This window comes from Vibrio sp. Y2-5 (assembly GCF_014596725.1).
Classification (GTDB): Bacteria; Pseudomonadota; Gammaproteobacteria; order Enterobacterales; family Vibrionaceae; genus Vibrio.
In genome coordinates this window covers 1-115343 of sequence record NZ_JACVEG010000010.1, presented here as the reverse complement: position 1 = coordinate 115343, position 115343 = coordinate 1, and the positions used below count along the sequence as shown (strand labels likewise).

The following is a 115343-nucleotide window of genomic DNA, read 5'->3' as shown; positions in this document are numbered from 1 at the left end:
TAGCCTACTAGCATTAACATTGGAACAAAAATTGGTGCTGTTACTGCCCACTGAGCAGATGCCGAGCCAATCATCAGGTTAATGAAGCCACACATCAGGATAAATGCGAAGAACAACATTGGACCCGTTAAGCCGATGCTTTGTAGGAAGTCTGCACCTGCAACAGCAAATACCTGACCAAAGTTAGTCCACTTGAAGAACGCAACAAACTGGGCAGCAAAGAATACCAGTACGATATACATGCCCATAGATGACATAGATTTCGCCATCGCATCGATAACATCGCGGTCAGTTTTCATCGTCCCCACAACACGGCCATAAACGAAGCCTGGAATTGCGAAGAATACGAAGATGAAAGCAACAATACTTTTCAGGAACGGCGAACCAGCAACAGTACCTTGAGCAGAACGCAGAACACCATCAGCGGGTACGATAGTCCAAGCCAGAAGAGCACTTACTACAAGTACTGCAACACCAGCCATTTTCAAACCACGTTTCTCGATTGCAGTTAGAGTACCCATCTTGTCTTTAGACAGATCTTCTGCTGCTTCTTCAGGATTGTATTTACCTAATTTAGGTTCAACGATCTTCTCAGTCACGTAAGCACCCATACCTGCAATAAAGAAGGTAGAGACAAACATGAAGTACCAGTTTACTTCTGGACCAACGGTGTACGTAGGGTCAATCATTTGTGCTGCTGTTTCAGTGATACCTGAAAGCAATGGATCAACCGTACCAATCAGAAGGTTTGCAGAATAACCGCCAGATACACCAGCAAATGCCGCAGCCAGACCGGCTAACGGATGGCGACCTAATGAGTGGAACAACATAGCCGCAAGTGGAATCAATACCACGTAGCCAAGTTCAGATGCTGTGTTAGAAATGATACCAGCAAAGACAACAGTGACAGTCACCATGCGAGCAGATGCACCCATGACTAGACCACGCATTGCAGCAGATAAAAGACCAGAATATTCAGCAATTGCCACACCAAGCATAGCAACAAGCACTGTACCTAGAGGGGCGAAACCAACGAAGTTTTTCACTAGGTTAGTAACGATCAGTTGCAAGCCCTCTGCATTAAGCAGGCTAACAACATGGATCATACCATCAGCAGCACGGCCTTTAGCGCCTTCTGGACGAGGGTCCATTACTGAGACTTCAAAGTAGCCTGCAATGCCTGATGAAATAAGAATCGCTAAACAGAAGATAGCGAATAAAGTAATCGGATGGGGTAAAAGATTCCCTAAATACTCAACACCATCTAAAAAGCGGGTAAAAAGGGACTTTTTAGGTGCTGGTTTGTTTATTGAAGCAGACGAACTCATCTGTTTCCTCCTTGTAGTTTTCTCTGTGCATTTGTGACAAAAATGTCAAAAGCGCGGCGAAGAGTACTTTAGGGAGTGAACATTACAAAATCAAAGATGTTACAGATTATTTCATATTGAGCATAAAATAATTCAAATCAGCACCATATACAGTGTTATAAACTAGACAAATGTATTTAAGGAATATTATAAGTTAACAGCAATATTTAAGTTGTAGCCGCTACTTATCTCTGTACGGCTTTAAATCTTGGGTTAGCCTTACAGATAACGTAAAGACGTCCGCGACGTTTTACAATCTGGCAACCTGGATGACGATTTTTGGCACTTTTCAGAGAACTTAATACTTTCATGGATGAAACCTCGCAATTCATTATTGTTATAATATAACATATCAAAAGAGAATTACTGTCAACAATAATTACTACGGTTCTCTGTTAGGTATGATATTTTCACTTTTATTTCTTTAGCCAAACTCAATACACACCAATGCACACAATCACACCTATAGCTACCATCGAAACTCCGTACAAAGAGAAGTTTGCCGTTCCCCGTCAGCCGCGTTTAGTGCCCAGCGCAACAGCACGTATCAAACTATTAGGCGAGCTGAATTGTATGGAAGCCGTACGTGAATTAGAGCAATTCAGTCATCTTTGGGTACTGTTCTTGTTTGATCAGAACCTAGAGGCGGGTTGGAAACCAACGGTTCGTCCACCTCGCCTTGGTGGCAATGAAAGAGTGGGTGTATTGGCTTCCCGTTCGACATTTCGACCGAATGGCATTGGTATGTCTGCAGTGGAATTTCGAGGCATAGATAAAGAAGGCGATCAAATCTATATAGAAGTGGGCAGTGTTGATCTGGTTGATGGAACTCCCATCGTCGATATCAAACCCTATATCCCCTATTCTGATTCCGTACCAGAAGCAAAAGGTGGATACGCAGATGCGGAGCCCTCCACAATTGAAGTTGAATTTAGCCCCACAGCTCTGGCGATTTTGCAGTCGCTACCGGATTCAACCGTCAAGCAAGCGGTGATCAGCGAAGTTCTAGCACAAGATCCTCGTCCTGCTTACAAGAAAAATAAGCCAGACGATAAGCAATACGCAGTACATTTGTACAATTTGAACGTAAAATTCACCATATCTGGTAACTTAGTGACAGTTACTACTATTGAACCCTTTTGACATTCGCATTTGGCTGATATTATTAGCGGCTAAATTTATTACCACCTTTGATAAACGGATACCATAAATGCGTACCAGTAAATATCTTCTTTCTACTCTGAAGGAGACTCCAAACGACGCAGAAGTAGTGAGCCACCAGCTCATGCTACGTGCGGGTATGATCCGTAAGCTAGCTTCAGGTCTTTACACTTGGCTACCTACCGGTCTTCGCGTACTGCGTAAAGTCGAAACCATCATTCGCCAAGAAATCGACAATGCAGGGGCAATTGAAACGCTAATGCCCGTTGTGCAGCCGTTTGAACTATGGGAAGAGACAGGTCGTTCTGAAAAGATGGGTCCTGAGTTACTTCGCTTTACTGACCGCCACACTCGTCCGTTTGTACTAAGCCCAACAGCAGAAGAAGTGATTACTGCTCTTGTGCGTAACGAGGTTAGCTCATACAAGCAACTACCTCTAAACCTGTACCAAATCCAGACTAAATTCCGCGATGAACGCCGCCCTCGTTTTGGTGTGATGCGCTCTCGTGAATTCTCAATGATGGATGCATACAGCTTCGACATTGATAAAGATGGTCTGCAAAAATCTTACGACGCTATGCACGATGCTTACTGTAAAGCATTCGACCGCATGGGTCTTGATTACCGTCCAGTATTGGCTGATAGCGGTGCTATCGGTGGTAGTGGCTCACAAGAGTTCCACGTATTGGCAGAAAGCGGCGAAGATTTAATCGCATTCTCTACAGAGTCTGATTACGCAGCGAACATCGAAAAAGCAGAAGCGGTTGCACTTGCAACTGAGCTAGCTGCACCAACTCAAGAGATGACTCTGGTTGATACGCCAAATGCGAAAACCATTGCAGAACTTGTTGAGCAATTTGAACTGCCTATCGAGAAAACCGTTAAAACGCTTTTCGTTAAAGCATCAGACGAAGTTGACGCAGACATCATTGCACTGATCATCCGTGGTGATCACGAGCTAAACGAAGTAAAAGCAGAAAACTTGAAAGAAGTCGCTTCTCCATTGGAGATGGCTTCTGAAGAAGAGATTCGCGCTCTGATTGGCGCAGGCCCAGGTTCTTTAGGCCCTGTAGGTCTAGAACTGCCATTCATTGTTGACCGTACAGTTGCAGTAACCAGTGACTTCAGTGCTGGTGCAAACGTTGATGGTAAACACTACTTCGGTATTAACTGGGGCCGTGACGTTCAACTAGGTCAAGTTGAAGACCTACGTAACGTTGTTGAAGGTGACCCAAGTCCATGTGGTAAAGGGACTATCATGCTTAAGCGTGGTATCGAAGTTGGTCACATCTTCCAGCTTGGTACGAACTACTCTGAGAAAATGAACTGTGGTGTTCTAGGCGCTGACGGTAAGAACGTTATTCTAGAAATGGGTTGTTACGGTATCGGTGTAACTCGTGTAGTGGCTGCTGCGATTGAACAGAACCACGATAAATACGGTATCATCTGGCCAGACGCTATTGCACCGTTCCAAGTGGCTATCGTTCCGATGAACATGCACAAATCTGAGCGCGTTCAAGAAGCGGCAGAGAAGCTATATGCTGAACTGACAGCTGCTGGTATCGAAGTTCTATTCGATGACCGTAAAGAACGTCCAGGTGTTATGTTCTCTGATATGGAACTACTTGGTGTACCTCATACGATCGTTATCGGTGATCGTAGTATGGACGAAGGTAATTTCGAATATAAAAGCCGTCGCACTGGTGATAAGACGCCAGTGGCAATGACTGATATCGTCGAGCACATCAAGTCGCAAATGGCTTAATCTAGAACGTCTATCTTTGAAGGCTGCCAAATGGCAGCCTTTTTTATTAATGCTGGATTCATCATTTCTCTTCTAAACTGCATAAAACAAAAAGGAGAAAGATATGGATCTCAAAGCCCTACTCAATCAAGCACTCAACTCCAATTTGGTTCAATCCGGTAAACAGCAAGCTCAGTCTTTAGCTCAGGATAAAAGCCAGCTTGCCACGCTTGGTGCTGGCGCACTCGGCGGAGGTATCATTGGCCTTTTAATGGGTTCAAAGAAAACCAAGAAGTTGGGCAAAAAAGCGCTCACCATCGGTGGTTCTGCGGCTCTGGGGGCTCTCGCCTATAAGATGTATAACGACTGGCAAGCCAATCAAAATGAATCCCCTCAACCAGCGACCTTTGACCAATCGAATCCTCGCCATGAAATACACATTCTTAAAGCAATGATCGCTTCTGCCAAAGCGGATGGACACGTAGACGAGCAAGAAATGGCTAAGATAAACCAAGTGATTAATGAGATTGGTGCTGATAACGACGTTCAAACACTGTTCCAACAAGAGTTGAAAAAGCCTTTAGATCCGAATGAAATCGCTGCGCTCGCGCAAACTCCGGCTCAGGCATCGGAAATTTATCTTGCTTCAGCAATAGTTGCCGATGAGCAAAACTTTATGGAAAAAGCGTATCTGCAAGAACTGGCGAAGCAACTCGGTTTGAGTGGAGAGTTAGTAAATAACATTCATCAACAGATAAACGGTGAATAATTCACCGTCTGAAACTCAAGATTGAGCCAGCTCAAAGGTAACTTTTGTCTTCATTCTGCTCTCTGTGTATATTGAGAGCAGTTATCATTTATAAGGCAGACGTCTCGTTCTGTACTATTCATTCTGTACTATTCGTTTTGTAAAAGTGGGATAGAGTTATGCAAGTTTACGGTTGTTGTGATTTAGTTCGCGAGTTATACGCTCAAATTGGTAGTGGCGATCAAGCCTATGTTCCTCAAGCCATTAGCTGCGCAGTTCGTGCTCTGAACGATGTCGCAGCGGATACTTCTTTACCTAAGGAAGTGAGAGAAAAAGCCGCCTATGCTGCGGCAAATTTACTGATTTCAGATTTCGAGGATAAATAATGGATCTCGCAAATTTCGCCTCGATGGACACTGTCATGCTGATGAGCATAGTGAACATGAAGTTGCGTGACGACTTTAACGGTGATTTAGACAAACTGGTTGCTTACTTCGATATTGACCGAGCTGCACTTGAAGCAAAGCTGGCCACAGCTGGCTTTGAGTTTCTGCCAGAGGCTGGTCAATTTCGTTAATCTTCGAAATTGATGATATAGAATGTAAAAAAACGCAAACCCGAGGGTTTGCGTTTTTAATTATCTGAAATTTAGTAGCTTTAATTCACAGGTCTGTTATTAACCTAAGTTCTTACGTGCGTTTTGGAACATACGCATCCAAGCGCCGTTCTCGCCCCAGCTATCTGGATGCCATGAGTTCGCCACTGTACGGAATACACGCTCAGGGTGAGGCATCATGATAGTCACACGACCATCTGCTGTTGTTAGACCGGTAATTGCGTTTGGCGAACCATTCGGGTTGTTTGGATATTGTTGAGTTGGGTTACCCAAGTTATCAACAAAACGAACCGCTACCGTGCCTGAGTTTTCGATGGCAGCAAGGTGTGCTTCATCACGAACTTCTACACGACCTTCACCGTGAGAAACAGCGATAGGCATACGAGAACCGGCCATGCCATCGAAGAATACAGAGTCTGATTTCTGAACTTCTACCAAGCTAAAGCGAGCTTCAAAACGTTCAGATTCGTTACGTACGAAACGTGGCCATAAATCTGCACCTGGGATCAGTTCTTTCAGGTTAGAAAGCATCTGACAGCCATTACACACACCTAGAGAGAAGGTATCTTCACGGTTGAAGAAGGTTTCAAACTGGTCACGCGCCTGTGCGTTAAATAGCACTGACTTCGCCCAACCTTCACCAGCACCCAGTACGTCACCGTAAGAGAAACCGCCACAAGCCACAAGACCTTGGTACTCTTCGAGTACAGCTTGACCAGTCAGGATATCGCTCATATGGATATCAGTAGCTTCAAAGCCTGCACGGTCAAACGCCGCAGCCATTTCAACATGCGAGTTTACACCCTGCTCACGCAGAATCGCCATCTTAGGCTTAGCACCTTTCGCAATGTAAGGAGCCGCGACATCTTCGTTAGTGTCGAAGCTTAGTTTCACGTTCAGACCTGGGTCTGAGTTGTCTTTCTTCGCATCAAACTCTTGGTTTGCACATGCAGGGTTGTCACGCAACGCTTGCATTTTGTGAGTCATCTCAGCCCAGATAGTACGAAGTTCCGTTCTTGAACGGTCGACTAATACTGTTTCACCAGAAGCGATAACCAGCTTGTCAGAAGCTTCTACAGCGCCCACTACGTGTGAACATGCTGCTAAGCCGTTGTCCGCAAGAACAGCCAGTACAGCTTCAAGCTCATCGTTCTTAACCTGAACCACAGCACCTAGCTCTTCGTTGAATAGTGCAGCCAGTGCATCTTCGCCTAGTGCTTCAATATTTGCTTTAACACCACAGTGACCAGCAAACGCCATCTCAGCAAGAGTTACGAACAGACCGCCGTCACCTTTATCGTGATAAGCAATTAACTTGTCGTTGCTTACTAAGCTTTGAATTGCGTTGAAGAAGCCTTTTAGCTGCTCTGCATTATCTACATCAGCAGGCTTATCACCCAATTGCTTGTAAACCTGAGCCAGAGCTGTCGCACCTAGGCGGTTCTTACCGTTACCTAGGTCAATAAGCACTAGGCTTGATTCACCTAAATCGGTACGTAGTTGAGGCGTTACCGTCTTACGTACATCTTCAACGCGAGAGAATGCTGTAATGACCAGTGAAAGTGGCGAAGTGACTTCTTTGTCTTCACCATTTTCGTTCCACTTAGTCTTCATAGACATTGAGTCTTTACCTACAGGGATAGTTAGACCCAGTGCAGGACACAGCTCTTCACCCACCGCTTTCACTGCTTCGTAAAGACCAGCATCTTCACCTGGGTGACCCGCTGGAGACATCCAGTTAGCCGACAGCTTGATACGTTTGATATCGCCGATTTCAGTTGCAGCGATGTTAGTGATTGCTTCACCAACCGCTAGACGCGCAGACGCACCGAAGTCCAGTAGTGCTACAGGCGTACGTTCACCCATTGCCATAACTTCACCGTGGTAAGTGTCGTAACTTGCTGCGGTTACTGCGCAGTTCGCAACAGGAACCTGCCATGGGCCAACCATTTGATCACGAGCCACAAGACCCGTTACCGTACGGTCACCAATGGTGATAAGGAATGTTTTCTCTGCTACCGCTGGAAGACGAAGAACACGCTCAATGGCATCACCCAATTCAATACCTGAACGATCAATAGCTGGGCTGCTCACCTTCGCAGTTTTCGCATCACGGTGCATTTTAGGTGTTTTACCTAACAGGATATCCATTGGCATATCGATAGGCGTGTTGTCGAAGTGTGTATCTTCCAACTTCAGTTCGCGCTCTTCAGTTGCAATACCTACAACTGCGTAAGGAGCACGTTCACGCTTACAAATCGCATCGAAATCCGCCATGTTTTCTGGCGCAACTGCCAATACATAACGTTCTTGAGATTCGTTACACCAAATTTCTAACGGACTCATTCCCGGTTCATCATTTGGCACGTCACGTAATTGGAAAATACCGCCACGTTCGCCATCGTCAACTAGCTCTGGCAATGCGTTAGAGATACCGCCCGCGCCCACATCGTGAATAAATGCGATTGGGTTTGCTTCACCAAGCTGCCAACAACGGTCGATAACTTCCTGACAACGACGTTCCATCTCTGGGTTTTCACGTTGTACCGAAGCAAAATCAAGATCTTCCGCAGACTGACCAGAAGCCATAGAAGAAGCTGCACCGCCACCAAGGCCGATGTTCATTGCAGGGCCGCCAAGAACGATCAGGCTTGCACCGACGGGAATTTCTTTCTTCTGTACGTGTTCGTCACGGATGTTACCTAAACCACCAGCAATCATAATTGGCTTGTGGTAACCACGGATCTCTTCACCTGCATGAGACGTCACTTTCTCTTCGTAGGTACGGAAGTAGCCTAATAGGTTAGGACGACCAAATTCGTTGTTAAAGGCTGCGCCACCTAGAGGACCTTCAAGCATGATATCCAGAGCATTAACGATACGACCCGGCTTACCGAAGTCCGTTTCCCAAGGCTGTACAAAGTTTGGAATACGCAAGTTAGAGGTTGTAAAACCAACTAAACCAGCTTTCGGTTTACCACCGATACCCGTTGCGCCCTCATCACGGATTTCGCCGCCAGAACCTGTTGAAGCACCCGGCCATGGAGAAATAGCGGTTGGGTGGTTGTGTGTTTCCACCTTCATCAGAATGTGTGCTTTTTCGTGGCTGTAGCCGTATTGACGAGTCTCTGGGTTCGGGAAAAAACGACCAACTTCAGAGCCTTCCATTACCGCAGCGTTATCTTTGTAAGCAGACAGAACGTAATCAGGAGTCAACTCCATGGTGTTCTTGATCATCTTGAACAGTGATTTGTCTTGCTTCACGCCGTCGATTGTCCAATCGGCGTTGAAGATCTTATGGCGACAGTGCTCTGAGTTTGCTTGTGCAAACATCATTAATTCGATGTCAGTCGGGTTACGCTCAAGCTTAGTCACAAAGCTCTCAAGTAAGTAGTCGATCTCGTCTTCAGCAAGCGCTAGACCAAGGGTAACGTTGGCTTCTTCAAGCGCTTTACGGCCACCTGAGAGTAGATCAACGTAAGCAACAGGCGCTGGTTCTGCAGATTTGAATAGTGCGGTTGCTTGCTCAAGTTCCGTGAACACCACTTCCATCATACGGTCATGAATCAAAGCGTTGATGCTTGCGATTTGGTCAGCTGAAAGTTCACCTTCAGACTCAATGTAATAAGCTGTACCGCGCTCTAGACGCTTAACATTTGCTAGACCACAGTTATGAGCGATGTCCGTTGCTTTAGAAGACCAAGGAGAAATAGTACCCGGGCGAGGAGTAGCAAGAAGTAGTAAGCCTTGTGGCTCGTGTTCTTGAATTGTTGGACCGTAAGTCAGTAACTTCTCAAGTTTTTCGATTTCACTGTCGTCCAAATCTGCCTTGAGATCAGCAAAGTGCATGAACTCTGCATAGATACCCGTCACAGGTAAGTTTTGTTCACGACACGTCTCGAGTAGTTTATTGACACGAAACTCAGAAAGAGCTGGGGAACCACGCAAAATTCTCATGTGCAAAGGTCTCTATATCCATTGATTGAGGTGTAATTGGTATAAATTCATCGATTTATCAGTACGTTAATCTAATAAATTAAAACTTATGCCGATTTCATCTCTGTGATGCGAGCGCATTATAGAGGATTTTTTTTTGTGACGTAACACCAAAAGCAACCGTTTGCGTCATTTTTTTCATTAATTTTGAATTTCACCCTGTTTGAACAATTTTCAGACACAACAAGCTTAGTAACAAGCTATCACTTTGCCATACGAGCAGCCTTTGATATAAAGGCACTAATTGATGTTAGAGATCTCGAATTAATGACAAAGCTTTTTTATCATTCACTCAGCCGTGGCTTCACTCTATTTTTATTGACACTTTTAGTGAGTGGCTGCCAAATTGATTCCGAACCGAAAAGTGAACTTGACCAGATCCGTGAACGCGGCGTCTTGCGTGTTGGTACATTAAATAACCAACTTTCTTACTATATCGGTCCGGATGGTCCTTCTGGTTTGGATTATGAACTAGCCCGAGAATTTGCAGCGCAACTGAATGTAAGACTTGAGATGAAACCTGCGTATCGCCTCTCCAGTCTGTTTCCAGCCTTGAAAAACGGCGAGATCGATATTATTGCTGCAGGTCTTAGCCAATCGGAAGAACGACTCAAGGACTACCGTGCTGGCCCTGCTTACTATTACGTATCTCAACAAGTGGTGTATAAAAAAGGACAGTGGCGTCCACGTAATATTCAACAACTCGTCAATAAGCAAAAAGAGCTTGAAGATCAAAATGAAGGGCAGCCAATTTTCAGCGTAGTTGATGATTCTCATTTTGCGACAACGCTCAACGGACTTAAAAAAGATTACCCAGATTTTGATTTCCACATTGATATCAACTCTGATGTTAATGATCTGCTCAAAAGAGTATCTGATGGTTCATTGTTGTTTACTATGGCAGATTCGGTAGAAGTGTCACTTTCTCAACGAATTTACCCAGATCTCGCATCCGCCTTCGAAGTGACTGAAGATCAGCCTATCTCTTGGTTTATGCGTCGCTCACAAGACGAAAGTCTGTACGCCATGATGATCGAGTTTTTTGGTGAACTTAAACAATCTGGAGCTTTGGCATCGTTAGAAGAAAAATACATCGGTCACATTGGCACTTTCGACTATGTAGACACGCGTGCGTTTATCCGAGCGCTTGATAACCGACTGCCTAAATGGGCTCCGTTGTTCCAAAAGTATTCGGACGAGTTTGACTGGCGTTTAATTGCAGCACTGGCTTATCAGGAGTCTCATTGGAACCCGAGAGCAAAATCGCCAACAGGTGTGCGTGGTATGATGATGCTGACATTACCGACAGCAAAAAGTGTTGATGTCTCCAATCGTCTGGATCCAGAACAATCGATTCGCGGTGGCGTTGAGTACTTACGCAGAATGGTCGCTCGAGTCCCCGATTCCATTTCTGACCACGAAAAGATATGGTTTGCTCTTGCTTCGTACAATGTTGGTTACGGACACATGATGGATGCCCGTCGCCTAACCAAACTCCAAGGCAGCGATCCGGATACTTGGGCTGAAGTAAAAGACAGACTACCTTTGTTACGTCAGAAAAAATATTTCTCTAAAACCATCTATGGCTATGCACGTGGCGACGAAGCTCGCAACTATGTAGAGAACATCCGTCGCTATTATCAAAGTATCATCGGTCACTTAGAGCAACAGAAAGTCGTTAGCGTCGAATCAGGCACCGATGACATTACCGTCATTAATTTGCCGGTAGAAGATAATGGTGATGAAAATGCACTTGATGAGTCTATTGATGATTCACAAAATGACGATGGCAGCTTAGATTCTGAGCAAGAAGAATTGGCAGATGATAACCCTGCATCAATTCAAAAATAAACACTTGATTTTTTTGTTCGGAACCCATAAATAGTATGTGCATCCGCTCTTACTCTACAAATAAAAACAAGTAAAATCGGATACATAAAAACGTCAAATAAGTTTGATAGTTTAGCGCCCTGATTGGATGAATAATTGGGGTTTGTTGTGATAGTTAGTACTGAAAGGGGGACGTTTTATGCTTAAACGCAGGCCTAAACTCCTTAACAAAGCAGTATCAGCTAACCGCCGTCGCCGTATGCTAGCCAATACAAAGAAGAAAGTGCTAGCACGTCACCGAGCGTATGTACATTTGGAAGAACTGTACTTGTAATCAGCTGATATTTTAGGGATGCAAACATCTACGATCGTAGATGTTTGCCAAAATCCATTCTCACTCTTCTTGTTTTCTTATTCCCAATTCTTTTTCACGTTTTACTTCTATTTCTCAACCGTTTGATCTCGTTTCAGCTCATCTTTTAATGTCTTGATTTCTTTGCGACGACGCTTGAAGAAGGCTTGTAACTGTTGGCGGCACTCATCTTCTAATAAGCCTTTTTCAATCGTGGCGTAGTGATAAGCGGCGGGACTGTCAAAAATATTCAACACCGTACCTGCTGCACCAGCTTTAAGATCTGGAGCACCATACACAATTCGCTTTACTCGACTATGCAGCAAAGCACCAGCACACATAGGGCAAGGTTCCAGCGTGACATACAAAGTTGTATCTAACAGGCGATAGTTTTCTAACTTCTCACCGGCCTGACGTAAAACCTGAATTTCAGCGTGAGCGGTTGCATCATGGTTACCAATTGAACGGTTCCAGCCTTGAGCAATGATTTCGCCATCTTTGACCAATACCGCACCTACCGGAACTTCTCCCTGCTCTTCAGCCTTAGCGGCTAAAGCCATCGCTTGGCGCATAAAGAATTCATCTTGTGGGCTAAATTCAGCTTGGGATTCCGTCATTATTCTCTCTCTTGTTGGACTTGGGTTTGTTTGCCCTTTATTGGACGAAATTATACAACAGCTTCGGCGGATAAGCTTTGTGCAAGGTAATCCACCAGCAGACGTACTTTGGCCGATAAATGCCTATTGTGCGGATAAAGCGCCCAAACCCCTTCTCTGTCATCACGATACGAAGGAAGCACTTCGACCAATGCTCCTGAAGATAAATGTTCACTTACATAGTAATCCGGTAACTGAACCATGCCCATTCCGCGAAGTGCAGCATCCAACAATACAATGCCACTGTTGCAGTGAATATTGCCTTTTACCCGTATAGAACGTGACTGGCCGTGCTCCTTGAAGCGCCAGTGATCATAAGTTCCAGTCAAACATTGATGCTTATTAAGCTCAGACAAAGTATGAGGGACACCAAAGCGCGCTAAGTATTCCGGTGTCGCACAAACATATAACTGTCGATTACTCAGTTTCTTTGCTCGAAAACTGGAATCGTCTAACTGCCCCAAGCGGATAGCAAGGTCGACACCTTGTTCAATTAAATCGAGTTTTTGATTAGTGAGCACTAACTCTAGATTTAACTGTTCATGTTGCTGAAGAAACTGATGCAGTATAGGCGCTATTTTTTGCTCACCGTAAGTCACTGGAGCGGTCACTTTCAGTTTGCCTTGCGGCGTTTGCTGCATTTGAGTAACGGTTTGCTCTGCTTGTTCTAAACCTTCAACCAACACTCGGCATTGTTGAAAGTAAACCTGCCCTGCTTCAGTCAGAGACACTTTGCGTGTCGTTCTCACCAACAGTTTCACTTTCAGTCGCTCTTCCAGCGTCGCAACACGACGGCTGATATTTGCCACTGAAGTGTTTAAGCGCAGTGAGGCCTGAGTGAAGCTTCCACTCTCTGCAACCGCAATAAACTCGTTAATTCCTTCCCAACCTGCCATGGACAACTCTTTTTGATTATTACAATAGTGTAAAAGTTATTCTCATTTTCCCCCAATTATTAACCAAAGAGAAGCTTCTATACTAAAAGACTACTGATGGTGTTGGCAGTACACCAAACACTCCTCGTTATTGATTAAAAGGATGAGCAAATGTCACAAGACAAATTCATAAAATCACGCGCTGCGGTTGCGTGGGGGCCAAACCAACCTCTTAAAATCGAAGAAGTCGATGTCATGCTTCCTCGTAAAGGTGAAGTGCTAGTACGAATTGTGGCATCAGGTGTTTGTCATACTGATGCATTTACGTTATCCGGCGAAGACCCAGAAGGCGTGTTCCCATCGATTCTTGGTCACGAAGGTGGCGGTATTGTTGAGATGGTGGGTGAAGGTGTTACTTCTGTTGAAGTTGGTGATCACGTTATCCCGCTATATACAGCGGAATGTGGCGAATGTAAGTTCTGTAAATCAGGTAAAACCAACTTATGTCAGGCAGTGCGTGAAACTCAAGGTAAAGGTTTGATGCCAGACGGCACGACGCGTTTCTACAAAGATGGTCAGCCAATTTATCACTACATGGGTTGCTCAACCTTCTCTGAGTACACAGTACTGCCAGAAATTTCTCTGGCGAAAGTGAATAAAGAAGCACCATTGGAAGAAATCTGTCTGTTAGGTTGCGGTGTAACAACAGGTATGGGCGCGGTAATCAACACAGCAAAAGTGAAGAAAGGCGACACTGTTGCTATCTTCGGTTTAGGCGGTATCGGTCTTTCAGCGATTATCGGTGCTCGCATGGTCGGCGCAAGTCGCATCATAGGTATCGATATTAATGAGAAAAAATTTGAATTAGCGAAACAGCTGGGAGCTACGGAGTGTATCAACCCACAACACTTCGATAAGCCGATTCAGGAAGTGATTGTTGAGATGACTGACGGTGGCGTGGACTTCTCGTTTGAATGTATCGGTAATGTGAACGTGATGCGCCAAGCGCTTGAATGCTGTCATAAAGGCTGGGGCGAATCGGTTATTATTGGTGTTGCTGGCGCGGGTCAAGAGATCTCTACTCGCCCATTCCAATTGGTCACCGGTCGTGTATGGCGTGGTAGTGCATTTGGCGGCGTTAAAGGTCGCTCACAACTTCCGGGTATCGTTGAGCAATACCTTGCAGGTGAGTTTGGCTTGCAAGAGTTTATCACTCACACCATGGCCTTAGATGAGATCAACGATGCATTTGATTTGATGCATGCTGGCGAAAGTATTCGCTCTGTCGTTCACTTCGATAAATAGTGCAGAGCGATATATAAAAACAGCGTATACCTTTTAATTTCGAGTGGCTGCCCGTTTAAGCAGTCACTTCAGAAAACTGGGTATAGGAGGAAGAATGAGTTTAATTAATCATAGCCAAGCGAAAGTTTTCGATGGCTGGCACAAGCAATACATTCATCAATCCAGCACACTCAATTGTGAAATGCGCTTTGCCATTTATCTGCCGTTAGAAGCGACCGAAGATAAACCAGTGCCTGTGCTGTATTGGTTATCAGGTCTCACCTGTACTGACGAAAATTTTATGCAGAAAGCGGGCGCTTTCAAAAAAGCGGCAGAATTAGGAATTGCAATTGTCGCTCCAGATACCAGCCCTAGAGGCGAAGGTGTTCCGGATGATCCGGAAGGTGCTTACGATTTCGGCCTCGGTGCAGGTTTTTATCTTAATGCAACTCAAGAGCCTTGGCAGGAGCATTATCAGATGTACAGCTACATCGTTGATGAACTGCCACAACTGATAGAAGCAAATTTTCCTGTTAGTAAGCGCAAAGCCATATCAGGTCATAGTATGGGTGGTCACGGCGCGTTAACGATTGGTATTAAAAATCCAACGGCTTACTCGTCGATATCTGCATTTAGCCCTATATGTCACCCGATGGCCGTGCCTTGGGGACAAAAAGCGTTCCGCAACTACTTAGGCGAAGACAAAAGTAAATGGCTACAGTATGACGCGGTCGAGTTAATGAAAACTCACCTAGTAACCGCGCCAATATTGGTTGACCAAGGCAACGCAGATAGCTTCTTAACTGAGCAGCTCAAACCAGAGACATTGCAATCCGCAGCCATTGAAGCAAAAGCAAATTTAACTCTGCGCATTCAGCCAGGGTATGATCACAGCTACTACTTCATTCAGACATTTATTGATGAACATCTTGAGTTTCACGCTAATCACCTGAAAACAGAGTAATGTTTTATCTCAATGCCAAAAGCCCGCGACATGCGGGCTTTTGTATACAGTTTATGACTCTCTCGAATTACTAGGTAATAAACTCACTGTATTTGGACAGCATGGTTTGCAGAGAGACAGTTTGCTTACTTCCGTTTCGGTCAAACCAAGACACTTCCATAGTGATAGTTTTTACGGCCAATGCTGGATTGGGTTCATGCACATCCCAACTCACGCTGTAAACAGGATCTTCGTTACATACATAGGAAGCAATACTACTATCATAATCAGGCGTCTTAACGCGCAGATGAGTAGCTTTCGAGCCTCGAGTTCGAAACCACTCTAACCTCTGTTCCGCAACATTCAACGCTTTAATACTGTTTAAAGCATAATCGGCACGCTGCTCAATATAGGCTTGAAGTTTGATAAGACCTAAAGCACTCACGCCAATCAAAGCAAAAGTGATCATCACTTCAACCAAACTAAAACCCGACTGTTTGTTTTTATTCTGCATACCAAGATCCTTCTCTCCACCTTGGTGGATTAACATTTGCCTGTACGTTGTTGATGACATCACCGTTAAAATTGACTTCCAATGAATCATTAAACACCGCTGCCTGACCTGGTGTATCAAAGTACTGTCCACCAGATAAACTGAACGCACCATATTGATAATATGAAGCTATGTTGCGAAATGACCGCTCAATCACAGAAGTGGGGTGATTCAAAATCCTATTCGCCACAAAGCCTCCCCATTGATAAGGAGATGCAACAAACTCTCGATTGAAATGAAATAGAACCCCTTTGAACGGCTGTGATGAACCACCGGGAGGCTTGCCCATCACCGAGAAAATACCTTCGTGGACGAGTATCAAAACGCCGTCAGTAACAGAAGCAGCATTAACCAAGTTATTGTATTCAGACATTTTGATCTCACACCCTCCTTCAACCCAAAGGAAGTGTTTGCCAGAGCGAATTTGCGATGCCAATGCACTGCCGCAGTTATGCACTTGCTTAGGATACCCAACGCCTTCCATCACCGTTACTTTGTCACTCATTTTCACTTTGTCATGTTCGTGTGCAGGAACATTAAAGAACTGTTCGAATAAAGATAAATTGGTATCTTGAACAACGTCTTTTCCTAAATGTCTCCACGATTGCCCGAAAGATCGATGAGAAGATGCACAATCTTTGTAACCGGGGTTATGAAAATCTTCATAGGGTTTTCTGCCGTGAACAACCCCCTGATTGGTCAATGATGGTGAATAAAAACGTCTCCCATAACGAAGAGCAACACATTCCCAACCTCTCTCCGTTAACTTGCCGGGATCGGGTGTCGCAAATGACAAGCTAGAGTGAAAATACAAATCCGCGTTCGACTGAAGCGCCCCAGAGCTCAATCTATTCTTAATCAGGATTTCTTTTTCTACAGTACTGTATCCACTTTGAGCAACCACGCGCTGACCATGAACGGAAGGTATAAAAGACGCAATAACTCCATGCCCAGAGCCACAATCAGTAATATTTTGTGGAACCTTATTTTCAACTCGGAATTGCGCATAACCACATTCGATAGCACCTTCCGCTAACCAATGATTTTGCCGAGATTTAATTTCATTTTGGGATCGTTTAATTTGGTAAAAAAGCGATTTCTGAGAGCCCAACGTCACCGTTAACGCCACCATTAATAAAATAGAGGTGACCGCTAAAGTGGTAACACCTTTTTGTAAGCTCCTACTCATTGCCAGTTCCTCTGCGTCACTTTGAGCTCTAGATATTGATTAATTTCAGGGTATTTCGTCAGATGAGCAGCCATGCGAACAATAACAAAAGCACTTTCTACATCATCACTATCAATCTGGTGGCGAGTAACCGAGAATTGGTTCACAGATATTTGGTTAGGGTCAAACACGGAATAACAGTTACCAAATTGAGTTGCAGCAGAATAAACAGAGATCAGCGTTGGCCGGCTTTTTTCGCAGAACATCAGACTAGAAGTTTTACTATTTAACCAATACAACACGTGTCTATATTCGGGAGGAGTGCTTGAGCGAACTTTATACACATACCCCAATGCGTTAGGTTGGCTATGTACATAGGTGACTTTTGACTCACCCAAGAATCGCGCTGAAGTATCAAATCCATCATCGAATCCAGCTCTTAATATGTCCTCTTTTAGTTGATGCAATGTGCTTGATATGTTTTGCAGCAACATGATTTGTTTACTTTTTTCACTAGCAGATTTTTGAGTTGAAAGGAGCACACTCCCCATGGTCGTTAATGCTATTCCTCCTAGTAGAGCTGCAACCATGAATTCAACAATGGAGAAACCACTAATTTTGCGAATTGCACTGCGAGTAACCATAGAACTCCCCTCCTTCTCCGCAAACAATGAGTCGACTAGCACCAAACGAACTTCTTAAATTCAACGGTTTCTCAATCACATTGGCCAATGCAAAGCGCAAGGTGCCATTGGTTACCTTACCTCTGATGCCATTGAACTTAATTTGATTCGATGGGTGATTAGATTGGAAAAATATGTTTCGATACCTATCTCCTGTCATAACCTGTATCGTTTCCCCTGCAGCTGAAACTTCAGAATCAGTCACACGGATAGACCACTTCCCCGTTACCGTAGGATTACTATCCATTTCAATATGAGCCCAGAGATCGGCATTACGAAAAACAGCTTCTGATTTAGCTTGGACAAGAAACCCATGCAACTCAGACGCTAAGTTCATGATTTTGTGTTTCTGTTGGTAGAGATAAAGGTTCGGTGCAGCAAAAGCTAACAACACCGACATAACAGAAATCGTGATGAGCATCTCTAGTAAAGTGAACCCGCGAAGCATTTCCCAAATTCCTCTGTAAGTCTTGCAATTAATATGAATCAACTTGCAACGATACTAACAGGTACTAAAAATGGCGTAGGTTGATATGGAGAAGTAATAGAAATGATTCGTACATTTTACTGCAAGATAGCGTCACGTAAGCATCAAGGTTTGACACTCATCGAATTAATCTTAGTTGTCGCCATCATTGGAATTCTAGGAGCTATCGCCTACCCCAACTACAGTGACCACATTAGGAAAGCACATAGAAAGCAGGCAATGGCCGATATGTCTAAATTGCAACTCTACTTGGAAGAGCACTACGACAACGGTTATTCGGCCGATAGCATAATGACGAACGGTATTTGCAATAGCTTTTGCGAAGTGGATAGTGACAGATATGAGATTTCAGCCACTGTCAGTCAGACAGGCTATTTGATTACAGCAACGCCGAAGGCCACAAAAGGACAGAACAACGACACCTGCCTAGGGAATACCTATAACAAGTTGACGCTATCACACACAGGAGAAAGTTTACCTAGTGTTTGCTGGTTGTAAGTTTCAAAAACAAATAAGGCCAGCAATGCTGGCCTTATTTTTAGTTTTCATCACCAGATATTAGCTGGTTAGATCATCGAAGAATTTCTTAACACCGTTGAAGAAACCTTCTGATTTAGGCTTGTGCTTTTGACCCGCTTCGCCACCGAAAGAGTCTTCCAGTTCACGTAGCAGTTCTTTTTGACGTGAGCTTAGTTTCACCGGCGTTTCTACCACCAGCTTCACTAGCAAGTCACCAATTGCACCACCACGTACACTCTTCACACCTTTACCACGCATACGGAACATACGACCTGTTTGCGTTTCTTCTGGCACTTTCAAGTTTACACGACCATCAAGTGTTGGAACTTCAACATCACCGCCAAGAGCTGCCATAGCAAAGCTCACTGGCACTTCACAGTAAAGGTTATTGCCATCACGTTCAAAAATATGGTGCTCTTTCACGTGTACTTGTACGTACAAATCACCTGCTGGTGCACCCATTTCTCCCGCTTCGCCTTCACCAGATAAGCGAATACGATCGCCAGTATCCACACCTGCTGGGATTTTAACGTTAAGGGTTTTGGTTTTTTGCTTGCGACCTTGACCATGACAGTCATTACATGGGTCTTTAATGATTTTGCCTTTACCATTACAGGTAGGACAGGTCTGTTGCACAGCGAAGAAACCTTGGCGCATTTGCACTTGACCGTGACCATGACAGGTTCCACAAGTTTGTGCAGATGTACCTTTCTTAGCACCAGAGCCATTACAAGTATCACAGTGAACTAGCGTTGGTACTTCAATTTCTTTGCTGCAACCGCGAACCGCTTCTTCTAGAGTCAGTTCCATGTTGTAACGTAGATCTGCACCGCGCTGCGCACGAGGACCGCCACCGCCGCGACGAGCACCACCGAAGATGTCACCAAAGACATCACCGAAGATGTCACCGAAGTCAGCACCGCCGCCGCCAAAGCCGCCACCGCCCATGCCACCTTGTTCAAAGGCTGCATGACCATATTGGTCATAAGCGGCTTTTTTCTGATCATCAGTCAGAATTTCATACGCTTCTTTTACTTCTTTAAACTTATCCGCAGCAGTCGCATCACCCGGATTACGGTCTGGGTGAAATTTCATTGCTAGGCGCTTATACGCCTTTTTAATATCGCGCTCTGAGGCATCACGGCTAACGCCTAATACTTCGTAAAAATCACGTTTTGACATGTTTTAAACTACCAATTACTTTGAGCGAGAAGCGCTGTGCTTCTCCGTCATTTATCAATCAATCTAGATAATATTACTGACAACAAATTTAGGTTTTACTTAGCAATCACTATGTTGACGCTATCAGTTGACGAGCAAATAGTATTATCTAGATAGACTCTACAACTAGAAACATGCGGGCGAGAGAGATACTCTGACGCCCGCAAGTAAATAGAATGAATCGTGAACACAGATGACCAGCCATTTAACAAGCCATCCGTTTACAACAAATTATTTCTTGTCGTCTTTCACTTCTTCAAATTCAGCGTCAACAACATCGTCTTCTTTAGAAGCTGATTGCTGCTCATCGCCTGCACCTTGTTGTGCTTGTGCTTGCTGTTGAGCAATTTCCATTAGCTTCTGAGAAGCTTCCATCAACGCTTGAACTTTTGCATCGATTTCTGCTTTGTCGTCGCCTTTCTTCGCAGTTTCTAGTGCTGCTACAGCGGCTTCGATTTTCTCTTTATCTTCTGCTGGAAGAGCTTCACCTGCTTCAGCAACTTGTTTTTGAGTTGCGTGAATCATTTGGTCAGCTTGGTTACGTGCAGTTGCTAGCTCTTCGAACTTCTTGTCCGCTTCTTTGTTAGCTTCTGCTTCTTGTACCATTTTCTCGATTTCATCGTCGCTCAAACCGCCTGAAGCTTGGATCGTGATCTTCTGCTCTTTACCAGTTTGTTTATCTTTCGCAGATACGTGAAGGATACCATCCGCATCTAGGTCGAAGATAACTTCGATTTGAGGCATACCACGTGGTGCAGGTTGAATACCTTCTAGGTTGAATTGACCTAGAGACTTGTTATAAGTCGCTTGCTTACGCTCACCTTGTAGTACGTGAATCGTTACTGCACTTTGGTTATCTTCAGCAGTTGAGAACACTTGGTTCGCTTTAGTAGGAATCGTCGTGTTTTTCTCAATTAGCTTAGTCATAACGCCACCCATAGTCTCAATACCTAGAGACAGTGGAGTTACGTCTAGAAGAAGTACGTCTTTAACGTCACCAGCAAGTACACCACCTTGAACTGCAGCACCAACCGCTACTGCTTCATCAGGGTTTACGTCTTTACGAGGTTCTTTGCCAAAGAACTCAGTAACTTTAGCTTGAACCATAGGCATACGAGTTTGACCACCAACTAGGATAACGTCAGTGATGTCACCTACAGACAGATCTGCATCCGCTAGAGCAACTTTTAATGGATCTAGTGAACGTTGAACCAAGTCTTCAACTAGAGATTCTAGTTTCGCACGTGAAACTTTGATGTTCATGTGCTTAGGACCAGTCGCGTCAGCTGTCACGTATGGTAGGTTAACGTCAGTAGACTGAGCTGAAGAAAGTTCGATCTTCGCTTTCTCTGCTGCTTCTTTTAGACGCTGCATAGCTAGTGGATCGTTCTTCAGGTTGATACCTTGTTCTTTGTTGAACTCGTCAACCAAGTAGTTGATTAGACGGTTGTCAAAGTCTTCACCACCTAGGTGAGTATCACCGTTGGTCGATAGAACTTCGAAAGTCTTCTCGCCTTCAACTTCATCGATTTCGATGATTGAAATATCGAATGTACCACCACCAAGGTCGTATACAGCGATAACGCGGTCGCCGCCTTTCTTATCCAAACCGTAAGCTAGAGCAGCTGCAGTTGGTTCGTTGATGATACGTTTAACTTCTAGACCTGCAATACGACCAGCATCTTTCGTTGCTTGACGTTGAGCATCGTTGAAGTAAGCAGGAACTGTGATTACAGCACCAGTTACTTCTTCACCTAAGAAGTCTTCTGCAGTTTTCTTCATTTTCTTAAGAACTTCTGCTGAAACTTGAGGTGCAGCCATTTTTTGGCCTTTCGCTTCAACCCATGCATCACCGTTATCAGCACGTACAATTTTGTATGGCATGATTTCGATATCGCGCTGAACTTCTTCGTCTTCGAAACGACGACCGATAAGACGCTTAATAGCAAATAGCGTGTTTTCTGGGTTCGTTACAGCTTGACGTTTTGCAGGTTGACCGACCAATGTTTCGCCGTCTGTATATGCAATAATAGAAGGGGTGGTACGCTCACCTTCTGCGTTTTCAATTACGCGAGGTTTGTCGCCGTCTAGTACAGCAACACATGAGTTAGTCGTACCTAAGTCAATACCAATGATTCTACCCATCAGGCTATCTCCGAAATAAATTCTCTGTTCGTTTGTTATGCCCTTATCGGGCCACAAAGCTAAACATGTATGTTTGCTTCTTGTATGCCCCATAGATAAGGGCGGCAAAAAGCATTTCAAGGGGAAAAATGAAAAAAAATAAAAATTATCGGCTTTTCGAGCTTTTTTTTTGATGCTGGATATAAACTCAGCGCCCTACAACCTAATTTCACTCGATAAAGATTGTCTTACGACAAACTAAACGGGAGGCCCTTGCCTCCCGTTTTCATTCTTTTTCAGTAAGATTACTTAGCAACCATTACCATTGCTGGGCGAACTACACGACCGTTTAACTCATAACCTTTTTGCATCACAAACATAACGGTGTTTGATTCGTGGTCTGGGCTTTCTTGAATTGACATCGCTTGATGGAATTCAGGATTGAAAGCTTCACCTTCTGGATTAATTTCTTTCAAACCGAACTTCTCAATCACACCAATGAAAGTTTTGTGTGTTAGTTCAACACCTTCAACCACAGGTTTAATCGCTTCGTTTTCCATGTCAGCCGCTTGAATCGCACGCTCTAGGTTATCGATAACAGGCAACAGTTCTTCAGCAAAACGGTTCAAAGCAAATTTACGTGCTTTATCAATTTCTTGCTCAGAACGACGACGCATGTTCTCAACTTCAGCTTTAGCGCGTAATACGCTGTCTTGCTGATCTTTCAAACGCTGTTCAGTAGAAAGCAATGCCGCCTCTAGCTGAGCAATTTTTGCTTCTTGCTCATCAAGCACTTCGCCTTCTTGCGCGTCATCTTGATTCCAATCGATATCAGCATCAGTGCCGACAGCTGCAGCTTCAACTTCAACCGCTTCTGGCTTCAGCTCTTCATCTTTAACTTTGTTTTCTTGGTTGCTCATGATATCTCCTGCATTCCTTCAGTTATCTCATTTACGTAATAACCGCTAAGGAACTGAATTCTCTTTTACGTTCTTGACACAAAAATTCGCATAAAAGCGTAACTTGCCTTTATTATGGGGATGAAGAATTTTGATTCAAGCCTAATTCAGTTGGAAACTTATGAAAAAACCATTTGAAGTCATCGCCATCATTGGCAAGCCTAGAGATCAACAAGCAATTCAGACTCACAAAGAATTGTATCAATGGCTTACAACTCTAGGTTATTCCGTATTTATTGACGATAGGCTCAAAGAAATCTTAACGGATATTCCTCAAGACCACTTCTCAAGTTTAATCGAACTTGGTAGAAAGGCAGACCTCGCGATTGTTGTCGGTGGTGACGGGAATATGTTGGGTGCCGCTCGTGTGCTCTCTCGCTTTGATATCTCTGTTATCGGCGTCAATCGCGGCAACTTAGGCTTTCTGACGGATCTAAACCCCGAAGATTTCCAAACACACCTGCAAGCAGTCTTGCAAGGTGAATATATGGAAGAAGAGCGCTTCTTACTGGAAGCGGAAGTTCACCGCCATGGACAAGTCAAAAGTCACAATGCTGCTTTGAATGAGGCTGTGCTTCACCCAGGCAAAATTGCCCATATGATCGAGTTCGAAGTGTATATTGATGACAAGTTCGCGTTCTCTCAGCGTTCAGACGGTCTTATCATTTCTACCCCAACAGGCTCCACAGCCTATTCTCTTTCTGGTGGCGGTCCTATTGTCTCCCCTAGCCTCAATGCGATTACACTAGTGCCAATGTTTCCTCATACGCTTTCTTGTCGTCCTTTAGTGGTTGATGGTAAGCGACGCATTAAGTTGGTGGTGTCACCAGACAACAGAGGTACTCAGGAAGTGAGTTGTGATGGACAAATATCTTTGCCTGTATCACCGGGTGATGAAGTGATCATTTACCAGAGTCCAAATGTACTTAAGCTGATTCATCCAAAGGATTATAGTTACTACAGCGTGTTGAGAAGCAAACTGGGTTGGTCAAGTAAGTTGTTCTAACTAAAACTAAATTATTTTTGATAAACCCAAAAACCATTTAAGCTTAAAGTTGACTCAGTTCACACAACAAGTAGAATATGCTCTGTCCTCAGGACGAAAGACAATTAACTATTTAACGGTGAAAAAATGAACTCAGCACTATTATCAATTTTCAAAGGTCAAAATAATCTTGAGCTAGGTAAAGTGTTAACGCCTTCAATGACTGCGGTTGCTATGTGTGTACCAACATTTGCGGTTATTGGACTGTTAAGTCTTATCTCTATGGCATAAAATGCCAAGCCGAATTCAAAAAATAAAAAAGACGCTAATTAGCGTCTTTTTTATTGCTTAAGGTTTAACACTCTCTCAAAACGAACTGCTCTGTTGGTTCAATAAATTCATTCTGAGCGGTTACCGTTTGAAGTTCCCATTCATCCGCGAACTTAGTTTGTTTCACTACGCCATAAACCGCTTCATTGCAGTGTTTGAATGCCCGTGACGCTGACCATCCTTTTAATAGTCCTGCAGTGAATACAGCTGAAATCAAGTCACCAACACCAACCAGAGCTTTATCAAAATCAAGTTGAGGCCGTTGCGCTAAATAACATTTATCACCGACTGCCAACATCATTGAAAACTCATTGTCCGATAAGCAATATAAATGCTTAACTAAGACGATTTTAGGTCCCATCGTTAACGCTTTACGACAAGCTGAAATCGCATCATCCAGCGTTTTGATCTCCATATCGACAAATTGACTCAGTTCAAATTGATTCGGAACGATAACATCCGCCATTGGCATTAGTTTTGTGAGCAAATGTTCAGCAACACCGTCTGCGACGATGCACCCTTTGTCAGGCGCACCCATCACCGGATCACATACATAGAGAGCACTCGGGTTTGCTAAACGTGTTTGCTCGACAATTTCAGCAATAGCAGCACACTGCTCTGCACTACCTTGATAACCCGTAAGAACTGCACGGCATCCTTCCAATGCTCCGATGTTACTCAGACCATCAACCACTTCCCTAATATGATTTGCAGCAAACACACTTCCCTTCCATCCTTGTTGGTACTGAGTATGGTTAGAAAATTGCACAGTATGAATCGGCCATACTTCGAAGCCCATTCGCTGCATCGGAAATACAGCACTACTGTTACCCGCATGTCCATAAGAAACATGTGATTGAATTGAAAGAATACCTTGCATCGTTATACCTTAAAGACTAATTAAAACGTATATAGGACAGTCATACCGCTTAGGGTATCTTCTTGCTTACCAGCACCTAGATTATCTTCCTCGGTTTTTCTCACTTCACCAGAAATAATCAACTGCCGAGTTGCATGGTAACTCAAACCTAGCGTGTAACTACTACGTTCTCCGTCAATATTAAATGAACGGTCATCAAAGTTGACCTGAGACAAATAAACATAAGGGCGCAGGCCAATATCAAAGTAGTAATGAGCATACAAGTCATAAGCTGTAGCGTCTGCATATTGATTCGAATTACCTTCGGTTACTCGATAGTAAAGCAAATCTGTTTCATGAGCTTTTTTACCAGCGGTGACGGCAGCCGAGACTTGAAGTCCCTTATTTGAATACTTAGCCGCTAGCGTAGTGATTTGCTGCGAGTCGCCATCAAGAGCATCTGCATAACCATCTACTTTATTCTGCATATGGGTCGCCCCCAAGCTCAAACCAAAATCAAAGTCATAACTCACGGCGATAGCCATATTACTATCTCGCTTTAAATCACCGGCGACATTTGAAACATCATTAAAGCCATATTGAGCGGATAGATTTAGCGCATCAAAGCTCTTACGGTAAACCACAAGATTGTCGCCTCGGGCGGTCGCCATGAAGCCACCATCTTTACCATCAGAGAACAAAGGTGTCGCATCTGGATCAAAAACAATTAGGTTATCCATGTAACCCGCAACATCATGGTAAGCAGAATATTGCTTACCAATACGTACACTACCCCAGTCTTCATTGTTCACGGTGAAGTAACCCAAACGGCTACGGAATTGATCGTGACCACTAGTAGAGTAATTTCCTTTTGAGTCAATACCGCCAATTGAATTTGATGGCGGATTTAACAACGTGTCCCACTCAAATTTAACGTCTGTAGACCAACCATTATCTAGTTGATTTTCAATCGCGATACCTAAAGTACTGCGGCTGGTATTAAAAGAGTGGTCAAGGAAATGAGCTGGCTGCCAATAGTCCATTAAAAATGCGCCGGATACATCAACTTTATTTGTTTCATCTTGATAAATAGTTAAAGCAAAAGCTTGGCTCGAAACCATCAGGCCAGAGATTACTAATAATTTTTTATGATTTATTCTCATTTCACATTCCAATATTTAATCAAAATCAGGCACAAAAAAAAGCATGAAAATAATCATTAAATGAAAATATCATGCTATTTAGTTTTTATTTAAAAAGGCGAATATAGGGGGAGTCTTCGACTTTTATTTTGTTGCGATTACTTCAATTTCAACTTTTGCGTCCATTGGCAAACGAGCCACTTCTACGCAAGAACGAGCTGGGAAAGAAGCGTTATGGCTTTCAAAAAACTCACCATACGTTTTATTTACAATAGGAAAGTCATTTAAGTCTTTTACAAATACCGTTGTTTTTACGATATTTTTTGCACTTAGACCTGCTTCTTCAATGATAGACAAAGCATTATTTAGTGATTGTAGCGTTTGCTCTGCTACATCTTCTGGCATCTGTTTTGTTTCTGGGTTAATTGGTAATTGACCTGAAGTAATTACCATACCACCTAGATTAACACCTTGAACATAAGGACCAATTGCCAAAGGGGCTTTTGATGTATTAAGAATATCAGCCATTGTTATTTCTCAAATTAATTAAAAGAAGTAAAAGATTGGCCTGTTTTGAACAGTTAACAGGCCACTATTTTATTAACCTGTAAACACAGGAAGTAGGTTCAGCATTGACATAAAGTGGAATACCGCTGTCAACACACCAAAAGTGATTAGCACCACAATCATTGCATTGCCACCTGGCGCCATAAAGCCTTCGTTACCACCTTGCAAAGTGCGAGATTTACGCGCCAGAAACGCAGGTGTTAGACAAGCCCAAACTGTAGCGGCAGCACCTGCATAACCAATCGCAACAACGAATCCGAATGGGAACAGTAAAGACAATACTAGTGGTGGTAGGAAAGTCGCTAACGCTGTTTTGGTGCGACCTTGCTTTGTATCTTCAAACTTGAAGAAGTCGGCTAAGAAGTCAAATACACCTAAGCCTACACCAATGAAGGAAGAAAGAATTGCCGCCATAGAGAATGCGTTGATTGCATTTGCAACTTTGTCTGAATCAATTGCTCCGCTTAATGCAGCAAGCAATGCATCTACATCACCACCTTTTTCAATGACAGGTCCAAACTCTGCACGAGGTAAGTTTCCGTAGATACTGAGCATCCATAGGAAATATAAAGTTAACGCAATCGCTGTACCACCGAGAATCGCTTTCTTAGCTCGGTTTTCACAACCATAGTAAGAACGCATACTTGAAACAGAGTGGTGGTAGCCAAATGACGTAAGAGCGACAGGTAACATCGCCATTGCGTAAGGCGCATAGCTAGATTCTTCGCTGATACGGTCAAATAAGACTGAAGCGTCAATATTCACGGCTAAGCCTGATACACCAAATATGAAGCTTAAGGCCATGAACGCGATTAGAACAACCGAAATACGGTCTACAGCACGAGTAGAGTGCCAAACAAACAATGAAAAAATAGCAACAAACAATATTGAAGCTATTTTATTATTAATATCTAAAACACCTTGTAGGATAAGACCTGCAGAAGTTGTATATGCGTATAATAAAATCCCGCCAACAAAATATACAGCTAGGTTATTAATGTGATTAACTTTGCTACCCAACATATCTTTGGTAACGGTATCAAAAGATACTTTTAAATCGTAATGTTTAAAAGCTTCTAATAGCATCCAGCCTGATACTGTCATCATAATCATAGTGAAAGCAATGGCAATCAAAGACCAAAGGGTCCAGGCTCCAGCACCAGCACTCGGTAAACCTAACATACCAGCACCAACACAGACACTCGCTATGATACAAGCTCCGCCAATTAAAGATGGACTTTTATTCATAATTTTGTCTCTTCTTAATATTTCGTAATTGGAAAAATAAAATCTATTATTAATAGAAATAAAATAAAAACCTAAATCTATTATTGATAATAAATAAAAATAAAAACAAAAATAAAAATTTATATTTGATACGAATATGGATATTAAAAATGTATTGACTAGAATAATGAGCGCGCCTCGACGAGAGGAAAAGGCGCGCTAGATATTAATTACATTGCGTAATCAGTTTAATTACTCAACTTCTTTCAAACGAGCAGTGAAGTGACGAAGTACTTGTGGCTCGTAAGTGAAATCAAGGCCTTTAACGTTTGCTGCGTTTTCTTTCACTTTTTGGAATGCTTCGATAACGTAATCCATGTGTGTTTGCGTGTAAGTTGCACGTGGAATTGTTAGACGTAGCAATTCAGCTGGACACTCATGTTGCTTACCTGTCGCAGGGTCACGACCTAGTAATAGTGAACCGATTTCAACTGCACGGATACCTGCAACTTTGTATAGCTCACATGCTAGAGCGTGTGCAGGGAATTGACCTGCTGGAATATGAGGTAGCAATTTACCCGCATCAACGAATGCTGCGTGACCGCCTGCTTGTTGACAAACAACACCGATAGCTTCTAGACCATCAACTAGGTACTGAACCTGACTGATACGGTACTCTAGCCACTCTTGACGCATAGCATCGTATAGACCTACAGCCAAACGCTCCATAGCGCCGCCTTCTAGACCACCGTAAGTAGGGAAGCCTTCTTGAACCACACAAAGAGTACGAGATTCAGTGTAAACATCCATCATTGATTCATCTTTGAAACAAAGTAGGCCACCCATCTGTACCATTGCGTCTTTCTTCGCAGACATCGCTAGTGCATCAGCGTACTTGTATGTTTCGCGAGTAATTTCTTCGATCGTCCAGTCTTGGTAACCAGGCTCACGTTGCTGAATGAAGTAAGCATTTTCTGCGTAACGCGCTGAGTCCATAATTACTGGAATGTCGTACTTCTTCGCAATTTCGTAAACAGCTTTTAAGTTAGCGATAGAAACTGGCTGACCACCTGCTGAGTTACAAGTAATAGTACTTACAATGTAAGGAACGTTGGCTGGACCCGCTTCTTCAATCGCTAGCTCAAGTTTTTCTAAATCGAAGTTACCTTTAAAATCAGCATTCACAGAAGTATCGAATGCATCATCTGTATAAACGTTTTTCGCGACACAGCAGTTAACTTGAGTGTGTCCTTGAGTTGTATCGAAGAAGTAGTTAGATAGAGCAACCATCTTAGAACGGTCTAGACCTTTCTCTTTCTCACGTTTCTTGATAAGGATCGGGATGTAAATTTGCTCAGCACCACGACCTTGGTGAGTCGGGATAGTTAGCTCGTAACCAAAGATATCTTTAACGGCATTTGCAAGTGCATGGTAGCTGCGGCTACCACTGTACGCTTCATCACCCATCAGCATTGCTGCTTGCATTTTTTGGGTAATAGCACCAGTACCACTGTCGGTTAGAAGGTCAATGAATACATCTTCACTGTCTAGCAAGAATGGGTTCATACCTGCTTTTAGAATCGCTTCTTCACGGTATTCACGAGTCGTTGTTCTTACTGGCTCAACTACACGGATGCGGAATGGTTCTGGTAAGTGTTTGAAGTTTTGCATAATAATACCTTTATATTTTATATCTGATATTAACTATTTATTATTTTAAGCATGGGGACACACGCTAATTAAATAGCTAAATAATTTTAAGAAAAACATTTAATAAACAACCGTCACAAGAAAACCAAATAAATAAAGTTCGCTTGATAGTTATAAATTTTAATTTTAACGAGATGATCCGAGTCAGAAGCCGTAGCAGCTCTAACTAGATAAGATTAGAATTGTGTAAAAGAAGGCAGGATAGAAATTTGATAATCGTGCGTATACCAAGCTAATGAGCTTGACCATAACTGATCTAGATTTTTTAGATTGTTCGTCATATCTAATTCCATCATGAGTTATAGTTGGTTAACTGATGCACATATTTTTTAATAAACCACGAAACAAGTAAATTAAAACCAAAGGTAAATGTGACTAACATCCCTATAATTAGTGGATAACAAGCTACAGTTCACAAAAATATATCTTCAAATATTCGTAATAGATATTCAAAAATTAATTAATATTTTCACCCATAAAGATAGATGATGTGACGTTCTATTTTTTAACAAAAAATATAATAAAATATAAAGTAGCACGTCATTATGTCACCCCGCGATTCGCCACCTTATGTGACTCGGTTCACACATTTAATGTGGCACTCATTTTTTAATTTCCACCACTTTACTGTATAAAGAAACAGTATATACTGTCTCTTTATACAGTATTGTTTAATTACACAGGTGACAAAATGCTGGCTCATTTAAGCGTGAACAACTTTGCTATTGTGAAATCTTTGCAGCTTGAGCTTTCACAAGGAATGACAACGATTACAGGTGAAACTGGTGCAGGTAAATCCATCGCAATTGATGCTCTGGGTTTATGTCTGGGTGGTCGATCAGAAGCCAGCATGGTAAGGCAAGGTGAAGATAGAACCGAAGTCAGTGCCTCGTTCAATTTAGACAATAACATTCAAGCTACACGCTGGCTTGAAGATAACGACTTGCTCGATGGAAACGACTGTATTCTACGCAGAACCATCACTAAAGAAGGTCGTTCAAGAGCTTTTATTAATGGTAGCCCGGTTCCAGGGTCTCAGCTAAAAGCGTTAGGGCAACTGTTGATAAATATTCATGGGCAGCACGCACATCAACAACTGATGAAATCAGATCAACAACTCGCGATGTTGGACCAATATGCTAATCATACCAATTTGCTAAAAAGTACCCGTGTTTCTTATCAGAATTGGCGTCAAGCCAACAACCAACTCACTCAACTAAAAGAAAACCGTCAGCAAAATCAGGCTCAACTTCAATTACTGGAATATCAGATCAAAGAGCTGAACGAATTGGCAATTGGTGAAGAAGAGTATAGCGAAATAGAACTAGAGCATAAGCGCTTATCTAACAGCGGTGATCTTGCAACGAACTGCCAGAAAGCGATCACTTTGATCGATGAAGGTGAAGAAGTTAATGCACTCAGCTTATTACAATCCACCAGCCATACCTTAATTGAACTGGCTGAAATGGACAGCTCACTTGCTACGCTACCAAATATGATCGCAGAAGCGATTATTCAGTTGGAAGAAGCCAATAATGAACTTCGTTCTTATCTCGATCATATTGATGTAGATCCTGAGCGTATGGCTTATGTAGAAGAACGCTACTCGAAGATTATGTCTCTTTCGCGTAAACATCATGTTCTCCCTGAAGAGCTTTATCAGCATCATCAAGACTTACTAAAGCAAATTGAGCAACTTGATAGCTCTGATGAAAAACTCTCAGAACTGGAAGCTGACGTAGCAAAACAGTATCAAGAGTTTCTTACTCAAGCAGAGAAGTTAAATAAATCTCGTATTCGCTACGCTAAAGAGCTGGATAAACTGATTAGTCAAAGCATGCATGAATTGAGCATGGAAAAAGCCCAATTCAAAATTGATATTAATAGCCAAGTGGATCACCCTACCCCATTAGGAATCGATTCAGTAACCTTCTTGGTGTCAACTAACGCAGGTCAACCGCTTCAACCAATTGCGAAAGTAGCATCTGGTGGTGAACTATCACGTATATCGCTCGCTATCCAAGTGATCACTGCACAAAAAGTGGATACGCCTAGCTTGATCTTCGACGAAGTGGATGTGGGTATTTCTGGTCCGACTGCGGCTGTAGTTGGCAAAATGCTGAGAAAACTGGGGGAATCAACACAGGTTCTTTGCGTGACTCACTTACCTCAAGTTGCGGGTTGCGGTCATCACCAAATGTTTGTTGCAAAGCAAATCAAAGGCAGTAAAACCGAAACGCAAATGATGAAGCTCGATAACGAGCAACGAGTCACTGAACTCGCTCGCTTGCTTGGTGGTAGTCAGATTACTGAATCCACATTGGCCAACGCAAAAGAGCTATTAATTGCTGCATAGAACACAAAAGTAGCAATTTTTTGTCTACGCTTTGCAACCAAATTCAAAATTCGTAGTCTCAACTAGCTCATAGCGATTTGATGTTTTTACATTCGCCGTGAGCTTGTTTATTATCTTGCGAGTTTTATTTTACGGTTTATAGAAGTTTGAATATGCAGTTTACCAAATGGCTGATTGCCATTCCCCTAGCAGTGACTACCTTGTCTGGCTGCTCATTACTAGAAAAATTGGTTTATCGAATCGACATCAACCAAGGCAACTATGTTGAACAAGAATCCGTAAATAAATTGAAATTTGGTATGAGCAAAGAACAGGTTCGTTTCGTTCTTGGATCTCCAATGTTGGTAGAAAATGGTTACCCTGATACTTGGTATTACATCTATCACCATACTCAAGGACACAACGATCCTGAGCAAAAAAACCTTATCGTCAATTTCAACCCTTCGGGTACTTTGACAAACGTTTCTGGTGACTTCCCCGCTGGTGATTCGTTTTTTGAAGGAATCAACTAGAGTGATACTCAAATAAGGTTTCTGTTCAGAGTTTCAGATCTTAAATGCAAAAAAGAGCTTGTTTAATACAAGCTCTTTTTTATTCACATACATTATTTCGAACTGGCTGCTTGAGCTCTTTGTTGCTCTACTCGCTTACGACGAATCTCTTTCGGGTCAGCCAATAACGGGCGATAAATTTCAATTCTGTCTCTGTCACGCACTGTTGAGTTAAGCTTCACATTGCGGCTAAACACACCCACTTTGTTTACTTTCAAATCAATCTCTGGATACAAAGACAAAATGCCTGAAGTCTGAATGATCTCTTCTACGGTCATATCTTTGTTTACCACAAGATTCATCACTCGCTGCTCATGTGGCAAAGCATATACAACATCAACATGGATGATATCCGATTCAATACTCATTATGCGTAAACCTGTTTTGCGCGTTTAGTGAAGGCATTAACCATGTTACCGGTTAGCTCATTAAAAATTTTACCAAAAGCCAGTTCAATCATTTTACTTGAGAACTCAAACTCTAACTTCAGTTCGACCTTACAAGCCTGTTCGTCAAGTGGCGTGAAATGCCATCCCCCGCGTAAAGTTTTAAACGGTCCATCCACCAAACTCATCATGATCGATTCGCCATGACGCAACTCGTTTGATGTTGTAAATGTTTTGCTTATACCGGCTTTAGAGACATCTACAGATGCTATCATTGCCTCTGGCGATGATTCCAATACACGAGTACCTGAGCAACCCGGCAAGAATTCAGGGTAGCGAGCGACATCATTAACTAAATGAAACATCTGCTCTGCACTAAACGATACCAACGCAGAACGACTAATTTGTTTCATCTTTACTCCTCATCATTACCCGGACATATCGGTTAGCGCTGATTGTACTGTCATACTTATGTCACCTCAAGTAACTGCACATTGCCACTTGTTAGGCAGCGCAGTTAACCTTATGCTACGCAAAGAAAAGCATTTCCTATCTAATCACCAAATCCGTATAATGCGCCCACTATGGTAAAGAAAAATTCAAAGACAAAAGCGGGTAGCAACACTATCGCGCTTAATAAAAAAGCTCGCCATGAATACTTTATTGAAGATGAAGTAGAAGCAGGGCTAGAGCTACAAGGCTGGGAAGTTAAATCTCTTCGTCAAGGCAAAGCTAATATCGCTGAAAGCTACGTTTTCATGCGAGACGGAGAAGCTTTTATTTCTGGGATGACTATTACTCCGCTACAACAAGCCTCAACGCATGTTGTTGCTAACCCTACTCGTGTACGTAAACTGCTATTAAGCCGTCGTGAACTCGATAACCTATTCGGTCGAATTAACCGTGAAGGTATGACTTTAACAGCATTGTCTCTTTACTGGTCTCGCTCTTGGGTAAAACTCAAAGTTGGCGTTTCGAAAGGTAAAAAGCTTCACGATAAACGTGATGATTTAAAAGAAAAAGATTGGGCAAGAGAGAAAGCACGCGTAATGAAGAGCTCATTGCGTTAATCTTGACCAAACAGACGCACAGCGCTAGACAGGCAATGCTTTTCTGGTACTATGCATCAACAACCTTGGGGCTGATTCTGGATTCGACGGGAATTTTGAAGTCTGAGGTGCATGCCGAGGTGCGGTAGGCCTCGTTAACAAACCGCAAAAAAATAGTCGCAAACGACGAAAACTACGCACTAGCAGCTTAATACCCTGCTGAGAGCCTCTTTGCCCTAGCTTCCGCTTGTAAGACGGGGAATTACAAAGAGTCAAACCCAAACTAGCTAGCTCGGATTCTCCCGCCTGAGAGATGAACAGCGAATTATAATTCAGGATAGTCATTCATTAGCGTGTCGGTTCGCAGGTGGGTGGTGAAATTAAAGATCGACTAAGCATGTAGTACCAATGATGAATGATTTTCGGACGCGGGTTCAAATCCCGCCAGCTCCACCAAATCATAGTTTAAAGACGTCTAAGGACGTCTTTTTTCTTACCTACCATAACAAAAAATCAATAACTTACGATAATATGAAGTCTCTTTAAGTTTTTCTAAGTATTGTAAAGTCCCCGTGTTTTGGGAACACTGTTAGGAACACAAACAAATATTCTCATTTTTAGTGTTCCTAAAAGGTGTTCCAATGGCACGACAAACTACCCCTCTTAATGCAACACAAGTTAAAGAAGCAAAACCCCAAAATAAAGAATACTCCTTAGTTGATGGACAAGGACTAAAACTTCGCATCAAACCTAATGGATCTAAATGTTGGTTATTCAATTATCATAAACCAGCGAATGGTAAACGAACTAACTTAAGCTTGGGTGTCTATCCGAACCTTTCTTTAGCAAATGCGCGAAAAGAAGCGGCCAAAGCAAGAGAGCTACTTGCTCTTAATATCGATCCAAAAGAACACAGAGATTCAATACACTTAAAAAAAGTAGAAAGTCTAGAGAGCACGTTAAAGAAAGTGGCTCAAAAATGGTTCGAGGTTAAAAAACACGAGGTAAGCCATGATCATGGTGTTGATATATGGCGATCTTTAGAACTTCATGTTTTTCCAACTCTACAAAATATACCTATTGATAACATTACTGCACCAATCGTCATCGAAGCAATTCGTCCAATTGAAGCACAAGGGAAGCTAGATACTGTAAAAAGAGTCAATCAACGACTGAATGAGATTATGGACTTTGCCGTAAACACAGGAGTGATTACAGCAAACCCTATATCCGGTATCAAAGCGGCGTTCAGAACAGCAACAAAGCAAAACAATCCTTCTTTAAAGCCAGAACAACTTCCGGAGCTAATGGCTACGATTCATAGTTCAAATACAAAACGAGTAACAAAATTTCTAATTGAGTGGCAATTACACACAATGGTAAGACCGAATGAAGCAGCAGGAACTCGTTGGGATGAAATAGATTTCACACAAAAAATTTGGACAATTCCTCTAGAAAGAATGAAAAAGAAAACCGAACACAGAGTCCCTTTAACCCCTCAAACTATTGCTATGCTGGAAGCAATCAAACCAATTAGTGGAAATAAAGAATACGTGTTTCCAGCAGATCGAGCCCAAAACAAATGTGCAAATAGCCAAACGGCAAACGCAGCCCTTAAGAGGATGGGGTTTAAAGACCGCACTACTGCTCATGGATTACGAGCATTAGCGAGTACGACTCTTAATGATCAAGGATTCGAAGTAGACCTTATTGAAGCTGCGTTGGCCCACGTAGATTCGAATAAAGTAAGAAGTGTTTATAACCGAACTGATTATTTAGAAAGACGCAGAACCGTGATGTGTTGGTGGAGTGAACATATTGAACAAGCCAGTATAGGGAACCTGTCCATCGTTGGATTTAAAAATTATCTATGAATTAACCATGCGAATCCCTTTATTCCTTCGAATCAACGCCGAAAACGACTCTGTCGGTTTTCGGTGATTGAGAACGAACAAAAAAAAATCACATTAATCCTACCACTTAATTAAAGATTACCGTTTCTAGTCTAAAGCCCCCCAACCATTAGACAAAGGAACGAAAATGCCTAAAAGAACACTTCCTCTTTCAGCCGCAGAAGTAAAAGAAGCAAAACCTAAAGAAAAAGAATACTACTTAGTCGATGGTAACGGCTTAAAACTTAGAATTAAGCCCAATGGAACAAAGTCATGGCTATTCAATTACTACAAGCCTTTTAGTAATAAACGTACGAATTTAGGTTTGGGAGTATATCCTAACCTGTCACTGGCCAATGCTCGCATAGAAGCAGCTAAATCTAGAGAGTTACTAACACAGCAAATTGATCCAAAAGATTACAGAGACGAGCTACATGCAGAGAAAGCTCTTAATATTAAACAAACACTTGAGAAGGTGGCTGAAAGTTGGTTTGAAGTAAAGAAACATAAAGTAAGCTCAGACTATGCTATTGATATATGGCGCTCACTAGAACTACATATTTTCCCATATTTAGGGAAAACTCCGATCGCTAAAATTACAGCCCCAATTGTTATTGAAGTAGTAAAAGTATTAGAAAATCAAGGCAAACTCGACACTGTTAAACGTCTGACTCAGAGACTTAACGAAATTATGGTTTTTGCAGTAAATACAGGCTTAATTTACGCGAACCCAATTTCCGATATTAAGAGCGCTTTCAAAAAAGCGACTAAGACACACAACCCTTCTCTTAAGCCAAATCAACTACCTGAACTCATTGATAATCTTTCCAATTCAAACGCTAGGATTGTTACCCAGCTTCTAGTCCTGTGGCAGTTACATACGATGACTCGTCCAAATGAAGCCGCCGCTGCAAAGTGGAACGAAATTAATTTTAATAACAAAATTTGGACTATTCCTAAAGAACGGATGAAAAATAGAAAGACTCATGAAGTTCCTTTGACCCAACAAACGTTGGGAATTCTCAATCAGATTAAGCCATACACAGGGCATAGAGAGTATATATTCCCTGCCACACACAACTTCAGGCAATCAATCAATAGCCAAGCTGCCAATTCACTTTTAAAGAGAATCGGATTTAAAAATAGAACTACAGCCCACGGATTAAGATCACTTGCTAGCACGACTCTAAATGAAAAAGGCTTTTCCCCAGATCTGATTGAAAAGGCATTGGCGCATACTGACAAAAACTCTGTCCGCAATGCATATAACCATGCAGATTATATAAGCCGGAGACGTAAAATGATGCTCTGGTGGAGTAATTATATTGAAAATTCAACCTCAAAAGATCATCCAAGAGCTAAAAGTTAAAAATTAAAAATTAAAAACAATAAAAAATCACGGTTAAGGGAGAAAAATATTTCTGAAAACGTACCTAAAAGCAGACCTCCCTTATAAGGATTTTTCAAATGAAAGAAAGCGACAAAATATTAAGTTTAGATGAAGTAATCACGTTTACTGGACGTAGCAAGGCATGGATTTATAACCAAATGAAAGAAGGAAATCTCCCAAAGCAAATTCGTCTTTCTCCTACCGGAAGAAGCGTTGGTTGGAGCTTTAAAGAGCTTCAAGAATGGTTCAACTCTAGAATGGAAAGCAGAAGCTGAGGTACTAGATGAAAAAGAATAAAATTAAATTTCCTGACATGGGAACGTCAGACTCGGGAAAACCAAAAGTTCTAAACACGGCAGATAACTTTGAAGAACTACTAAAAAGCGAAAAATTAGCTGCGATGATGAATATGATGACTTGGGAGTATGAACTAATTCAAAATGGACTTATCATCCAAGATCATGATATTTCGAGAAGCATATTAATCTCTCTAGCTTCTATACATAACTTTCCACGGATTGCCATCGATGATCACTTCAAAGCAGTAGCGCGAAAAAATGAGTATCATCCAGTTGAAAAATGGCTATCCACAGAAGAGTGGGATGGTACTAATCGTGTTGATGCCGTGATTAACTGCTTGAACTCTGCTAACCCTGAAATCGCTAATTTTGTATTAAAACGTTGGCTCGTAGGCTGTGTAGCATCGTTGTACGAATCAAATTTCTCTTCAAAATTGGTTCCAGTTTTAAGAGGTGAGCAGTCGTTCAAAAAAACTGCGTTTATAGAGCGGATTGCAACTGTAGTTCCAAAATGTTTTTTGCCAGGAGCTGAACTCAACCCCGACCACAAAGATAGTGTATTGTCTGTAATTCGCTCGTGGATTGTAGAACTGGGTGAGCTGGAGCGTACGACAAAAAATAATCAGGGCTCTTTAAAAGCCTTCATTACTAAGTCTAGTGACACAATTCGTCCTCCATATAGTAGAACTGACATAAACAAGCGTCGCCAAACACACTTAATAGCGACGGTGAATGAGATGAACTTCTTGAAAGATCATACTGGAAATACAAGATACGCTGTCATCGAATTAAAAGAAGTTCCGGATATTGATACAATTAACGAAATACTGGGTTGGAAATATGATCCTACCGGTAAGACGGAATTGGTAGACCCACAGAAACTAAAGCAATTTTGGTTAGAAATAAAATACTTATACGACAATCAGTATGGTTGGATGCTAACGAAAAATGAGAGTATATTGGTTGCACAAGAATCCGAAAGGTACGAAGAGAAAGGCATTTGGTACAGCATGCTTTCAGATCATTTGGATAACTGTGAGACTTATCCCAAAGAATGGCTCACTACAACACAGATATGTAATCAACTCAAAATCGAAAATGCGCCACCTAGCATTGTAGGCAAAAGCCTTGCTGCTTTGAGTAGGATTAATAAAATTGAAAGAAGGCTCATAAACGGAAAATACGAATATTCATTTCCTATTATAATTAGTTGATTATTGTAATTTTCCCCACTCCCCCCACTTAAGTGGGGGGAGTGGGGAAAATTTCTTATCTTTGAAATAAATATTACTTTCGTAATTCCCGTTTTTTTAGAACAACAAATAAATATTAAAATTAACTTGATTAACCTACCATATTAACCAATACTATTAAAAATTAGACTCACTTATCTAAAGGTAATGAATATGTCTTTCCCATTCTTTTTAGCAATGTTAGTTTTACTTACATTTACTCTAGCAGTCGCATGGTTTTCTATTTACCATGACAAAAAAAACAATAAAAAATAAAATAACTTGATATTTACCTCTTGCATTAATAGAAAATAAGTAACAATATATAATCTATTACCAATAAGGTAAAAATGTGTAAGGCTTTATACACAGCCTATAAAATAATAGGTCAGCCATCTACTTGTGAATACTCACATCTACCCAGCGATATATTGCTCAGCACATAGTGCTCACCAACCTTAATTTCTGCGTATCACCTCTCAACTGGCGTGAAGTAGAAAACTACCAGCATATTATTTATGCATAACACCACCTTGTCGTTATAACGACTAAATGGCTAGTCGTCTAATCGTAAACACGATTAGACGACGGAACGCTCTGCTATAAACCTCTACATCATTGCATTAAAAACAATAAGTTATTGTTGAATTATAAAAATGATTTCAAGAAGAATATGGAAGAATTTCACTTTCAGGCGACTGTAGAATAATGGAAATGCCATTATTCAAGCATATACAGTGCACTGTGGAACAGTACCAACTAGCCATCACTAAGCGGCCTAAGTCGCAAACTTCACTCATACGTAATCAGAGGGATGCAATAAGCCCGTTGTAGAAGCGCAACTACCTGATTATTAATTGCAAATGCGCGTCACCACTTACCAATACGTTTTACGAGCACTCAGAGTGAAAATTAACATTTTGAAATGGGATTTATATGAAAGATAGAAAATTAAACCTTCGTAATTTTGGACTTAAATCACGCGATCTAGGAAGGGCTTTAACGACGGCATATCATTTAACTGCTAACGGTTTCAACACAAATGGTCAAGCTAAAAATAAATGTAAAGAATTTGCCCGATTCTTAAAAGATAAATTTGGAATAAAAGATTTAAGATTTGTTACCAAGAGTCATGTTTTTAGCTACTCACAGCACCTTCTTTCTAGATATGAGTCTGGAGAAGTAGGTTTAAGTAGAATACATAATGCTTTATCCACGATAAATGTTGCCATGGCTGAAGCCAGAAGGGACCAGTTATGTCGAGTGGAACCCTTTGTTGATGCATATTTTCCCAAAAAAAGTGGAATCGCAACGCATGACCGAAGTATTAGCGAGGAACAGCATGCATCAATCATTAACGAAGTTCCTGCTAGGCTAGCTGTTCAGCTCGAACTTCAACGTGCTTTTGGACTTAGATTTAAAGAATCGTGTTTAATAAACCCTAAAAAATCATTAGCAGATTACGACGGTTGGAAAGAAGTATTTCCTATAAAATTTGGAACAAAAGGGGGACGTCCGAGATTTTTAGGCAGAATAAGTGAAAGCCAAAGAGAAATTTTAAACAAAGCAATTGCTATACAAGGAGATGAGGAATCTTTAGTACCTAGAGAACTCTCGTGGCGTCAATATCAGAATCAATGCTATGAAACTTCTAAAAAATTAAATATAAATTTCCACGGTAATCGCCATTTTTTTGCAAATAAATATTATGAATTTGCTATGGGCGTCAAATCACCAATACAATCGAATATTAATCATAAACATAGATTTAAATATATATCTGAAAAGCTAGGAATATCAAAAGATGAGGCTAGACTTAGAGATTTAAAAGTAAGAATGGAAATAGCAGAATATCTAGGGCATTGCCGTGTATCAATAACCAATTCATATCTAGGGTAAAATTATGCATCCACAGACACATTTCAGAATTCTTCAAACAATGCGTTCTTATACAAAAAAAGGTAAAAAATCCATATATAAGAAAAAACAAATAAAAAGATTAGTTACTGTTTTAAATGACATATTTAAGAATGAAGGTTCAGAAAAGTTAGAAGCAATAGGCCGCAGGCAGATAATCGGCTACTGGAGAAGAAATACTGATTCGGATAAGGTCAGATATGAAAAGTACCTTATAATTAGGCTATTTTTTGAAGTTTTCAACTCAAAAATTAGTGTACCCAAGCCGAAAAGTACTACTAATTCAAACTAATGTTCTGTATTTTTCATTATTATACTGAGTAATTAAGGTATTAATATATTTTGGAGAATTAACTTACTTGAAACATTAGGGTTTATTAATTAAATATTTAGGCTTTCATGGAAACTCTTGATGTTTAATTTAAAACTTAGTAAATACTTAATTACTCAAACTGGAAATAAGGTTAGCGCTATGAGAAAGTCTTAAAATAAGCAATGAAATTTTTTTGGTAAACCAAACTAAGTCCAAAGTTTTGACTAATAAACAATTAACCCCTAATGGAGGAAGTCGTCAGGCTTTTTGTTTGTGTTTTTCCGATATCTACACCTGAATCTTGTCCAACAAATACTTACCTTTTTAAAAATCTACATTAACACACTTCAATTCTGCTTTAACCTCACGGCAATGAACCTTAGTACAAACACACATATAAATCATACCGTGAAACGGTATGCACAATTTTTCAACCTAGATACCATATTCGCGTTGAAGTGCATATAACGACCTCGACGACGCCGTCGACAAAGTTGCTGAGACTAAATCATGCTAAAAGTTAGGCAACGTAATCTTAAAGTGAGGTTACAGAGTCAGTCTGGTAAGACCGACCCAGCGTTGTTCTAGAATTTTAGATTGGAATATATTGGGAGCATCAATACCTATAGAATAGCGGGTGAATTTGGAATGTCTTATTAAGATCTGTAATATCTAATTCCTGCTTATCAAATGAAGTATAGATAGTCAAAGAATTTGATTTTTTAAAGCCAACAACTCCAATTGTGAACCATACTTTTACAAGCTCATCGAAATTTATTAGTCGGTTATTATGCATTTCATCGTCTAAGCTTTCATTCGGTCTTTCTAGTAAAAAATTTAAAGTTTTGTCGATAATGCTTGTATCTAAATTCGATATTGAGAATTCTTTGACTGATATAAATGAAAGGGCGTCTAAGTAATTTCTAATATGTGGGAAAATACTAATCCATTCCTTTTCCAAAGCTCTTTTTCTTTTGGAATAATATTTTTCCTCTGCCTCTAACACAATATTTTCACTTAAGGTTATCTTTTCATTGCATTCAGATAAGCAAGAATTAACAAAATCAATGGCATCACGAGGTCGCAACATAGTCCTATCCAAGATAAAGTCATCAGCTTTCTGATCAACAACATAAAAATTGAATAACTCTTTAAGAGTGACTTTTTCACTGCCTCGATATTGATTTTTTATTAACTTACTGATACGACGATCTAAGATTTCCCTTATTTGACTCCTATCCCAAGAAATAGCATAAATTAGAGACTGGTCTTTCTCATCTTGTCTCAAGTTATTCTGATAAATTCCCATCAAAATATCTGTCCGTATAGATATTAATATTTTTACCGATTTGATGTCTAGAAGCTCTTTAAACGCTTCCAGTAAGGCATTTATAAAGTCGTGTCTAATACCACTTGCGCTTAACCAAGATTTATCAAGATCATCAATACTAATAATAATTCTATTTTGCTGGCGATCATCAGAGAACTCTTCTTTTATAATTTTAATTAATTCTTTCTGTTTTCTAATGAGTTCACGACTTACATAGCTAGATGTTTCTCGTTGTACTTTCTGCATAGATTCATCACTAACCTTTCCTCCTAACTCACCAAACTCGAATTTCGCTTTGCCGGATAGCTCATGTTGCATTTTTTCTGTAATCTCTGTAACAACATTGTCATTAAAGAAATTGTCTTTGTAAGCATTTAGATACTCTTTGACTATTTCAGGCTTATAACGTTTCTTAGTTGAGTTACCTAGATTTCCAATGTATTCAAAAAAACTAGTATAAGAGGACCTGTATAATTGATTGATGACTTTAACCAGCAATACATGAATCCACAAAGATTTATAGAACGCCCTTAGATCAATACCATTGCGGATTAGATCTGACACAAAACGGTTATTGTTAATATGTTCAAAGACTGTATTTTCTGCCTCAATTGTATCGTGAACCTTAACATTGCCATGAGCTACGATTTGTTTTAACAGAGCAGTTTTACCACTTCCAGTCCGGCCTACTATTACACGTCTTGGGAAGTCAGGATTTGCAGTACTTGGATCGAAGTTTACAATACCCTTGAACACAGCCGACTCATAGAAGCAATCATCTAAGAATGTGTCGGTTTCTGCATCCAAATTTCCGATTATATCGTTATTTCTAAATTTATAGCTTGTCATATAGCCTAATTATTTTTCTGCCAACTGTATTTAACCGCTCATTTTATATCTGTAAGAAAAAAAAATGTACCTAAAGATCAAAGTTATCAAAAAATAGTAAGAAATTTAGCATACTATTTTAATACCTATTCTTGACTCTACCCTCCATCAACTCAGCCACACTTAGCACTGACCTATCTCAACTTACGAGAAGCTAAATGAGCATATCTTGTGCAAGTCTGTGGCGACTGATGCGCTACCCTCATCGCTCAGTATTTTAAATTTGCTTGCTCGTATGTAAGTCTCTGAGTAATTTAAGCTGATCATTCGATTTGTGATATTTAGTCAATAGAAAAGCCGCGACACACTGAATGGAGTTTCTATTTCTTCCACATACAGCGAACGTTACTTATCTTGAGAGTAGGGTCAAGCTTACTTACGCTCTAAAAGCCAAGAGCGATCTAAGTCACACTATTAGAATTTATTTAATAGAGTATTGTTTTAGCGATTAATTTTAGGAACACTGGAAGGAACACTGCGATAAAATTATAGTTTTTTATTATTTATAATCATGTAGTTAGTATGAGTAGCCAACTGTCGCCAGCTCCACCAAACGTTTGGAAAGGGCGATAACTCTTAGAGTTATCGCCCTTTTTGTTACCACTCGTTGATAAGTAAACGGCTTTTCACACCTTTTACTTGCAACCCCATAGCTTCAAATACTTCTTCAAACTCAGAACATTGATGTGGAAGTGTTGGAAGAGACAATGACGCTTCTGAAAAGAATCGAGACTTCAAAATCGTATTTTCGCCCCAAGCCAATTGCCACCAATCAAGAACACGCTGTTTCGAGTCATGCAAGCGATGTGCAGTAGGCACCTTATCGCTTTTACTCAAATTCTCTTCAGTAGTTGTTGGTAACAAGTTCCATTTATCGTTATTTGGCCAATAGGTAAACGGCAAACAGTGATCGACATGGAACTCATTTCTGAGTTTGCTCCCACTCCATACACTATGAATATCTATATCTTGCTTACGCAACTGTTCAACGCGTTTTCGGACATCTCTTGTGTCGTGATCTTTATCAATCCAAACTAAGCAATCATAGTAAGTTTGCAGTGAAATTTCTCGATCTCTGTTTCTCTTAAAACGCTGCATTTCTTTTATCCACTGATTGATAACCAAAGGCTCGATCCATGAGTGGTATAAGCGAAAGCAATCCCACAAGCTTTCATCCAGAACAAACTTCCCGTAGCTTTGTAGAAATAAACTATCTATGACGATCGAATCTCCATGGTTAGACCTTTCTCTTTCTACAGTAAAGTAAGTTTTTCTGTTTTCTGCTCTACCTTGATAAGTAAACTTTACTGGATTGTCTTTAATCGTTGCGATTGAATCTCTAATCGTTTTATCAAACGCTTTAGCTTGTTCACCAAGGAACATAGCACCTATAGATAAATCATCAGCCCCCAGATTAAACTCTTTGAGTTTTCCCCACCCATCCGACTTAATAAAACCCAATCCCATTGATGAATTCGAATTTTGCTGAATGTCTTCTTTATCAATCAGCCGTTTAAATTGTCGAATCCAATACAAAGCGACAAGTCCAAGTGGAATAGCTACTTTCCCGTCGCTGCGATCAATTACTGCCCCAGAGTGAGCATCAGCGATTCTTAATAGTGTTCGAAGCAGTGCCAACTTATACGTAGCTGATTTACTGTCGTTCACTATGATGTGACGAATTTTCTTAAGATCGCCAGAACCATCATCAGGCAGAGTCATGACAACGGTTTCCCACCATACGGAGCGTCGCTTCATAGAATCGTCACTCTCAGTAACCTGTGTGACGTGAAGCGCGCTGCTTTTCGACAACGCTTCCAGTTCCTCAACGGATACTTCATAGCTTTTGCGACCATCATCAAATTGACCATGACGCAAAGAAATCACCAACTTCCCATAAGGTGCCAATAGGTTTGAAAGCTTACGAAATGCTCTTTCCCGATAACTAGGGGGGATATGCATCCAAACAGCACTAACCAAAATTAAGTCAAACTGGATGCCCAAATTTTCAGTTTTAGATAGAGCAGGCAAAGCATCATCTAACCATGAAACGTTTAACCCTGTTTTCTTTTGACCTAGTGTTCGCATAGCTTCGCTAGGTTCTACAGCAAACACCTCACATCCTTGCTCTTCAAACCATTTAGCATCTCGCCCCGAGCCAGCGCCTAAATCCAACACTTTTGAACCAAAAGCAGGCCAGTAACGTGACCACGACTGATGTACATCTTCAAATCTCAAAGCATCGTACTGAGAGCACAGAGCTTGAGCATTTTTGTTATAGAAATCAGAATGTAGTGACATCGCAAGCTCTTAAAATTCAGTTTTCTAAATCATAAGTCGTGGCTGCTTTTAACGCGAGAAAGTTTGATAAAAGTATGAGCAAACATGAGACAGCTCACCCAACCTCATTGTCTCTAACTTGTCTTTTCAACCAATCAGTAAAAATAGCAGTGGTTTCATTTGGGTTATGGGTGATCAAAAAGTACCCTGCGTTGGCTGGTATGGGTTTGAATGGTGAAATGAGCTTGCCTGTTTCTAGTTCATTTTGCAGCAGCATTGAGCGAGCCATGGCAATCCCTACCCCAGCTTCAGCAGCGGACATCGCCATATCAGTGCGATTAAAGAAGTGCCCTTTGAGAGTAGAAATTTCAACCCCCATTTCGGAGGCCCAATAGAGCCACTCATAGTCTCTTGGGGCTTTTGCCCAAGGCATTGCGTCATGAAGTAAATTCACCTCATCCCAGTAGTTTTGATTCTTACCAATATGTTCAAGCCATGGGTGAGCCTTTAAATAGGATGGACTAATAACAGGCAGTAGCGATTCCGCCATAAGCAGCTCTGAGTTTTTTCTGTTGTAAGGGAAAGGGCCGTAATCTATAGCGAGATCGAAATCTTTTCTTTCACTGTCCACCAGCGCCCCTTCTGCGAACAACTGCACCTGAATTTCAGGGTTCTGATGATAGAAATCTTCAAGCTTGGGTAACAACCATTTGAACGCTAATGAAGGTGTTAACTTCAAGCGAATCTCTTTGCGATTCTCGCGTTGTTCCAAGTTATGTAATGACTCTTCGATATCGTGGAAACTGCGTTGGACAACCGCTCTAAGTGTCTCTCCTGCTTCAGTTAATTTCACTCCTCGCGAATGGCGTTCAAATAGACTAAAACCTATTTTCGATTCCAGTTGGAGTAACTGCTGGCTAATTGCGCCAGTCGTTATGTGTAATTCCTTTGCTGCTGCACTGAAACTTGGATACTGAGCAACTAACATGAAGGTGTGTAACGCTGATACTTGGGAACTCTTTAACATAGTCTTGCTTATAGTTTTACTAAACACTGCTGATAATTTTTATCGATTGTTAACAAAAGGTAAAGCAAAGAAACTACCGCTATAACAAATGAGGAGTTTTAAATGGAAGTTATCGTTCTTGGAAGTGGTGTCGTAGGTTTAACATCAGCATGGTATTTGTCTCAGGCAGGTCATAGCGTAACAGTGGTAGACCGCCAACCACGTAGTGCTGAAGAGACCAGTTTTGCGAACGCTGGGCAAATCTCATATGGCTATTCATCGCCATGGGCCGCTCCGGGTATTCCTCAGAAAGCGATCAAATGGTTATTTGAAAAACACGCACCTTTAAAAGTGAAGCCATCGCTTGATCCTCAAATGCTGCAATGGATGACGCAGATGTTGGCGAACTGCCAACTTGCTCGCTATCAAATTAACAAGTCTCGCATGTTGGCGATTGCTAACCATAGCCGTGAATGTTTGTTGGAACTTAAGAAACACCACAACGTTGAATATCAAGGCCGCCAAAAAGGTACACTGCAAGTATTTCGTACCGAAAAGCAGCTTGTTTCAATCGAAAAAGATATGAAGCTACTAGAGCAAAGCGGTGTGCGCTTCGAGTTGATGGATGTCGCTTCTTGTATTAAGCAGGAGCCGGGCTTAAGTCCAGTGCAAGATAAACTGGTTGGTGGTCTCTACTTGCCTGATGATGAAACTGGTGACTGTTACCTTTTCTGTCAGCAACTAACGGAGCTGGCGAAATCACAAGGCGTGCAATTCAAGTTTGATACTCAAATTCAATCACTAGAGATTGAAGGCAAAAAGATCAAGGGTGTCCAAACCGATAAAGGCCTATTAAAGGCAGATGCGTATGTGGTTGCTTTAGGTAGCTTCTCCAAACAAATGCTTAAACCTTTGGGCGTAGACGTACCGGTATACCCAGTAAAAGGTTACTCATTAACCTTACCGATTGTGAATGAAGAACTTGCGCCTACCTCTACAGTAATGGATGAAACCTACAAAGTTGCACTAACCCGATTTGACGACAGAATCCGTGTTGCTGGAACTGCTGAGTTGGCTGGTTTTGATCCTTCAATTCCTAACGCTCGCAAAGAAACGATTGAGATGGTGGTTCGTGATTTGTTCCCACAGGGGGGCGATTTTAGTAAAGCGGAATTCTGGACGGGTTTCCGCCCAATGACACCAGACGGTACTCCTATCATCGGTTCTACACCGATTGAGAATCTATATACCAACACTGGTCATGGCACTTTAGGCTGGACGATGGCGTGTGGATCAGGGCAAATTCTTTCAGACATCATCACTCATGGCGATACAAAAATTGATGTTACGGGATTAGGCGTTTCTCGCTATTACAGCTAAAAATCCTATCAATCATAAAAAGGGTCTAATTAGACCCTTTTTTATTAATGTATATACATATTATTCACCATAAAACATCGCAATATCAAAACAACCTCAAAATGAAAAGTTATTCAGTTCAACATGCATAATTCTTATTTAAGCAACATCTGATTTATAAAAGACCATTTTTTAACCAAATCTAGAATTTATAACTTATTGTTCACTCTTTAGTCAGAATTTCGTGTGAAAAATCACAGTAATTAAGTATTGGTGAAAATTTGGTTAACATTGCCGTTACAAAAGATTATTATCTGAGACGCAAAACAAACACAACTATCACTCAACAGGGAAAATACTCATGCAGTCATTTGTTGATTTTCTAAATGGAATTATCTGGAGCCCAGCACTGATTTATTTGTGTCTAGGCGCTGGTCTTTTCTATTCAGTTCTAACTCGTTTCGTTCAGGTTCGTCATTTCTTCGAGATGTGGCGCCTTTTACTTTCAGGCAAAAGTTCTTCTAAGGGCATATCTTCGTTCCAAGCACTTGCAGTTTCTCTGTCAGGTCGTGTAGGTACAGGTAACATCGCGGGCGTAGCAGCAGCGATCGGCTTTGGTGGTCCTGGTGCTGTTTTCTGGATGTGGGTTGTAGCATTCTTTGGTGCCGCGACTGCTTATGCAGAATCCACGCTAGCGCAAATCTATAAAGAAGAAGATAACAATGAGTTCCGTGGTGGCCCTGCTTACTACATCGAAAAAGCAATGGGTCAAAAATGGTACGCGTGGATCTTCGCAATCGCGACTATTTTTGCTTGTGGTGTTCTACTTCCGGGCGTTCAGTCAAACAGCATTGGTAATGCCGTAGAGACTGCATTCGGTTCAGGACCAATGATTGATACAGCTATCGGTACATTCAGTTTCGCAAAAATTCTTACTGGTACGATTGTTTCAATCCTTCTTGCATTCATCATTTTCGGTGGCGTAAAACGTATCGCTAGCTTCACACAAATCGTTGTGCCATTCATGGCTCTTGCCTATGTGGTAACTGCGTTCGTTATCATCCTGCTAAACATCGGTGAAGTTCCACGTATTTTCGGCATGATCATTGGCGACGCATTTACACCTATGGCTGGTGTGGGCGCTGCAATTGGTTGGGGTGTAAAACGTGGTGTTTACTCTAACGAAGCTGGCCAAGGTACTGGACCTCACGCTGCAGCGGCAGCAAGTGTTGATCACCCAGCTCAACAAGGTCTTGTACAAGCATTCTCTATCTACATCGATACACTGTTAGTATGTTCGGCAACCGCATTTATGATTCTAATTACTGGTGCTTACAACGTACACGGTGGTGCTGAAGGTCTGTTCCTCGTTCAGAACATCGCAGCAGATGTAGCGGCAAACGGCCCTGCATTTACACAGATGGCGATTGAAAGTGCACTTCCAGGTGTTGGTAAACCATTCGTTGCATTCGCGCTGTTCTTCTTCGCGTTTACAACCATTCTGGCTTACTACTACATTGCAGAAACTAACGTGGCTTACATTCGTCGTACTTTCAAAGTTGACGGTCTAATGTTCTTCCTAAAACTGGTTATCATTTCTGCTGTGTTCTACGGCACAGTGAAAACAGCCAACCTTGCATGGGCAATGGGTGACGTTGGTGTAGGTATGATGGCTTGGTTGAACATCGTTGGTATCGTGATTATTTTCTTCATGGCTAAACCAACAATGGCAGCCTTGAAAGATTACGAAGCACAACAAAAACAAGGCGTACAAGATTACCTATTCAACCCGGTAAAACTTGGCATCAAGAATGCGACTTACTGGGAAGAGAAATACAAACGTAGAACAGGTAAAGCGCCAACGGTTGATTCTGATTCTGAAGTAGAACAGGTTTCTGGAACTCCAGCAGAACAACCATCTAACTAATGATATAACGAATGATTAGAGAGATTAAAAAAGGGTTAGCTTAGCTAACCCTTTTTATTTGCCCCGAACGGAGCTACTTAACTTTTCACTGTTTCCTGAATCATTTCATCATTTGCTTCTGGACGCTTTGCCCAGTATCCCGCCAATACAGAACCTGACAAGTTGTGCCATATAGAGAATATAGTTCCAGCAACTGCTGACGCAGGGGTGAAGAACTTCATTGCCAATGCTGTGGCTAATCCTGAATTCTGCAAACCAACTTCAAAAGCTACTGTACGACACACAGTTTCATTGAAACCGAGTAAGCGGCAAATCCAATAACCGGAAGCTAGACCTACTCCATTATGCAAAATAACAGCAAGGGCTACGATTGGACCGATAGTCGCTAAGTTACCGGCGTTCAACGCCACAACGATGGCAATAATAAGGACAATAGCGGCCATTGAAATAAGCGGTAATACCGGCTCAAGTTTCTCTGTCACTGAACGAAAGAAGACATTCAATAGCACCCCACCAGCAACAGGGACTAGAACAATCTTTACTAAACTCATCAGCATACCGACGACAGGCACATCAACCGCTTTCCCAGCCAACAGTTCAACCAGTAGCGGAGTCAGTACCACACCAAGCAAGGTGGATATTGAGGTCATCATTATCGACAATGCCACATCCCCTTTTGCCAGATAACACATCACATTCGATGACGTACCGCCAGCTACACTGCCAACCAATACCATGCCGATAGTGAGCATAGGATCAAAACCCAACAGTAAGCTAATTAGCAAAGCTGCAACCGGCATGACAGAGAATTGTAAGATCAAACCAACACCAATCGCTTTCTTGTTATGAATGACATTAAGAAAGTCTTTCGGCTTTAAGGTTAACCCCATAGCCAGCATAATGATCGTTAAAAGGGGGACAATTTGGCTTTTGTGCTCCACAAATAAGCTAGGTACAAAGTAAGCACAAAGAGAGAACAATATTGCCCATAGAGGGAATAGTTGCGTGATAATCCTTAACATATACATTCCTGTTTAATTTTATATTTATAAGCCTTACCAACTGACTTGCCATTTGCGATGAAACGGCAACATGAGATAAGGGATATCTAGGTTCAAAAATCTAGTATCAGGAATACGTTACTCCACTATTTGAATATAAAACAACCAGACATTTACTGTGGGTTAAAATTCACGCACAAAAAAAGGCCGACCATAAGGTCGACCTTTCTAGAATTCAAAAGTTAATTAAGCTGCAACTTCTTCTAGTTCAACTTTAACTTCTTCTTTAACAAAAGCTGGTTTACCAACTGGTAGTACTTCACGACCATATTCTGCGTTAAGAACTTGAGCCATTGCGAAGTAGATAGCGCTTGCGCCACAGAAGATACCTTCGAAACCTGCGATAGTACCGATTAGCTCGCTACCAGTGAAATCACGTAGTGCTAGTAGAGCAAATAGAATAGTCAGTGAACCGAATACTACTTGTTTTGCAACTGGGTAGCAGCGAGAACCAATGAACATGAATCCAGTGAACACACCCCAAAGAGCTAAGTACCAACCCATGAAGTGTTCCGGGCTTGCAGGTAGACCCATTTTTGGCATTACAATTAAGCCAACTAAAGTTAACCAGAATAGACCGTAAGACGTGAAGGCTGTTGTACCGAAAGTATCACCACGGTTGTAGCACATAATGCCTACAATAACTTGACCTAAACCGCCGTAGAAAATACCCATAGCAAGAATCATAGAATCTAGTGGGAAGAAGCCTGCGTTATGGATGTTGAGCAGAATTGTAGTCATACCGAAACCCATTAGACCAAGTGGTGCTGGGTTAGCTAATTTAGTAGACATTAATCATGTACCTTAAAAAAAATGGATAAAATTTACGCGCGGATTTTAATGGACGCCTAGATAAAATAAAGACTCCATTTATAAAAACTTATATTTCATTTTTATAGTTATTGAGTTACAGAAAACCAAAAGCTATTCGTACTGTGCGACATACAAATAACCCTATATAAAACATAGAATTACAACATGAGTAAAATGCCCATCATAGTACATTTACTCATGTTTGAGCTTTGCAATAACTCAGACATATTTTCTAACTGAAAAAAGAAAGCCCCAGAGGTTATCTGGGGCTTAGCAGTAGAGCTAATCGGATATTATTCCCACTCGATTGTCGCTGGCGGCTTACCAGAAATGTCGTAAACCACGCGTGAAATACCATTCACTTCGTTGATGATGCGGTTCGACACCTTACCTAGGAAATCATAAGGTAAGTGAGCCCAATGCGCAGTCATGAAGTCGATAGTTTCTACAGCTCGTAATGACACAACCCAGTCATATTTGCGGCCATCTCCCATTACGCCTACAGAGCGCACTGGCAGGAATACCGTAAATGCTTGAGATACTTTGTTGTATAGATCCGCAGCATGTAACTCTTCAATGAAGATAGCGTCAGCACGACGAAGTAGATCACAGTATTCTTTCTTAATTTCACCAAGAACGCGAACACCTAGACCAGGACCTGGGAATGGGTGACGGTAAAGCATATTGTAAGGAAGACCAAGTTCCAGACCGATCTTACGTACTTCATCTTTGAATAGTTCACGTAGTGGTTCAACCAAACCCATTTCCATATCGTCTGGCAAACCGCCAACGTTATGGTGAGATTTAATTACATGAGCTTTACCCGTCTTAGATGCTGCTGATTCAATCACATCTGGGTAGATAGTGCCTTGAGCCAACCATTTCGCATTTTTCAACTTCTTCGACTCTTCATCGAATACGTCAACAAACACGTGACCAATTGTCTTACGTTTCACTTCTGGATCAGACTTGCCTTCCAAAGCTTTTAGGAAACGCTCTTCCGCATCCACTTTGATGATGTTCAGGCCAAATTTATCGCCAAACATTTCCATCACTTGCTCGCCTTCATGAAGACGAAGTAAGCCGTTGTCTACGAATACACAGGTCAGTTTGTCACCGATTGCACGGTGAACAAGCATTGCAACCACAGAAGAATCCACACCACCAGACAAGCCAAGAATAACTTCATCGTCACCCACTTGCTCTTTGATACGTGCTACTGCGTCTTCAATGATAGATTCAGATGTCCATAAACGCTCACAGCCACATACGCCAAGAACAAAGTTCTCTAGCATTTGCAGACCTTGTTTGGTGTGCGTTACTTCTGGGTGGAACTGAACACCGTAGTATTTCTTCTCTTCATTAGCTATTGCCGCATAAGGACAAGTGTCTGTCTCGCCAACTTTTACGAAGTCAGCAGGAATTTCAACAACTTTGTCACCGTGGCTCATCCAAACATCTTGGATTTCAGCAAGATCTTTGAATAGTGCTGATTCACCAGACACTTTAACTTCTGCGTAACCGAACTCACGCTCTTCTGAACTTGCTACGCGACCGCCTAGCTGCTCTGCCATAGTTTGCATGCCGTAACATACGCCTAGTACAGGAACGCCAGAGTCAAATACATATTGAGGTGCGCGAGGAGAGTTTTGTTCAGTGACACTTTCTGGACCACCAGAAAGGATAATGCCGTCAGGATTGAATTCGCGAATGTCCGCTTCTTCTACGTCCCAGCTCCACAGTTCACAGTAAACACCGATTTCACGTACGCGACGCGCTACAAGTTGAGTATATTGTGAACCGAAGTCTAGGATCAGAATTCGTTGATCATGAATGTTCTTTGTCATATTGAGCAATCTTATCAGCTAAAAGGAGAATCGGAGGCGAGTCTACTCGCCTCTCTATAAGTCATCAAGTAAAAAAGCAAACGTTTACGTTAGGTTGATATTCCCGAAAGAAATTAACCTAAACGGTAGTTTGGTGCTTCTTTTGTGATTTGAACGTCGTGCACGTGAGACTCTTGCATACCCGCACCAGAGATACGTACAAATTCAGCTTTAGTACGCATATCTTCAATTGTCGCGGAGCCAGTCAGACCCATGCTTGAACGTAAACCACCCATCTGTTGATGAACGATCTCTTTTAGACGACCTTTATAAGCGATACGTCCTTCGATACCTTCAGGTACAAGCTTGTCAGCTGCGTTATCAGACTGGAAGTAACGGTCAGAAGACCCCTGAGACATCGCGCCCAATGAACCCATACCACGGTAAGACTTGTAAGAACGACCGTTGTAAAGAATGATTTCGCCCGGTGCTTCTTCCGTACCAGCAAACATTGAACCAACCATGACACAAGATGCACCGGCTGCAATTGCTTTACAGATATCGCCAGAGAAACGGATACCACCGTCTGCGATAACTGGAATACCATATTCGTTTGCTACTTCAGCAGCATCAGAAATCGCTGTGATTTGAGGAACACCTACACCCGTTACGATACGAGTAGTACAGATTGAGCCAGGGCCGATACCTACTTTCACTGCACTCACACCAGCTTCGATAAGCGCTTTAGCACCAGCGCCAGTTGCAACGTTACCACCAATGATGTCTAGTTCAGGGTATGCAGCGCGAGTTTCGCGGATACGGTTTAGAACACCTTCAGAGTGACCGTGTGAAGAGTCAATAAGTAAAACGTCAACACCCGCTTCAACAAGAGCAGCTACGCGCTCTTCGTTACCAGCGCCAGCACCCACTGCAGCACCTACACGTAGGCGGCCACGAGCATCTTTACATGCGTTTGGTTTACGCTCTGCTTTGTGGAAATCTTTTGCTGTGATCATACCGGTTAGTTGGAACTCGTCGTTCACAACCAGTACTTTCTCAACACGAGCTTCGTGCATTTTTTCTTGAACTTCAGCGCGGGTTGCGCCTTCTTTCACTGCTGCAAGACGCTCTTTAGGAGTCATTACTGAACCAACTTCTTTTGTTAAATCAGTAACAAAACGAACATCACGACCAGTAATGATACCAACAAGTTCGTTGTTATCTGTTACTACTGGGAAGCCAGCAAAACCGTGCTTTTCTGTCAGTTCAATAACATCTGCAATGGTTGCTTCTGGGTTTACAGTGACAGGATCAACAACAACACCTGCTTCAAATTTCTTAACTTTACGAACTTCAGCTGCTTGCTGCTCGATTGACATATTCTTGTGAATAAAGCCAATACCGCCTTCTTGTGCAAGAGCGATAGCTAAACGAGCCTCTGTCACTGTGTCCATAGACGCAGAAATCATTGGAATATTTAGTGTAATATTTTTGGTTAGCTGCGTATGTAGATCGGCAGTGTTTGGGAGAACGGTGGAGTGTGCTGGTACGAGTAGAACATCGTCGAATGTCAGCGCTTCTTTGGCAATTCTAAGCATTTGCAATATCTCACAATTTAGAGGGTAAATATAAAAAACAATCCAAATGCCCTTTTCGTATAGAATGTTTGACCATCCCGAAAAATTACATTTGGATTAGATATTGCGGACGGATTATACGCCCGACGCAATCGCTTGGCTACACATTTTTTTCATTTTTATTTGCATTCTGCCCCTTGCTATGTATTATATTGCCGCTAATTTCCATACTCACGTCTGGTTGAAAAATTAGTGCCTTCCAATACCAATCCAAACATCTACACCGTTTCTCGTCTTAATGCTGAAGTCCGATTATTACTAGAAAATGAAATGGGCATCGTTTGGTTAATTGGTGAAATTTCCAATTTCTCAGCTCCTGTTTCTGGTCACTGGTATCTCACGCTTAAAGACTCTCGCGCCCAAGTTAAATGCGCCATGTTCAAAGGCAATAATCGCTTTGTGAACTTTAAGCCGAAGAATGGTCAGCAAGTCTTGGTGAAAGCACGATTATCCCTGTATGAACCGCGTGGTGATTATCAAATCATCATTGAAAGTATGCAGCCTGAGGGTGATGGCCGCTTACAACAGGAATTCGATCAACTAAAAATGAAACTGGCTTCTGAAGGCTTGTTCGCTCAAACCTTAAAGAAAAGCCTGCCTGAACATCCTAGATGCGTGGGTGTAATCACATCAAAAACCGGTGCTGCTCTGCACGACATTCTTCAAGTTCTTAAACGTCGAGACCCGAGTTTACCTGTGATCATCTACCCTACTCTGGTGCAGGGAGAAGAAGCAGCGATTCAAATTGCTCAAGCGATTGGATGTGCTAACTCTCGCGCAGAATGTGATGTGTTGATTGTCGGTCGAGGCGGCGGTTCATTAGAAGACTTATGGTGTTTTAACAACGAAATCGTTGCCCGCACAATCGCTGCAAGTCAAATCCCCATTATCAGTGCAGTAGGACATGAAATTGACGTCACCATTGCCGATTTCGTGGCCGACGTTCGAGCGCCAACCCCTTCAGCAGCCGCTGAGCTGGTTAGTAGAGACAACTCGCATAAGAAACAAGCGTTCCAAACCTATCGTCACAAGATAGCCAGCGCTATGCGCCACTATTTTGCTCAGCAGAAAGTGGCGTTGAATCAGTTGCAACATCGTTTAGACAGACAGCATCCGGCCAATCGTTTACAGCGCCAACAGCAACAGTTAGACGAATACAGCATGCGTTTAGAACGCGCTATTCAGGCTCAAATCAACAACACGCAACAACATCTTGATAAACAAAAGCATCAGCTTCAGTTGCTGTCGCCGGAAAAGATACTGCGTAATCAACAGTACCTGTTAACCAGTAAGCAAAAAGAACTAAATGATGCGATGAAACGATATCTCGTTTCTTCACGCCATACATTTACTCGCCTGACTGACAAAATGAATGCGGTTAGCCCGTTAGCGACATTGTCGCGCGGCTACTCAATCACTCAAAATGCTCAAGGTGAGGTTATTCACAACGCCACTGATGTGAAGCAAGGCGACTTAATTGTAACTCGCCTGAAAGAGGGTGAGATTCGCTCAATCGTAAAGTAAGCGTTCTACTGTCATCCCGTGTAAAAAAGCCACTGAGACTATCAGTGGCAAATTCTTACAGTGAATAAGTAAGAACAATAAGGATTATTCGAGCTTTAAGTTGTCTTTGATTTTCTTGGTCAGGTTTTCAACATCAACGGGGCGCGAGAAGTAGTAACCTTGTAACAAGTGGCATGCAAGGTCGGCAAGAATTTGCGACTGCTCTTTGGTTTCAACCCCTTCAGCAACAATCGTAAGCTGCTTAATACTCGCAACCGCCAAAATACTTTTCACTAGGTTATAAGCATCCTCATCTTCGACTAAGTCATTGATAAAGCTCTTATCAATTTTCACTTCATCAACAGGCAATTTCGATAAGTAACTAAGCGATGAATACCCTGTACCAAAATCGTCAATCGAGAATTTAATTCCAACTTCTTTTAGCTGTTCGATGACCGTTACAGTACCTGGAATATCGTTTAAGAAAGTACCTTCTGTTATTTCAAACACAATACGACTTGAATCAATACCCGTTGATTGGATCGTTGCAATTGTATTCTCAACAAAGCCCTTACTCATAAGTTGGTTAGGTGAAATGTTCACAGATAAGGTCAAAGCATCTTCACCATTTGGGCTGATTGACTGAATGTCTTTGCAAGCTTGTGTTAAAACTAAGTCACTGATCTTACCAATGATCCCTTTCTTTTCTGCGATAGGAATAAAGTCCAGCGGTGCGACTCGGCCTAGCTCAACATTATCCCAACGAACTAGTGCCTCAACGCCAATTATCTTACCGTTTAGTGTACTCACTTGCGGCTGATAGTGAACATAGAACTCTTTGTTTTCGATCGCTAAATCAAGAAGGTTCGAGATCTTAAAATGACGCTCTGAACTTTTAGACATGAATGGCGAATAGTTCACATTAAATAGGTTGTTTGCTTTCGCATACTTCATCGCTAACTCACCATTACGCACGATGATCGAACCTAAAATATTTCGATTTTTAAAGTTAACGACCGCATTACGAACACGTAATGAGATCATTTCGCCACAAACATCAAACTTCTCAAATGTCTCAGCTTGCTTTTCAAAATCGATACATGCGCCAGCAGACTTAAGACAAATCACAACAAACTGATCTGCGGCAATATGTCCCACAAACATGGTTTCATCTTTTAAATCTTCGAGTGCACTGGTTACTTGGCGAAGAATTCGATCACCCACAGCAAAACCATACTGATTATTTACTTTTTGGAAGTCGACAATATCGATCAATTGTAATTGATACTCTTCGCCTTTATCGTGCAAGCAAAGATTATCGATATAATCGGACGTCGCCTTTCTGTTTGGTAAGCCAGTGACATCGTTATAAAGAGAGCGAAAAGCAATTTCTTTATCTTTTACTTCAATTTGAACAAGCTTTTCTTCGATCGCCAGCTTGTATTCGTACAGCTTAGTTGCAGTGATGTTTTTTAAGTAGTAAATGATGCAAGCAAAGATCATGAAGACCAGAACATGGAATAAGTTTTGATTTGATTTCTGTTCAAGTACCAAATCGGTGACCGCTTTTGCTTCAGACTCAGAGTAGTTCTTAATGTCGTGTAGCAACTCGCCACTACCTAAAACAACATCCCAATCTTCAACATAACGAATATGTGTGATCTTTTGTGCCTCTATGTCGTCCTTACGATTATTAAAGGCTTTATCGCTGTATTCTACCCAAGACAAACCATTAATCGCGCTCTGATAAATATAGTGAACGACTTTATCATCTATATCATCACGAAATAAGTTGTCTGAATTTCTGTGTACAACGAATTTTTTATTCTTGTTAATAACGAAAATATAGCCATCGTTATCTTCGTTTAGCAGTTGAAAGGAACTCATTGTTTTGTCGAACAGTTCAGTCGGAATAATATCATCTTCAGCGAGACCGTTACTTTGGCGGATAACATCCAACATTTTGATTGTTGTATCGACTCGTTCGACAACTTCAGCTTTTCGCATATCAATATATTGTTCTTCAACACTTCTTATAGCTGACGAAATTAAGTTATTTGAAAATAACTGCTGATTGATAAAAGAGGTACCGATAGCACACACCATAAGTATGCTAGGTAGCCAAAGTAAATATCGTTGCAGCACTTTATCGGTCATGTTCGCGAGTTCTTTCTGTTTCATGTCAGTGTTTATCCAACTCTATGTATGGATCCCCAGCCAACCAATGATACAGATGAAAAGCGAATAGAATAGATATCAAGAACTGATATAGATGTAGGGTAAATCTCACTCAATATATAAGTGAGATTTATTATTGAAAAGAGCTTTAAATAAGCAGATTAACTAATTTTTTGAAATTCAAAACGAATATGCGATTTTGACTTCAGCTCATTACAAGTATTGCAAAAATAGTTAGCGGCTCCACATGCTTGCAGTTTCTCAAGTTCAGCTTCGCAGTCTGGACAAAATCCAACCTTTTTAAAATGACTCTCACATGACGAACAGTAATACTGTCCGTCCCACACAAGCTCTTTGTCACATTGAGGACATAAGTTTTCCATTACACTACTCCAACTTCAAATACGAAATCTTTGGTTAAAACACTTGTAGACATAATAAAGATCGTTAAAGAGATCTCAATCCGATCTTCTGCTTTATCTGTTTTGTTCAGCGATCTACCCTTAAAAGAACATTTATATAACCACACACCGAAAGCATAAGTTACATATTCTGCATTTGGATTTTAAACAGTTAAATAATCTAACCCAGACTTTAAATTCTCAATAAATCAGAACTTAACAAAAAGATCATTTCCCAGCTAATGAGTTACATAAGTGTGCATTTCGATATGTTCATTATCACGTTGCACTAGCTTCACTTGTATCTCTTTGAAGCGTTCCAATGAATCACAATGCGTTCCGCCACAAGGGATTATGGCCTTTTTACCTTCCTGTAAATCACACTGCCAGTAGCGTGAATCCGTTAAGTTATCACCTTGTCTGGTGATCTCGATTTTTGATCCCAAAGTCAACCAAGACTCCAGTTGCAGATTTACCTGCTCTTCAATTTTAGTTAAGTTTTCTAGCATATCTGCGCTATTCAAACCACGTTTACGCAATGTTTTCCCAAGACGATACGTGTCTAAACAGCGATCTTCTGTGACAAAGCTCGTCACTTGCGCATAACTATTGAAATCATTGTGACCATGAGGGTCTTTTCTATCAGCATCTTTACGCCAATATCCAGCAGCTAAGACTTTATTGAGTGCTAAGTAAGCTAAGTGACCTGCGCTATGACCACGACTCAACTGCTTCTGATAGGCATCATCAACCGTTAAACTCACAGCATCACCCACTTTGACAGCCTTTTTTTCTGCTTTGATTTGATGAACAACAACGAACACCCAGCCGGGTTCATCCCGTTTTATAGGGATCTCTTTCCCCACTAGAAGTTGGTGCTCAACCAAATTAATTGCACCCACAAGGCAGTTTTCAACTGTGTAGATATGTTCTCCGACAGTGAGTGTACCTCTATCCGCTGGATGGTCCGGCCAAATATGACTAACAGGATGAAAAGGTGTCTGAGAGGTCACAATATATAGCGCTTCCTCACTCACTCTCACAAACTGCACATCACTTGTAAGATGGAAAATAGATTGGGTGAACGTGACTTGGGTAGGTGTATATGTCATATCAAATTTATCGGACAAGTTATAAATAGCGATCACCACCGCGCGAGGCAGAGGTTTAGATTTAGATAGAAAAAAACCCAAGCATTGCTTGGGCTCTTATTCAGCGTTATTTTCTGCGACCTTTCATCATAGTCATCAGACGCTTGCGTTTGCGTTCTTGCGATAACGTCATTTTGCTGGTTTTACCTTCAAATGGGTTTTCGCTGTTCTGGAACTGAATACGAATCGGTGTACCCATGATCTCCAACGACTTACGGAAGTAGTTCATCAGATAACGTTTGTATGAATCAGGCAGTTCATTCACAAGGTTACCGTGGATAACGATGATTGGTGGGTTGTAACCACCAGCGTGCGCATATTTCAGTTTTACACGACGGCTGCGAACCATCGGTGGCTGGTGATCTTCCGTCGCCATCTTCATGATACGAGTCAGTACCGATGTTCCAACACGAGTAGTCGCTGACTTATATGCCTCTTGAACAGATTCAAATAAGTGGCCAACACCTGTACCGTGAAGTGCAGAAATAAAGTGAATGCGAGCAAAGTCAACGAAACCTAAACGGCGATCCAGCTCTTTCTTTACGTGTTCTTTAACGTCTGTATCCAAGCCATCCCACTTGTTGACGGCGATAACAATTGAACGACCCGCGTTCAGTGCAAAGCCCAACAAGCTTAAGTCTTGATCAGAGATGTTTTCACGTGCGTCAATAACGAGAAGAACCACATTAGCATCTTCAACAGCTTTCAACGTTTTAACTACTGAGAATTTCTCAACCGTTTCGTTTACGCGTTTACGGCGACGAACACCAGCGGTATCAATCAGCACGTATTCACGTTCATCACGCTTCATCGGAATGTAAATAGAGTCACGCGTCGTTCCTGGCATATCGTAAACCACAACACGTTCTTCACCCAGAATACGGTTAGTCAACGTTGATTTACCTACGTTTGGACGACCAATGATAGCCAATTTAATTGGCTGATCTTGTAATCGCTTATACGCAGCTTCCGCTTCTTCTTCGGTATACTCTAGTTGCTCTTCTTCTGAATCTTCAATGTCAGTCAGATCTTCTAGAAGTGCATCTTGAGCCTGCATCTCTTCCGCAATAGGGTTCAACGCACGGTCAATCAAAGCACCCACACCACGACCATGAGCTGCCGCGATTTGATACATGCTTTCCATACCAAGTTGCCAGAACTCAGCACTTGCCGCATCAGGATCAATACCATCCACTTTGTTGACAACTAAAATGCTGCTCTTTTCAATGCGGCGAAGATGCTGTGCAATCGCTTCATCCGCAACAGTCAGGCCTGCACGACCGTCTACCATAAACAGTACAACATCAGCCTCTTCAATCGCAGCGAGCGATTGTGCAGCCATTTTTGTTTCAACACCTTCTTCACTGCCATCAATACCACCGGTATCAATAACAATAAAATCGTGTTCACCGAGCTTAGCTTGGCCGTACTTACGGTCACGAGTTAAGCCAGGAAAATCTGCAACCAACGCATCGCGAGTGCGAGTTAAACGGTTAAACAGTGTCGATTTACCTACGTTAGGACGCCCTACAAGAGCAACAACAGGTATCATAACAACCTCTACAATTATTAATCATATGTAGTTATAGGTAATGACTGAGAAAACAACCAATCAGCTTTATACCAATATATCCGTCTACACGAATTATACCCAAACTACTTGGAGTTGCAGGTAGGCGGCAAGTGAGTGAATCCCCATGACCACAAATTACTATGCGTGATTGGGGTGAACGAACGTAGTCAACACCGCTGCAGCTTCAAGTAGGAAGGTTATATATAAGTATTACCTATAACCACATTGTTTATTTCAATAAAACGGCTCCTAACTGTTTCCAGCTAGGAGCCGTTTGTGAATGATATCACAGTTTACTTTTCGATCGTCAGTTTCTTTACATCGCCATCGCGAGTAACCAGAACATAACCGCCATCAACCGCTATTGGACCAACAGCAAATCCACTGTCATCAACTAACTGCTGAGCAACAAATTCACCAGAGCTACGATCAATCCAGTGCAGGTAACCTTCACTATCACCGACAACGACATAGCCTTCAATCACTTTTGGCGCAGTCAGCAGACGGTGCTCTAACTGGTCATTGCTCCATAGTTCTGTACCACTGCGCGAATCCACCGCAACTAAGTGATCTTTGTCTGTCACTAAGTATAGGCGACCACCGTCAGTAGCCATATCGGTTGCTGACGAGTAATTACGTTTCCAAATAGGCTTGCCAGAACGTAAATCAATCGCGATCAACTGACCATTAAAACCAATTGTGTAAAGTGTTCCGCCAATGATCACTGGAGACGCATCCACATCCACCAAGCGGTCAATTTCAGTCGCACCTTTCGGCTGACCAACTGGTTGTTGCCAAATAAGCTGACCACGAGCAGAAATTGCCGCAGCTAGTCGACCACTTGGAGTGCCCCAGAACACACCGCCAGAAACAGCGGCTGGTTGGCTATCACCGCGCAGCGTTAAGTTTGGTACTTCGGTACTGATAGTCCATTTCTGGCTACCTGTCGCCTGATCCAGTGCAACTAACGCCCCACGACTGGTGTTAACAATAACAAGGTTGTTGTCCGCTACAGGAGAAGCTAACACTTCACCTTCAACTTTCACTTTCCAAGACTCTTCACCCGTCTCAGCATTTAAAGCGATAACCACGCCGTTTTCACTGCCAATGTAAATTTGACCATATGCAGCAACAATACCGCCAGAAAGACGAGCAGAAACATCTTCTTCTAAATCGACTTTCCAAATTTCTTTGCCATTTTCAGGATCAAGTGCTTTTACAATACCATCGCGACTAGCAACGAAAACTTTGCTGTAAGCATAATCAGGTGACAGCTTAGAAAAGTAATGACCAACGCCATCACCGATAGAAGTACTCCACAGTGACTGAGGTGTAAATTCACTTTTCACCACTGGCACAGGTGCCATCACAACGTTTTCTTCTTCGCTGGCACAACCGGCTAGCAGAGCTAACACAGCTGAGGACAGAAGCACTTTGTTGAACATCTTTTTCATCAACTTGTGCCCTTACTTGGCTAGGTCGTCCAGTTTAATTTGCAACGTTTGGCTTGCATCCGTAGCTTGTTGCGCTTCAGTGTAAGCGGCATAAGCAGCAGCAGTGTCGCCCTTACGCAGAGAAATATCACCGCGCAATTCAGCCACTCGGCCTGCCCAAGCTTCTTCTGTAATGTTGTTCAGTTCAGTTAAAGCAGCATCAAAATCACCTTGCTCAGCCTGAACTCGAGCAACGCGTAAAGTAATCACTGGTTTTAACGCTGCATCTTTAGTGGTGCCTTTCGCCCACTCAAGTTGTGCTAAAGCTTCGTCTAAGTTACCCGCTTCAATTTGAGCTTTTGCAAGTTGCATTGCTGCTAGCACTGAATACTCAGTGTCTTTATTGCCATCAATAAAGCTTTGAACATCACCGCTCGCATCAATACCTTTAGAGGATAGAGACAGGATTGCTTGAGTATAAGCTTCTGAAGCAGCCTCTTTCGCTTCGGTTACGCTATCTTGATAAAAACGCCAACCAAAAAGACCACCTAAGCCAATGACAGCACCTAACATTACGGCTTTGCCATTTTCCTTCCACCAATCTTTGATCGCTTCTACTTGTTGTTCTTCAGTATCGTAGAGTTCCACTTCCTATCCTCTTTATAAATGCCAATGACGAGCATTGGCATATGTATCTCTAAAAATGCGCTATTAGATCAGATGAGCCAGCTTGCTCGCGATCTCTGCTTGAGAAATTGTTTCTTGCTCGCCGCCTGCTAGGTCTTTTACAACCACGGTGTTAGCTGCAACTTCGTCTTCACCCAAAACTAATGCTATCGCAGCACCAACTTTGTCTGCACGCTTAAACTGTTTCTTAAAGTTTCCGCCGCCGAAGTGTGTCATTACGCGAAGACCCGGAACTTGTTCACGGATTTGCTCGGCAAGCTTCATGCCCGCAGAGAGAGTACCTTCGCCAGCCGTCACCACATAAACATCAACGCTGCGACGAACATCTGTGTTACCTAATGTTTCCATCATCAACACTAAACGTTCTAGCCCCATAGCAAAGCCTACAGCTGGTGTTGGTTTTCCACCTAGCTGCTCAACAAGACCGTCGTAGCGACCACCGCCACATACAGTACCTTGTGAACCAAGACTTTCAGTGATCCACTCAAATACAGTGCGGTTGTAGTAATCCAGACCACGAACCAAACGCTCGTTAACCGTATATTCGATACCTGCAACATCAAGAAGTTCACATAAACCTACAAAATGTTGTTTTGACTCTTCATCTAGGTAATCAGACAGCTTAGGTGCATCACCTAATACGGCTTGAACGTCTGGATTTTTAGTATCCAGTACACGCAGAGGGTTGGTGTATAGACGACGCTTACAGTCATCATCCAGTACATCCATATACTGCTCTAAATATTCAATTAGTGCGGTACGATAGTTAGCACGAGCTTCAAGTGAGCCAATTGAGTTCAACTCTAGACGCACATGCTCTGAAATGCCAAGCTCGCGCCACATACGTGCCGTCATCATGATCAATTCAGCATCGACATCAGGACCGTTTAGGCCAAATACTTCCACACCACACTGGTGGAACTGGCGGTAGCGACCTTTCTGAGGACGTTCATGACGGAACATTGGTCCCATGTACCACAGACGTTGTTCTTGGTTGTACAACAGACCATTTTCGATACCAGAGCGTACACAACCTGCAGTACCTTCTGGGCGTAGCGTTAAGCTATCACCGTTACGGTCTTCAAAGGTGTACATCTCTTTTTCAACAACGTCAGTGACTTCACCAATCGCACGGCTAAATAGATGTGTCATCTCAACGATAGGCATACGAACTTCATTGTAGCCGTAAGCACTAATTACGTTTTTTACCGTGCCTTCCACTTTTTGCCAAAGTGGAGACTGAGTTGGGAGACAGTCGTTCATGCCTCGGATTGCTTGAATAGTCTTTGCCAAAATAGTTACCGTAATATCGTTTAGATTAATCTTGTTCAAGTTGCTGAATGTTGATGCGGTTCTTCTCATCTAACATTGATGCTTTGGCGCGAATTTTCGCTTCAAGCTGAGCAACTAGGTCGTCGTTGTCAAAACGTTCTTTTTGACGAACGCCGTCTTCATAAAATGCGCTTTTCTTATTGCTGCCTGCCAGACCTAAATGGGAAACTTCTGCTTCGCCCGGACCGTTAACTACGCAGCCAATAATCGAAACATCCATTGGCGTCAAAATATCTTCCAATCGCTGTTCCAGCTCGTTTACCGTTGAAATAACATCGAACTCTTGGCGAGAACAACTCGGGCAAGCGATGAAGTTAATTCCGCGAGAACGGATACGCAGTGATTTCAAAATATCGAAACCCACTTTAATTTCTTCAACCGGATTGGCCGCTAAAGAGATACGTAAAGTATCGCCGATACCTTCCGCTAACAGCATGCCTAAGCCGACCGCAGACTTCACCGAACCGGCACGAGCACCGCCCGCTTCAGTAATACCTAAGTGCAGTGGCTGGTCGATTTTCTTCGCCAGTAAGCGATAAGAGTCAACCGCAAGGAACACATCGGATGCTTTCACACTGACTTTAAACTGATCAAAGTTGAGGCGATCAAGAATATCGACATGGCGCATCGCCGATTCCACCAATGCTTCTGGTGTTGGCTCGCCATATTTCATTTGCAGATCTTTTTCCAATGAGCCGCCGTTTACGCCGATACGAATTGGAATGTTTTTATCACGCGCACAGTCAACAACAGAACGGATGCGAGATTCGTTACCAATGTTGCCCGGGTTGATGCGCAAACAGTCCACACCGTATTCAGCCACTTTTAATGCGATGCGGTAATCAAAATGAATATCTGCTACCAGCGGCACTGATACTTGCTGCTTGATGAGTTTGAAAGCTTCTGCGGCGTCCATCGTTGGAACAGATACGCGAACGATATCTGCACCGACATTTTCCAGAGCCTTGATCTGAGCGACTGTCGCTTCCACGTCAGTCGTTCTTGTATTGGTCATTGATTGCACAGCAATTGGCGCACCATCGCCAATTGGCACATCCCCTACATAAATACGTGTAGAAGGACGACGTTTGATCGGAGATTCGTGTTGCATAGTATTGTCTAAGGTAAGGTGAGTCTTGCTACTTTGCCTGAAGTATACCCAGAAAGGTCTACAGGTTCACTTGCAAATGTCATTGATACGCTCTCTGGAGCGCCAAGAATCACTTGTAGAGGTTTTTGCCCGCGTAAATTGAGAGTCTGACCGGCTTGTTTAATGCCTGTAGACAAAGTTTTACCCGTAGCATCTTTAACTTGAATCCAGCAATCCGCTGTAAAAGAAAGTGTTAATAGATTCGTTGTATCTGATTGTTCAACAACAGGAGCTTCTACCGTTGGCTCTTCAACGACAACAGGAGCTTCTTCCACTACAACTGGCGCTTGTTCTGTAACCGCAGAATCCGCTCCATCAACTGCTGATTCTTCAGCGGCTTGAGTTTCATCAGCTGGTGAAATTGGTTCAACAGGTTCTTCACCTGATTCTTCCGTTAATTCGCTGACTGTTGCAAATTCCTGATCGTCGCGTGATTCCTGTAATGAGGACTCATTGCTCAAAACCGCTGAAACTTCTGCATCTTCACCAGCTTCGAATCCACTTTCTTTGTGGTTCTGCCACCACCAGAGTGATGACATACCGATAAGAATCACCAAGATGACCCAAGTAATTGTCATAATGTGGCTATCGTGTTTCGCGCGCTTGGTTTTCTTTGAGAAACTTTGCATGGTTTGTTCTTGAGGTTCCGCAGCCGTGCTTTTCTCATAAGCTTGCAAAACTTCAGATTCTTTTAATCCAACCGCTTTGGCGTAAGAACGCAAATAGCCACGAATGAACGTAGCGACCAAATCAGATTCAAAGTTGTTGGCTTCTAGGTTTTGAACAATGGATAAACGCAATCTCAAACGATCAGCGACTTGTTGCTGTGTTAACCCTAATGCTTCGCGCTTTTCTCTTAAAAGGGTTCCTGGTTCTACAAATGCTGCTTCTTGTTCTACGTTTGATGTTTCTTCGACGATTGTGTTTTCTTGTTCTGTATGTTCAGTATTCATCCGCGATGTCTGTCTCGTGTTTTTGTGCTCAAGTATCGCTTCGTCGCTTTTATTATTGATTTGTTAGTAGCAATCAATGTCGATGACTTCAACAGGTGAAAATTCATTTATGTTGGATATCGCCAGTAATTCGCATTTACTTTTGATAATAGTGAAACATTCTAATAGATATTAGCCTGTAAACAACAAGCATTTGGAAAAGAAATTACAGACACGTCAAGGTTTTTGCTTAAACTGACATCAAAAAGACATAATTTGTAGGATTAATTCCAAAAGTTAGTAAGCCAGAGCGAACTCTGGCTTACTAAAATTTTTGACTAAATCTGTTTTACAGGGATGGCTTGCTCATCCACCTGCTTGATTTTAGTACGTTTGGTGCGGTCAATAACATCACCAACCAACTGCCCACATGCCGCATCAATATCATCACCACGTGTTTTACGAACCGTTACTGTATGTTCGTATTGCATCAGTGTTTTCTGGAAACGATCAATTCGAGAATTGCTTGGTTTCTTGTAAGGTGAACCCGGATACGGGTTAAACGGAATCAAATTGATCTTACAAGGTGTGTCTTTCATAAGCTGAGCCAGTTCGTGTGCATGCTCTGTACCATCGTTCACATGATCCAGAAGTACATACTCAACTGTAACTTTGCCACGGTTTGCATTTGAAGACGCAATATAACGACGAACAGACGCTAGGAAATCTTGAATATCCCAACGGTCATTGATCGGCATAATTTCACTACGCAGTTTATCGTTCGGCGCGTGAAGTGAAATGGCTAACGCTACGTCAATTTGACCCGTCATTTGATCTAAACCAGATACAACACCGGAAGTAGAAACGGTTACGCGGCGCTTAGAAAGACCAAAACCGAGATCATCCAACATAATTTCTAATGCTGGAATTAAGTTTTTCATATTCAGAAGTGGCTCGCCCATGCCCATCATTACTACGTTAGTAATTGGACGACGGCCTGTTTCTTTTTCTAAACCAACTTCACGCGCTGCACGCCATACCTGACCGATAATTTCAGAGACACGTAAGTTACGGTTAAAGCCTTGCTGAGCGGTTGAACAGAACTTGCATTCAAGCGCACAACCCACCTGAGAAGAGACACAAAGCGTTGCACGATCATCTTCAGGGATATAAACCGTTTCTACGTCTTGATCGCCTACTTTCATCGCCCATTTGATGGTGCCATCACTGGAGTGTTGAGCTTCAGAAACGTACGGTGCACGAATTTCACACTTTTGGATCAGTTTTTCGCGCAGTTGCTTATTGATATTGGTCATCTTGTTGAAGTCATCACAACCAAAATGGTAAATCCACTTCATCACCTGATCGGCGCGGAATGCTTTTTCACCCAGTTCATCAGCGAAAAATGAACGCATAGCCTTGCGATCAAAATCAAGTAAATTGACTTTTTGTGTGGTCATGTAGCCTCTCAAAGATGGAACTATAATTAAGGGCGCGAATTGTACAGCCTTTAGGCAATAACGACAAGGGCTGCAATACCATGAGTTTACTGGGGTATTTACAAGCCTTTGAATAAAAAATAAACAGTAAATTAAAAAAATAGCAAACAGGCGATGAGTACAGAGTGAAGTTGCTAAAAAACGGAGATTTCAGTGTTACGAGAGGTTTCTGGCAGGTACAAAAAAGCTCCCTTTCGGGAGCTCTCTAAAATTAAACTACAGCTTCTGAGCGAGGACAGATTTCCGATTCAGGGAAAAAGAATTCAATTTCGCGTGCAGCAGACTCAGGGCTATCACTGCCGTGTACTGAGTTGTGACGCATGCTGAGTGCGTAGTCAGCACGGATAGTGCCACACGCTGCTTCTTCAGGATTGGTCTTACCCATTAGCTCACGGTAACGCGTAATTGCATCTTCACCTTCAAGAACTTGAACCATAATTGGGCCAGAAGTCATAAACTCTTTTAGCGGTTCAAAGAATGGTTTTCCTTCGTGTTCCGCGTAAAAGCCGCTTGCTTGTTCATCAGTCAGACGAAGCATTTTCGCTGCGATAATGCGTAGTCCAGCCTTTTCAATACGATGATAAATCTCACCGATTAAATCACGTTCAACGGCGTCAGGCTTAATGATAGAAAATGTTCTTTCTAGGGCCATAAAATGTCCTTTTACTTTACTTGTCGTTTTATTTTAAAAAGGCGGCTCTAAGGCCACCTTTGAATTACACCAATTATTTTGCTTGATCCATCAGTACGCGAGAGAGGGTTCTAACGCCCATGCCCGTTGCGCCTGCAGCCCATTTATCACTTGGAGACTTACGGTAAGTACCCGCACAGTCAAAGTGTAGCCAACCTTTCTTGTGGTCTTCAACGAAGTAAGACAAGAATGCAGCCGCAGTACTTGCACCCGGTGCGTAATCACCAGAGCTAATGTTAGATAGATCAGCGAAAGGTGACGGCAACATCTCACGATGGAAATCCATTAGTGGAAGTGGCCATAGACCTTCGTGTTCTTCTTTCGCAGCCGTCAGAGCTTGGTGTGACAACTCGTCATCAAAGCTCATCAGTGCATGGAAATCATTGCCCAATGCATTTTTTGCTGCACCAGTTAGCGTTGCGCAATCAATGATCAACTCAGGCTTTTGCTCACTGGCATACATCAGACCGTCAGCCAATACTAGGCGACCTTCTGCGTCAGTGTTCATGATCTCGACTGTTTTGCCGTTCTTGTAAGTGATGATATCACCCAGCTTAAGAGCACGGCCTGAAACCATGTTTTCAGCACAACAAAGAATCAACTTCACGCGCTTGTTTAAGCCGCGAAGAATAGATAGTGCCAACGCACCCGTAATCATGCCTGCGCCACCCATGTCTGCTTTCATCGCAGACATCATGCCAGACGGTTTTATGCTGTAACCACCGGAATCGAAAGTAATACCTTTACCGACCAAACATGCGAACACAGGTGCGTCTTCTTTGCCTGTTGGGTTGAAGTCGAGTTGTAGCATTGCTGAGGTACGGTCTGAACCACGGCCAACAGCGAAAATACCTTCCCAACCTTCAGTTAAAAGATCTTTGTCTTTAACGATACGGTAAGAAACTTGTTCAGGGGCCAGAGATTTAACAAACTCAGCCGCCATAGTCGCAAGCTGACGAGGAGCCACTTCTTCAGCACTCTTGTTAATAATGTCGCGAACCCAATCAGTGGTTTTAATGCGAGCTTCTAATTCTGCTTGAGCTTCTTGCTCTAGTGGTTTCCATTCAACCGCATTTTTTTTCTTCGCTTCACGGTAGCCTTGATAGAAAGCCCAAATAGATTCGAGATCCCAGCTTTCGCCTTCTAGAGATACAGAGCGCAAACCTTGGCTATCCAGCTTACGAGCAGCGCGTTGAATCGCACCTAAATCGTGAATTTGAGAAAGGTGAATCGTTGCACCTTGCTCAGAAAATGATAATAACGCCTTTTCTCCCCACTGAGGCTGGGCAGCTTCTAGGCTAATAAATACAGACATTTGTGTAGACATGGTTTCTCCTTGTCTTAGTAATGGCGTCTCTTCGCCACATCTCTTCAATAACTCGGGGATGTTAGCATTTTGTCAGTTAAAAATATCAACTTGATAAAAAAACGGGCTACTAGGCCCGCTTTTTTCTTAAAACTGTTAACTTAGCGAGGCTAGGTTAGCGAAATCAATCCCGCTCATCCATCCAGCACATAATGATCGCTTCGAGGATTTTTTCGTTCGAGTGATTAGGCTCATCGTCAAAATCTTCAAGGTCCAATATCCACTGATGTAAATCGGTAAAACGTACATTTTGCGGTTCAATGTCAGGATATTTTTCGCAAAGTTCAATTGCGATATCGCGTGAATCTGTCCATTTCATAATGTTATTCCAGTGTCATATTCTCTGGCTTAAATCAAGCCAGAGTGATAATTAGTGATCTTCAGATGCGTGATTCAACGTGTATTTTGGAATTTCAACAACCAAATCTTCATCCGCAACTCTTGCCTGACAGCTCAAACGAGATTCAGGCTCTAAGCCCCAAGCTTTATCCAGCATGTCATCTTCGAGTTCATCACTCTCTTCTAGCGAGTCAAAACCTTCACGGACAATGCAGTGACAAGTGGTACATGCACAGGATTTCTCACACGCATGCTCAATTCCGATACCGTTTTTCAACGCCACATCAAGAATCGTTTCGCCAGATTGCGCTTCTAATACCGCACCTTCCGGGCAAAGTGTTTCATGGGGTAAAACAATAATCTTAGGCATTTTTTGTCTTCTCTTTAAATCTCGTCAACTGAATGACCAGCCAATGCGGCACGAATGGATTTATCCATACGGCGCGACGCAAAATCTTGGCTCGCTTTGTCGGTATCTTTTATCCCTTGCTCAATGGCATCTGCATCATCACTGTTGCGTAATTTTATCAGCGATTCGATAGCGTTAACTAAAAGCTGTCGCTCATCTTCGTTCAGTAACTCGTCACCATCCGCCTGCATTGCTGCAATCAGGCCTTCGATGACTCGATCCGCTTCAACACGCTGTTCCATCAGCGCTCGCGCTTGCATGTCTTCTTTAGCATACGCCATAGAATCACGCAGCATTTGGGCAACTTCGTCGTCATTTAACCCGTAAGACGGCTTAACTTGAATTTCAGCTTGTACGCCTGTGCTCTTTTCCATTGCGGTTACGGATAACAGACCATCCGCATCCACTTGATAAGTTACGCGAACATGTGCAGCACCCGCAGCCATTGGTGGAATGCCCTTCAGTGAGAAACGCGCCAGTGAACGGCAGTCATCCACTAACTCACGCTCACCTTGAACAACGTGAACACTCATCGCTGTTTGGCCATCTTTGAAGGTGGTAAATTCTTGCGCCCTTGCCACTGGGATCGTGGTGTTTCGTGGAATAATTTTTTCCACTAAGCCACCCATGGTTTCAATACCAAGTGAAAGCGGGATTACATCCAACAGCAGCATTTCAGAATCAGGCTTATTGCCCGCCAGCACATCCGCTTGAATCGCTGCACCAATGGCAACCACTTCATCAGGGTTGATGCTGGTTAATGGTGTACGACCAAAGAACTCACCCACTTGCTCACGCACATATGGAGTACGAGTGGAGCCGCCAACCATGACCACTTCCAATACTTCATCTGCCGAAATCTGCGCATCTTTCAGCACTCGGCGGCAAGACATCAGTGTTTTCTTCACCAGTGGCTGGATCAGTTCATTGAATTGTTGTTTGGTCAGCACTCCAGACCAATCAAGGACATTCACTTCTACTTGATTGCTATCTGACAGTGCAATTTTCGCCGCAGTAGCCGCGTTCAATAGCGCACGGTGTTGACCTGAACTTAACTGGCCTTCAATACCCATTTGCTGTTGCAGGTACTCAGCAATCAGATGGTCGAAATCGTCACCACCTAGCGCCGAATCACCACCGGTTGCAAGCACTTCAAATACGCCTTTTGACAGACGCAAAATGGAAATATCGAACGTACCGCCACCTAAGTCATAAACGGCAATCACACCTTCCTGACCAGAATCCAGACCATAAGCGATAGCTGCGGCCGTTGGTTCATTGAGCAGACGTAATACGTGTAACCCAGCAAGAGCTGCAGCATCTTTAGTTGCTACTCGTTGAGCATCATCAAAGTAAGCAGGAACCGTGATCACCACGCCAGCTAATTCGCCACCTAACGTGTTTTCAGCTCGTTGGCCTAGCGTTCTAAGAATGTCAGCTGACACTTGAATTGGGTTTTTATCACCGTGAGGCGTTTGCATGATTGGCAAACCGTTTTCACTGGCTTTAAATTGATACGGCAGATTTGGGTAACGAGACTGAATGTCGGTTAATGAACGGCCAACAAGTCTCTTTACCGAAATAATGGTATTAGCAGGATCAGCTTGCGCCATATCATGTGCGTCATAGCCGACCACTTTTTCTTCTTGGGAATAAGACACAACGGAAGGCAGGATGCTTCGTCCTTGCTCATCAACTAAAGTGGTTGCTGTGCCGCTTCTCACTGAAGCCACTAACGAGTTGGTGGTTCCTAAATCAATGCCTGCAGCCAGTTTATGCTGGTGCGGTGCAGAACTTTGACCCGGTTCTGCAATTTGAAGTAATGCCATCTATGGGTCCTTTTTTTAGAATTAGCCGAGAAGTTTGTCTTCGACTCGTTCTATTTCATTTTTTAATTTGGCAATAAATTTGAGCTTACGAACAGTATCAGCTGCGGTACTCCACTGCTCACTGTTTAGCTCTTGCTCTACTTGGATTAAGTGCTGTTTATACATTTTCTCGACTTTACTATCAAAGTCGAACAGCGCACTTTCCGCATCAGAGCTGTCGATAATTGCTTCAAGTTCTTCACGCAGTTCCATCTGTTCCATCAGGAACATCGGGTCTTGAAGAGTTTGGTGCTCACCACGGAGTTCAACTCCGTTAAGTGACAGTAGGTATTCTGCGCGAGAGATTGGGCTTTTTAAAACTTGATTGGCATCGTTAATCTCTGCCGTTTTTTGTACCGACATCAGTCGATCACGCTCAGAAGCCGTGGCGAATTTATCTGGGTGAAAACGCTTTTGCAACTCACGGAACTGAGAAGAAAGAAGGCTACCATCCAGTTGAAACTGAGTTGGTAGCCCAAATAATTCGAAATAATTCATGTAGATATCGGTCCTTTAATACGATTTAGGATGAGTTGTTACTCACCCTAAATTCAGAGAACTCTTAGACGTTGAAGCTTTCACCACAACCACATTCGCCTTTGACGTTCGGGTTGTTGAATTCGAAGCCCTCATTCAAGCCTTCTTTTTTGTAGTCCAGCTCTGTGCCGTCTAAGTAAACCAAGCTTTTCGCATCAATGATAACTTTCACACCGTTATCTTCGAAGACTTGGTCACCGTCTTCAAGATCATCAACGAATTCTAGTACGTATGCCATACCTGAACACCCAGTCGTTCTTACGCCTAAACGTAAGCCGATACCTTTTCCGCGGTTATCCAAAAAGGTTTTAACTCGGTGTGCTGCTGATTCAGTTAGAGTAATGGCCATACTGCTACCTTTGGGTCTGCTGTTAATTAAAGTGGGAGTAACAATGGGTTACTCCCAATTATTTATTATTGTTGATGTTTTTTCTTGTAATCCGCAACAGCGGCTTTGATTGCGTCTTCTGCCAAGATTGAACAGTGAACTTTAACTGGTGGTAGCTCTAGTTCTTCTGCAATTTCAGCATTCTTGATCGCTGCTGCGTCGTCAATTGATTTGCCTTTAACCCATTCAGTTACAAGCGAACTTGACGCGATTGCGCTACCGCATCCGTAAGTCTTGAATTTTGCATCTTCAATGATGCCTTCAGGAGATACTTTGATTTGCAGACGCATTACGTCACCACATGCAGGAGCACCAACCATGCCGCTACCTACTGATGGATCTTCCTTGTCAAACGAACCTACGTTACGTGGGTTCTCGTAATGATCAATTACTTTTTCACTGTATGCCATGATAGTTACCTCGAATCCTCTAAATCGCTGGAAAGATTAATGATGAGCCCACTCAACAGTGCTCAAATCTACCCCTTCCTTGTACATATCCCATAGTGGAGACATGTCGCGTAATTTGTTGACAGCTACACGAATCAATTCAATCGCATAATCAATATCTTCTTCTGTCGTGAAACGACCGAATGAGAAACGAATTGAGCTGTGAGCCAATTCATCATCAAGACCAAGAGCACGTAGTACGTACGATGGTTCAAGGCTTGCTGATGTACATGCACTGCCTGAAGATACCGCAAGGTCTTTCAGAGACATAAGCAGTGATTCACCTTCAACGAAAGCAAAGCTCACGTTTAGGTTGTTCGGTAAACGTTGCTCTAGGTCACCGTTGATCGTAACTGCTTCCATATCTTTGATGCCAGCTAGTAGACGATCACGCATTTTTTTAGCGTGGTCGAAATCTTGTTGCATCTCTTCTTTTGCAATTCGGAATGCTTCACCCATACCCACGATTTGGTGAGTAGGAAGTGTACCAGAGCGGAAACCACGCTCATGGCCTCCACCGTGCATTTGCGCTTCAAGACGAATACGTGGTTTACGACGTACGTATAAAGCACCAATGCCTTTAGGGCCGTAAATCTTGTGCGCCGACATTGAGATAAGGTCAACTTTCATCTCTTGGACGTCGATTGGTAACTTACCTGCAGATTGTGCTGCGTCTACATGGAAAACAATTTTACGTGAACGACACAGTTCACCAATAGCAGCGATATCTTGAATAACACCGATTTCATTGTTCACATGCATAATAGAAACAAGAATGGTGTCATCACGCATTGCTGCTTCTAATTTATTTAAATCAATTAAGCCGTTTGTTTCTGGCTCAAGATACGTCACTTCAAAACCTTCGCGCTCTAGCTGACGAGTGGTGTCCAGTACAGCTTTGTGCTCAGTTTTACAGGTAATGATGTGTTTACCTTGTTTTTGATAAAAGTGTGCAACACCTTTAATCGCAAGGTTGTTAGACTCTGTTGCGCCTGAAGTGAAGATAATTTCACGAGGATCTGCATTCAATAGATCTGCAATTTGCTCACGAGCAGTATCAACGGCTTCTTCTGCCTGCCAGCCATAACGATGAGAACGAGATGCAGGGTTACCAAAAGTACCATCCATCGTCATGTACTGAACCATCTTTTCAGCAACACGTGGATCAACTGGGCAAGTTGCTGAATAGTCTAAATAAATAGGCAGTTTCATTTTCTACTCCAATGTAAACGTCGTTCTTAAGAACGAACATTAATACCTACGGGTGCCGCACCAATGGTGACTGTGTTTGAATTTTTGTGTGCAATCCCGTGGTTAATCGCAAGACCAATATCTTGGCGATCAGAAATTTCTAGCACTTCATTATCAACCATCAGCTCACCTAGAGTGATGTTGTTAAGGAAGTCACTGATGCGAGAGCTTAGGTCGCGCCACAGTGTATGTGTTAAGCAGCGAGTACCACCTTGGCAATCACCTTTACCGTTACACTTAGTCGCATCAACGGATTCATCAACTGCAGCAATCACTGTACCAATTGAAATCGAGTGGCCATTCAGACCTAAGCGATAACCACCGCCAGGGCCACGAACGCTAGCAACTAAACCGGCTTTACGCAATTTCGAAAACAGTTGCTCTAAATATGAAAGCGAGATGCCTTGGCGTTCAGAAATGTCTGCCAATGGTACTGGGCTTTGTTGCGAATGCAGAGCCACATCTAACATGGCTGTTACCGCATATCTTCCTTTAGATGTAAGTCTCATATCACACCGTATCCACATTGATTATGTGGTTAGAAGTTTCACATACCTGACTAATATGGTCAAGTATTTATTTGACTAAAATAGTCAGGTATTTAACCTTTAATAAAAAGTGGTTAATTTTTATTCTGCAAATTCTTGCCAACAGCAGTAAGAACGCCACGTAAGATGTTGAGTTCTTGAGCTTCTGGACGTGCACGATTAAAAAGGCGACGAAGTTTATTCATCACTTGACCAGGTTGTGCCTCTGAGATGAACTGGGTTTCAATCATGACTTTTTCAAGGTGTTCGTAGAACATTTCCAGTTCTTTATGACGAGGGTATTCCTCATCAGCTTGAGGTGCGTATTGAGATTGAACCTGATTTAAATGTGCTATGCGGATTTCATAACATATTGTCTGAACCGCCATAGCTAAGTTCAGAGAGCTATATTCTGGATTCGCAGGAATACAGACATGGTAATGGCAAGTTTGCAGCTCTTCATTGGTTAACCCAGTACGTTCACGTCCAAAGACTAAAGCAACCGGATGTTTTTGCCCTTCAATGGCAAACTTCTCACCACATTCGCGGGGATCGAGCATTGGCCATTCCAATGTTCTTGAACGAGCGCTGGAACCAACCACTAGGCCACAGTCTTCTACCGCTTCTTCTAAACTACTAACAATTCGAGCATTGAGTGCGATGTCACTTGCGCCAGCAGCCAGCGCGACAGCTTGAGCATCCACCTCACACTGAGGATCAACCAAAACCATTTCGCTGAGTCCCATGACTTTCATAGCACGAGCTGCAGAGCCGATATTGCCAGAATGAGAGGTTCCCACTAAAACCACTTTAACATTGCTTAACATGATGTATTTACGCTACTCAACTTATAACCGCAGAATCTTAACATAAACCTGAGTAAAATGGTCAGAAGCTTCACCCGCCCTAGAACCGAATGAATAAAAAATAACCACTTCCATTTTGGTAAACATTTGGTATACTGCGCACCGCTTTTTTCGTTCTTTAACATCCGTTGGGAAATCCGTATGCATCCTATGCTAAACATTGCTATTCGCGCTGCGCGAAAGGCAGGCAATCATATTGCTAAATCTCTAGAAACTCCTGAGAAAATCGAAGCCACTCAAAAAGGCATGAACGACTTTGTCACTAACGTAGACAAAGAAGCTGAAAACATTATCGTGTCTACGATTAAAGGCTCTTACCCAGAGCACTGCATCATTGCCGAAGAAGGCGGTCTGATCGAAGGTAAAGATCAGGATGTACAATGGATTATCGACCCACTGGATGGCACGACAAACTTCATCAAAGGCTTACCTCACTTCTGCGTTTCAATTGCTGTTCGTATTAAAGGCAAAACTGAAGTGGCTTGTGTTTACAACCCTATGCTAAACGAGCTATTCACAGCTCAACGTGGTTCTGGTGCACAGCTAAACAACGGCCGTATCCGTATCAAACAAATTAAAGACCTGCAAGGTGCCGTTTTGGCAACTGGCTTCCCATTCAAACAAAAGCAACACTCAGAATCTTACATGAAGATTATGACGTCTCTATTTGTTGAATGTTCAGATTTCCGTCGTACAGGTTCTGCAGCTCTAGATTTATGTTACCTAGCATCTAACCGTGTTGATGGTTACTTCGAGCTTGGTTTGAAACCTTGGGATCTTGCAGCAGGTGAACTGATTGCTCGTGAAGCAGGTGCAATCCTAACAGATTTCGCTGGCGGTACTGATTACATGAAATCAGGCAACATCGTTGGCTCTAGCCCACGCGGTGTGAAGGCTATTTTGAACCACATCCGCGAAAACGGTAACAGTGCGATTCTGAAATAACAGCTCCGTCACAGCTGATAATAGAAAGCCCCTTCCTAACGGTTGGGGCTTTTTTGTGTCTGACTGTCGCTGAAGAAACAAAAGAAAAGCCACTGAACTCAGTGGCTTTTTAATCTCTTATGGCAACTCGTCGAATTCGGCACCTTCTTTCTCCACTTGTGGAGTCAGTAAGTGCTCACGGGTGATACCTAATTTCAATGCCAGTGCAGAAGCCACATAGATTGAAGAGTAAGTACCCACAGTGATACCGAGCAGAAGTGCCATTGCGAAACCGTGAATCAAAGCACCGCCTTGGGTAAACAAGGCAATGACCACAAACAAGGTGGTACCTGAAGTAATCAAAGTACGACTTAATGTTTGAGTGATCGAGTTGTTCATGATTTCAGCGGGTTCGCCTTTACGCATCTTACGGAAATTCTCACGGATACGGTCAAATACAACGATGGTATCGTTGAGTGAGTAACCGACTACCGTTAACAATGCCGCAACGATGGTTAAATCCACTTCAACTTGCAGTAGTGAGAAAATACCAAGCGTAATAATCACGTCGTGCGCCAGTGCCAATACTGCACCCGCCGCTAAACGCCACTCGAATCGCATAGATACATACAGAAGAATACACAGTAGCGACACTAAAATCGCCAAACCGCCCGCTTCCGTTAGTTCATCACCTACGTTAGGACCAACGAACTCGATACGGCGCATTTCAACTGATTCACCAGTACCTTCTTTAATCGCGCTCAAGATTTGGTTACCCAATGCTTCACTTGCCACGTTATCACGTGGGCGAAGACGAACCATCACATCTCTAGCTGAACCAAAGTTCTGTACGGTTGCATCACCAAAGCCTTTCGTTTCTAGTGCTACACGAATCTCTTCAAGGTTTACAGGTTGTTCAAAACCTACCTCGATCAGAGTACCGCCAGTAAAGTCTAAGCCCCAGTTCAACCATTTAGTCGATAGTGTGAAAATCGAAGCTCCGATCATGAGTACCGAGAAAATGAACGCGAACTTCGACCAACGCATAAAGTCGATCGATTTATCTCTTTTCAGAATTTGAAACATACCAATTCCTACCCTTAGATCGACAATTTGTTAATACGTTTACCACCGTACAGCAAGTTGACAATACAACGTGTGCCGATAATTGCAGTAAACATTGAAGTGAGAATACCGATAGACAGAGTTACCGCAAAGCCTTTGATGGCACCGGTACCTACTGCAAACAGGATAATCGCTGTAATTAAGGTCGTGATGTTCGCATCGGCGATCGTACTGAACGCGTTCGCATAACCTTGGTGAATCGCTTGCTGTGGATTGCGTCCATCTCGCAGCTCTTCACGGATACGTTCAAAGATCAGTACGTTCGCATCCACGGCCATACCGACGGTCAATACGATACCCGCAATACCCGGTAAGGTCATAGTTGCCCCAGGAATCATAGACATCACGCCGATGATCAACACAAGGTTTGCAAACAGAGCTACGTTGGCGATCAAGCCAAACTTACGGTAGTAAAGTAGCGTAAACAGCATTACTGCAACCATACCCCAGACACACGCTTGAATACCCATCTCGATATTCTGTTGACCCATAGATGGACCAATGGTGCGTTCTTCTACAATTGAGATTGGCGCAATCAGAGCACCAGCACGTAATAGAAGAGCTAGGTTATGAGCTTCAGCCGCTGAATCGATACCGGTAATACGGAAGCTACGGCCAAGAGCAGATTGAATCGTTGCTTGGTTAACCACTTCTTCGTGCTTAACTAAGATAACTTTACCTTCTGGCGTCTTACGACCGCTGTCTTTGTATTCTGCAAACACCGTAGCCATCAGCTTGCCAATGTTCTTTTTAGAGAACGCTGACATCTTAGCGCCACCTTCACTATCCAGTGAGATGTTTACCTGAGGACGGCCATATTCATCAGTGCTTGAGCTTGCATCAGTGATACTTGAACCACCAAGAATAACACGCTTTTTAAGCACAGCTGGACGACCTTCACGGTCAAACTTAACTTCACTGCCTGCTGGTACACGACCTGCAGCCGCAGCGGCTAAATCAGCCTTGTCATCCACTTCGCGGAATTCAAGTGTTGCTGTAGCACCAAGAATCTCTTTTGCACGAGCTGTATCCTGAACACCCGGCAGTTCAACGACGATACGAGTTGCACCTTGACGTTGCACTAACGGTTCAGCAACACCCAGTTCGTTTACACGGTTACGTAGGATGCTGATGTTTTGTTCAACAGCGTAGTTACGGATTTCTTGTAGACGAGTTTCAGAGAACTGCGCTTTGAGAACAAACGGATTGCTTTCATCAGAAGCGATGAATGTCATATCACGGTGTTTTGCTTCTAAAGAGGCTTTTGCTTGAGCAAGTTGCTTAGCATCACGTAACACCACTTCTACTGAATCTTTAAGAGGACGAATTGCACGGTAGCGAATTTTGTCTTCTCGCAGTTCACTGCGGAATGCTTCTTCTTGCTGAGTGACCAGTTTTTCCATCGCGGCATCCATATCCACTTCCATCAGGAAGTGAACACCACCACGAAGGTCGAGACCAAGCTTCATAGGTGCTGCACCTATCGCTTCAAGCCAATCAGGAGTTGATGCTGCAAGGTTTAATGCCACAATTGTATCTTTACCCAGAGCTTCACTTACGACATCGCGGGCGCTGATTTGAGTATCTGTGTCATTAAATCGAACAAGGATAGATCCATTTTCAAGACCAATGGATTTATGAGAAAGCTGCGCTTTATCTAGCGCTTTAGTGACAGAATCCAGCGTTGACAGATCTACAGAGGCGCCACGCGCCCCTGTAATTTGAATGGCTGGATCTTCACCGTAAATATTTGGAAGTGCATACAAAGCAGAGATGGCAATAACAAATACCACCATCAAGTACTTCCATAACGGATAACGGTTTAGCACAGAGAAGATCCTCTAGCTGTTTATAGAGATTTCAGCGTACCTTTTGGTAATACTGCTGTAATGAAGTCTTTTTTAAGAACGATTTCGTTGTTCTCGTTAAGAGCAATAGACACATAATCGTTGTCTTCTGCAATTTTAGTAATGCGACCTACTAGTCCACCACTGGTAAGCACTTCATCACCTTTAGCCATAGAAGCCATTAGGTTTTTATGCTCTTTTACACGCTTTGACTGTGGGCGGTAAATCATGAAGTAGAAGATTACCGCGAACATGCCAAGCATGATTAGCATTTCAAAACCACCACCAGCTGGAGAACCAGCAGATGCCGCGTGTGCTACAGAAATTAGACTCATTGAGAAACGTCCTCTAAGTTGTTTTGTCTAGTTTGGAATCTATTGGGTTGCGCAACGTTGAATTCAAGTCAGGAATTGAGATAAATCCAACTTAGCGCACGAAATTACATTAATGCCAGCACACATGCTGGCATCAACATTAAGCTTTCTCTTTTTGTAGAGGTGGAACTTCACGATTACGTCGTGCGTAGAACTCTTCTACAAATTGATCGAAACGGTCTTCATCAATCGCAGTACGGATACTTTCCATCAAACGTTGGTAGTAGCGTAAGTTATGAATGGTATTTAGGCGAGCACCTAAAATTTCATTACAACGATCTAAATGATGAAGATACGATTTCGAGTAATTTTTGCAAGTGTAACAATCACAATGCGGATCTAATGGAGAAGTATCCGTTTTATGCACCGCGTTGCGAATCTTGATGATACCGCCAGTAACGAATAAATGGCCGTTACGCGCATTACGTGTAGGCATAACACAGTCAAACATATCGATGCCGCGGCGTACACCTTCTACTAAATCTTCCGGTTTGCCAACGCCCATTAAGTAACGAGGTTTGTCTTCCGGCAGCTGTGGACAGGTGTGCTCAAGCATACGGTGCATGTCTTCTTTAGGTTCACCAACAGCCAAACCACCGACAGCGTAACCATCAAAACCAATTTCAGTCAGACCTTTTACAGAAACATCGCGCAAGTCTTCATATACGCTGCCCTGAACGATACCAAACAATGAGTTTGGATTTTCAAGCTTGTCAAAATGATCGCGAGAACGTTGTGCCCAACGGAGAGACATCTCCATTGATTTCTTTGCTTCATCATGAGTTGCAGGGTATGGCGTACATTCATCGAAAATCATGACGATGTCAGAACCAAGGTCTTTTTGAATTTCCATCGACTTCTCTGCGTCCATGAAAATCTTGTCACCATTTACCGGGTTACGGAAATGCACACCTTCCTCAGTGATTTTGCGAATATCACCAAGGCTGAACACTTGGAAACCGCCTGAATCAGTCAGGATCGGACCTTGCCAGTTCATAAAATCATGCAAGTCACCGTGCATTTTCATTACTTCTTGACCAGGACGTAACCAAAGGTGGAAAGTGTTGCCCAGTAGAATCTGTGCGCCAGTATCAGCGACTTCTTCCGGTGTCATACCTTTTACCGTACCGTAAGTACCGACAGGCATGAACGCAGGTGTTTGCACTGTGCCACGTTCAAAAGTCAGTTGACCGCGACGAGCATTGCCATTTTTCTTTTTTAGATCGAATTGTAGTTTCACAAAGCCTCCAAATGTCAGAGAAACAGTCTGACGGATTGATACCCATAGCTAGTGTTAAATAAACACTATCCTAGGTACAAACAGCTACCCGGAAAAGTGTCCAGATAGCTTCAAAGATAAACCAAGAGTATGACGCTTTTCGCTTCAAATAGTTCTCTTCGTAATGAACATTGCATCTCCATAGCTGAAGAAACGGTATTGCTCTTTAACCGCATGCTCATAAGCCGCCATAGTATGCTCGTAACTTGCGAATGCACTTACTAACATAATTAGCGTTGATTCAGGAAGGTGGAAATTGGTAATCAAACAATCCACTAACTGATATTGATAACCTGGGAAAATAAAGATCTCAGTGTCACCAAAGAAAGGAACCAGCTCTGTACCTTTATTCAAAGCATCTTGAGCAGCACTTTCTAGTGAACGAACTGACGTTGTGCCCACGGCAATAATACGCCCACCACGCGCTTTGGTTGTGGCAATCGCATCCACCACTTCTTGTGGAACTTCTACATATTCAGCGTGCATGTGGTGATCGTTGATATTGTCCACACGAACAGGTTGGAATGTCCCAGCCCCAACATGCAAAGTAACGTAAGCGAACTCAACGCCTTTCGCTTTGATTTGCTCAAGCAGTGTTTCATCGAAATGCAAACCCGCGGTTGGCGCAGCTACCGCACCCGGTTTCTGGTTATAAACCGTTTGGTAACGCTCTTTGTCTGCATCTTCATCTGGACGATCGATGTAAGGCGGCAAAGGCATATGACCAATTTCATTCAAAATTTCCAATACGGCTTTCTCATCCGTAAAGCGAATTTCAAACAGAGCATCATGACGCGCAACCATCACTGCATGGTATTCATCGTTTTCACCCAGATACAATTCTGTATTCGGCTTTGGCGGCTTAGAAGAGCGAACATGAGCAAGAATCGTGTGCTCATCAAGCATACGTTCTACCAATACTTCGAGTTTGCCCCCCGAGGCTTTACGGCCAAACATGCGAGCAGGAATCACTCGGGTATTGTTAAACACTAAAAGATCACCCGGTTCTACTAGGTCGAGCACATTTTTGAAGGTGCTATCAGTTAACGTACCGGTGTTACCGTTCAACTGCAGCAAACGGCTAGCTGTACGGTCTGCATTTGGATAACGAGCGATCAGCTCGTCTGGAAGTTCAAAATGGAAATCTGAAACTTGCATGACTGTATATTCGTTCTCTTTAGGGTTTAGCGATGAATCGTTTCGCGGCGCGGTAGTATATACCTAAGCAACATCAAGATACAGGATTGTGCACTTCTATCCGTCAATCAATAAGTAGCCGTTCGCCATCTGCAATGATTCCCACCCTATTCGAGATAAAAGTCGCCCAATCTCTCAGATCTTTGTTCGCAGAAAAACTATAGTTATTGCAAGCCTGAAGAGATAGGAGTTGGATATGATTAAAGTCGAAGACATGATGACTCGTAATCCACACACGTTACTGCGTTCAAACACACTCTCCGATGCCAAACATATGATGGAAGCGTTAGATATTCGACACATTCCTATTGTAGATGCAAATAAAGGTTTGCTTGGTGTGGTAACCCAAAGAGACATACTGGCCGCTCAAGAATCGAGTCTGCAAAAAACATCCAGTACCACCTCATATACAGATGACTCACCACTCTATGAAATCATGCACTTGCAAGTGATGACCGTCGCTCCACAAGCTGGGCTAAAAGAAAGTGCCATGTATATGCAAAAACACAAAGTGGGCTGTTTACCTGTAGTCGCTAAAGGAGAATTAGTTGGCATAATTACCGATAGCGATTTTGTTGCGATTGCTATAAGCCTACTTGAGTTACAAGAAGAAGTTGAACCCGAAGAAATCGAAGATGACCTATAACGATTCTTTCGTTTAATCCGCCGCCATTAGCGTCATTTATGAAAGGTTAATATTCAATAATATTGACCTTTCCTTTCCCGTCTTACCTTACCAATGTCAGCCCTTGTCAGACTTATCCTTCTACGTGTGTAGGATTGGTTTTTTTTAACCATTAGGCATGTCATACAAAGCTATTTAACTCCTATAAAACAACAAGTTAAAGAGCAAACGCAACTCTACCTATTTTTGGATGATAGTGATTACTTGTATAAAATTTGTGTAATTCCGTTTGTCCATATAGAAGAAACACATGCTTAATAGAATCACCAAAGTTTCGTATAAAATATACTTAATCATAGCTTTTACGACGCTTTCAACTCTCATCATTTCAGGGGTTGCAGGTTTCGCGATCAAAAACATTCAATCTGATTTCCATGATTTCAGAGGAGTAAACCAAAACGCAATTCAGGCAAGTAATGTTCAAGAGCACATGTTATCTGCACGTATTCGAGCTTTAACATTCCGAGCTAGCGGTGATGAAAAAAGCTTTAAAGAAGGGATAAAAGAGTTAAAGGCTACGGAAAGCATTATTCAACAAGAGATCAATACCAGCAAGACTCAACAACAACTTACACTTCTTACCAATATGAAGAACAGCGTAATTCAATACGAAGTTCAACTTAACGAAGTGGAACGTCTAATGCAGCGTAGAAATGAGCTTGTACGTGCAAATCAATCTGTCACAGAAGAGCTTCAAAAACATATCAGTAAGCTTCGCAGCAGTAGCGCCATTATCAGCATGGATCTTTTTGAAAGAGTGATAGAAACGGAATATCAATTTACAATCGCTTTGCAACACGCTACTAATTTCTTAGTTGAAAATGACGAACGTGATTTTGAACTCTACCAAAGTGCGTTTACTCAGCTACAAATAATGATGGCTGAGTTTGATAAAGCATATCCTCAGTACCGTAATGAAACGATCGTTAAACAGGTGGATGAATTTAACAGCAATATCAGAGAAATCTTTTCAATCATTGGTCAACGTAATGATATCTGGAATATTAGCCTGCGTGATTTAGGTGACCAAATTACCGATAACATCGTTACCATTAAACAGCGCTCATTTGAAAATCAAGGACAATTGGCAGAACAAGTTTCTGATGTAGCAGACAACGCCATCTTAGCTGTGCTTATGGCTTTGATTATCTCAGCCCCAATTGTGTTAATTATTTGCCACTTAGTAACTCGAAGCATTACTGGCCCAATCAATAACACCAAAGCCATTATTGAACGAATGGCAAATGGTGAATTACAGGAAAACTATTCTGTTGCAGGGGCTGATGAAGTCGCTCAAATGCGTCACTCGCTGGGTCAGATGGAGCAGAAATTCTACAGTACAGTACAAGAAATCATGCAAAACTGTGAAATGCTGGCTTCCGCTTCAGAACAGCTATCTGCGATTAACCATGAAGTTCTTCAAAGCTCTATGACACAGCAGCAAGAGACAGATCAAGTTGCTACGGCAATGAATGAAATGTCTTCCGCCATTAACGAAGTCGCAATTGGTGCTAACACAGCCTCTCAAGAAGCAGAATCGGCAACTGACGAAGCGAATAAAGGCATGTCTGTGATGTCCTCATCTATGGCGAAAATCAGCTCTCTTGCGCAACAAATGGGCGATTTGAGCACAGAGATTTCAACCCTACGCACTGGTACAGAAGAAGTGGGGGATGTTATGGACGTGATTCAAAACATTGCCGAGCAAACTAACTTACTGGCACTGAATGCCGCAATAGAAGCGGCTCGCGCTGGTGAACAAGGTCGCGGGTTTGCGGTGGTAGCTGACGAAGTTCGCCAACTCGCACAACAAACTCAGAAAGCGGTTGAGAAAATCGAAGACCAAATTTCCACGCTGCAGAACAATACTTCTCAAGTTGTAGAATCGATCAACGCAAGCCAAACCATGCTTGAAGAGACAGTAACACATGCCGAATCAGCAAGCGTGGCATTTTCTTCTATAACAGAAAGCGTTGCTCAAACTAACAACCTCAACACTCAAATTGCGACAGCCACAGAAGAGCAAAGCAGTACTGCGGAAATGATCAGCGAAAGTATCACGGTAGTTCGTGACAAAGTAGATCAAACCGTCAGCATGGTTTCAGACAGCAATCAAGCATCACAAGAACTGGCAAAAATGTCGGTAACATTGGCTGAACTGATGCGCTTCTTCAAACTGAAATAATTGTACGCCTTCCCAATACAATGACAGTAAACAGCTGGACTTCGATCCAGCTGTTTCTTTTTCTGCTCAACTCATGATGTTTATCTTATTCAATAGCACCATCTCTGCTGCGCATAAACAGCCGCAATGCCCTGTCCTACTCGAATGCAAAAGGATTCAACTGGGCTGGGCGACACTCTCAGAAACGACCAGAGCTCTTTGCTCAGTGACTCTTAATCTTGCCAAACATCTGATTTTTGTCCGCCATGAATAAGGCTTAAAATGTAAAAAAGCTGCCTGATTAGGCAGCTTTTCATTGTATGACGATAAAATGGTTAGCTATCAATGGTTCGTATTAAAAATTCAAAAACTAGCGAAAAGACGATAACTTTTCTTTGTCTCGATATAAGTTTTCATCCGCACATAAAATGGCGGTTTCTATACTTTCATATTCTAGTTTTTCCGCGACACCAGTAGCCACTGAAATACGAATATTCGTTGGCTCAATCATCGATGAATGCACTTCATTTTTAAGCTCACTTGCTAATGCTTCAGCCGCATTTAATTCGCAATCTGGCAATATTACAATGAACTCATCACCACCATTGCGAACCAGATACCCATCAGAACCAAATACAGTTTTCATTGAGTCCGCGATACGTCTAATCGCTTTATCACCAGCAGCGTGTCCAAACAAATCGTTTATTTTCTTTATCTTATTCCCATCAATAGCAATAACACTGGCTTTTTTATTTGATGTGGCGGAAAGGAATTCATCTTCTTTGAATATTTTTCGATTGTACAAACCTGTTAACTCATCTTCATTTGCAGAGATAAGTACTTCTTTGAGCTGGTTACGGCTGTAATGAGAGTCAGCCCACTTCCAATACACAAAGAAAGAACAAATATAGAAAATCCCCCATAACCATAATAATTCGATAGCAATATTAGAGGCAGAAACTTTGTAAATGATCTTGCTGCGGTTATCCGTAACATGCTCTCGGGTATAGATTCGCCCAAAATTGAAGTTCGCATGTTCAAATATGGTGCTTTTAAAACTCTTATTTTTTTCCGTTCTAAACTTTAATCCATTATCCCACGAAACCGGAATCTGAAAATCCACCACAAAGTCACCGATGATCTCTTTAGTGGTAAAGTCTCTTACTGGTGATGATAAAGAGATAATGTAAGAGTTCGTCAGTAAGTCCTTATAAATAGGCGACACTATGATCCTATCTATCAATTGAAATGGCCGAGCGTATATTGAGCACGTTTCAGTCACACGGCAGCGCTCAAATCCTAAAAGCTCTTCTGATATAGGAAAATCAGGAATCCACTCGTGAGTAAAAATTTTTCTCCCTTCATAGGAACGAAAATACATTAACCCATCATTGGAATTAAATAGAGAAGGAACATATTTATTGCTGAGTTGCATTACTCGAATAATGGTGCGTTCATTTTCCGTCAGCTCTTCATGTCCTTTAACAGCATAGCTATAGACTTCATAGTCGTTGAGATCTTCATCTTTAACTAATACTGGCAACTGACGTTCTGTTTCAGCCAACAGACCAAGTAATATCATTTTCTGCTTTTTAATTTCTATCGTCTTTACGATGGAATCGACACGGGAAAACTTCGCATCGACCAACATGCCCATGTTGATACCCACGACCAGAAAAAATAGAAAAGTACTAACCAGCAGAGCAACAACTGAGATTTTGATGTAGCGCTTCATAGTATTTTGTGAGCCATTTAGCGCTGAGGAATATCTATAAAACTGAGTGTTTCAATAGGCATAGGTCTGCCCGTGAGGTACCCCTGACAGACATTCACACCCAAGCTTTTCATTAATTCCCAAGTGGCATCATCTTCAACCCCTTCGGAAACAAGATTGATGTGTAAGCTTTTTGCAAGTGTACACATGCTGCGTATGATCGACAGTTTTGTTACATCGCTCAAGCAGCCAAAAACAAAGTTCTTATCAATTTTGATTTCGGTAAACGGTAAGTGAGAGAGCTTAAGGTAAGACGAGCTGCCTGTACCAAAATCATCAATTGAGATCCCAACACCATACAAACGCATGCGTGTTACGTTGGTAATCATTTCAATAGATTCGTTGTAAATATCCTGCTCTGTGAGTTCCAAAGTAATAAGACTCGGGTCTACAGAATAGTGGTTACATTGATTCAACAGATAATCAGCAAAACTGGGGATCTCAAGATCTTGCTGCGTGACGTTAATCGCCACTCGGCATTCGACTCTGTTTTCAGAGATATCCACTAACACATTATCGAATACTATTTTGAATAAGTGATACTCCAATCCTGCATCGTGTAACATTGGAATAAAAATATCGGGAAAGATCATGCCTTTAGTAGGATGCACCCAACGTGCAAGAGCCTCTACACCAACCACTTTACCTGTTGTGTAATCTAGCTGCGGCTGATAATAGTTTTTAAACTGGCTCTCGTGTAACGCGGTCACCAGTTCCTCCATATCCACCGTTTTTAGCTTTTGTTTCATTGCCGTTTTCTTGATGATGATTTCTTTTTGAAACATCTCTTCCAAAACAGAATCTGAAACAGGCTTATTCAGTTCATAGACGTTCGAAAATCCTAATTTATTACTCATATAAGTTAATGAAGAAACAATGGCTTTTCCAACGCTACTAGTAATAGCCAAAGCACCTTGATAACCAAGATTATCTAAATTGCGAATCAAAGTGATGCCATCCATTTCGGGCATCATGATGTCACTGAAGATAATGTCAAACTGATGTTCAGACACTGCACGCAATGCTTCCTGCCCGCTGTTGCAGGTCATTAGTTTGGTCATGCCTAACTTCGTTAATTGGCGCTCCATTGCACTTAATTGTATTGGATTGTCATCGACAATTAAGGCCGCTAGTTCTTTCATAGGTTTCTATTTAATCTTACAAAGTGAATATAAAGGGTTCATGCAGCCTGATTATTAACGAAGGCTATAGAATATGGGGGAACTGTAGGATTGTTTATTTACTAACAAACAAAGTCAAATCATCACCATTTAACAAAAACAATGTAAACATTTGAATTTAAAAAGAATAAAACAAGTCCCAAAAATGACACAGTGCAATAAAAGAATTTTCCTACGCTCAACTTCTAACATTAAAGAGGAAATATATTTCTAGTTGTAACAATTTCGCAGATAAAAAAAGAGCGGCTAATGCCGCTCAAAATTCATGCACAAACAATTATTATCAATGGTTTTAAAACTGGTCTTCTTCAGTGGAACCAGTAAGGGCAGTAACCGATGAATTTCCGCCTTGGATAGTATTGGTCATCTTATCGAAATAGCCTGTTCCCACTTCTTGCTGGTGAGCAACAAAGGTGTAGCCTTTTTCAGCCGCAGCAAACTCAGGACGCTGAACCATTTCAACATAGTGACGCATACCTTCACCTTGTGCGTAAGCGTGTGCTAACTCAAACATGTTAAACCACATGTTATGAATACCCGCTAATGTAATGAACTGGTACTTGTAACCCATATCCGAAAGCTCTTGCTGGAACTTAGCAATGGTTTCTTGGTCGAGGTTTTTCTCCCAGTTAAATGAAGGTGAACAGTTATAAGCCAATAGTTGATCTGGGTATTCTGCCAGAATCGCTTCTGCAAACTTACGCGCTTCATCCAGATCGGGTTTCGCAGTTTCACACCAAACAAGGTCGGCATAAGGCGCATACGCTAGACCACGAGCTATCGCTTGATCAATACCCGCTCGTACACGATAGAAACCTTCGCTGGTTCTCTCACCGACAATGAAGTCAGCATCGTATGGGTCGCAATCAGAAGTCAACAGGTCTGCCGCGTTCGCATCAGTACGTGCAATAACCAGAGTTGTGGTGCCCGCTACGTCAGCCGCTAAGCGTGCTGCAACCAGTTTTTGTACTGCTTCTTGAGTAGGAACCAGAACCTTACCGCCCATGTGTCCACATTTTTTCACTGATGCTAGTTGGTCTTCAAAGTGAACCCCTGCCGCACCCGCTTCAATCATAGACTTCATCAATTCATAGGCATTGAGTACGCCACCAAAACCGGCTTCCGCATCTGCAACGATAGGTAGGAAATAATCAACACCTTCTTCTGGTGTTACACCACTTGACCATTGAATCTGGTCAGCACGGCGGAATGAGTTATTGATTCGCTTAACCACGCTCGGTACAGAATCTACTGGGTAAAGTGACTGGTCTGGATACATAGTCGATGCCGTGTTGTTATCAGCAGCAACCTGCCAGCCTGATAGGTAAATCGCTTCAATACCTGCTTTTGCTTGCTGTACAGCCTGACCGCCTGTTAACGCACCCAAACAGTTCACATAACCTTTCTTGGCACTGCCATTCACCAGTGACCACAGTTTTTCTGCACCACGTTGTGCAATCGTATTGGCTGGAATGATGGAACCACGCAGGTTCACAACTTCTTCAGCGGTATAAGTGCGTTTTACGTTGTTCCAACGAGGATTCGTTGCCCAATCTTTTTCTAACGCTTCAATTTGTTGGCGGCGTGTCAGTGTCATAATCTATCCCTCTTGATATGAGCGTCCTTTCGCAATCAGCACTGCACTCGCTGATTTTGATCTGACTATCTGTTGTTTCAGTTAAGTTTCACGTTAATGTTGTTATTGGTTATAAGGTTTTGCTTAAGCTAAATATTCGTAACCCGGTACGGTTAAGAAATTTGTTAGTTCATCACTGGTGGTGAGTTTTTCCATCAATTCAGCGGCTTCGCTAAATCTGCCAGAGTTAAAACGATCTTCGCCCAACTCTGATTTCACCACCTCAATTTCTTCGGCAAGGTATTGACGGAACAGCTCTTTGGTTACGGTCTGACCGTTATCCAACGACTTGCCGTGTTGTATCCATTGCCAAATTGATGTGCGCGAGATTTCTGCTGTCGCGGCATCTTCCATCAGTCCGTAAATCGGTACACAACCATTGCCAGAGATCCAAGCTTCTATGTATTGCAGCGCAACGCGAATGTTGTGTCTCATTCCCTCTTCACTTCTTACCCCTTCACATGGCGCCAACAATTCTTCAGCTGTGATAGGCGCATCAGACATACGGCTGATGTCGAGCTGATTGCTGCGCTCTCCTAGCACCTGGTTGAAGACGTCCATTGCGGTATCAGCAAGTCCGGGGTGAGCAACCCATGTACCATCATGACCGTTATTCGCTTCTAACAGCTTGTCATTACGAATCTTGTCCTGAACCTGTGCGTTCACTTGTGGGTCTTTAGCTGGAATGAATGCCGCCATACCTCCCATCGCAAATGCGCCACGCTTATGACAGGTATAAATCAGCAAGCGCGAGTATGCGTTTAGGAATGGTTTATCCATCGTCACTACTTGGCGGTCAGGCAGTACTCTGTCAGCATGTTTTTTCAACGTTTTGATATAACTGAAGATGTAATCCCATCGGCCGCAGTTCAGGCCGACAATGTGTTCTTTCAGTGAAAACAGAATTTCATCCATCTGGAAAACCGCTGGAAGCGTTTCAATTAGTACTGTTGCTTTAATAGTCCCAGTTTCTAAACCGAAGTAATCTTCCGTGAAATGGAAAACATCACTCCACCATTGCGCCTCTTGGTACGCTTGCAGTTTTGGCAGGTAGAAATAAGGGCCGCTGCCTTTTTTCAGCAGAGCTTTGTTGTTGTTGAAGAAATACAAAGCAAAATCAAACAACGCTCCGGGAATAATTTGTCCGTCAAACGTGACATGTTTTTCACGTAGATGCAGACCTCGCACTCGACAAATCAATACCGCAGGATCTTCTTTGAGTTGGTAGTTTTTTCCGTTGTCTGGATTGGTATAGCTGATGGTGCCATTCACTGCGTCGCGCAAGTTAATTTGACCATCCAAAACCTTATCCCAAGCTGGTGACATTGAATCTTCGAAGTCAGCCATGAAGACTTTTACATTTGCATTCAGTGCATTGATCACCATTTTGCGATCAGTAGGTCCAGTGATTTCAACGCGGCGATCCTGAAGATCATTCGGAATACCGAGGATTTTCCAGCTTCCTTCACGAATATCTTTGGTTTCACTCAGGAAGTCCGGCAGCTGACCATTATCGATTGTTTGCTGTTTGCGCTCACGCTCTGCAAGTAGTTCATCCACTCTTGCTGCATATCGAACGCAAAGTTCCGATAAGAAAGCTTGCGCTTCACTAGGAAAAATCGCTTCGTGCTCTGAGTTGAGCTCTCCAGTGATTTTTAATCGGGAACAAAAACTAGCATCTCTCTCGAGAGCGATATTCGAATCTGACGTTTGAGCGAACATATCTTCTTCCTTTTTATTCAAAATTTCATTTGTAACTTTAAAACTACAAATTGAATTTTAATTTTCTTGAGACTTCCTTGTTTTCCATGTCTATACAATCACCCAAACCACATCAAACTTCAACGTATTTAAGACTAGACATAGGTCTACAAAACCTAAACAAACACTAACTTACAAAGGGGTTCAGTAAAAGCCAAAAAATACATATCAGCAAAATTCAAAGTTTTGTTCGGTTGATATTTTAGGCATTATGAACGCAACGAAAATGTAATTAATTACGTAATATAATTACAATAAAAGTCGAAGTGTAAAATCGCTTTAAACAACAGCAAAGTCGTTTTGAAAATCAAAGAGTACAGAGGTAGTGGTAGCTTAGACGGAAAAACCATTTTTTCTTTAAACATCGAGCAAGACAAAAACTGTAAAATTAACTTTGTGAATTTTTACAATTTTATGAAAGCTTCATAATTTTTAGTCTTGTGAAATTTCACAGAAAAAGCGATTCGAAAAGTATAAAAAACTAAAAAACGCACTATTACCAGTGCGTTTTAACTATAAGATGATCGTCTATATTTGCGAACCAATTGTAGTTTCTACTCAGTAGAGAGCGAATAAGGCGTTCGAAGTCTGTAAAAGCAGAAACCTCAACAGGGACGACATACGACTAATCGCTACAGCATTTCTGAAAGCAAATCCGCAAGGAGGTTAAAAGTATGACTGCGAGACGAACTTGGACGCCATATTAATCCAATCTCCCTATAGGCCTGCTGACCGGGAGGGTCGATGACCACTAGATTCTGATTTTCTAATAGACCATGTTCAATCGCCATCTGTGGGATAAACGTCGTCCCCAATCCATTAGCAACCATCTGAACCAAGGTATGTAAACTTGTGGCTGTGAATGGATTAATCTTCTCTTTCTCTGTTAACTTGCAGGCAGAAACCGCGTGCTCCGTTAAACAGTGCTCATTCTCTAACAGAAATACCGATTCATCTGGCAAGTCGGCATATTTGATGGGTACGCGAATAGCATCCGCTTGATGTCGGCTGATCACCATTCGAAAAGCATCACGGCCGACAATACGGCTTTCTAAATTTCCAATGTCCATCGGCAGAGCAAGGATCAACACATCCAACTCTCCATTGCGCAGGCTCTGAAGCAGATTCGTGGTGGTATCTTCGCGTAATAAAAGATGCAATTTCGGATAACGTAAGTTCACCTCTTGCACCAAATCCACCAGCAAAAATGGAGCAATTGTCGGGATACAACCCAGCCTCAGTTGCCCTTCCATCGCATCTGTCTGACACAGTTTACCGACTTCAACTAAATCCTGCCCTTTAGCGAGCAACTCCCGCCCTCTTTTTACAACCTGCTCTCCGGCAAGTGTAAAAACCAGTGGGCTTTTTTTATCTTTCTTTTCATAAAGCGGGCAACCAATTAACTCTTCAAGGTTTTGAATGCCTTTGCTCAAGGTGGATTGACTCACAAAACAACGTAATGCCGCTTCGCTAAAGTGGCGGGTTTCATGCAGTGTCACTAAGTAATGAAGCTGCTTTAAGCTTGGCCATTTATTCATAATAATGATTAACTTTGGGGTATTTCAGTTCAGTGATTTATGATTTTGTCTATTATCGCTTTTTTCGATTAAGTTAATCTATTTAATTCGCTTTTTTCTATTTAAGAAAATGTACTATAGTTTGTCTCGTACATACATGGACTAAGTCGACAACAATGAGAGTCGGCTTTTCATAATTTAATGCTTAGGAGCAAAAAAATGGTACTAGTAGGTCGTCAAGCCCCTGATTTTACTGCTGCTGCGGTACTTGGTAACGGTGAAATCGTTGATACATTCAACTTCAAAGAATTCACTAAAGGTAAGAAAGCAGTTGTATTCTTCTACCCTCTAGATTTCACTTTCGTTTGCCCATCTGAATTGATCGCATTCGACAAGCGCTTTGAAGACTTCCAAGCGAAAGGCGTTGAAGTGATCGGTGTTTCTATCGATTCTCAATTCTCTCACAACGCATGGCGTAACACTGCTATCGCTGATGGCGGTATCGGTCAAGTTAAATACCCTCTAGTTGCTGACGTTAAGCACGAAATCGTAAAAGCTTACGATGTTGAGCACCCAGAAGCTGGCGTTGCTTTCCGTGGTTCTTTCCTAATCGACGAAGACGGTCTAGTACGTCACCAAGTTATTAACGACCTACCACTAGGCCGTAACATCGACGAAATGCTACGCATGGTTGACGCACTAAACTTCCACCAAAAACACGGTGAAGTTTGCCCAGCACAATGGGAAGAAGGCAAAGCTGGTATGGACGCATCTCCTCAAGGTGTTGCATCGTTCCTATCTGAGCACTCAGACGATTTAGGCAAAAAGTAATTACTTCTAAACCCGCGCTCAACTCGGGTTAATGGTTGGAGAATATATAAAGCGATAACGCACCGCCAATCAGTTAAGAAGTAAAGTCTTGTAAAAGCTCAAAGCATCCGCTTTGAGCTTTTTTATTGGGCACAAGATCGCACAAGCCATTAGATAAAAACATCGCTGCTTGGTATACACTTATCCCCACATCAAATAGCTGCGAGCCCATCATGAACTACAACATCGAAGTTTGTATCGACAATCTTGAATCTCTACATTTAGCAATCGAAGGCGGTGCCAACCGCATCGAACTTTGCTCTTCTTTGGCATTAGGTGGACTCACACCCAGTTCTGGTATGATGAAGCAAGCGGCAAACATTTCGTCTGTTCCTGTTTATGCCATGATTCGTCCTCGTCAAGGCGATTTCCTTTACGATGAAGACGATATGGAGTCCATGTTGTATGACATTGATGCGGCGGCTGAAGCGGGCTTACAAGGTATCGTGTTTGGTATTCTGACCGCTGAAGGAAAGGTTGATATTCAGAAATGTGCCCGAATCGTCAATCACGCCAAACTCAATGGATTAGGAGTGACGTTTCATCGCGCTATCGATCAATGCCAAGACTATCGCCAAGCATTAGAAGATATTATCGTACTCGGCTGTGAGCGAGTACTAACTTCAGGTCTTGCCAGCAATGCATTAGCGGGCAAAGGGATCATTGCCGACATGGTACAGCTTGCAGATGGAAGAATATCCATCATGGCGGGAGCAGGTGTATCAAGTGACAACGTGGAAGCCATTGTCACTCAAACCTTGGTCAAAGAAGTGCACTTATCCGGAAAGTCAACGCGAACAAGTAACATGAAGTTGGTGGTAAACAGCGCAAAAATGGGCAATCAAAACCTCGATGACTTCATCGTGCCAGTGACAAATCCAGAAGCCATTCGCAAAGTTGCGGAAATTGTAAAATCGCTTTAATGCTGAGATTTAGAAAGAGATTCTAACGTAAAGCATCATCGATAGACTGTTCGCCCAAGTGGCGAACGTCTTTGCCTTTAACAAAGTAGATGATGTATTCGCAGATATTTTGGCAACGATCACCAACACGCTCAATGGCACGAGCGGACCACATCACTTGTAGAATATGCGGGATGTTTTTCGGGTCTTCCATCATAAAAGTCATTAACTGGCGAATCACCGATTCGTACTCTTTATCTAACTTATCGTCCAGCTTATAAACTTCTGCAGCGGCTTCCACATCCATACGAGCAAACGCATCCAACACTTTATGCAACATGGCTACGGCACTGCGACATAACGGTTCAAGAGAGACTTGAAAGTGACTCTCTTTAGAAGAAGGACTTTCAATCGCCACATAGGCCATCTTGGTTGCAACATCACCAATACGCTCAAGATCCGTAATGGTTTTAATGATCGCCATAATCAAACGCAGGTCTTTTGCCGCAGGCTGACGCTTAGCGATAATGCGAGTACAAGCTTCATCAATCGACACTTCCATTGCATTCACTTTGTGATCATCACGCACCACTTTTCTTGCAAGCTCAATATCCTGCTTATTCACCGCTTGCATCGCAAATGAAAGCTGCTGCTCAACCAACCCGCCCATGGTTAATACATGCGTGCGAATAGATTCAAGCTCAACGTTGAATTGACCAGAAATGTGGCGACCTAACTGCATGATGGTTCCTTAACTCGCAAAGTTCTTGTGCAAGAACTGCTTTTGTTCGTTTATCCGTATCGACCAGTAATGTAGTCTTCAGTTTTCTTTTTCAATGGCGAAGTAAAAATAGAGTCCGTATCTGAGTACTCGATCAACTTTCCCATATGAATAAAGGCGGTATGGTCACTCACCCTTGCTGCTTGTTGCATATTGTGAGTAACAATTACAACCGTATATTTGGTTTTAAGCTCATGGATCAGTTCTTCGATCGTCAGGGTAGAAATTGGGTCAAGTGCGGATGTCGGCTCATCCAATAAAAGTACTTCAGGTTCAATAGCAATCGCACGAGCAATCACCAAACGTTGTTGCTGACCACCAGATAAACCAAACGCATTTTCGTGCAAACGATGTTTGACTTCGTCCCACAACGCCGCTGCACGCAGTGAGCGTTCTACCGCATCATCTAATGTGCGACTGTTCTTGATTCCCTGTAACCGTAGACCGTAAACCACGTTTTCGTAAATAGATTTAGGAAACGGGTTGGGACGCTGAAACACCATACCTACACGGCGTCTAAGCGTGGCAACATCCACGTCCGGATGATAAACGTTTTTGCCATGCAGCTTGATTTCACCTTCCACACGACACGCTTCTACAAGATCGTTCATACGGTTGATACAACGCAGCAAGGTCGACTTACCACAACCAGAAGGACCGATAAACGCCGTTACTTGTCCTTTAGGAATACGCATAGAGATGTCGCTCAACGCTTTTGTCTGACCATAGAACAGACTCAAACCTTCAATCGAAATAGAAGTTTGCTGATCAGTTAGATTGTTGACATCCAACGGTGCTTGATAGCCCAATGTTTGATTAACAGAAAACATGCTTAATCTTGTCCTAAAGTACGATATTTCTCGCGCAAATTATTACGAATGCTGATGGCGGTTAAGTTCAAAGCCACAATAACAGTGACGAGCAAAAATGATGTTGCATAAACCAAAGGACGCGCGGTTTCGATATTGGTGGTTTGGAAACCCACATCATAAATATGAAAGCCCAAATGCATAAACTTACGTTCAAGATGAACATAAGGGAATTCTGCATCCACTGGTAAGCTTGAGGCAATTTTTACCACGCCCACCAGCATCAATGGTGCAACCTCTCCCGCAGCACGGGCTATCGCTAATATTAGTCCTGTAATCATAGCAGGGCTAGCCATAGGCAGAACAATTCGCCAAATGGTTTCAAACTGTGTGGCGCCCAATGCCAATGAACCGTGACGCACCGAATTTGGAATTCGAGTTAACCCTTCTTCGGTGGTGACTATCACCACAGGCAGGGTTAATACTGCCAATGTCAGCGCGGACCATAACAAACCAGGAGTACCAAAGGTAGGAGCAGGTAAACGCTCTGCATAGAACAAACTATCGATAGATGAACCTATAGTGTAAACAAAAAAGCCTAAACCAAAGACGCCATAAACAATCGAAGGTACACCCGCCAAGTTGATCACTGCGACGCGAATAATGCGGGTAAAGGTATTGTCTTTGGCGTATTCGTGCAGGTAAACCGCAGCGACAACGCCAAGAGGCATTACAATCACCGACATCAGCAACACCAGAAAGACAGTGCCAAAAATCGCAGGGAATACACCACCTTCAGAGTTAGATTCACGTGGGTTTTCAGATAAAAACACCCAGACCTGTTTCGACCACTGAGTCAATTTTTCCAATGTATTCATATCATTCGGATACCAGATATCCAGAATATGACTCACAGGAATTCGCACCCGAGTTCCAGCCATGTCTTCAACAATTAAAGTTTGCAGACCTAGCTGAGTTCTCAGTAAATCCAGATGCTCTTCAGCTTGTTTTCGCTTTTCATCCAATACTTGCTTTTGCTGTTGGTAATTAGCGAGATATTCATCGGTTAACTTACCGTTAAGCTCTAAGCGTCTTTTCTCCAGTCTCAGTTTTTCTGAAGCACTGCTGACTACTCGAATCTCTTGTTCAATCACTGTATTGATCTGCTCACGCAGCGTCGTCACTTCTTGCAAACCTCGCTCAAGAAGCGTTGAAATATAGGCACTGGTTTCACCATCAGCTTTTTCAAATCCGACGGGCTTACCAAAAAACTGCCCGTCACGAGTACGCTCAATCACCGCCCAACCGGTTGGTTTTTCGGGTGCAGAAACATTGTCTGCCAGCAGTGAAATGAAATCCGCCTGATAAAGATCTCGGTTTGCGACTTTAATACTTAAACGCTCTGCCGTTCCTTCTTCTATAACTTCAGGAGACAGAGTGCTATTCATCTCTTTCAAATGGCTGACAGGCACACTTTCAGAAGCGTATAACTGGCCAACAATCACTTTATTCGGCTCTGCTAAGCTGTGCCATTGATATAGAGGCGCAGGCCAGAAATAGGTTAATCCCTTCCAGCCAATCAACAGCAACAAACCAAGAACCGAGATCAAGCTTAGGCTCACTGCACCGCCAGTAAGCCATATCCAAGGAGAGCCCGACTTAAACCACTTCAATAATGACATTTAGCTATCCAACCAGTTACAGTGAACGATAACGAGCACGAAGACGCTGACGTACCCATTCAGCGATAGAGTTCACTGCAAATGTAAACACAAATAAAAGCAAAGCAGCCAAGAATAGAATTCTAAAGTGCGAACTGCCCACTTCCGATTCTGGAAGTTCCACAGCTATCGTCGCCGACAAAGTGCGCATGCCTTCCAAAATATTCCAATCCATAATTGGTGTGTTACCTGTTGCCATCAAAACGATCATCGTCTCACCCACAGCTCGTCCTAGCCCCATCATAACGGCTGAGAAAATGCCGGGACTTGCGGTTAACAACACAACATTCATTAACGTCTGCCACGGGGTTGCACCTAAAGCTAACGAACCGTCAGACAGGTGTTTAGGCACCGAGAATATGGCGTCTTCAGCAATGGTAAATATGGTTGGAATCACCGCAAAACCCATAGCAAAACCCACTACCAGCGCATTTCTCTGATCGAAGTCGATACCGTGTGATGCTAATAGTAAACGCACATCACCATCAAACAGCCACATCTCAATTTCATTGGTAAACGATAAGATCAAAGCAACAAAAGCAATCAGCAGAGGTATCAATATTAATGAGTGCCAACCATTGGCTTTACGCGCAATGGAGCGCGGCAACCAAGACCAAACCAATCCAATCAAAAACATAGCGACAGGCAACAGTACAAACAAAGCGGTGATAGAGGCCAGATTTGTCTCAACAATCGGTGCAAACCATAGCCCAGCTAAGAAACCGATGATCACCGTCGGCAAAGCTTCCATCAGTTCAATGGTTGGCTTAACGACACGGCGCATTTTCGGCGCCATAAAATACGCGGTATAAATCGCACCTAAAACAGCAATTGGCACAGCAAACAACATGGCATAAAACGCCGCTTTCAATGTACCGAATGCAATAGGCACCAAGCTGAATTTGGCTTCAAAATCATCGCCACCGGATGTCGACTGCCATACGTATTGAGGCTCAGGGTAGCTCTCGTACCACACTTTCTGCCACAACGATGAAAATGATACTTCCGGATAGCCGTTATCCACCTCAGCGACACTGATAATGCCATCAGAATAAGTAGCCAAATAACGCTCGTTATCTGACATCGCAGCCAATGTTGGGGCTTTGGAATAAGCTCGTTCAAAAATCACCAACTTTTCACTGGTGGTGTAATGACTTTGAACCGAGCCATTTTTATAAAAACTGTAGAAACCTTTGCGATAGGTATCAGGCAACAGCATGGTCATTTCTGATGCCAACTTAAACTCACGAATATGTGTAAGTTTGCGTTCACCTTGTTCAGAATCGCCAGTGTGCAGTACATCAAACCACTGAGAGACCAAACCATCACTGTGAGAAACTAAAAGAGAATGTGCTCCGGACAGAAGGGTAATGGCTGTTACTTGGTGTTTACTATCTCCAAGGCTCAAATCAACAACTTCACGAATGTGAAAACGCATCCCGTCACGAAGCGCCACCACAAGGTCTGTGCCTGAACGAATGTACAAAGTCTTAGCATCTGGCGTCAGAACCAGTTGATCGACATTGCCAAACTGAGTCGGGAATCGAAACTCTCCTTGCTGGTTTTGCGTGGAAGTATCCACCCAACGAACCAACACTGAGCTGTCATCGAGATAACTGGCAAACACGGTTTCCTCGTCAGTGACCGCAAAGCTGAATTGCTTAATCAGCGTACCTTTAGGAGAGAGTTTAAAATTGTAAGGCAAGGACAGATGTTCAAGTTCAGGCGTGAAACCTCGCCCTTGTTTGGTCATTGAATAAAGAAATTGAGGACGAACTACAACCACATTACGTTCGTTATCCGCCATAGCAAACCAGCCGGAATCTCGCGTTGCTGTAGCAAACACAGTCGGTTTTATATTAAGGTGTTCAGTCCAGATCGGAGAACTTTTCTCGTGATTCAATAACCAAAATTCGGCGCTCGCATCTTTATCGCTCTCATTTGAACTAACAATAAAACCGCGCTCGCCATATTCATCAATAGCCAGGTAGTGAGGTGCAGAAGACGAAATAGGCTGACTGGCAAAATTAGGTTCCAACTTTGAATCTGAAAACAGAGGAAGAACGACCATACCAAGGTAGATAAAGATCAGAACCAAAGCCCCCAGCACACTGACACCACCGCATGTCACTGCAAGACGAACCAAACGATCTTTGATTAATCGTTTCTGATCTCGTTCTTTCAATGAAAATGTGCTTTGAACCATTTAAAAATCTACCTATTTAACCAATTTGTCATACTATTTCCTTTAGGTGACAATTATATTACAAAGCGCATTAAACAACTGAAAATAAAACAACTCTAAGAACAAAAACACTCACTGCAATAAAAATGTCACATTGGAGCAATATTTTGCATGAGTTAACAACCAAAGTTAACGACCACAGTTATTAACGTCAGAAGAACTAGTCAGTAGGTGTATCATGAGTACGGATAAGCTGTATATCGACAAGGAACTGAGTTGGCTTTCATTCAACGAACGCGTATTGCAGGAAGCCGCAGATAAAACCGTACCCCTTATCGAACGAATTCGATTTTTAGGCATTTTTTCCAACAACCTAGATGAGTTTTACAAAGTGCGATTTGCCGATGTAAAACGCTTGATCCTCATCAACCGCGAACGTGGTGGCAGTGACGAATCCAAGCATCTGCTGTCGCAAATGCAAACCAAAGCCTACAAACTCAACCAAGATTTTGATCAGCTCTACAGTGATCTGATCTTAGAAATGGCAAGACGGCGCATTTTTCTGGTTAATGAAACCCAACTTGATGAAGCTCAGCAACGCTGGATAACTAAATATTTTCAGAAAGAAGTGCTTCCTCATATCACTCCCCTGCTGATGCGTGACGACATTGACGTTCTTCAGTTCCTGAAAGATGAATACGCCTATATCACTGTTGAGCTGAAAAAAGGCGATCACTGCCAATACGCACTGATCGAGATCCCGACCGATCATCTCCCACGCTTTGTGATGGTGCCAGAACAAAAAGGCAAACGTCGTAAAACCATTATCTTGCTCGACAACATCATTCGTTACTGTCTTGAGAGTATTTTCCAAGGCTTTTTCGATTACGACAGTATCGCAGGCTACTCCATGAAAATGACCCGTGATGCTGAATACGATTTAGGCCACGAAGTCGAATACAGCTTACTTGAACAGATGTCTGAGAGTTTGAGCCAGCGCTTGACGGCGATGCCCGTTCGCTTTGTTTATGAGCGTGAAATGCCGGAAGCCATGCTGCGATTTCTATGTGAGAAGCTAAAAATATCCCACTATGACAGCTTGCTGCCGGGCAGCCGCTACCATAACTTTAAAGACTTTATCGGTTTTCCAAACTTTGGCCGTGATTACTTGGAAAACAGACCGTTACCACCGCTAAGTTGCGCTGACTTTGATGATTACCCGAACTCGTTTGAAGCAATCAAAGCCAAAGACATTTTGCTTCACTATCCTTATCACAGCTTTGACCATATTACCGAACTGGTGAGACAAGCTTCGTTCGACCCGAAAGTCATCAGTATCAAAATTAACGTTTATCGCGTGGCAAAAGATTCACGCTTGATGAACTCCTTAGTCGATGCGGTACATAACGGTAAACGAGTGGTTGTGGTGGTTGAACTGCAAGCGCGATTCGATGAAGAAGCCAATATTGAATGGTCACGAATTCTGACTGAAGCTGGCGTGCATGTTATTTTTGGTGCGCCGGGTATGAAAATTCACGCCAAATTATTGCTGATCACACGTAAAGAAAACGACCACTTTGTCCGCTACGCGCATATCGGTACAGGTAACTTCCACGAGAAAACGGCGCGTATTTATACCGACTTCTCTCTGCTGACTGCCGATGAAGAGCTGACAACCGAAGTTCGCAGCGTTTTCAACTACATTGAAAATCCATTCCGTCCGGTTAAATTTAACCATTTGATTGTCTCTCCGCGAAACTCGCGTACCCGTTTATACCGTTTGATAGACAGCGAAATCGCTAATGCCAAAGCAGGCAAAAAAGCAGCTATCACTATTAAGCTCAATAACCTTGTCGATAAAGGTTTGATTAACAAACTCTATGGCGCCAGTGCAGCTGGAGTAAAAATTAGGATGATCATCCGCGGCATGTGTTCACTGGTTCCGGGTGTTGAAGGGGTAAGTGACAACATTGAAGTGATCAGTATCGTTGACCGTTTCTTGGAACACCCTCGTGTGTTTATGACGCACAATGATGGCGAGCCGCTAATCTATATCTCTTCGGCAGACTGGATGACCCGAAATATTGATTATCGCATAGAGGTAACTGCGCCCATTCGTGATGAGCGTTTAAAGAAAAAAATCATCGATATATTAAACATTCAGTTTACAGATACGGTAAAAGCGCGTGTTATAGATAAAGAGATGAGTAACAGCTATGTGAAACGTGGGAACCGCAAAAAAATACGTTCTCAAATAGCGATTTATGACTATCTTAAAAATGCAGAAAAACAGACACGTAAACAAGGGGCTAGCGCCCAGCAAGAGTAAGTTAACGCCTATGAACCAACCCATTTCAAGCCGTGAAATTGCCGCCATTGATTTAGGCTCAAACAGTTTCCATATGGTCGTTGCAAAAGTCGTCGATCAAGATTTGCAACTCATCAGCCGCCATAAACAGCGGGTTCGTTTAGCATCTGGGTTGGATTCTCTCGGCAATCTTGATAATCCGTCAATTGAACGCGGTCTTGAGTGTTTAGCCATGTTCGCAGAACGAATTCAGGGGTTTGAACCAGAAAATGTTCGCATTGCGGCTACCCACACGCTACGCCGCGCCAATAACGCACACATTTTTATCCAGCGTGCTCGTGAAGTAATGCCTTTTCCTATCGAGATCATTCCCGGTAGTGAAGAAGCTCGTCTGATTTATCTCGGTGTTGCTCACACTCAGCCTCAGTCTGATTCTATGCTGGTAGTGGATATTGGTGGTGGCAGTACCGAAATGATCATCGGCAAAGGCTTTGAAGCTGAGCTGGTCAACAGCAAGCAGATGGGCTGTGTAAGTTACACCCACCAGCACTTTGCCAATGGTAAATTGTCGAAGAAAAACTTTGCACAAGCCATCTTAGCAGCCGAGCAAAAACTGGAGTCAATCGCCTCCAAATATCGTAAGAAAGGCTGGCAAAGCGCTTTTGGTTCATCAGGGACCATCAAGGCTATTCACGAAGTTCTGGTCGGTTTGGGCGATGAAGACGGCATAATAACCCCCGTTCGATTAAACAAGTTGATCGACAAGCTGTGCGAATGGAATAAGATTGATGATATTGATTTGCCGACTCTGACTGATGATCGCAAACCGGTATTTGCTGCGGGTGTGGCGATTCTGTCTGCAATATTTAAAGATCTTCATATCAAAGAGATGCACTTTTCCGACGGCGCATTACGTGAAGGTCTGCTTTACGAAATGGAAGATCGCTTCAAGTATTCTGATATTCGTCTGCGTACCACAGAGAATCTTGCGGCTAAACACTTAGTAGACCTCGAACATGCCGCTCAGGTAAAAGGATACGCGCGCGATTTTCTCGACAATGTCTCCTCAGAGCTTGGCTTAAAAGCTAGCAGCGAACTGTTTGACCTACTGGAATGGAGCGCACTGCTTCACGAAGTGGGCTTGAGCATCAGCTTACAAGCATTCCATCGTCACTCTGCTTATATCCTGCGTCATACCAACATGCCCGGCTTTAACAGTGAGCAACAACTGGTACTTTCAACCTTGGTTCGCTTCCAACGTAAAGCATTAAAGCTCAATGAAATGGCCGATTTCTCTCTGTTTAAGAAAAAGCACATTACTGGTTTGATTCGGGTTTTACGTCTGGCAATTTTGGTCAACGGACAACGTAACGATGAACCATTACCTGAACTCACCTTAACAGCCAAAGATGAAGAGTGGACACTAAGCTGTATTGATAAAGACTGGCTGGAGAACAACAAACTATTGCATGCAGATTTACTCACAGAGCAAGAATACTGGCAAGCTGTCGGTTGGGATCTGAAATTCTAGCTCTGGTCATTCATTAAAAAGCCTCGCATGATGACAGCGAGGCTTTTTTGTCCCTTACTCTATCCCTACTTTCTTCAGCTCTTGGCTGGCAATTTCGGCTGAAATCGGTACGTAACCATCTTTGGCCACTAAGCTTTGCCCTTGCTTGGAGAAGATAAAGCGGATGAATTCGCGCTGAATCGGCGTTAAGTCACGCAGCGGATTTTTGTTCACATAAACAAACAAATAACGAGAAAGCGGATACTGACCGGAAAGGATATTCTCGTGGGTCGGCATAATATAATCCGTACCCGATTTCGCTATCGGCACAAGTTTCACACCCGACACCTGATAGCCCACACCAGAATAGCCAATGGTGTTAATTGATGATGCTACCGACTGAACCACCGAAGCCGACCCCGGTTGTTCGTTCACATTGCGTTTGAAATCACCGCCACAAAGCGCGTTTTGCTTAAAGTACCCATAAGTACCGGATACCGAGTTGCGACCAAACATCTGTATGCCACGTTTTGCCCAGCCATAGTTCAGCCCCAGATCTTGCCAAGTTTTTGAAGACTTAGTGGCTCCACAACGTAGTGTTTCAGAGAAAATACTGTCTAGCTGGCGGAAGTTAAGTCCTTCAATCGGATTGTCTCGATGGACAAATACGCCAATGGCATCAATCGCGACGCGCAGTTCCGTGGGTTTGTAGCCGTAAGCGCGTTCAAAGGCTTCAATTTCTCTCATGCGCATTGGTCGGCTCATTGGGCCAAATTGCGCAGTACCTTCGGTTAACGCAGGGGGAGCAGTGGCTGAACCTGATGCCTGTACCTGAGAATCTACATTCGGATAGAGCGCTTGAAACTCTTCTACCCACAGAGTTGTCATTCCTGCAAGCGTGTCTGAGCCTACCGACAACAAGCTGCCAGCAACACCCGACGTCTTGGTATAGTCCTGTAACTCATCAACAGCATAAGCCATCTGAGTAAGCATTAAGGATGCAGCAATACAACACTGACTGATTTTTATCATTGTACGACCAAACGTTTTGGCAGAACAAAAGAGAACTTACTGCCCTTGCCTACTTCACTTTCGATATCAAGGTGCGAATCATGATGTGACAAAGCGTGTTTAACAATAGCCAAGCCAAGACCGCTGCCACCTGTATCACGAGAACGAGCTTTGTCTACGCGGTAAAAACGTTCAGTTAAACGATGTAAATGTTGTGGCTCAATACCATCGCCCTTATCTTCAACTTCCAAACAAGCACCTTGCGGGCTTTGATACCAACGGACGTAAATTTCGGCCCCCGGAGGCGTGTATTTCACCGAGTTGTAGACAAGGTTAGAGATAGCACTACGCAGCTGATCTTCGTCCGCCAGAACTTTCAGATTCTTATCCACTTCAAAGGTGAGCTTATGTTCGTCACTGCCGCTGAGACTGATGGCTTCTTTTTCCAAAATTTCCAGCATGCTAGGTACGTTAACCACTTCGTCCAGCTCGTGCATCGGCGCAGCTTCGATTTTCGACAGAGTCAGAAGCTGGTTGACCAAACTGTTCATACGGTTTAGCTGCTCAGTCATCACGCCATGTGCCTTGCCCCACATCGGCCCAGACAGGACTTCTGGGTCTTCGGTCATTTCCAAATAGCCCTGTAGCACTGTCATAGGGGTACGGAGCTCATGAGAAACATTGGCAAAGAAGTTACGACGCATACCTTCTAGCTGCTTAATCTGAGTCACATCACGAACCACCATCAAATGCTCGCCTTCGGTATAAGGCACGATACGCAGTTCGAGCATACGTTCTACGTTGAGTGGTGAGCGCATTTCCAGTGGCTCGGAAAAATCGTCTTTTTGCAGATACTTAATGAAATCCGGCGTACGAATCAAATTGGAAATCGGCTGACCAGAATCATCAGGCCAGCGAAAGCCGAGCAAGTGTTGAGCTAAGCGGTTACACCAGACAATGTTGCCTTCGCTACGAAAAACCACCACCGCATCGGGTAATGATTCTGCACCATTACGGAAACGGCGAATAAGGTTAGTCAGCTCTTTACGTTTCTTACGTTGGCGTTGTTGTAGTCGGTAAATACCGTTAAACAAAGACTCCCAGTTGCCAGAACCAGAAGGTGGCGTCAGGCGTTTCTCATCCCATAACCATGCCGATAAGCGCAACTGGTTATGCAGATGCCAGACAAGCTGAATCGCCGTAGCTGCTAGTAGCAACCACGGCATATATCCAAAAATCCATCCAACCACTATCCATGGAAGGTAAAAAAAAGCCAGCTCCCAAGCCAGCTTTTTCCAAGTCAATCGTTCAACCATAATCTCTCGAACTTGAATCCTTTTAAGCCTTTTATTTTTCAAGGCTGGCGCTTATAAGCCTAGCTCTTTACGCTTTCGTTGAGAAGCGGTAGCCAGCACCACGAACCGTTTGAATCAACTTATCGTGTCCAGCATCTTCAAGGGCTTTGCGCAATCGACGAATGTGCACATCAACGGTACGATCTTCCACATACACATTGGTGCCCCAAACGTTATTCAATAGTTGCTCGCGACTGTAGACTCGCTCTTGGTGAGTCATAAAGAAGTGCAGCATTTTAAACTCAGTTGGTCCCATGTCTAACGGGACATCATTGGCAGTCACTCGGTGTGAAACTGGGTCTAACTTGAGACCTTGCACATCGATCAACTCTTCCAATGCGGTTGGTGTGACTCGGCGAATCACCGCCTTCAAGCGAGCAACAAGTTCTTTAGGTGAGAAAGGTTTAGTGATGTAGTCATCAGCACCCACTTCTAAGCCGCGAACTTTATCTTCTTCTTCACCACGAGCAGTCAGCATAACAACCGGAATATTACGAGTCAGCTCTTCACGCTTCATGTGTTTGATAAAGTTAATGCCACTACCACCAGGTAGCATCCAATCAAGTAGAACAAGATCAGGGAAGGGTTCAGCTAACTTCTCTACCGCAGTGTCGTAATCTTCTGCTTCCACTGCTTGGTAGCCTTTCTGTTCAAGAACAAAGCAAAGCATCTCTCGGATTGGCGCTTCGTCTTCAACAACTAGAATCCTTCTAGACATATTTGAATAACCTTTATTTTAATTAACAGTGTAACCAAGCATCTTGAGGTCACTTGAGCATATGCATTATGAAAAATGAATATGACACTTTTGTGACTATTGCAAACAATTTTTAATATAAGTTTCTTATCTTGTTCATGGTTTTATATTACTTGGCATAAGTTGATAATTTTTGTGTTTCGCCTAAGACATTGACGGGGAAATCCCCTATCATGTTGGCCTTTCGAACAAGGAAAAGAAAAGATATGTGGTTTAAAAACTGTATGGCTTATCGTGTTAATCGCGAAGTCAATTTCAACGCCGATCAGCTAGAAAAACAACTGGCAGAGTTCCGTTTCACGCCATGTGGCAGCCAAGACAAACAGAAATTTGGCTGGGTTCACGCACTGGGCAAACACGGCGACATGATGACTCACGTTAGCGAAGACCGCATTCTCATCTGCGCCAAGAAAGAAGAAAAAATGCTCCCCGCTTCTGTGATTAAAGACTCTCTTAACGAGAAAGTCGCATTGATGGAAGCTGAAGAGGGGCGCCCGCTGAAGAAAACAGAAAAAGACAACATCAAAGATGACATCATTGTTGATCTTCTTCCTCGTGCCTTTAGCCGCAGCCATTTAACTTACGTTCTGATCATGCCAAATGAAGGTCTGATTCTGGTTGACGCAAGCAGCTATAAAAAAGCGGAAGATGTACTGGCACTACTGCGTAAGAGCATGGGTAGCCTTCCTGTTGTTCCTGCCATTCCTGAAGTTGCCGTAGAAACGACGCTGACTGAGTGGGTGAAAGACGGCAACTTGCCACAAGGTTTCCAGTTGCTTGACGAAGCAGAACTGAAATCGTTCTTAGACGATGGCGCTGTGATTCGCTGTAAAAAACAAGAACTGACCAGTGATGAAATCCTAAGCCATATTCAGGCGAATAAAGTGGTTACTAAACTCGCCTTAAACTGGCAAGACCGTTTGAGCTTTGTATTGGCTGAAGATTGCAGCATTAAACGCATTCAGTACAGCGATGAACTCAAAGATCAAAACGAAGATATTCCTCGTGAAGATCAAGCTGCGCGCCTTGATGCTGACTTATCTCTACTGTGCGGCGAATTCTCAGCATTTCTACCAAATCTGTTTGAAGTACTTGGTGGTCTTCCTAAAGCTGACGCTTAATCTTTCTCTGACTCCGTCTTCGCGGAGTCAGTTTTTCCCTACTTTTCTTCCCCTTCTATTCTTAATCTTTACTAGGCACAGCTCACGTTTTGACGTAAAATTTGCGCCCCTTCCAATACCATCAGGTGGTATTGGCCTGACTTGTGATCAGATTGAGAAACAAACAATGACAACTGAAAATACTTTTGTACCGGAGCTATTATCTCCAGCGGGTAGCCTTAAGAACATGCGTTACGCATTCGCATACGGCGCTGATGCTGTTTATGCTGGCCAACCTCGTTACAGCCTGCGCGTACGTAACAATGAGTTCAACCACGAAAACCTACAGGTCGGTATCAACGAAGCCCACGCTTTAGGTAAAAAATTCTACGTGGTATGCAACATTCAACCGCATAACTCAAAACTAAAAACCTTCATCCGCGATCTTAAGCCAGTGATCGATATGGGCCCAGATGCTCTTATCATGTCTGACCCAGGCCTCATCATGATGGTTCGTGAAGCATTCCCAGAAATGGCTATTCACCTTTCTGTTCAAGCAAACGCGGTTAACTGGGCAACAGTTAAATTCTGGTCAACGCAAGGCGTTGAGCGTGTCATTCTGTCTCGTGAACTTTCTCTAGAAGAGATTGAAGAAATTCGCGAACAGTGCCCTGAAATGGAAATTGAGATTTTCGTACACGGCGCTCTTTGCATGGCTTATTCAGGCCGCTGCCTACTTTCAGGTTACATCAACAAACGCGACCCGAACCAAGGCACTTGTACTAACGCTTGTCGTTGGGAATACAAGGTAGAAAAAGGTAAAGAAGACGAAGCTGGTCAAATCGTAGAAGAATTTGATCCAAATGCTGCGCAAGCAATTGAAGTTCAGGAAGAACGTCCTGATAACACTCTCGGTTTGGGTAAACCTTCTGATGAAGTTGTACTGCTGTCTGAAGCTCACCGTCCAGAAGAAAAAATGGCGGCTTACGAAGATGAGCACGGCACTTACATCATGAACTCAAAAGATCTACGTGCAGTTCAACACGTAGAGCGTTTGACTAAAATGGGTGTTCACTCATTGAAGATCGAAGGTCGTACTAAGTCTTTCTACTACTGTGCGCGTACTGCTCAGGTATACCGTAAAGCGATCGATGATGCCGTTGCAGGTAAACCATTTGATGATAGCTTGATGAATACACTAGAAAGCCTAGCTCACCGTGGCTACACAGAAGGTTTCCTACGTCGTCACACTCACGATGCATACCAAAACTACGACTATGGCTACTCTGTGTCTGATGCTCAACAATTTGTTGGTGAGTTTACAGGTAAGCGCCGTGGTGATATGGCTGAAGTGGAAGTTAAGAACAAATTTATACTTGGTGACAGCCTAGAACTGATGACGCCAAAAGGAAACGTTGTATTCACTCTTGAAGCAATGGAAAACCGTAAAGAAGAAGCAGTTAACGACGCAAAAGGCAACGGTCACTTTGTTTATATCCCAGTGCCTCAAGACATGGATCTTAACTACGCGCTACTGATGCGTAACCTGAATGCTGGACAAGATACTCGTAACCCAGTAGGCAAGTAACCATGGCGTTATTGATCACAAAGAAATGCACTAACTGTGACATGTGTGAGCCTGAGTGCCCTAACGGAGCTATCTCTATGGGTGACAATATCTATGAGATCAACCCGAACCTCTGTACAGAGTGTAAAGGACACTACGAGATTCCGACATGTCAGTCTGTATGCCCGATCACCAACTGTATCGTGACGGATCCGCAGCATGTAGAAACGGAAGAAGAGTTGCTTGAGAAGTTTGTGATTATTCAGGGATTAGCGTAATCGCTCTCTAAACACTTTAAAACGAAGCCCAGTCAGTGACTGGGCTTTTTGTTGCGTTCTAGTCTCAATTATTTCTGAGCGAGACCTTTGTCATTCAGATAACCAAGCATATACGGTCTCGATTCCTGACTCAGCTTAGCGGTGATTTGATCCGACCAACCTTGCTGTTTCACATTGCTCGAACGACTTTGATAGTAATCAATCATCGTCTGATCGTATTCAGCAACTGCATCTTTGTTCAAAGGTTGATAAGTGTTCTCGTGAACAATTACATCTGCCCCTAAACGCGGTTTCAACTGAGGATCTTGGTCTGGGTGGCCTAGACACATACCAAACAGTACTGCACTGTATTTCGGTAAACCCAGTAGCTCATCCACTTGCTGTGGAGAGTTGCGTAGTCCACCAATATAAACACCACCCAGCCCCATTGATTCAGCTGCCAACAGACAGTTCTGCGCCATGATCCCTGAGTCTACCGCTCCAATCAGCGTTAACTCCATAAATTCAGGCTTCACATTCGGGTTCATCTCAAAGTGACGTTGATAGTCGATGCAGAAAACCAAAAACTCAGCCGCCTGTGCTACGTAATGTTGGTTGCCAGACAGCTCTGCCAACTTCTGACGCTTCTCTTTATCGGTTACTCGAATAATAGAAACCACTTGAAGCAAGCTTGAGCTGGAAGCTGCAATACCAGACTTAATAATGCTGTCTAACTGTTGCTGAGTAATCGGAGTATCTTTAAAAGCACGTATAGAGCGATGATTTAAAATCGTATCAATAACGGAGTTCATTTACTTACCCCTTAATAATGCTGTGCATTATCGTAGTAACCCACAGGACTTAGAGCAGTGAAGATAACTGCAACATCTGAATCCTGCCCAACAATGCCTTTCACTTGTTCAGTTACAATGGCTGCCACCTTATCTTGCACTTCCTGCCCACGATCAAACCACAATATTTCCACGAACGGATATGCCGCTGACACTTCACCTTCTGCATAGAAAGTGGTGTAGATATATTCGAAAGTGAAGTCTTCACGAGGAGAGTTCATCAAAGACTGAAGTGAATCCGTGAGGGGTTTTGACAAGTTTTGCACCGTCTGAGGTTCTACAGCGCGAAAACGAAAATGTGGCATAAGTTACTCCTTCTTTTTGAACATCATAACAGCTTCAAAAATGGGGAGCGATAGTAAGTAATGGCTCTTTGTAACAAAGTTTAATGTATTAACCTTATTACCAGAGCCACATAGCCATTAAGCTTTCAGATGTTCACCGAAGAAAGTCAACGTGCGCTCCCACGCAGTCTCTGCGGCCTCTTCGTTATAACGCCCCGTAGAGTCGTTATGGAATCCGTGATTGACGCCTTTGTAAACGTACGCGGTATACGGAACCTTATTCGTCTTCAGCACTTTTTCATAATCAGGCCAAGTCGCATTAACTCGTTGATCAAGTTCTGCAAACTGCAATAACAACGGCCCTTTTACATTGGAACGAATACTTTCCGCTGGAGGTGTCCCGTAAAAAGGAATTCCGGCATCTAAAGCGTCTGGCATAGTGGCAGCAAGCATGTTTACCACATAACCACCAAAACAGAATCCCACTGCACCTAATTTGCCAGAGCTATTGGCATGGGACTTAATAAACGTTGCTGCTGCAATAAAGTCTTCTTCGATCTTGGCTTTATCCATACTGCTTTGCATCGCTCGCCCGTCGTCGTCATTGCCCGGATAACCGCCGAGAGGGAATAATGCGTCAGGAGCAAAAGCGATATAACCATTCATAGCTAAACGTCTCGCAACATCTTCAATGTAAGGGTTCAATCCTCGGTTTTCATGCACAACCAATACGACAGGCGCGTTTCCAGCAAGCTCACGAGGCATGACTAAATAGCCACGGCCTTTGCCGTGCCCCTTTGGAGAATCAAACTCCACGTAAGTGGCTTTGATCTTTGAATCGTTAAAAGATACTTGCTCTGCCAGAGCGTAGTTAGGTAATAAAGCAGAAGTCAGCACTGTCATGCTAAAACCCAATACCGCGAGACCAGATAGGCGACGCATAAACTCTCTACGGTCAATCAAACCATGAGCATATTCGTCATACCAATCAAAAGCTTCTTGCGGAATTTCCCTTTCTTGCTCTATTTGTTGAGTTATGAAATCCATTGAGTTTGACATATCACTTCCTTACTAGATTAGTAATTATTATCGTTTCCACAAACAGTGTAGGTGAAGATTAAAAATCTATAGAAAATTTAAAACGGACAAATTTGTTACAAAATGGAAAGGAAGGCAGATGAGAGATTCGAACTCCCAACACGCGGATTTGGAATCCGCTGCTCTGCCAATTGGAGCTACACCCCTGCAGTTCGTTTTTAATGAGACGACTCTCAGAATAAGTGGCGGAGCGGACGGGACTCGAACCCGCGACCCCCGGCGTGACAGGCCGGTATTCTAACCAACTGAACTACCGCTCCGCATTGGTCAGACTATTAAGTCTTTTCTTTGTTTTGCCTTCAGATTTTTAAATCTGAAGGCAAGAAATAAAGCCTGGCGATGTCCTACTCTCACATGGGGAGACC

Annotated in this window: 101 protein-coding genes, 1 tRNA gene and 1 other RNA gene (1 of these 103 running past the window's edge); 35 read left to right on the top strand and 68 right to left on the bottom strand. The window is 42.7% G+C overall.

The window, feature by feature from the left end; translation table 11 throughout:
* Together HUO09_RS19095 and ykgO are read right to left on the bottom strand one after the other, a co-directional pair.
* A protein-coding gene (locus tag HUO09_RS19095; protein ID WP_167411955.1) for an AbgT family transporter crosses the window boundary here: on the bottom strand, nt 1-1328 show its 5' portion. Its footprint begins 259 nt before the window's first position; 1328 of the gene's 1587 nt are visible here — the first part of the coding sequence; it begins with the start codon at nt 1326-1328; its stop codon lies off the left edge, out of view.
* Nucleotides 1329-1552: 224 nt separating this feature from the next.
* Nucleotides 1553-1678, bottom strand: coding sequence for a type B 50S ribosomal protein L36 (ykgO, locus tag HUO09_RS19090; protein ID WP_081878768.1), 126 nt, complete (start codon nt 1676-1678; stop codon nt 1553-1555).
* Nucleotides 1679-1814: 136 nt separating this feature from the next.
* Between ykgO and tsaA the strand changes: the two genes are divergently transcribed.
* From tsaA to HUO09_RS19065, 5 genes are all read left to right on the top strand, one after another.
* On the top strand, nt 1815-2510 hold the full coding sequence (tsaA, locus tag HUO09_RS19085) for a tRNA (N6-threonylcarbamoyladenosine(37)-N6)-methyltransferase TrmO (RefSeq protein WP_167411954.1): 696 nt from the start codon (nt 1815-1817) through the stop codon (nt 2508-2510).
* 67 nt (nt 2511-2577) lie between these two features.
* Entirely contained in the window at nt 2578-4293 is a 1716-nt protein-coding gene (locus HUO09_RS19080) for a proline--tRNA ligase (protein WP_188235026.1), read from the top strand.
* Between the two features lie 103 nt (nt 4294-4396).
* On the top strand, nt 4397-5041 hold the full coding sequence (locus HUO09_RS19075) for a tellurite resistance TerB family protein (protein ID WP_188235025.1): 645 nt from the start codon (nt 4397-4399) through the stop codon (nt 5039-5041).
* A gap of 158 nt (nt 5042-5199) precedes the next feature.
* Nucleotides 5200-5406 carry a YaeP family protein gene (locus HUO09_RS19070; RefSeq protein WP_167411951.1) on the top strand — a complete coding sequence of 69 codons (207 nt, stop codon included), beginning with the start codon at nt 5200-5202 and terminating at the stop codon, nt 5404-5406.
* Complete coding sequence (locus HUO09_RS19065) at nt 5406-5597, top strand: DUF4250 domain-containing protein (RefSeq protein ID WP_167411950.1); 192 nt, start codon at nt 5406-5408, stop codon at nt 5595-5597. Before HUO09_RS19070 ends, HUO09_RS19065 begins: the two co-directional genes overlap by 1 nt.
* A gap of 99 nt (nt 5598-5696) precedes the next feature.
* On the opposite strand, the gene purL is transcribed toward HUO09_RS19065, so the two are convergent.
* On the bottom strand, nt 5697-9593 hold the full coding sequence (purL, locus tag HUO09_RS19060; RefSeq protein WP_188235024.1) for a phosphoribosylformylglycinamidine synthase: 3897 nt from the start codon (nt 9591-9593) through the stop codon (nt 5697-5699).
* Nucleotides 9594-9899: 306 nt separating this feature from the next.
* Between purL and mltF the strand changes: the two genes are divergently transcribed.
* Nucleotides 9900-11483, top strand: a complete 1584-nt coding sequence (mltF, locus tag HUO09_RS19055) for a membrane-bound lytic murein transglycosylase MltF (protein ID WP_188235023.1) — start codon at nt 9900-9902, stop codon at nt 11481-11483.
* Between the two features lie 178 nt (nt 11484-11661).
* The gene (locus HUO09_RS22495) at nt 11662-11796 is read left to right on the top strand and encodes a hypothetical protein (protein WP_262926951.1); all 135 of its coding nucleotides are present in this window, start codon (nt 11662-11664) and stop codon (nt 11794-11796) included.
* Between the two features lie 107 nt (nt 11797-11903).
* Here HUO09_RS22495 and tadA read toward each other — a convergent pair whose 3' ends face one another.
* Both tadA and HUO09_RS19045 read right to left on the bottom strand, forming a co-directional pair.
* Complete coding sequence (tadA, locus tag HUO09_RS19050) at nt 11904-12431, bottom strand: tRNA adenosine(34) deaminase TadA (protein ID WP_167411947.1); 528 nt, start codon at nt 12429-12431, stop codon at nt 11904-11906.
* Between the two features lie 50 nt (nt 12432-12481).
* Entirely contained in the window at nt 12482-13366 is an 885-nt protein-coding gene (locus HUO09_RS19045; protein WP_167411946.1) for a LysR substrate-binding domain-containing protein, read from the bottom strand.
* Nucleotides 13367-13516: 150 nt separating this feature from the next.
* Here HUO09_RS19045 and HUO09_RS19040 point away from each other — a divergent pair, with 150 nt between their 5' ends.
* Together HUO09_RS19040 and fghA are read left to right on the top strand one after the other, a co-directional pair.
* Complete coding sequence (locus HUO09_RS19040; RefSeq protein WP_167411945.1) at nt 13517-14650, top strand: S-(hydroxymethyl)glutathione dehydrogenase/class III alcohol dehydrogenase; 1134 nt, start codon at nt 13517-13519, stop codon at nt 14648-14650.
* 94 nt (nt 14651-14744) lie between these two features.
* Entirely contained in the window at nt 14745-15593 is an 849-nt protein-coding gene (gene fghA / locus HUO09_RS19035; RefSeq protein ID WP_167411944.1) for an S-formylglutathione hydrolase, read from the top strand.
* A gap of 70 nt (nt 15594-15663) precedes the next feature.
* Here the strand turns inward: fghA and HUO09_RS19030 are convergent, their stop codons facing one another.
* Genes HUO09_RS19030 through HUO09_RS19015 form a run of 4 tightly spaced genes read right to left on the bottom strand, consistent with a single transcriptional unit; the run spans nt 15664 to nt 18424 of the window.
* A complete protein-coding gene (locus HUO09_RS19030) occupies nt 15664-16086 on the bottom strand; it encodes a prepilin-type N-terminal cleavage/methylation domain-containing protein (RefSeq protein ID WP_188235022.1) in 423 nt (140 codons plus the stop codon).
* The gene (locus HUO09_RS19025) at nt 16076-17314 is read right to left on the bottom strand and encodes a hypothetical protein (protein ID WP_188235021.1); all 1239 of its coding nucleotides are present in this window, start codon (nt 17312-17314) and stop codon (nt 16076-16078) included. The genes HUO09_RS19030 and HUO09_RS19025 overlap by 11 nt, the downstream gene beginning before the upstream one ends.
* Entirely contained in the window at nt 17311-17937 is a 627-nt protein-coding gene (locus tag HUO09_RS19020) for a pilus assembly protein PilW (RefSeq protein WP_188235020.1), read from the bottom strand. The genes HUO09_RS19025 and HUO09_RS19020 overlap by 4 nt, the downstream gene beginning before the upstream one ends.
* Nucleotides 17906-18424: a GspH/FimT family pseudopilin gene (locus tag HUO09_RS19015; protein ID WP_188235019.1), complete on the bottom strand. Its 519-nt coding sequence runs from the start codon at nt 18422-18424 to the stop codon at nt 17906-17908. The genes HUO09_RS19020 and HUO09_RS19015 overlap by 32 nt, the downstream gene beginning before the upstream one ends.
* A gap of 96 nt (nt 18425-18520) precedes the next feature.
* Here HUO09_RS19015 and HUO09_RS19010 point away from each other — a divergent pair, with 96 nt between their 5' ends.
* On the top strand, nt 18521-18961 hold the full coding sequence (locus HUO09_RS19010) for a type IV pilin protein (RefSeq protein ID WP_167411965.1): 441 nt from the start codon (nt 18521-18523) through the stop codon (nt 18959-18961).
* A 60-nt stretch (nt 18962-19021) separates the two neighbouring features.
* Here HUO09_RS19010 and dnaJ read toward each other — a convergent pair whose 3' ends face one another.
* From dnaJ to grpE, 3 genes are all read right to left on the bottom strand, one after another.
* Complete coding sequence (dnaJ, locus tag HUO09_RS19005) at nt 19022-20164, bottom strand: molecular chaperone DnaJ (RefSeq protein ID WP_167411931.1); 1143 nt, start codon at nt 20162-20164, stop codon at nt 19022-19024.
* A 270-nt stretch (nt 20165-20434) separates the two neighbouring features.
* A complete protein-coding gene (dnaK, locus tag HUO09_RS19000) occupies nt 20435-22348 on the bottom strand; it encodes a molecular chaperone DnaK (RefSeq protein ID WP_167411930.1) in 1914 nt (637 codons plus the stop codon).
* A 284-nt stretch (nt 22349-22632) separates the two neighbouring features.
* Entirely contained in the window at nt 22633-23247 is a 615-nt protein-coding gene (gene grpE / locus HUO09_RS18995) for a nucleotide exchange factor GrpE (protein ID WP_188235018.1), read from the bottom strand.
* 160 nt (nt 23248-23407) lie between these two features.
* Here grpE and nadK point away from each other — a divergent pair, with 160 nt between their 5' ends.
* Nucleotides 23408-24292, top strand: coding sequence for an NAD(+) kinase (nadK, locus tag HUO09_RS18990; protein WP_167411928.1), 885 nt, complete (start codon nt 23408-23410; stop codon nt 24290-24292).
* Nucleotides 24293-24418: 126 nt separating this feature from the next.
* On the top strand, nt 24419-24562 hold the full coding sequence (locus HUO09_RS18985; RefSeq protein WP_167411927.1) for a hypothetical protein: 144 nt from the start codon (nt 24419-24421) through the stop codon (nt 24560-24562).
* Nucleotides 24563-24626: 64 nt separating this feature from the next.
* Here HUO09_RS18985 and pdxY read toward each other — a convergent pair whose 3' ends face one another.
* The 5 genes from pdxY to tnaA all read right to left on the bottom strand — a co-directional run bounded on the left by pdxY (nt 24627) and on the right by tnaA (nt 30067).
* Nucleotides 24627-25481 carry a pyridoxal kinase PdxY gene (pdxY, locus tag HUO09_RS18980; RefSeq protein ID WP_188235017.1) on the bottom strand — a complete coding sequence of 285 codons (855 nt, stop codon included), beginning with the start codon at nt 25479-25481 and terminating at the stop codon, nt 24627-24629.
* 20 nt (nt 25482-25501) lie between these two features.
* The gene (locus tag HUO09_RS18975; protein ID WP_188235016.1) at nt 25502-26623 is read right to left on the bottom strand and encodes a porin; all 1122 of its coding nucleotides are present in this window, start codon (nt 26621-26623) and stop codon (nt 25502-25504) included.
* A 123-nt stretch (nt 26624-26746) separates the two neighbouring features.
* A complete protein-coding gene (locus HUO09_RS18970; protein WP_167411924.1) occupies nt 26747-27130 on the bottom strand; it encodes a Rid family detoxifying hydrolase in 384 nt (127 codons plus the stop codon).
* 72 nt (nt 27131-27202) lie between these two features.
* Nucleotides 27203-28417: an aromatic amino acid transporter gene (locus HUO09_RS18965; protein ID WP_188235015.1), complete on the bottom strand. Its 1215-nt coding sequence runs from the start codon at nt 28415-28417 to the stop codon at nt 27203-27205.
* A 231-nt stretch (nt 28418-28648) separates the two neighbouring features.
* Nucleotides 28649-30067, bottom strand: a complete 1419-nt coding sequence (tnaA, locus tag HUO09_RS18960; protein WP_167411922.1) for a tryptophanase — start codon at nt 30065-30067, stop codon at nt 28649-28651.
* A 730-nt stretch (nt 30068-30797) separates the two neighbouring features.
* Here tnaA and recN point away from each other — a divergent pair.
* Both recN and bamE read left to right on the top strand, forming a co-directional pair.
* The gene (gene recN / locus HUO09_RS18955) at nt 30798-32462 is read left to right on the top strand and encodes a DNA repair protein RecN (protein WP_188235014.1); all 1665 of its coding nucleotides are present in this window, start codon (nt 30798-30800) and stop codon (nt 32460-32462) included.
* 152 nt (nt 32463-32614) lie between these two features.
* The gene (gene bamE, locus HUO09_RS18950; RefSeq protein ID WP_167411920.1) at nt 32615-32974 is read left to right on the top strand and encodes an outer membrane protein assembly factor BamE; all 360 of its coding nucleotides are present in this window, start codon (nt 32615-32617) and stop codon (nt 32972-32974) included.
* Nucleotides 32975-33066: 92 nt separating this feature from the next.
* Here the strand turns inward: bamE and HUO09_RS18945 are convergent, their stop codons facing one another.
* Together HUO09_RS18945 and HUO09_RS18940 are read right to left on the bottom strand one after the other, a co-directional pair.
* Nucleotides 33067-33381, bottom strand: a complete 315-nt coding sequence (locus tag HUO09_RS18945) for an RnfH family protein (RefSeq protein WP_188235013.1) — start codon at nt 33379-33381, stop codon at nt 33067-33069.
* The gene (locus HUO09_RS18940; RefSeq protein WP_167411918.1) at nt 33381-33812 is read right to left on the bottom strand and encodes an SRPBCC family protein; all 432 of its coding nucleotides are present in this window, start codon (nt 33810-33812) and stop codon (nt 33381-33383) included. The genes HUO09_RS18945 and HUO09_RS18940 overlap by 1 nt, the downstream gene beginning before the upstream one ends.
* Before the next feature lie 171 nt (nt 33813-33983).
* Here HUO09_RS18940 and smpB point away from each other — a divergent pair, with 171 nt between their 5' ends.
* From smpB to HUO09_RS18900, 8 genes are all read left to right on the top strand, one after another.
* Nucleotides 33984-34469 carry an SsrA-binding protein SmpB gene (gene smpB / locus HUO09_RS18935; RefSeq protein ID WP_112404473.1) on the top strand — a complete coding sequence of 162 codons (486 nt, stop codon included), beginning with the start codon at nt 33984-33986 and terminating at the stop codon, nt 34467-34469.
* Between the two features lie 67 nt (nt 34470-34536).
* Nucleotides 34537-34904, top strand: a transfer-messenger RNA (tmRNA) gene (gene ssrA, locus HUO09_RS18930).
* Nucleotides 34905-35089: 185 nt separating this feature from the next.
* On the top strand, nt 35090-36322 hold the full coding sequence (locus HUO09_RS18925) for an integrase domain-containing protein (protein WP_188235012.1): 1233 nt from the start codon (nt 35090-35092) through the stop codon (nt 36320-36322).
* Nucleotides 36323-36488: 166 nt separating this feature from the next.
* Nucleotides 36489-37709, top strand: a complete 1221-nt coding sequence (locus HUO09_RS18920) for an integrase domain-containing protein (RefSeq protein WP_188235011.1) — start codon at nt 36489-36491, stop codon at nt 37707-37709.
* A gap of 98 nt (nt 37710-37807) precedes the next feature.
* Complete coding sequence (locus HUO09_RS18915; protein ID WP_188235010.1) at nt 37808-38005, top strand: AlpA family transcriptional regulator; 198 nt, start codon at nt 37808-37810, stop codon at nt 38003-38005.
* An 8-nt stretch (nt 38006-38013) separates the two neighbouring features.
* Nucleotides 38014-39243 (top strand): VapE domain-containing protein, encoded by a 1230-nt coding sequence (locus HUO09_RS18910; protein WP_188235009.1) that lies wholly within the window; start codon nt 38014-38016, stop codon nt 39241-39243.
* Between the two features lie 954 nt (nt 39244-40197).
* Entirely contained in the window at nt 40198-41160 is a 963-nt protein-coding gene (locus tag HUO09_RS18905; RefSeq protein WP_188235008.1) for an integrase domain-containing protein, read from the top strand.
* A 4-nt stretch (nt 41161-41164) separates the two neighbouring features.
* The gene (locus HUO09_RS18900) at nt 41165-41470 is read left to right on the top strand and encodes a hypothetical protein (protein WP_188235007.1); all 306 of its coding nucleotides are present in this window, start codon (nt 41165-41167) and stop codon (nt 41468-41470) included.
* Between the two features lie 637 nt (nt 41471-42107).
* On the opposite strand, the gene HUO09_RS18895 is transcribed toward HUO09_RS18900, so the two are convergent.
* From HUO09_RS18895 to HUO09_RS18885, 3 genes are all read right to left on the bottom strand, one after another.
* Nucleotides 42108-43670 carry a P-loop ATPase, Sll1717 family gene (locus tag HUO09_RS18895; protein ID WP_188235006.1) on the bottom strand — a complete coding sequence of 521 codons (1563 nt, stop codon included), beginning with the start codon at nt 43668-43670 and terminating at the stop codon, nt 42108-42110.
* Nucleotides 43671-44306: 636 nt separating this feature from the next.
* On the bottom strand, nt 44307-46010 hold the full coding sequence (locus tag HUO09_RS18890; protein WP_188235005.1) for a bifunctional 2-polyprenyl-6-hydroxyphenol methylase/3-demethylubiquinol 3-O-methyltransferase UbiG: 1704 nt from the start codon (nt 46008-46010) through the stop codon (nt 44307-44309).
* Nucleotides 46011-46104: 94 nt separating this feature from the next.
* Nucleotides 46105-47016 carry a LysR substrate-binding domain-containing protein gene (locus HUO09_RS18885; protein ID WP_188235004.1) on the bottom strand — a complete coding sequence of 304 codons (912 nt, stop codon included), beginning with the start codon at nt 47014-47016 and terminating at the stop codon, nt 46105-46107.
* 102 nt (nt 47017-47118) lie between these two features.
* On the opposite strand from HUO09_RS18885, the gene HUO09_RS18880 reads away from it, so the two are divergent.
* Nucleotides 47119-48375, top strand: a complete 1257-nt coding sequence (locus HUO09_RS18880; protein WP_188235003.1) for a D-amino acid dehydrogenase — start codon at nt 47119-47121, stop codon at nt 48373-48375.
* Nucleotides 48376-48715: 340 nt separating this feature from the next.
* Nucleotides 48716-50281, top strand: coding sequence for a sodium:alanine symporter family protein (locus HUO09_RS18875; protein WP_167412851.1), 1566 nt, complete (start codon nt 48716-48718; stop codon nt 50279-50281).
* A gap of 77 nt (nt 50282-50358) precedes the next feature.
* Here HUO09_RS18875 and HUO09_RS18870 read toward each other — a convergent pair whose 3' ends face one another.
* From HUO09_RS18870 to guaB, 4 genes are all read right to left on the bottom strand, one after another.
* On the bottom strand, nt 50359-51303 hold the full coding sequence (locus HUO09_RS18870; protein ID WP_188235002.1) for a bile acid:sodium symporter family protein: 945 nt from the start codon (nt 51301-51303) through the stop codon (nt 50359-50361).
* Nucleotides 51304-51528: 225 nt separating this feature from the next.
* Nucleotides 51529-52134, bottom strand: a complete 606-nt coding sequence (locus HUO09_RS18865; RefSeq protein ID WP_188235001.1) for an acetate uptake transporter — start codon at nt 52132-52134, stop codon at nt 51529-51531.
* Between the two features lie 314 nt (nt 52135-52448).
* Nucleotides 52449-54002, bottom strand: a complete 1554-nt coding sequence (gene guaA, locus HUO09_RS18860; protein WP_167412848.1) for a glutamine-hydrolyzing GMP synthase — start codon at nt 54000-54002, stop codon at nt 52449-52451.
* Between the two features lie 113 nt (nt 54003-54115).
* The gene (gene guaB, locus HUO09_RS18855; RefSeq protein ID WP_167412847.1) at nt 54116-55579 is read right to left on the bottom strand and encodes an IMP dehydrogenase; all 1464 of its coding nucleotides are present in this window, start codon (nt 55577-55579) and stop codon (nt 54116-54118) included.
* Between the two features lie 231 nt (nt 55580-55810).
* Here guaB and xseA point away from each other — a divergent pair, with 231 nt between their 5' ends.
* Complete coding sequence (xseA, locus tag HUO09_RS18850) at nt 55811-57142, top strand: exodeoxyribonuclease VII large subunit (RefSeq protein ID WP_188235000.1); 1332 nt, start codon at nt 55811-55813, stop codon at nt 57140-57142.
* Nucleotides 57143-57226: 84 nt separating this feature from the next.
* On the opposite strand, the gene HUO09_RS18845 is transcribed toward xseA, so the two are convergent.
* The 21 genes from HUO09_RS18845 to trmJ all read right to left on the bottom strand — a co-directional run bounded on the left by HUO09_RS18845 (nt 57227) and on the right by trmJ (nt 78109).
* Nucleotides 57227-59302, bottom strand: coding sequence for an EAL domain-containing protein (locus HUO09_RS18845; RefSeq protein ID WP_167412845.1), 2076 nt, complete (start codon nt 59300-59302; stop codon nt 57227-57229).
* 158 nt (nt 59303-59460) lie between these two features.
* On the bottom strand, nt 59461-59682 hold the full coding sequence (locus HUO09_RS18840) for a zinc ribbon domain-containing protein (RefSeq protein ID WP_167412844.1): 222 nt from the start codon (nt 59680-59682) through the stop codon (nt 59461-59463).
* Nucleotides 59683-59939: 257 nt separating this feature from the next.
* On the bottom strand, nt 59940-60812 hold the full coding sequence (locus HUO09_RS18835) for an alanyl-tRNA editing protein (RefSeq protein ID WP_188234999.1): 873 nt from the start codon (nt 60810-60812) through the stop codon (nt 59940-59942).
* 106 nt (nt 60813-60918) lie between these two features.
* Nucleotides 60919-62403 carry a ribosome biogenesis GTPase Der gene (der, locus tag HUO09_RS18830; protein WP_167412843.1) on the bottom strand — a complete coding sequence of 495 codons (1485 nt, stop codon included), beginning with the start codon at nt 62401-62403 and terminating at the stop codon, nt 60919-60921.
* Nucleotides 62404-62717: 314 nt separating this feature from the next.
* Entirely contained in the window at nt 62718-63878 is a 1161-nt protein-coding gene (bamB, locus tag HUO09_RS18825; protein WP_188234998.1) for an outer membrane protein assembly factor BamB, read from the bottom strand.
* Nucleotides 63879-63890: 12 nt separating this feature from the next.
* Complete coding sequence (locus tag HUO09_RS18820; RefSeq protein ID WP_167412841.1) at nt 63891-64505, bottom strand: YfgM family protein; 615 nt, start codon at nt 64503-64505, stop codon at nt 63891-63893.
* A 63-nt stretch (nt 64506-64568) separates the two neighbouring features.
* A complete protein-coding gene (hisS, locus tag HUO09_RS18815; protein ID WP_167412840.1) occupies nt 64569-65837 on the bottom strand; it encodes a histidine--tRNA ligase in 1269 nt (422 codons plus the stop codon).
* Nucleotides 65838-65862: 25 nt separating this feature from the next.
* A complete protein-coding gene (gene ispG, locus HUO09_RS18810) occupies nt 65863-66987 on the bottom strand; it encodes a flavodoxin-dependent (E)-4-hydroxy-3-methylbut-2-enyl-diphosphate synthase (protein WP_102942903.1) in 1125 nt (374 codons plus the stop codon).
* A gap of 8 nt (nt 66988-66995) precedes the next feature.
* Nucleotides 66996-67979 (bottom strand): cytoskeleton protein RodZ, encoded by a 984-nt coding sequence (rodZ, locus tag HUO09_RS18805; RefSeq protein WP_188234997.1) that lies wholly within the window; start codon nt 67977-67979, stop codon nt 66996-66998.
* A 317-nt stretch (nt 67980-68296) separates the two neighbouring features.
* On the bottom strand, nt 68297-69418 hold the full coding sequence (locus tag HUO09_RS18800; RefSeq protein WP_188234996.1) for a bifunctional tRNA (adenosine(37)-C2)-methyltransferase TrmG/ribosomal RNA large subunit methyltransferase RlmN: 1122 nt from the start codon (nt 69416-69418) through the stop codon (nt 68297-68299).
* Nucleotides 69419-69668: 250 nt separating this feature from the next.
* Complete coding sequence (gene ndk / locus HUO09_RS18795) at nt 69669-70109, bottom strand: nucleoside-diphosphate kinase (RefSeq protein WP_042489669.1); 441 nt, start codon at nt 70107-70109, stop codon at nt 69669-69671.
* A gap of 73 nt (nt 70110-70182) precedes the next feature.
* On the bottom strand, nt 70183-71475 hold the full coding sequence (gene pepB, locus HUO09_RS18790; protein WP_167412837.1) for an aminopeptidase PepB: 1293 nt from the start codon (nt 71473-71475) through the stop codon (nt 70183-70185).
* Nucleotides 71476-71638: 163 nt separating this feature from the next.
* Entirely contained in the window at nt 71639-71833 is a 195-nt protein-coding gene (gene iscX / locus HUO09_RS18785; RefSeq protein WP_042489665.1) for a Fe-S cluster assembly protein IscX, read from the bottom strand.
* Between the two features lie 51 nt (nt 71834-71884).
* On the bottom strand, nt 71885-72223 hold the full coding sequence (fdx, locus tag HUO09_RS18780; protein WP_102963912.1) for an ISC system 2Fe-2S type ferredoxin: 339 nt from the start codon (nt 72221-72223) through the stop codon (nt 71885-71887).
* A 14-nt stretch (nt 72224-72237) separates the two neighbouring features.
* Entirely contained in the window at nt 72238-74091 is a 1854-nt protein-coding gene (hscA, locus tag HUO09_RS18775; protein ID WP_188234995.1) for a Fe-S protein assembly chaperone HscA, read from the bottom strand.
* A 21-nt stretch (nt 74092-74112) separates the two neighbouring features.
* Nucleotides 74113-74628: a co-chaperone HscB gene (gene hscB / locus HUO09_RS18770; RefSeq protein WP_167413780.1), complete on the bottom strand. Its 516-nt coding sequence runs from the start codon at nt 74626-74628 to the stop codon at nt 74113-74115.
* Between the two features lie 64 nt (nt 74629-74692).
* Nucleotides 74693-75016, bottom strand: coding sequence for an iron-sulfur cluster assembly protein IscA (gene iscA, locus HUO09_RS18765; protein ID WP_042489660.1), 324 nt, complete (start codon nt 75014-75016; stop codon nt 74693-74695).
* Nucleotides 75017-75081: 65 nt separating this feature from the next.
* Complete coding sequence (gene iscU / locus HUO09_RS18760) at nt 75082-75465, bottom strand: Fe-S cluster assembly scaffold IscU (protein WP_167413779.1); 384 nt, start codon at nt 75463-75465, stop codon at nt 75082-75084.
* Between the two features lie 36 nt (nt 75466-75501).
* On the bottom strand, nt 75502-76716 hold the full coding sequence (locus tag HUO09_RS18755; RefSeq protein ID WP_167413778.1) for an IscS subfamily cysteine desulfurase: 1215 nt from the start codon (nt 76714-76716) through the stop codon (nt 75502-75504).
* A gap of 26 nt (nt 76717-76742) precedes the next feature.
* Nucleotides 76743-77264: a Fe-S cluster assembly transcriptional regulator IscR gene (gene iscR, locus HUO09_RS18750; RefSeq protein ID WP_167413777.1), complete on the bottom strand. Its 522-nt coding sequence runs from the start codon at nt 77262-77264 to the stop codon at nt 76743-76745.
* A 113-nt stretch (nt 77265-77377) separates the two neighbouring features.
* The gene (gene trmJ, locus HUO09_RS18745; RefSeq protein ID WP_188234994.1) at nt 77378-78109 is read right to left on the bottom strand and encodes a tRNA (cytosine(32)/uridine(32)-2'-O)-methyltransferase TrmJ; all 732 of its coding nucleotides are present in this window, start codon (nt 78107-78109) and stop codon (nt 77378-77380) included.
* Between the two features lie 180 nt (nt 78110-78289).
* Here trmJ and suhB point away from each other — a divergent pair, with 180 nt between their 5' ends.
* A complete protein-coding gene (suhB, locus tag HUO09_RS18740) occupies nt 78290-79093 on the top strand; it encodes an inositol-1-monophosphatase (RefSeq protein ID WP_188234993.1) in 804 nt (267 codons plus the stop codon).
* Between the two features lie 117 nt (nt 79094-79210).
* Here suhB and secF read toward each other — a convergent pair whose 3' ends face one another.
* The 5 genes from secF to queA all read right to left on the bottom strand — a co-directional run bounded on the left by secF (nt 79211) and on the right by queA (nt 84855).
* The gene (secF, locus tag HUO09_RS18735) at nt 79211-80158 is read right to left on the bottom strand and encodes a protein translocase subunit SecF (protein ID WP_167413872.1); all 948 of its coding nucleotides are present in this window, start codon (nt 80156-80158) and stop codon (nt 79211-79213) included.
* A gap of 14 nt (nt 80159-80172) precedes the next feature.
* Nucleotides 80173-82026: a protein translocase subunit SecD gene (gene secD, locus HUO09_RS18730; RefSeq protein WP_188234992.1), complete on the bottom strand. Its 1854-nt coding sequence runs from the start codon at nt 82024-82026 to the stop codon at nt 80173-80175.
* 20 nt (nt 82027-82046) lie between these two features.
* Entirely contained in the window at nt 82047-82379 is a 333-nt protein-coding gene (yajC, locus tag HUO09_RS18725; protein ID WP_167413403.1) for a preprotein translocase subunit YajC, read from the bottom strand.
* Between the two features lie 139 nt (nt 82380-82518).
* Nucleotides 82519-83658: a tRNA guanosine(34) transglycosylase Tgt gene (gene tgt / locus HUO09_RS18720; protein WP_167413402.1), complete on the bottom strand. Its 1140-nt coding sequence runs from the start codon at nt 83656-83658 to the stop codon at nt 82519-82521.
* 144 nt (nt 83659-83802) lie between these two features.
* Nucleotides 83803-84855, bottom strand: a complete 1053-nt coding sequence (gene queA, locus HUO09_RS18715; protein WP_188234991.1) for a tRNA preQ1(34) S-adenosylmethionine ribosyltransferase-isomerase QueA — start codon at nt 84853-84855, stop codon at nt 83803-83805.
* A 235-nt stretch (nt 84856-85090) separates the two neighbouring features.
* Between queA and HUO09_RS18710 the strand changes: the two genes are divergently transcribed.
* Both HUO09_RS18710 and HUO09_RS18705 read left to right on the top strand, forming a co-directional pair.
* A complete protein-coding gene (locus HUO09_RS18710; protein ID WP_167413400.1) occupies nt 85091-85540 on the top strand; it encodes a CBS domain-containing protein in 450 nt (149 codons plus the stop codon).
* 289 nt (nt 85541-85829) lie between these two features.
* Nucleotides 85830-87764 carry a methyl-accepting chemotaxis protein gene (locus HUO09_RS18705; protein ID WP_188234990.1) on the top strand — a complete coding sequence of 645 codons (1935 nt, stop codon included), beginning with the start codon at nt 85830-85832 and terminating at the stop codon, nt 87762-87764.
* 349 nt (nt 87765-88113) lie between these two features.
* On the opposite strand, the gene HUO09_RS18700 is transcribed toward HUO09_RS18705, so the two are convergent.
* The 5 genes from HUO09_RS18700 to HUO09_RS18680 form a co-directional block, all read right to left on the bottom strand.
* The gene (locus HUO09_RS18700; protein ID WP_188234989.1) at nt 88114-89478 is read right to left on the bottom strand and encodes a GGDEF domain-containing protein; all 1365 of its coding nucleotides are present in this window, start codon (nt 89476-89478) and stop codon (nt 88114-88116) included.
* 17 nt (nt 89479-89495) lie between these two features.
* On the bottom strand, nt 89496-90659 hold the full coding sequence (locus HUO09_RS18695; RefSeq protein WP_188234988.1) for an EAL domain-containing protein: 1164 nt from the start codon (nt 90657-90659) through the stop codon (nt 89496-89498).
* A 331-nt stretch (nt 90660-90990) separates the two neighbouring features.
* Nucleotides 90991-92295, bottom strand: coding sequence for an isocitrate lyase (gene aceA, locus HUO09_RS18690; RefSeq protein WP_167413396.1), 1305 nt, complete (start codon nt 92293-92295; stop codon nt 90991-90993).
* Nucleotides 92296-92418: 123 nt separating this feature from the next.
* Entirely contained in the window at nt 92419-94056 is a 1638-nt protein-coding gene (gene aceB, locus HUO09_RS18685) for a malate synthase A (RefSeq protein ID WP_188234987.1), read from the bottom strand.
* 671 nt (nt 94057-94727) lie between these two features.
* Nucleotides 94728-95633 carry a hydrogen peroxide-inducible genes activator gene (locus tag HUO09_RS18680; protein WP_102963922.1) on the bottom strand — a complete coding sequence of 302 codons (906 nt, stop codon included), beginning with the start codon at nt 95631-95633 and terminating at the stop codon, nt 94728-94730.
* A gap of 198 nt (nt 95634-95831) precedes the next feature.
* Between HUO09_RS18680 and HUO09_RS18675 the strand changes: the two genes are divergently transcribed.
* Nucleotides 95832-96443: a peroxiredoxin C gene (locus tag HUO09_RS18675; protein WP_188234986.1), complete on the top strand. Its 612-nt coding sequence runs from the start codon at nt 95832-95834 to the stop codon at nt 96441-96443.
* A 212-nt stretch (nt 96444-96655) separates the two neighbouring features.
* Nucleotides 96656-97405, top strand: a complete 750-nt coding sequence (locus HUO09_RS18670) for a copper homeostasis protein CutC (protein WP_188234985.1) — start codon at nt 96656-96658, stop codon at nt 97403-97405.
* Nucleotides 97406-97427: 22 nt separating this feature from the next.
* Here HUO09_RS18670 and phoU read toward each other — a convergent pair whose 3' ends face one another.
* The 4 genes from phoU to HUO09_RS18650 are packed head-to-tail and all read right to left on the bottom strand — an operon-like array spanning nt 97428 to nt 102901.
* A complete protein-coding gene (gene phoU, locus HUO09_RS18665; protein WP_167413167.1) occupies nt 97428-98126 on the bottom strand; it encodes a phosphate signaling complex protein PhoU in 699 nt (232 codons plus the stop codon).
* Nucleotides 98127-98176: 50 nt separating this feature from the next.
* Nucleotides 98177-98995: a phosphate ABC transporter ATP-binding protein PstB gene (pstB, locus tag HUO09_RS18660; RefSeq protein WP_102942925.1), complete on the bottom strand. Its 819-nt coding sequence runs from the start codon at nt 98993-98995 to the stop codon at nt 98177-98179.
* A gap of 2 nt (nt 98996-98997) precedes the next feature.
* Nucleotides 98998-100656: a phosphate ABC transporter permease PstA gene (gene pstA / locus HUO09_RS18655; protein ID WP_188234984.1), complete on the bottom strand. Its 1659-nt coding sequence runs from the start codon at nt 100654-100656 to the stop codon at nt 98998-99000.
* Between the two features lie 16 nt (nt 100657-100672).
* Nucleotides 100673-102901 carry an ABC transporter permease subunit gene (locus tag HUO09_RS18650; protein ID WP_188234983.1) on the bottom strand — a complete coding sequence of 743 codons (2229 nt, stop codon included), beginning with the start codon at nt 102899-102901 and terminating at the stop codon, nt 100673-100675.
* 217 nt (nt 102902-103118) lie between these two features.
* Here HUO09_RS18650 and ppk1 point away from each other — a divergent pair, with 217 nt between their 5' ends.
* The gene (ppk1, locus tag HUO09_RS18645; RefSeq protein WP_167413164.1) at nt 103119-105209 is read left to right on the top strand and encodes a polyphosphate kinase 1; all 2091 of its coding nucleotides are present in this window, start codon (nt 103119-103121) and stop codon (nt 105207-105209) included.
* Nucleotides 105210-105219: 10 nt separating this feature from the next.
* A complete protein-coding gene (ppx, locus tag HUO09_RS18640; RefSeq protein ID WP_188234982.1) occupies nt 105220-106719 on the top strand; it encodes an exopolyphosphatase in 1500 nt (499 codons plus the stop codon).
* Between the two features lie 54 nt (nt 106720-106773).
* Here the strand turns inward: ppx and HUO09_RS18635 are convergent, their stop codons facing one another.
* From HUO09_RS18635 to phoB, 3 genes are all read right to left on the bottom strand, one after another.
* Nucleotides 106774-107730, bottom strand: a complete 957-nt coding sequence (locus HUO09_RS18635) for a PstS family phosphate ABC transporter substrate-binding protein (RefSeq protein WP_167413162.1) — start codon at nt 107728-107730, stop codon at nt 106774-106776.
* Nucleotides 107727-109025 (bottom strand): phosphate regulon sensor histidine kinase PhoR, encoded by a 1299-nt coding sequence (gene phoR / locus HUO09_RS18630; RefSeq protein WP_188234981.1) that lies wholly within the window; start codon nt 109023-109025, stop codon nt 107727-107729. The genes HUO09_RS18635 and phoR overlap by 4 nt, the downstream gene beginning before the upstream one ends.
* Before the next feature lie 67 nt (nt 109026-109092).
* On the bottom strand, nt 109093-109782 hold the full coding sequence (phoB, locus tag HUO09_RS18625) for a phosphate regulon transcriptional regulator PhoB (protein ID WP_042489603.1): 690 nt from the start codon (nt 109780-109782) through the stop codon (nt 109093-109095).
* Between the two features lie 245 nt (nt 109783-110027).
* Between phoB and rdgC the strand changes: the two genes are divergently transcribed.
* From rdgC to HUO09_RS18610, 3 genes are all read left to right on the top strand, one after another.
* Nucleotides 110028-110942, top strand: coding sequence for a recombination-associated protein RdgC (rdgC, locus tag HUO09_RS18620; RefSeq protein ID WP_188234980.1), 915 nt, complete (start codon nt 110028-110030; stop codon nt 110940-110942).
* Nucleotides 110943-111108: 166 nt separating this feature from the next.
* Nucleotides 111109-112509 carry a tRNA 5-hydroxyuridine modification protein YegQ gene (gene yegQ / locus HUO09_RS18615; protein ID WP_167413159.1) on the top strand — a complete coding sequence of 467 codons (1401 nt, stop codon included), beginning with the start codon at nt 111109-111111 and terminating at the stop codon, nt 112507-112509.
* Between the two features lie 2 nt (nt 112510-112511).
* Nucleotides 112512-112766, top strand: a complete 255-nt coding sequence (locus HUO09_RS18610) for a YfhL family 4Fe-4S dicluster ferredoxin (RefSeq protein WP_167413158.1) — start codon at nt 112512-112514, stop codon at nt 112764-112766.
* 68 nt (nt 112767-112834) lie between these two features.
* Here the strand turns inward: HUO09_RS18610 and nfsA are convergent, their stop codons facing one another.
* From nfsA to HUO09_RS18590, 4 genes are all read right to left on the bottom strand, one after another.
* Nucleotides 112835-113557 (bottom strand): oxygen-insensitive NADPH nitroreductase, encoded by a 723-nt coding sequence (gene nfsA, locus HUO09_RS18605; RefSeq protein WP_167413157.1) that lies wholly within the window; start codon nt 113555-113557, stop codon nt 112835-112837.
* A gap of 11 nt (nt 113558-113568) precedes the next feature.
* Nucleotides 113569-113901, bottom strand: coding sequence for a DUF1904 domain-containing protein (locus HUO09_RS18600; RefSeq protein WP_167413156.1), 333 nt, complete (start codon nt 113899-113901; stop codon nt 113569-113571).
* Between the two features lie 117 nt (nt 113902-114018).
* Nucleotides 114019-114927, bottom strand: coding sequence for a dienelactone hydrolase family protein (locus HUO09_RS18595; protein ID WP_188235042.1), 909 nt, complete (start codon nt 114925-114927; stop codon nt 114019-114021).
* Between the two features lie 234 nt (nt 114928-115161).
* Nucleotides 115162-115238 (bottom strand) — tRNA-Asp (locus HUO09_RS18590).
* Nucleotides 115239-115343: the final 105 nt, after the last annotated feature.

Bases quoted from the DNA above. Each gene is read 5' to 3' on its own strand.
- phoB (WP_042489603.1), bottom strand. From the start codon at position 109,782: ATGTCTAGAAGGATTCTAGTTGTTGAAGACGAAGCGCCAATCCGAGAG.
- purL (WP_188235024.1), bottom strand. From the start codon at position 9,593: ATGAGAATTTTGCGTGGTTCCCCAGCTCTTTCTGAGTTTCGTGTCAAT.
- mltF (WP_188235023.1), top strand. From the start codon at position 9,900: ATGACAAAGCTTTTTTATCATTCACTCAGCCGTGGCTTCACTCTATTT.
- hscA (WP_188234995.1), bottom strand. From the start codon at position 74,091: ATGGCATTACTTCAAATTGCAGAACCGGGTCAAAGTTCTGCACCGCAC.
- HUO09_RS18865 (WP_188235001.1), bottom strand. From the start codon at position 52,134: ATGTCTACTAAATTAGCTAACCCAGCACCACTTGGTCTAATGGGTTTC.
- iscX (WP_042489665.1), bottom strand. From the start codon at position 71,833: ATGAAATGGACAGATTCACGCGATATCGCAATTGAACTTTGCGAAAAA.
- guaB (WP_167412847.1), bottom strand. From the start codon at position 55,579: ATGCTTAGAATTGCCAAAGAAGCGCTGACATTCGACGATGTTCTACTC.
- HUO09_RS18700 (WP_188234989.1), bottom strand. From the start codon at position 89,478: ATGAAGCGCTACATCAAAATCTCAGTTGTTGCTCTGCTGGTTAGTACT.
- HUO09_RS19025 (WP_188235021.1), bottom strand. From the start codon at position 17,314: ATGAGTAGGAGCTTACAAAAAGGTGTTACCACTTTAGCGGTCACCTCT.
- HUO09_RS18845 (WP_167412845.1), bottom strand. From the start codon at position 59,302: ATGAAACAGAAAGAACTCGCGAACATGACCGATAAAGTGCTGCAACGA.
- HUO09_RS18885 (WP_188235004.1), bottom strand. From the start codon at position 47,016: ATGTTAAAGAGTTCCCAAGTATCAGCGTTACACACCTTCATGTTAGTT.
- HUO09_RS18635 (WP_167413162.1), bottom strand. From the start codon at position 107,730: ATGATAAAAATCAGTCAGTGTTGTATTGCTGCATCCTTAATGCTTACT.
- HUO09_RS18600 (WP_167413156.1), bottom strand. From the start codon at position 113,901: ATGCCACATTTTCGTTTTCGCGCTGTAGAACCTCAGACGGTGCAAAAC.
- HUO09_RS18965 (WP_188235015.1), bottom strand. From the start codon at position 28,417: ATGAATAAAAGTCCATCTTTAATTGGCGGAGCTTGTATCATAGCGAGT.
- HUO09_RS18915 (WP_188235010.1), top strand. From the start codon at position 37,808: ATGAAAGAAAGCGACAAAATATTAAGTTTAGATGAAGTAATCACGTTT.
- secF (WP_167413872.1), bottom strand. From the start codon at position 80,158: ATGTTTCAAATTCTGAAAAGAGATAAATCGATCGACTTTATGCGTTGG.
- HUO09_RS19040 (WP_167411945.1), top strand. From the start codon at position 13,517: ATGTCACAAGACAAATTCATAAAATCACGCGCTGCGGTTGCGTGGGGG.
- HUO09_RS18835 (WP_188234999.1), bottom strand. From the start codon at position 60,812: ATGACATATACACCTACCCAAGTCACGTTCACCCAATCTATTTTCCAT.
- trmJ (WP_188234994.1), bottom strand. From the start codon at position 78,109: ATGTTAAGCAATGTTAAAGTGGTTTTAGTGGGAACCTCTCATTCTGGC.
- phoU (WP_167413167.1), bottom strand. From the start codon at position 98,126: ATGCAGTTAGGTCGCCACATTTCTGGTCAATTCAACGTTGAGCTTGAA.
- HUO09_RS18880 (WP_188235003.1), top strand. From the start codon at position 47,119: ATGGAAGTTATCGTTCTTGGAAGTGGTGTCGTAGGTTTAACATCAGCA.
- dnaK (WP_167411930.1), bottom strand. From the start codon at position 22,348: ATGGGTAGAATCATTGGTATTGACTTAGGTACGACTAACTCATGTGTT.
- grpE (WP_188235018.1), bottom strand. From the start codon at position 23,247: ATGAGCAACCAAGAAAACAAAGTTAAAGATGAAGAGCTGAAGCCAGAA.
- pstB (WP_102942925.1), bottom strand. From the start codon at position 98,995: ATGTTTTCTGTTAATCAAACATTGGGCTATCAAGCACCGTTGGATGTC.
- HUO09_RS18680 (WP_102963922.1), bottom strand. From the start codon at position 95,633: ATGAATAAATGGCCAAGCTTAAAGCAGCTTCATTACTTAGTGACACTG.
- HUO09_RS18910 (WP_188235009.1), top strand. From the start codon at position 38,014: ATGAAAAAGAATAAAATTAAATTTCCTGACATGGGAACGTCAGACTCG.
- tadA (WP_167411947.1), bottom strand. From the start codon at position 12,431: ATGACGGAATCCCAAGCTGAATTTAGCCCACAAGATGAATTCTTTATG.
- HUO09_RS19070 (WP_167411951.1), top strand. From the start codon at position 5,200: ATGCAAGTTTACGGTTGTTGTGATTTAGTTCGCGAGTTATACGCTCAA.
- HUO09_RS18755 (WP_167413778.1), bottom strand. From the start codon at position 76,716: ATGAAACTGCCTATTTATTTAGACTATTCAGCAACTTGCCCAGTTGAT.
- ndk (WP_042489669.1), bottom strand. From the start codon at position 70,109: ATGGCCCTAGAAAGAACATTTTCTATCATTAAGCCTGACGCCGTTGAA.
- tnaA (WP_167411922.1), bottom strand. From the start codon at position 30,067: ATGCAAAACTTCAAACACTTACCAGAACCATTCCGCATCCGTGTAGTT.
- recN (WP_188235014.1), top strand. From the start codon at position 30,798: ATGCTGGCTCATTTAAGCGTGAACAACTTTGCTATTGTGAAATCTTTG.
- HUO09_RS19020 (WP_188235020.1), bottom strand. From the start codon at position 17,937: ATGGTTACTCGCAGTGCAATTCGCAAAATTAGTGGTTTCTCCATTGTT.
- HUO09_RS18900 (WP_188235007.1), top strand. From the start codon at position 41,165: ATGCATCCACAGACACATTTCAGAATTCTTCAAACAATGCGTTCTTAT.
- HUO09_RS22495 (WP_262926951.1), top strand. From the start codon at position 11,662: ATGCTTAAACGCAGGCCTAAACTCCTTAACAAAGCAGTATCAGCTAAC.
- smpB (WP_112404473.1), top strand. From the start codon at position 33,984: ATGGTAAAGAAAAATTCAAAGACAAAAGCGGGTAGCAACACTATCGCG.
- HUO09_RS18610 (WP_167413158.1), top strand. From the start codon at position 112,512: ATGGCGTTATTGATCACAAAGAAATGCACTAACTGTGACATGTGTGAG.
- HUO09_RS18905 (WP_188235008.1), top strand. From the start codon at position 40,198: ATGAAAGATAGAAAATTAAACCTTCGTAATTTTGGACTTAAATCACGC.
- rodZ (WP_188234997.1), bottom strand. From the start codon at position 67,979: ATGAATACTGAACATACAGAACAAGAAAACACAATCGTCGAAGAAACA.
- queA (WP_188234991.1), bottom strand. From the start codon at position 84,855: ATGCAAGTTTCAGATTTCCATTTTGAACTTCCAGACGAGCTGATCGCT.
- HUO09_RS18670 (WP_188234985.1), top strand. From the start codon at position 96,656: ATGAACTACAACATCGAAGTTTGTATCGACAATCTTGAATCTCTACAT.
- HUO09_RS18890 (WP_188235005.1), bottom strand. From the start codon at position 46,010: ATGTCACTACATTCTGATTTCTATAACAAAAATGCTCAAGCTCTGTGC.
- HUO09_RS18975 (WP_188235016.1), bottom strand. From the start codon at position 26,623: ATGAGAATAAATCATAAAAAATTATTAGTAATCTCTGGCCTGATGGTT.
- pepB (WP_167412837.1), bottom strand. From the start codon at position 71,475: ATGTCTACACAAATGTCTGTATTTATTAGCCTAGAAGCTGCCCAGCCT.
- hscB (WP_167413780.1), bottom strand. From the start codon at position 74,628: ATGAATTATTTCGAATTATTTGGGCTACCAACTCAGTTTCAACTGGAT.
- suhB (WP_188234993.1), top strand. From the start codon at position 78,290: ATGCATCCTATGCTAAACATTGCTATTCGCGCTGCGCGAAAGGCAGGC.
- HUO09_RS19045 (WP_167411946.1), bottom strand. From the start codon at position 13,366: ATGGCAGGTTGGGAAGGAATTAACGAGTTTATTGCGGTTGCAGAGAGT.
- HUO09_RS19030 (WP_188235022.1), bottom strand. From the start codon at position 16,086: ATGCAGAATAAAAACAAACAGTCGGGTTTTAGTTTGGTTGAAGTGATG.
- ispG (WP_102942903.1), bottom strand. From the start codon at position 66,987: ATGCAACACGAATCTCCGATCAAACGTCGTCCTTCTACACGTATTTAT.
- HUO09_RS18940 (WP_167411918.1), bottom strand. From the start codon at position 33,812: ATGAAACAAATTAGTCGTTCTGCGTTGGTATCGTTTAGTGCAGAGCAG.
- HUO09_RS19065 (WP_167411950.1), top strand. From the start codon at position 5,406: ATGGATCTCGCAAATTTCGCCTCGATGGACACTGTCATGCTGATGAGC.
- guaA (WP_167412848.1), bottom strand. From the start codon at position 54,002: ATGACAAAGAACATTCATGATCAACGAATTCTGATCCTAGACTTCGGT.
- yegQ (WP_167413159.1), top strand. From the start codon at position 111,109: ATGACAACTGAAAATACTTTTGTACCGGAGCTATTATCTCCAGCGGGT.
- yajC (WP_167413403.1), bottom strand. From the start codon at position 82,379: ATGAGTCTAATTTCTGTAGCACACGCGGCATCTGCTGGTTCTCCAGCT.
- HUO09_RS18675 (WP_188234986.1), top strand. From the start codon at position 95,832: ATGGTACTAGTAGGTCGTCAAGCCCCTGATTTTACTGCTGCTGCGGTA.
- HUO09_RS18650 (WP_188234983.1), bottom strand. From the start codon at position 102,901: ATGGTTCAAAGCACATTTTCATTGAAAGAACGAGATCAGAAACGATTA.
- ppx (WP_188234982.1), top strand. From the start codon at position 105,220: ATGAACCAACCCATTTCAAGCCGTGAAATTGCCGCCATTGATTTAGGC.
- HUO09_RS18970 (WP_167411924.1), bottom strand. From the start codon at position 27,130: ATGGCTGATATTCTTAATACATCAAAAGCCCCTTTGGCAATTGGTCCT.
- HUO09_RS18595 (WP_188235042.1), bottom strand. From the start codon at position 114,927: ATGGATTTCATAACTCAACAAATAGAGCAAGAAAGGGAAATTCCGCAA.
- nadK (WP_167411928.1), top strand. From the start codon at position 23,408: ATGAAAAAACCATTTGAAGTCATCGCCATCATTGGCAAGCCTAGAGAT.
- HUO09_RS19015 (WP_188235019.1), bottom strand. From the start codon at position 18,424: ATGCTTCGCGGGTTCACTTTACTAGAGATGCTCATCACGATTTCTGTT.
- HUO09_RS18800 (WP_188234996.1), bottom strand. From the start codon at position 69,418: ATGACCACACAAAAAGTCAATTTACTTGATTTTGATCGCAAGGCTATG.
- HUO09_RS18705 (WP_188234990.1), top strand. From the start codon at position 85,830: ATGCTTAATAGAATCACCAAAGTTTCGTATAAAATATACTTAATCATA.
- HUO09_RS19075 (WP_188235025.1), top strand. From the start codon at position 4,397: ATGGATCTCAAAGCCCTACTCAATCAAGCACTCAACTCCAATTTGGTT.
- aceA (WP_167413396.1), bottom strand. From the start codon at position 92,295: ATGACACTGACACGCCGCCAACAAATTGAAGCGTTAGAAAAAGATTGG.
- fghA (WP_167411944.1), top strand. From the start codon at position 14,745: ATGAGTTTAATTAATCATAGCCAAGCGAAAGTTTTCGATGGCTGGCAC.
- HUO09_RS18985 (WP_167411927.1), top strand. From the start codon at position 24,419: ATGAACTCAGCACTATTATCAATTTTCAAAGGTCAAAATAATCTTGAG.
- iscA (WP_042489660.1), bottom strand. From the start codon at position 75,016: ATGGCCATTACTCTAACTGAATCAGCAGCACACCGAGTTAAAACCTTT.
- iscU (WP_167413779.1), bottom strand. From the start codon at position 75,465: ATGGCATACAGTGAAAAAGTAATTGATCATTACGAGAACCCACGTAAC.
- aceB (WP_188234987.1), bottom strand. From the start codon at position 94,056: ATGTTCGCTCAAACGTCAGATTCGAATATCGCTCTCGAGAGAGATGCT.
- bamE (WP_167411920.1), top strand. From the start codon at position 32,615: ATGCAGTTTACCAAATGGCTGATTGCCATTCCCCTAGCAGTGACTACC.
- HUO09_RS18920 (WP_188235011.1), top strand. From the start codon at position 36,489: ATGCCTAAAAGAACACTTCCTCTTTCAGCCGCAGAAGTAAAAGAAGCA.
- pstA (WP_188234984.1), bottom strand. From the start codon at position 100,656: ATGTCATTATTGAAGTGGTTTAAGTCGGGCTCTCCTTGGATATGGCTT.
- ppk1 (WP_167413164.1), top strand. From the start codon at position 103,119: ATGAGTACGGATAAGCTGTATATCGACAAGGAACTGAGTTGGCTTTCA.
- tsaA (WP_167411954.1), top strand. From the start codon at position 1,815: ATGCACACAATCACACCTATAGCTACCATCGAAACTCCGTACAAAGAG.
- HUO09_RS18695 (WP_188234988.1), bottom strand. From the start codon at position 90,659: ATGAAAGAACTAGCGGCCTTAATTGTCGATGACAATCCAATACAATTA.
- HUO09_RS18870 (WP_188235002.1), bottom strand. From the start codon at position 51,303: ATGTTAAGGATTATCACGCAACTATTCCCTCTATGGGCAATATTGTTC.
- der (WP_167412843.1), bottom strand. From the start codon at position 62,403: ATGATACCTGTTGTTGCTCTTGTAGGGCGTCCTAACGTAGGTAAATCG.
- HUO09_RS18840 (WP_167412844.1), bottom strand. From the start codon at position 59,682: ATGGAAAACTTATGTCCTCAATGTGACAAAGAGCTTGTGTGGGACGGA.
- ykgO (WP_081878768.1), bottom strand. From the start codon at position 1,678: ATGAAAGTATTAAGTTCTCTGAAAAGTGCCAAAAATCGTCATCCAGGT.
- HUO09_RS18925 (WP_188235012.1), top strand. From the start codon at position 35,090: ATGGCACGACAAACTACCCCTCTTAATGCAACACAAGTTAAAGAAGCA.
- HUO09_RS18875 (WP_167412851.1), top strand. From the start codon at position 48,716: ATGCAGTCATTTGTTGATTTTCTAAATGGAATTATCTGGAGCCCAGCA.
- bamB (WP_188234998.1), bottom strand. From the start codon at position 63,878: ATGAAAAAGATGTTCAACAAAGTGCTTCTGTCCTCAGCTGTGTTAGCT.
- fdx (WP_102963912.1), bottom strand. From the start codon at position 72,223: ATGCCTAAGATTATTGTTTTACCCCATGAAACACTTTGCCCGGAAGGT.
- phoR (WP_188234981.1), bottom strand. From the start codon at position 109,025: ATGGTTGAACGATTGACTTGGAAAAAGCTGGCTTGGGAGCTGGCTTTT.
- rdgC (WP_188234980.1), top strand. From the start codon at position 110,028: ATGTGGTTTAAAAACTGTATGGCTTATCGTGTTAATCGCGAAGTCAAT.
- HUO09_RS18895 (WP_188235006.1), bottom strand. From the start codon at position 43,670: ATGACAAGCTATAAATTTAGAAATAACGATATAATCGGAAATTTGGAT.
- HUO09_RS19080 (WP_188235026.1), top strand. From the start codon at position 2,578: ATGCGTACCAGTAAATATCTTCTTTCTACTCTGAAGGAGACTCCAAAC.
- nfsA (WP_167413157.1), bottom strand. From the start codon at position 113,557: ATGAACTCCGTTATTGATACGATTTTAAATCATCGCTCTATACGTGCT.
- HUO09_RS18710 (WP_167413400.1), top strand. From the start codon at position 85,091: ATGATTAAAGTCGAAGACATGATGACTCGTAATCCACACACGTTACTG.
- iscR (WP_167413777.1), bottom strand. From the start codon at position 77,264: ATGAGACTTACATCTAAAGGAAGATATGCGGTAACAGCCATGTTAGAT.
- pdxY (WP_188235017.1), bottom strand. From the start codon at position 25,481: ATGCAAGGTATTCTTTCAATTCAATCACATGTTTCTTATGGACATGCG.
- HUO09_RS18945 (WP_188235013.1), bottom strand. From the start codon at position 33,381: ATGAGTATTGAATCGGATATCATCCATGTTGATGTTGTATATGCTTTG.
- dnaJ (WP_167411931.1), bottom strand. From the start codon at position 20,164: ATGTCAAAACGTGATTTTTACGAAGTATTAGGCGTTAGCCGTGATGCC.